101 protein-coding genes, 11 tRNA genes and 1 other RNA gene (2 of these 113 only partly in view) are annotated in these 115,343 nt (G+C 40.2%); 58 read left to right on the top strand and 55 right to left on the bottom strand.

Annotated elements, in window-relative coordinates; translation table 11 throughout:
* Window positions 1–707, top strand: the 3' end of a protein-coding gene (locus HWV00_RS13350; RefSeq protein ID WP_255554556.1) for a mechanosensitive ion channel family protein. The gene continues 1,435 nt to the left of window position 1, outside the view; the window shows 707 of its 2,142 coding nt (coding positions 1,436–2,142); its start codon lies beyond the left edge, outside the window; its stop codon occupies window positions 705–707.
* A 241-nt stretch (window positions 708–948) separates the two neighbouring features.
* Window positions 949–1,161: a 2-hydroxymuconate tautomerase family protein gene (locus HWV00_RS13345; protein ID WP_211681984.1), complete on the top strand. Its 213-nt coding sequence runs from the start codon at window positions 949–951 to the stop codon at window positions 1,159–1,161.
* A gap of 16 nt (window positions 1,162–1,177) precedes the next feature.
* Here the strand turns inward: HWV00_RS13345 and HWV00_RS13340 are convergent, their stop codons facing one another.
* Entirely contained in the window at window positions 1,178–2,077 is a 900-nt protein-coding gene (locus HWV00_RS13340; protein ID WP_211681982.1) for a LysR family transcriptional regulator, read from the bottom strand.
* Window positions 2,078–2,251: 174 nt separating this feature from the next.
* Between HWV00_RS13340 and HWV00_RS13335 the strand changes: the two genes are divergently transcribed.
* A complete protein-coding gene (locus HWV00_RS13335; RefSeq protein ID WP_211681980.1) occupies window positions 2,252–2,626 on the top strand; it encodes a nuclear transport factor 2 family protein in 375 nt (124 codons plus the stop codon).
* Window positions 2,627–2,754: 128 nt separating this feature from the next.
* Here HWV00_RS13335 and HWV00_RS13330 read toward each other — a convergent pair whose 3' ends face one another.
* Window positions 2,755–3,408, bottom strand: coding sequence for a 2OG-Fe(II) oxygenase (locus tag HWV00_RS13330; protein ID WP_255554554.1), 654 nt, complete (start codon window positions 3,406–3,408; stop codon window positions 2,755–2,757).
* A gap of 180 nt (window positions 3,409–3,588) precedes the next feature.
* On the opposite strand from HWV00_RS13330, the gene HWV00_RS13325 reads away from it, so the two are divergent.
* From HWV00_RS13325 to HWV00_RS13300, 6 genes are all read left to right on the top strand, one after another.
* A complete protein-coding gene (locus HWV00_RS13325) occupies window positions 3,589–4,020 on the top strand; it encodes a DUF4144 family protein (protein WP_211681978.1) in 432 nt (143 codons plus the stop codon).
* Window positions 4,021–4,034: 14 nt separating this feature from the next.
* Window positions 4,035–5,246 (top strand): sodium:proton antiporter, encoded by a 1,212-nt coding sequence (locus tag HWV00_RS13320; RefSeq protein ID WP_211681975.1) that lies wholly within the window; start codon window positions 4,035–4,037, stop codon window positions 5,244–5,246.
* Between the two features lie 69 nt (window positions 5,247–5,315).
* Window positions 5,316–6,974: a diguanylate cyclase domain-containing protein gene (locus HWV00_RS13315; RefSeq protein ID WP_211681973.1), complete on the top strand. Its 1,659-nt coding sequence runs from the start codon at window positions 5,316–5,318 to the stop codon at window positions 6,972–6,974.
* Window positions 6,975–7,086: 112 nt separating this feature from the next.
* Entirely contained in the window at window positions 7,087–7,971 is an 885-nt protein-coding gene (locus tag HWV00_RS13310) for a LysR family transcriptional regulator (RefSeq protein ID WP_211681971.1), read from the top strand.
* A gap of 116 nt (window positions 7,972–8,087) precedes the next feature.
* On the top strand, window positions 8,088–9,746 hold the full coding sequence (locus HWV00_RS13305) for a sensor histidine kinase (protein ID WP_211681969.1): 1,659 nt from the start codon (window positions 8,088–8,090) through the stop codon (window positions 9,744–9,746).
* Window positions 9,730–10,422, top strand: coding sequence for a DUF977 family protein (locus tag HWV00_RS13300; protein ID WP_211681967.1), 693 nt, complete (start codon window positions 9,730–9,732; stop codon window positions 10,420–10,422). The genes HWV00_RS13305 and HWV00_RS13300 overlap by 17 nt, the downstream gene beginning before the upstream one ends.
* Before the next feature lie 75 nt (window positions 10,423–10,497).
* On the opposite strand, the gene HWV00_RS13295 is transcribed toward HWV00_RS13300, so the two are convergent.
* The 4 genes from HWV00_RS13295 to HWV00_RS13280 all read right to left on the bottom strand — a co-directional run bounded on the left by HWV00_RS13295 (window position 10,498) and on the right by HWV00_RS13280 (window position 14,765).
* Window positions 10,498–12,033 (bottom strand): tripartite tricarboxylate transporter permease, encoded by a 1,536-nt coding sequence (locus tag HWV00_RS13295; protein WP_211681965.1) that lies wholly within the window; start codon window positions 12,031–12,033, stop codon window positions 10,498–10,500.
* 11 nt (window positions 12,034–12,044) lie between these two features.
* Window positions 12,045–12,548, bottom strand: coding sequence for a tripartite tricarboxylate transporter TctB family protein (locus HWV00_RS13290; protein ID WP_211681963.1), 504 nt, complete (start codon window positions 12,546–12,548; stop codon window positions 12,045–12,047).
* 75 nt (window positions 12,549–12,623) lie between these two features.
* Window positions 12,624–13,604, bottom strand: coding sequence for a tripartite tricarboxylate transporter substrate binding protein (locus tag HWV00_RS13285; RefSeq protein WP_211681961.1), 981 nt, complete (start codon window positions 13,602–13,604; stop codon window positions 12,624–12,626).
* A 237-nt stretch (window positions 13,605–13,841) separates the two neighbouring features.
* On the bottom strand, window positions 13,842–14,765 hold the full coding sequence (locus HWV00_RS13280) for an acyltransferase (protein ID WP_211681959.1): 924 nt from the start codon (window positions 14,763–14,765) through the stop codon (window positions 13,842–13,844).
* A 324-nt stretch (window positions 14,766–15,089) separates the two neighbouring features.
* Between HWV00_RS13280 and HWV00_RS13275 the strand changes: the two genes are divergently transcribed.
* From HWV00_RS13275 to HWV00_RS13265, 3 genes are all read left to right on the top strand, one after another.
* A complete protein-coding gene (locus tag HWV00_RS13275; protein ID WP_211681957.1) occupies window positions 15,090–16,064 on the top strand; it encodes an SPFH domain-containing protein in 975 nt (324 codons plus the stop codon).
* Between the two features lie 33 nt (window positions 16,065–16,097).
* Window positions 16,098–16,562, top strand: coding sequence for an NfeD family protein (locus HWV00_RS13270; RefSeq protein WP_211681955.1), 465 nt, complete (start codon window positions 16,098–16,100; stop codon window positions 16,560–16,562).
* A gap of 215 nt (window positions 16,563–16,777) precedes the next feature.
* Window positions 16,778–17,035 (top strand): hypothetical protein, encoded by a 258-nt coding sequence (locus tag HWV00_RS13265; protein ID WP_211681953.1) that lies wholly within the window; start codon window positions 16,778–16,780, stop codon window positions 17,033–17,035.
* Here the strand turns inward: HWV00_RS13265 and HWV00_RS13260 are convergent.
* The gene (locus tag HWV00_RS13260) at window positions 17,032–17,925 is read right to left on the bottom strand and encodes a LysR family transcriptional regulator (RefSeq protein WP_211681951.1); all 894 of its coding nucleotides are present in this window, start codon (window positions 17,923–17,925) and stop codon (window positions 17,032–17,034) included. The genes HWV00_RS13265 and HWV00_RS13260 overlap by 4 nt on opposite strands.
* A gap of 152 nt (window positions 17,926–18,077) precedes the next feature.
* On the opposite strand from HWV00_RS13260, the gene HWV00_RS13255 reads away from it, so the two are divergent.
* From HWV00_RS13255 to HWV00_RS13230, 6 genes are all read left to right on the top strand, one after another.
* The gene (locus HWV00_RS13255; RefSeq protein WP_211681949.1) at window positions 18,078–18,464 is read left to right on the top strand and encodes a RidA family protein; all 387 of its coding nucleotides are present in this window, start codon (window positions 18,078–18,080) and stop codon (window positions 18,462–18,464) included.
* A gap of 136 nt (window positions 18,465–18,600) precedes the next feature.
* A complete protein-coding gene (locus HWV00_RS13250) occupies window positions 18,601–20,085 on the top strand; it encodes an aldehyde dehydrogenase family protein (RefSeq protein ID WP_211681947.1) in 1,485 nt (494 codons plus the stop codon).
* 41 nt (window positions 20,086–20,126) lie between these two features.
* Window positions 20,127–21,116: a membrane dipeptidase gene (locus HWV00_RS13245; RefSeq protein ID WP_211681945.1), complete on the top strand. Its 990-nt coding sequence runs from the start codon at window positions 20,127–20,129 to the stop codon at window positions 21,114–21,116.
* Between the two features lie 95 nt (window positions 21,117–21,211).
* Entirely contained in the window at window positions 21,212–22,822 is a 1,611-nt protein-coding gene (locus HWV00_RS13240; RefSeq protein ID WP_211681943.1) for a BCCT family transporter, read from the top strand.
* A 116-nt stretch (window positions 22,823–22,938) separates the two neighbouring features.
* Complete coding sequence (locus tag HWV00_RS13235) at window positions 22,939–24,648, top strand: hypothetical protein (RefSeq protein WP_211681941.1); 1,710 nt, start codon at window positions 22,939–22,941, stop codon at window positions 24,646–24,648.
* A complete protein-coding gene (locus HWV00_RS13230; protein WP_211681939.1) occupies window positions 24,645–25,379 on the top strand; it encodes a DUF3726 domain-containing protein in 735 nt (244 codons plus the stop codon). The genes HWV00_RS13235 and HWV00_RS13230 overlap by 4 nt, the downstream gene beginning before the upstream one ends.
* 34 nt (window positions 25,380–25,413) lie before the next feature.
* Here the strand turns inward: HWV00_RS13230 and HWV00_RS13225 are convergent, their stop codons facing one another.
* Window positions 25,414–27,336 carry an HD domain-containing phosphohydrolase gene (locus HWV00_RS13225; RefSeq protein WP_211681937.1) on the bottom strand — a complete coding sequence of 641 codons (1,923 nt, stop codon included), beginning with the start codon at window positions 27,334–27,336 and terminating at the stop codon, window positions 25,414–25,416.
* 90 nt (window positions 27,337–27,426) lie between these two features.
* Window positions 27,427–28,365, bottom strand: a complete 939-nt coding sequence (gene dusC, locus HWV00_RS13220) for a tRNA dihydrouridine(16) synthase DusC (RefSeq protein WP_211681935.1) — start codon at window positions 28,363–28,365, stop codon at window positions 27,427–27,429.
* Window positions 28,366–28,599: 234 nt separating this feature from the next.
* Between dusC and apt the strand changes: the two genes are divergently transcribed.
* The 3 genes from apt (at window position 28,600) to HWV00_RS13205 (ending at window position 32,111) form a co-directional block, all read left to right on the top strand.
* Window positions 28,600–29,145, top strand: a complete 546-nt coding sequence (gene apt / locus HWV00_RS13215; protein WP_211681933.1) for an adenine phosphoribosyltransferase — start codon at window positions 28,600–28,602, stop codon at window positions 29,143–29,145.
* 104 nt (window positions 29,146–29,249) lie between these two features.
* Window positions 29,250–31,646 (top strand): DNA polymerase III subunit gamma/tau, encoded by a 2,397-nt coding sequence (gene dnaX, locus HWV00_RS13210; RefSeq protein WP_211681931.1) that lies wholly within the window; start codon window positions 29,250–29,252, stop codon window positions 31,644–31,646.
* A 135-nt stretch (window positions 31,647–31,781) separates the two neighbouring features.
* Complete coding sequence (locus HWV00_RS13205; RefSeq protein ID WP_211681929.1) at window positions 31,782–32,111, top strand: YbaB/EbfC family nucleoid-associated protein; 330 nt, start codon at window positions 31,782–31,784, stop codon at window positions 32,109–32,111.
* A 136-nt stretch (window positions 32,112–32,247) separates the two neighbouring features.
* Here HWV00_RS13205 and HWV00_RS13200 read toward each other — a convergent pair whose 3' ends face one another.
* The 6 genes from HWV00_RS13200 to HWV00_RS13175 form a co-directional block, all read right to left on the bottom strand.
* Entirely contained in the window at window positions 32,248–34,542 is a 2,295-nt protein-coding gene (locus HWV00_RS13200; protein ID WP_211681927.1) for a fibronectin type III domain-containing protein, read from the bottom strand.
* Window positions 34,543–34,730: 188 nt separating this feature from the next.
* Window positions 34,731–36,350, bottom strand: a complete 1,620-nt coding sequence (locus tag HWV00_RS13195; RefSeq protein ID WP_211681925.1) for a peptide ABC transporter substrate-binding protein — start codon at window positions 36,348–36,350, stop codon at window positions 34,731–34,733.
* A gap of 180 nt (window positions 36,351–36,530) precedes the next feature.
* Entirely contained in the window at window positions 36,531–37,424 is an 894-nt protein-coding gene (locus HWV00_RS13190; protein WP_211681923.1) for a hypothetical protein, read from the bottom strand.
* An 11-nt stretch (window positions 37,425–37,435) separates the two neighbouring features.
* Entirely contained in the window at window positions 37,436–38,200 is a 765-nt protein-coding gene (locus HWV00_RS13185; protein WP_211686570.1) for a hypothetical protein, read from the bottom strand.
* A complete protein-coding gene (locus tag HWV00_RS13180; protein ID WP_211681921.1) occupies window positions 38,197–38,676 on the bottom strand; it encodes a hypothetical protein in 480 nt (159 codons plus the stop codon). The genes HWV00_RS13185 and HWV00_RS13180 overlap by 4 nt, the downstream gene beginning before the upstream one ends.
* Window positions 38,677–38,689: 13 nt before the next feature.
* On the bottom strand, window positions 38,690–38,980 hold the full coding sequence (locus HWV00_RS13175) for a J domain-containing protein (protein ID WP_211681918.1): 291 nt from the start codon (window positions 38,978–38,980) through the stop codon (window positions 38,690–38,692).
* Window positions 38,981–39,413: 433 nt separating this feature from the next.
* Between HWV00_RS13175 and recR the strand changes: the two genes are divergently transcribed.
* Entirely contained in the window at window positions 39,414–40,016 is a 603-nt protein-coding gene (gene recR / locus HWV00_RS13170) for a recombination mediator RecR (protein ID WP_211681916.1), read from the top strand.
* Window positions 40,017–40,282: 266 nt separating this feature from the next.
* On the opposite strand, the gene HWV00_RS13165 is transcribed toward recR, so the two are convergent.
* Entirely contained in the window at window positions 40,283–40,867 is a 585-nt protein-coding gene (locus HWV00_RS13165) for a superoxide dismutase (RefSeq protein ID WP_211681914.1), read from the bottom strand.
* Between the two features lie 328 nt (window positions 40,868–41,195).
* Between HWV00_RS13165 and grxD the strand changes: the two genes are divergently transcribed.
* A complete protein-coding gene (gene grxD, locus HWV00_RS13160; protein ID WP_211681912.1) occupies window positions 41,196–41,528 on the top strand; it encodes a Grx4 family monothiol glutaredoxin in 333 nt (110 codons plus the stop codon).
* Window positions 41,529–41,645: 117 nt separating this feature from the next.
* Here the strand turns inward: grxD and HWV00_RS13155 are convergent, their stop codons facing one another.
* Window positions 41,646–42,971 (bottom strand): Na+/H+ antiporter family protein, encoded by a 1,326-nt coding sequence (locus HWV00_RS13155; protein WP_211681911.1) that lies wholly within the window; start codon window positions 42,969–42,971, stop codon window positions 41,646–41,648.
* A gap of 412 nt (window positions 42,972–43,383) precedes the next feature.
* Here HWV00_RS13155 and HWV00_RS13150 point away from each other — a divergent pair, with 412 nt between their 5' ends.
* A complete protein-coding gene (locus HWV00_RS13150) occupies window positions 43,384–43,869 on the top strand; it encodes a hypothetical protein (protein WP_255554548.1) in 486 nt (161 codons plus the stop codon).
* Window positions 43,870–43,967: 98 nt separating this feature from the next.
* Here the strand turns inward: HWV00_RS13150 and rnt are convergent, their stop codons facing one another.
* Window positions 43,968–44,648 carry a ribonuclease T gene (gene rnt / locus HWV00_RS13145; protein WP_211681909.1) on the bottom strand — a complete coding sequence of 227 codons (681 nt, stop codon included), beginning with the start codon at window positions 44,646–44,648 and terminating at the stop codon, window positions 43,968–43,970.
* Between the two features lie 221 nt (window positions 44,649–44,869).
* Between rnt and HWV00_RS13140 the strand changes: the two genes are divergently transcribed.
* The 3 genes from HWV00_RS13140 (at window position 44,870) to HWV00_RS13130 (ending at window position 47,298) form a co-directional block, all read left to right on the top strand.
* Window positions 44,870–45,751, top strand: coding sequence for an OmpA family protein (locus HWV00_RS13140; protein WP_211681907.1), 882 nt, complete (start codon window positions 44,870–44,872; stop codon window positions 45,749–45,751).
* A 26-nt stretch (window positions 45,752–45,777) separates the two neighbouring features.
* Complete coding sequence (gene gloA / locus HWV00_RS13135) at window positions 45,778–46,218, top strand: lactoylglutathione lyase (RefSeq protein ID WP_211681905.1); 441 nt, start codon at window positions 45,778–45,780, stop codon at window positions 46,216–46,218.
* A gap of 513 nt (window positions 46,219–46,731) precedes the next feature.
* The gene (locus tag HWV00_RS13130; RefSeq protein WP_211681902.1) at window positions 46,732–47,298 is read left to right on the top strand and encodes an acetate uptake transporter; all 567 of its coding nucleotides are present in this window, start codon (window positions 46,732–46,734) and stop codon (window positions 47,296–47,298) included.
* Between the two features lie 140 nt (window positions 47,299–47,438).
* Here the strand turns inward: HWV00_RS13130 and nth are convergent, their stop codons facing one another.
* The 19 genes from nth to HWV00_RS13035 all read right to left on the bottom strand — a co-directional run bounded on the left by nth (window position 47,439) and on the right by HWV00_RS13035 (window position 58,400).
* Window positions 47,439–48,080 carry an endonuclease III gene (gene nth, locus HWV00_RS13125; RefSeq protein WP_211681900.1) on the bottom strand — a complete coding sequence of 214 codons (642 nt, stop codon included), beginning with the start codon at window positions 48,078–48,080 and terminating at the stop codon, window positions 47,439–47,441.
* A 149-nt stretch (window positions 48,081–48,229) separates the two neighbouring features.
* Entirely contained in the window at window positions 48,230–48,931 is a 702-nt protein-coding gene (locus HWV00_RS13120; RefSeq protein WP_211681898.1) for an electron transport complex subunit E, read from the bottom strand.
* On the bottom strand, window positions 48,931–49,563 hold the full coding sequence (gene rsxG, locus HWV00_RS13115; protein ID WP_211681896.1) for an electron transport complex subunit RsxG: 633 nt from the start codon (window positions 49,561–49,563) through the stop codon (window positions 48,931–48,933). Before rsxG ends, HWV00_RS13120 begins: the two co-directional genes overlap by 1 nt.
* Window positions 49,564–49,572: 9 nt before the next feature.
* Complete coding sequence (gene rsxD / locus HWV00_RS13110; protein WP_211681894.1) at window positions 49,573–50,622, bottom strand: electron transport complex subunit RsxD; 1,050 nt, start codon at window positions 50,620–50,622, stop codon at window positions 49,573–49,575.
* A gap of 1 nt (window position 50,623) precedes the next feature.
* A complete protein-coding gene (rsxC, locus tag HWV00_RS13105) occupies window positions 50,624–53,515 on the bottom strand; it encodes an electron transport complex subunit RsxC (RefSeq protein WP_370630458.1) in 2,892 nt (963 codons plus the stop codon).
* 8 nt (window positions 53,516–53,523) lie between these two features.
* The gene (gene rsxB, locus HWV00_RS13100; protein WP_211681892.1) at window positions 53,524–54,072 is read right to left on the bottom strand and encodes an electron transport complex subunit RsxB; all 549 of its coding nucleotides are present in this window, start codon (window positions 54,070–54,072) and stop codon (window positions 53,524–53,526) included.
* 12 nt (window positions 54,073–54,084) lie between these two features.
* Window positions 54,085–54,666, bottom strand: a complete 582-nt coding sequence (gene rsxA / locus HWV00_RS13095) for an electron transport complex subunit RsxA (protein ID WP_026006230.1) — start codon at window positions 54,664–54,666, stop codon at window positions 54,085–54,087.
* 138 nt (window positions 54,667–54,804) lie between these two features.
* Window positions 54,805–56,664: an EAL domain-containing protein gene (locus HWV00_RS13090; protein ID WP_211681890.1), complete on the bottom strand. Its 1,860-nt coding sequence runs from the start codon at window positions 56,662–56,664 to the stop codon at window positions 54,805–54,807.
* 205 nt (window positions 56,665–56,869) lie between these two features.
* A tRNA-Asn gene (locus HWV00_RS13085) sits at window positions 56,870–56,945 on the bottom strand.
* 85 nt (window positions 56,946–57,030) lie between these two features.
* Window positions 57,031–57,106 (bottom strand) — tRNA-Asn (locus tag HWV00_RS13080).
* Window positions 57,107–57,153: 47 nt separating this feature from the next.
* A tRNA-Asn gene (locus HWV00_RS13075) sits at window positions 57,154–57,229 on the bottom strand.
* A 45-nt stretch (window positions 57,230–57,274) separates the two neighbouring features.
* Window positions 57,275–57,350 (bottom strand) — tRNA-Asn (locus HWV00_RS13070).
* A 59-nt stretch (window positions 57,351–57,409) separates the two neighbouring features.
* Window positions 57,410–57,485 (bottom strand) — tRNA-Asn (locus HWV00_RS13065).
* A 46-nt stretch (window positions 57,486–57,531) separates the two neighbouring features.
* Window positions 57,532–57,607, bottom strand: a tRNA-Asn gene (locus HWV00_RS13060).
* Between the two features lie 46 nt (window positions 57,608–57,653).
* Window positions 57,654–57,729: transfer RNA gene (locus HWV00_RS13055), tRNA-Asn, on the bottom strand.
* Between the two features lie 46 nt (window positions 57,730–57,775).
* Window positions 57,776–57,851 (bottom strand) — tRNA-Asn (locus HWV00_RS13050).
* A 107-nt stretch (window positions 57,852–57,958) separates the two neighbouring features.
* Window positions 57,959–58,034: transfer RNA gene (locus HWV00_RS13045), tRNA-Asn, on the bottom strand.
* A gap of 111 nt (window positions 58,035–58,145) precedes the next feature.
* Window positions 58,146–58,221 (bottom strand) — tRNA-Asn (locus tag HWV00_RS13040).
* A gap of 103 nt (window positions 58,222–58,324) precedes the next feature.
* Window positions 58,325–58,400, bottom strand: a tRNA-Asn gene (locus tag HWV00_RS13035).
* Between the two features lie 767 nt (window positions 58,401–59,167).
* Between HWV00_RS13035 and uvrB the strand changes: the two genes are divergently transcribed.
* Entirely contained in the window at window positions 59,168–61,162 is a 1,995-nt protein-coding gene (gene uvrB / locus HWV00_RS13030; protein WP_211681889.1) for an excinuclease ABC subunit UvrB, read from the top strand.
* Between the two features lie 112 nt (window positions 61,163–61,274).
* On the opposite strand, the gene pfkA is transcribed toward uvrB, so the two are convergent.
* From pfkA to HWV00_RS13000, 6 genes are all read right to left on the bottom strand, one after another.
* Window positions 61,275–62,237 carry a 6-phosphofructokinase gene (pfkA, locus tag HWV00_RS13025; protein WP_211681887.1) on the bottom strand — a complete coding sequence of 321 codons (963 nt, stop codon included), beginning with the start codon at window positions 62,235–62,237 and terminating at the stop codon, window positions 61,275–61,277.
* Window positions 62,238–62,656: 419 nt separating this feature from the next.
* Entirely contained in the window at window positions 62,657–63,412 is a 756-nt protein-coding gene (gene tpiA / locus HWV00_RS13020) for a triose-phosphate isomerase (RefSeq protein ID WP_211681885.1), read from the bottom strand.
* A gap of 238 nt (window positions 63,413–63,650) precedes the next feature.
* Window positions 63,651–64,406, bottom strand: a complete 756-nt coding sequence (gene elyC / locus HWV00_RS13015; RefSeq protein WP_211681883.1) for an envelope biogenesis factor ElyC — start codon at window positions 64,404–64,406, stop codon at window positions 63,651–63,653.
* A 48-nt stretch (window positions 64,407–64,454) separates the two neighbouring features.
* A complete protein-coding gene (locus tag HWV00_RS13010) occupies window positions 64,455–65,729 on the bottom strand; it encodes a hypothetical protein (RefSeq protein ID WP_211681881.1) in 1,275 nt (424 codons plus the stop codon).
* The gene (locus HWV00_RS13005) at window positions 65,729–66,361 is read right to left on the bottom strand and encodes a hypothetical protein (protein WP_211681879.1); all 633 of its coding nucleotides are present in this window, start codon (window positions 66,359–66,361) and stop codon (window positions 65,729–65,731) included. The genes HWV00_RS13010 and HWV00_RS13005 overlap by 1 nt, the downstream gene beginning before the upstream one ends.
* A gap of 3 nt (window positions 66,362–66,364) precedes the next feature.
* Window positions 66,365–70,201 (bottom strand): ATP-binding protein, encoded by a 3,837-nt coding sequence (locus HWV00_RS13000; RefSeq protein ID WP_255554545.1) that lies wholly within the window; start codon window positions 70,199–70,201, stop codon window positions 66,365–66,367.
* Between the two features lie 272 nt (window positions 70,202–70,473).
* On the opposite strand from HWV00_RS13000, the gene HWV00_RS12995 reads away from it, so the two are divergent.
* From HWV00_RS12995 to HWV00_RS12935, 13 genes are all read left to right on the top strand, one after another.
* Complete coding sequence (locus HWV00_RS12995) at window positions 70,474–71,904, top strand: basic amino acid/polyamine antiporter (RefSeq protein ID WP_211681878.1); 1,431 nt, start codon at window positions 70,474–70,476, stop codon at window positions 71,902–71,904.
* Between the two features lie 92 nt (window positions 71,905–71,996).
* Complete coding sequence (locus HWV00_RS12990) at window positions 71,997–72,782, top strand: sulfite exporter TauE/SafE family protein (protein WP_211681876.1); 786 nt, start codon at window positions 71,997–71,999, stop codon at window positions 72,780–72,782.
* Window positions 72,783–72,909: 127 nt separating this feature from the next.
* Window positions 72,910–74,262, top strand: coding sequence for an isochorismate synthase MenF (locus HWV00_RS12985; protein WP_211681874.1), 1,353 nt, complete (start codon window positions 72,910–72,912; stop codon window positions 74,260–74,262).
* Entirely contained in the window at window positions 74,259–76,103 is a 1,845-nt protein-coding gene (gene menD, locus HWV00_RS12980) for a 2-succinyl-5-enolpyruvyl-6-hydroxy-3-cyclohexene-1-carboxylic-acid synthase (RefSeq protein ID WP_211681872.1), read from the top strand. Before HWV00_RS12985 ends, menD begins: the two co-directional genes overlap by 4 nt.
* Entirely contained in the window at window positions 76,087–76,974 is an 888-nt protein-coding gene (gene menH / locus HWV00_RS12975) for a 2-succinyl-6-hydroxy-2,4-cyclohexadiene-1-carboxylate synthase (RefSeq protein ID WP_211681870.1), read from the top strand. The genes menD and menH overlap by 17 nt, the downstream gene beginning before the upstream one ends.
* Window positions 76,975–77,114: 140 nt before the next feature.
* Window positions 77,115–77,981 carry a 1,4-dihydroxy-2-naphthoyl-CoA synthase gene (gene menB, locus HWV00_RS12970; RefSeq protein WP_211681868.1) on the top strand — a complete coding sequence of 289 codons (867 nt, stop codon included), beginning with the start codon at window positions 77,115–77,117 and terminating at the stop codon, window positions 77,979–77,981.
* Between the two features lie 21 nt (window positions 77,982–78,002).
* Complete coding sequence (menC, locus tag HWV00_RS12965; RefSeq protein ID WP_211681866.1) at window positions 78,003–79,157, top strand: o-succinylbenzoate synthase; 1,155 nt, start codon at window positions 78,003–78,005, stop codon at window positions 79,155–79,157.
* A gap of 7 nt (window positions 79,158–79,164) precedes the next feature.
* Entirely contained in the window at window positions 79,165–80,646 is a 1,482-nt protein-coding gene (gene menE / locus HWV00_RS12960; protein WP_211681864.1) for an o-succinylbenzoate--CoA ligase, read from the top strand.
* Between the two features lie 163 nt (window positions 80,647–80,809).
* The gene (locus HWV00_RS12955; protein ID WP_211681862.1) at window positions 80,810–82,696 is read left to right on the top strand and encodes a GGDEF and EAL domain-containing protein; all 1,887 of its coding nucleotides are present in this window, start codon (window positions 80,810–80,812) and stop codon (window positions 82,694–82,696) included.
* A gap of 141 nt (window positions 82,697–82,837) precedes the next feature.
* Window positions 82,838–82,934, top strand: an RNA gene (gene ffs, locus HWV00_RS12950) — signal recognition particle sRNA small type.
* A gap of 314 nt (window positions 82,935–83,248) precedes the next feature.
* On the top strand, window positions 83,249–83,581 hold the full coding sequence (locus tag HWV00_RS12945; protein ID WP_211681860.1) for a YnfA family protein: 333 nt from the start codon (window positions 83,249–83,251) through the stop codon (window positions 83,579–83,581).
* Between the two features lie 189 nt (window positions 83,582–83,770).
* Complete coding sequence (locus HWV00_RS12940) at window positions 83,771–84,124, top strand: YkgJ family cysteine cluster protein (protein ID WP_211681858.1); 354 nt, start codon at window positions 83,771–83,773, stop codon at window positions 84,122–84,124.
* Between the two features lie 10 nt (window positions 84,125–84,134).
* Window positions 84,135–84,716: a DUF938 domain-containing protein gene (locus tag HWV00_RS12935; RefSeq protein WP_211681856.1), complete on the top strand. Its 582-nt coding sequence runs from the start codon at window positions 84,135–84,137 to the stop codon at window positions 84,714–84,716.
* 48 nt (window positions 84,717–84,764) lie between these two features.
* Here the strand turns inward: HWV00_RS12935 and HWV00_RS12930 are convergent, their stop codons facing one another.
* Entirely contained in the window at window positions 84,765–85,472 is a 708-nt protein-coding gene (locus tag HWV00_RS12930; protein ID WP_211681854.1) for a pirin family protein, read from the bottom strand.
* A 27-nt stretch (window positions 85,473–85,499) separates the two neighbouring features.
* Entirely contained in the window at window positions 85,500–85,946 is a 447-nt protein-coding gene (locus HWV00_RS12925; RefSeq protein WP_211681852.1) for a DoxX family protein, read from the bottom strand.
* A gap of 129 nt (window positions 85,947–86,075) precedes the next feature.
* On the opposite strand from HWV00_RS12925, the gene HWV00_RS12920 reads away from it, so the two are divergent.
* Window positions 86,076–86,978 (top strand): LysR substrate-binding domain-containing protein, encoded by a 903-nt coding sequence (locus tag HWV00_RS12920; protein WP_211681850.1) that lies wholly within the window; start codon window positions 86,076–86,078, stop codon window positions 86,976–86,978.
* A 20-nt stretch (window positions 86,979–86,998) separates the two neighbouring features.
* Here HWV00_RS12920 and HWV00_RS12915 read toward each other — a convergent pair whose 3' ends face one another.
* The gene (locus HWV00_RS12915) at window positions 86,999–89,416 is read right to left on the bottom strand and encodes a bifunctional diguanylate cyclase/phosphodiesterase (protein ID WP_255554542.1); all 2,418 of its coding nucleotides are present in this window, start codon (window positions 89,414–89,416) and stop codon (window positions 86,999–87,001) included.
* Window positions 89,417–89,425: 9 nt separating this feature from the next.
* Window positions 89,426–90,460: a PotD/PotF family extracellular solute-binding protein gene (locus HWV00_RS12910; RefSeq protein ID WP_211681848.1), complete on the bottom strand. Its 1,035-nt coding sequence runs from the start codon at window positions 90,458–90,460 to the stop codon at window positions 89,426–89,428.
* A gap of 235 nt (window positions 90,461–90,695) precedes the next feature.
* Here HWV00_RS12910 and HWV00_RS12905 point away from each other — a divergent pair, with 235 nt between their 5' ends.
* Window positions 90,696–91,310 (top strand): flavin reductase family protein, encoded by a 615-nt coding sequence (locus HWV00_RS12905; protein WP_211681846.1) that lies wholly within the window; start codon window positions 90,696–90,698, stop codon window positions 91,308–91,310.
* Window positions 91,311–91,467: 157 nt separating this feature from the next.
* Window positions 91,468–92,205, top strand: coding sequence for a two-component system response regulator TorR (gene torR, locus HWV00_RS12900; protein WP_211681844.1), 738 nt, complete (start codon window positions 91,468–91,470; stop codon window positions 92,203–92,205).
* A 70-nt stretch (window positions 92,206–92,275) separates the two neighbouring features.
* On the opposite strand, the gene torT is transcribed toward torR, so the two are convergent.
* The gene (torT, locus tag HWV00_RS12895) at window positions 92,276–93,325 is read right to left on the bottom strand and encodes a TMAO reductase system periplasmic protein TorT (RefSeq protein ID WP_255554541.1); all 1,050 of its coding nucleotides are present in this window, start codon (window positions 93,323–93,325) and stop codon (window positions 92,276–92,278) included.
* A gap of 127 nt (window positions 93,326–93,452) precedes the next feature.
* Here torT and torS point away from each other — a divergent pair, with 127 nt between their 5' ends.
* Together torS and HWV00_RS12885 are read left to right on the top strand one after the other, a co-directional pair.
* Window positions 93,453–96,371 (top strand): TMAO reductase system sensor histidine kinase/response regulator TorS, encoded by a 2,919-nt coding sequence (gene torS, locus HWV00_RS12890; RefSeq protein ID WP_211681840.1) that lies wholly within the window; start codon window positions 93,453–93,455, stop codon window positions 96,369–96,371.
* A 508-nt stretch (window positions 96,372–96,879) separates the two neighbouring features.
* Window positions 96,880–97,350: a hypothetical protein gene (locus tag HWV00_RS12885; RefSeq protein WP_255554538.1), complete on the top strand. Its 471-nt coding sequence runs from the start codon at window positions 96,880–96,882 to the stop codon at window positions 97,348–97,350.
* Between the two features lie 330 nt (window positions 97,351–97,680).
* Here the strand turns inward: HWV00_RS12885 and HWV00_RS12880 are convergent, their stop codons facing one another.
* Both HWV00_RS12880 and HWV00_RS12875 read right to left on the bottom strand, forming a co-directional pair.
* Complete coding sequence (locus HWV00_RS12880; protein ID WP_211681838.1) at window positions 97,681–98,625, bottom strand: 3'(2'),5'-bisphosphate nucleotidase CysQ; 945 nt, start codon at window positions 98,623–98,625, stop codon at window positions 97,681–97,683.
* Window positions 98,622–99,698 (bottom strand): phosphotransferase, encoded by a 1,077-nt coding sequence (locus HWV00_RS12875; protein WP_211681837.1) that lies wholly within the window; start codon window positions 99,696–99,698, stop codon window positions 98,622–98,624. The genes HWV00_RS12880 and HWV00_RS12875 overlap by 4 nt, the downstream gene beginning before the upstream one ends.
* A 162-nt stretch (window positions 99,699–99,860) precedes the next feature.
* Between HWV00_RS12875 and HWV00_RS12870 the strand changes: the two genes are divergently transcribed.
* The 6 genes from HWV00_RS12870 (at window position 99,861) to HWV00_RS12845 (ending at window position 104,573) form a co-directional block, all read left to right on the top strand.
* Window positions 99,861–100,256, top strand: a complete 396-nt coding sequence (locus tag HWV00_RS12870) for a hypothetical protein (RefSeq protein ID WP_211681835.1) — start codon at window positions 99,861–99,863, stop codon at window positions 100,254–100,256.
* Window positions 100,257–100,327: 71 nt separating this feature from the next.
* Window positions 100,328–101,707, top strand: a complete 1,380-nt coding sequence (locus tag HWV00_RS12865; protein ID WP_211681833.1) for a lyase family protein — start codon at window positions 100,328–100,330, stop codon at window positions 101,705–101,707.
* Between the two features lie 72 nt (window positions 101,708–101,779).
* Window positions 101,780–102,283, top strand: coding sequence for a helix-turn-helix domain-containing protein (locus HWV00_RS12860; protein WP_211681831.1), 504 nt, complete (start codon window positions 101,780–101,782; stop codon window positions 102,281–102,283).
* Window positions 102,223–103,125 carry an IS3 family transposase gene (locus tag HWV00_RS12855; RefSeq protein WP_211686265.1) on the top strand — a complete coding sequence of 301 codons (903 nt, stop codon included), beginning with the start codon at window positions 102,223–102,225 and terminating at the stop codon, window positions 103,123–103,125. The genes HWV00_RS12860 and HWV00_RS12855 overlap by 61 nt, the downstream gene beginning before the upstream one ends.
* A 119-nt stretch (window positions 103,126–103,244) precedes the next feature.
* Window positions 103,245–103,787, top strand: coding sequence for a GNAT family N-acetyltransferase (locus HWV00_RS12850; protein ID WP_211681829.1), 543 nt, complete (start codon window positions 103,245–103,247; stop codon window positions 103,785–103,787).
* A 129-nt stretch (window positions 103,788–103,916) separates the two neighbouring features.
* Window positions 103,917–104,573 (top strand): class I SAM-dependent methyltransferase, encoded by a 657-nt coding sequence (locus HWV00_RS12845; RefSeq protein ID WP_211681827.1) that lies wholly within the window; start codon window positions 103,917–103,919, stop codon window positions 104,571–104,573.
* Window positions 104,574–104,708: 135 nt separating this feature from the next.
* Here the strand turns inward: HWV00_RS12845 and HWV00_RS12840 are convergent, their stop codons facing one another.
* A complete protein-coding gene (locus tag HWV00_RS12840; protein ID WP_211681825.1) occupies window positions 104,709–106,832 on the bottom strand; it encodes a methyl-accepting chemotaxis protein in 2,124 nt (707 codons plus the stop codon).
* 419 nt (window positions 106,833–107,251) lie between these two features.
* Between HWV00_RS12840 and HWV00_RS12835 the strand changes: the two genes are divergently transcribed.
* Both HWV00_RS12835 and HWV00_RS12830 read left to right on the top strand, forming a co-directional pair.
* Window positions 107,252–107,578, top strand: coding sequence for a hypothetical protein (locus HWV00_RS12835; protein WP_211681824.1), 327 nt, complete (start codon window positions 107,252–107,254; stop codon window positions 107,576–107,578).
* 266 nt (window positions 107,579–107,844) lie between these two features.
* Window positions 107,845–108,777, top strand: a complete 933-nt coding sequence (locus tag HWV00_RS12830) for an exopolyphosphatase (protein ID WP_211681822.1) — start codon at window positions 107,845–107,847, stop codon at window positions 108,775–108,777.
* A gap of 95 nt (window positions 108,778–108,872) precedes the next feature.
* On the opposite strand, the gene HWV00_RS12825 is transcribed toward HWV00_RS12830, so the two are convergent.
* The 3 genes from HWV00_RS12825 to HWV00_RS12815 form a co-directional block, all read right to left on the bottom strand.
* The gene (locus HWV00_RS12825) at window positions 108,873–109,037 is read right to left on the bottom strand and encodes an SEC-C metal-binding domain-containing protein (RefSeq protein ID WP_019441759.1); all 165 of its coding nucleotides are present in this window, start codon (window positions 109,035–109,037) and stop codon (window positions 108,873–108,875) included.
* A 101-nt stretch (window positions 109,038–109,138) separates the two neighbouring features.
* Window positions 109,139–109,945: a RecX family transcriptional regulator gene (locus tag HWV00_RS12820; protein WP_211681820.1), complete on the bottom strand. Its 807-nt coding sequence runs from the start codon at window positions 109,943–109,945 to the stop codon at window positions 109,139–109,141.
* 79 nt (window positions 109,946–110,024) lie between these two features.
* A complete protein-coding gene (locus HWV00_RS12815) occupies window positions 110,025–111,539 on the bottom strand; it encodes a PLP-dependent aminotransferase family protein (protein WP_370630457.1) in 1,515 nt (504 codons plus the stop codon).
* Window positions 111,540–111,629: 90 nt separating this feature from the next.
* On the opposite strand from HWV00_RS12815, the gene HWV00_RS12810 reads away from it, so the two are divergent.
* The 4 genes from HWV00_RS12810 to HWV00_RS12795 all read left to right on the top strand — a co-directional run bounded on the left by HWV00_RS12810 (window position 111,630) and on the right by HWV00_RS12795 (window position 114,730).
* Window positions 111,630–112,172 (top strand): FMN-binding negative transcriptional regulator, encoded by a 543-nt coding sequence (locus tag HWV00_RS12810; RefSeq protein WP_211681818.1) that lies wholly within the window; start codon window positions 111,630–111,632, stop codon window positions 112,170–112,172.
* 107 nt (window positions 112,173–112,279) lie between these two features.
* Entirely contained in the window at window positions 112,280–113,671 is a 1,392-nt protein-coding gene (locus tag HWV00_RS12805; protein WP_211681815.1) for a glycoside hydrolase family 1 protein, read from the top strand.
* A gap of 82 nt (window positions 113,672–113,753) precedes the next feature.
* Window positions 113,754–114,092, top strand: coding sequence for a DUF1971 domain-containing protein (locus tag HWV00_RS12800; protein WP_211681814.1), 339 nt, complete (start codon window positions 113,754–113,756; stop codon window positions 114,090–114,092).
* An 11-nt stretch (window positions 114,093–114,103) separates the two neighbouring features.
* The gene (locus tag HWV00_RS12795) at window positions 114,104–114,730 is read left to right on the top strand and encodes a DsbA family protein (RefSeq protein WP_211681812.1); all 627 of its coding nucleotides are present in this window, start codon (window positions 114,104–114,106) and stop codon (window positions 114,728–114,730) included.
* A gap of 113 nt (window positions 114,731–114,843) precedes the next feature.
* Here HWV00_RS12795 and HWV00_RS12790 read toward each other — a convergent pair whose 3' ends face one another.
* Window positions 114,844–115,343 carry the 3' end of a BCCT family transporter gene (locus HWV00_RS12790; protein WP_211681810.1) on the bottom strand. It continues 1,093 nt past the right edge of the window, so only the last 500 of its 1,593 coding nucleotides appear in the window; its start codon lies off the right edge, out of view; it ends in the stop codon at window positions 114,844–114,846.

Raw genomic sequence — 115,343 nt, 5'->3', positions numbered from 1 at the left:
TTTTTGTTTTAGCTGTATTTAGCGCCCTATCCACGTTGGGAGTTAACACGACCGCACTACTAGCAAGTGCTGGTGTGTTAGGTTTAGCCATCGGTTTTGGCGCTCAGACCTTAGTCAAAGATATAGTATCCGGTGTGTTTTTCCTGATTGATGATGCCTTCAGAATGGGGGAGTATGTGGTTATTGGGAGCACTAAAGGGACGGTTGAAAAAATCGCATTGCGCTCATTGAGATTAAGACATCACCTTGGCGCACTGCACACGATTCCTTACGGAGAGATTCCAAGTTTAACCAATCACAGCCGTGATTGGATTATTATGAAATTACCTTTTCTTGTTCCTCACCATACAGACATAAATAAAGTTAAAAAGTTATTCAAAGTACTAGGGAAAGAGCTTTTAGCACACCCTGAACTAGGTAAAGATTTTATTGAACCCTTCAAAAGCCAAGGCGTACAATCAGTAGATGAAGTCGGCATGTTAATACGAGGAAAGTTTACCTGTAAACCTGGCTGTCAATTTATGATTAGAAAACAAGTCTATCTGCGGGTACAGCAAATCTTTGCTGAAAATAATATTGAGTTTGCTAAGCGCAAGGTGGAAGTACAATTGCCAGAGGGCATACATCCAGCGCTGATTACGCCTTTAAGCGCTGCAGCGGGCTCTGCAGCAACGATTGTTGAACGTGTAGATGAATCAGATTTTTAATGTGATAAGATCGGGAACTCACAAATCATTCCTGATAATCTGGCCTGATTTAATCATCTTAAGCGGAACTAAGGCAGTTGGCTCTGTTAATTATAGTGACGTGCTTTTCACCGTTAATGTCCAGTAATGACTTAGAAGAATAGCACTAAGCTAAATCCCTAAAAAACCAGAATCCTAATAGCATAATCAAATAATCTCAGGTAAGGTATTAATTTGTAAAGGAATGCAGGAGATTTAAATTATGCCGTATATCAATATTAAAATCACAGATGAGCAAGTGACGAAAGAGCAAAAAGCGCAGTTGATCGCTGGTGCTACTCAATTGCTGGTGGATGTATTAGGGAAGAATCCGAAAACCACTGTAGTTGTTATCGATGAAGTGAATACCGATAACTGGGGTATCGGTGGCGAAGTTGTAACGGAACTCCGCCAAAAAGCTAAATCTAGCGACTAGGCATACATAGTGTGTATTACCCAAGTCGTTTAGCAATGGCCGCTATCGCCATCGTCACGCCAATTGGTACTGCAGCTTGATAAGAGTGCAATGCATAGACATTGACCTTGTTGAGTTGATAGTCTGGTAATAGCTCGGTTAACGCGTGGGTATGCTTAGCAAATATAAAATCCGGAATAATACCAACACCAAAACCTTGTTCTAACATGCTAAGACAAGTGGGAAGGGTGTTGGCTTTATGATGAGTTTTAAAGCTCAATTCACAACTCTGTGTACAGGCCTTATTAAGGCTACCTTTCTTATGGGTAAAAGTATGATGAATCGACTTTTCTTGCCAGTGATTAGCGACGTACCTGATATTATCCATTTTTAATATTTCGATATCACGCTCACAAGCTTTAACGGTTTGCAACGAACCACAAAGCACATCCCTAAAATCACCAATCCGTTTTTGTTTTAGATTGCTTATCTTAGACTCGCCAACCCGTATCGCAATATCAATGCCTTCTTGCATTAAATCAGAACGCCCATCATGACTAATCAGCTCGAGTTCAACGTCTGGATAAGCATGAAATACTTCGTGCAGAGCGGGTAAAACTAAATGGTCCATCAACGCATGGGGTGCAGTGATCTTGATTAACCCCTGTGGGGATACTTGTAATTGCTGAGCATCTTGCCATGCTTGTTCTGCTAACTCGTGCATAGTGCAACACTGTTGATAGAAGTGCTCACCTGCGGTTGTGAGGCTTTGTTTACGTGTCGTGCGTTTGAGTAAAGTGACGGCAAGCTCAGACTCTAGCTGCTTTAAGTGCTGGCTGACAACTGATTTAGAGACGTCGAGCTTCTCTGCCGCTTTGGTTATCGAACCGAGTTTGACGACATACATGAATACCGTCATTTGTTTAAGTTTACTCATGATTGCTAGATCCTGTTATTGCCTTATGGTGCTATTGATTTTGTTGTTCTATTTATTTTATTACTGTTCTATTTATTGTTCTGTTTATCTTAACAGTGATTTCTGATTAGTCTGTTTTTATTTGTTAATTATGGCGCTAAAGTAACAGCCATACACTTCATAGGAGAAACCACAATGACACAAGATCAAATCTTATCAGCATGTAAAACAGCAATCTCAGCATGGCAGACAGCCTTTAATAATCAAGATGCAGCAGGTTGTGCAGCGCAATATGAAGAAGGCACAGTTATGCACGCACGTCCGTTTGGTACATTTACCGGCCGTGAAGAAATTCAAACATTCTGGCAAGGTATTATTGACCAAGGTTTTAATGACGTTGATTATACTGATATTAAATGGGTAGCAATGAATGATGACAGCTATGTATTAACAGCAAAATGGACGATGAATAAAGCATTCGGTGAAGTTCATCACGAGCAATGGCGTATTCAAGCAGATGGCAGCGCGTTATTAGCAGCAGATGATTTTGAAGTACAAGGCGAGCGCTAAGCTAACGTATTATTAGGAACGGTCTTTTTATGAATCACTATCTTTGTCGATAGGGTTTGTAATAGATTGACTTAGTAGATAAAAAAGGCGAATGATAGAGCTATCATTCGCCTTTTTTTGGTTTGGTATTATGACGCAGGATCGACACTACCAACCATTGAATTATTTGTTCTAAACCAGCCCGCAATTGAATAGCGTTCTGATTCAGCCGCCAGTACTTCATGTGGAAAACGCTCACTTTCAAATACCACTAAAGTACCTGATTTGGGAGCTACACGCGCAATCACGTCATCTGAATCTTGTGCGTAAACAAGCAGCTCTCCGCCAGCTTTTGGCGTATTTAGGTAACAAACGGTGGTAAATACACGGTTTGATTTGCCTTTAAATGCATCGAGATGTTTTTGATAAAAATCACCGATTTCATATTTCGCGTAATGACATTCATAGTCAAACAAACCTAAGAAGAAGTTACGGTTTACTTCTAATCTGAGCTCATCCGTTAATGTCATAAAATCAGCTTGAGCAGGACTTGCGCCTGTTAACCATAAGGTTTTATCTTTACGAATCTGTGCATTTAGCTGCGAATCTTGATGACGACCAATACCTGCTGCTTTAAAATCCGGTTGGTTTTCAAGGCAATCAGTTAGTAGTCGTTCAATCACACCCTCAGGAAAAGCATCTTCGATAACAGCATAACCATGTTCATGGATATTATCTAAAATAGTATCCATCGTGGCACGAAAGTTATTTTTTAATGTTATTTGTTCTGTTTCCACATTCATTAATTATGCGAGCAAATGATAGCGGCATTATACTCGGTTTAGTGCACATAAATATGATTAAAGATAACAATCGTGTTGATTGCTTGTATCGTCAGCTTAAGTAATTGAATTCGATAACTGAAATCGCGATGACAAGCTGTTACAGTGGTATGACATGAGCAAGTTATTAGGGCGTCGTAGATGGTGAAGTGGCCAGCAGTGATCAAATATCAGGGTGAGGATGAACTCATTTATATTGAGTCGTTAGCCGAGTGGCAAAGTGATCCTGATTTATGCGAATCAAGTTATGAAGTAGAAGATAGGTTAATCGATGCTAGTGGCGCGCTATTTTCATTTTCGAGTCAACGATCAATAGCTAAATTAGTAATAACTAAATCAGCAATAGCTAAATTATCAATAACTCAAAAATCGATAACTAAAGCGCCAATAACGAAAACGTCGGAGATGCAACCTGAGGCGTTTGTGGATTTAGACGAGTCGATAGGTGTGATTGAGTTTGTCGAATTAGTACGTAAACATGCGGTACTCGAAAATTACTGTTGCTCAGCAAAACTAAATGCAAGAACACATCAACAAGTTATTGCGATGGTAAAAGAAATTAATTCAATTTAGAAGGCGTTAAAATCATGGATGAACATGTTGTTATTTTGATTATTGCTTTAATCGTGTTGTTCTATGGTTTTATATCTCGGAAATTAGCACAGTTTGATATATCAGGTCCGATGGTATTTACCGTATTAGGCCTTATTTGTTCACCGTTTGGTTTACATATCACGGCTGTTGAGGTTGATGCTGAATTTGTTACTGTACTGGTCGAAATTGCATTGGTGTTGGTATTGTTTAGTGATGCGGCATTATTAGATCTTAAGTTATTACGACGTTCGTGGCATATCCCTGCAAGATTACTCTTTATTGGCCTTCCTTTGACCATTATAGCGGGAACAGCTGTCGCGGTATGGTTATTTCCAGAGCAACCGCTGACTTATATGCTCTTGTTAGCGCTGCTGTTAACCCCGACAGATGCAGCACTGGGTAAAGCGGTTGTATCAGATCCTAAAGTGCCAAAGATGATCCGCTCCAGTATCAATGTTGAAAGTGGTTTAAACGATGGCATTGTTTTTCCTGTGGTATTAACAGTTGTAACCCTGATCACCAGTGGTCTGACTAAAGCGGATAATTATGGTTGGGTTTGGTATGTTGCCGAGCAAATCGCCTTTGGCATGATCGTCGGTGGTGTAGTGGGCTATCTTGGGGCTAAATTGTTAAATAAAGCAATTCAGCATCATTGGATCGAAGAAAGCTATCAAAATCTAATTCCTATCGCACTCGCCATTCTTGCTTTTTATCTTGCAGAATTATTTTTAGGTAATGGTTTTATCGCGGCGTTCTTTGCAGGGCTATATGTGGGAAATACAAGTCAGCAAGCGCGAGTACATATTGAAGAATTTGCAGAAAGTGAAGGGGAGCTATTTATACTCATTAGCTTCTTTTTGTTTGGGTTGGCATTTGTACCGCTGACATTACATGATATTAGCGTCAACGTGGTGATCTACGCCTTATTAAGCCTAACTGTATTACGCATGTTACCTGTGATGATCTCGCTGATAGGCACAAAACTCGATTTCGCTAGCCGGATATTCATCGCTTGGTTTGGACCTCGAGGTATCGCTTCTATTTTGTATGTGCTTATTGTCGCGCATAACGTCGGTGATATAGGTGGTTTTGATATTGTGTATTCGGTGGTGACGTTGACCATCTTAATGAGTATTTTTGCGCATGGATTGACGGCGCAGCCTTTTGCTAATATCTACAGTAAGCAGCATCGAGATAGCGTTTAATCTTCAGAACTAAAATTATGTACTAATATTATTAAAGTTAATAACTTAGATACTCATCATGGAGAGATAATGTATTCTAGTTTACGATTAAAGCTTGCGATTGTGAGCGTGACAGTAGTAGCGATGACTTTATCTAGCTTAAGCGCGCTGTTTCTTTATGAACGAGAAACAAATACGATTAATCGTGAATTCCAGAAGGATGTCGATGAGCGGGCAGCTTCTATTTATAGAGAACTATCAATCAATTTTGAAACCCTTCGGTCGTTAGCAATCTTGTTTAACGGCGATAACATCCCCGATCATGCTCGATTCCAACTTGAAGCGAAACAGATATTAAGCCGCCATGATGATATAAAAGCATTAGAGTGGATCCCGAGAGTGAAGCATGCTGATCGTGAACCATTTATCACAAAAAATCAAAAAAATTACCCTGGTTATCAATTCAGAGAACGCAACGAACAAGGTGAAATGATCGATGCAAAAGAACGACTAGAGTACTTTCCTGTTGCTTTTGTCGCGCCTCTTGCAGGTAATGAGACAGCAGTAGGGTTTGATATTGCATCAACTTACGATCGTTTGGTTACGTTAAAAAAATCACGAGACACAGGTATGGAGTTGGCAACCTCAAGCATTGTACTTGTTCAGGATAGCGATGGAAGCAAAGGGTTTTTAGCCTTTCTACCCGTTTATCGCGGTGATAGTTCGACGGTTGAAGCTCGCCAAAAAAACCTATTGGGTTTTGTACTCGGTGTTTATTGTATTAAGGACATTTTCACGAGTTCAGCATTAACCAATAAAGCCATAGGCATGCAAATGACACTGGTTGATAAAACGTCGAGAAAAGGACCTGAAATACTATACCGCCATCGTTCTCGGATAAATGCTGCAATTAATAATAATTTTACCTATCGCAAAGACCTGCCTGCTATTTTGGGACGTAAATGGTGCTTAATGGCGAAGCCGACTACCACGTATATTGAATCAAGAAGAAGTGTATTACCTCAAATGGTGTTTGTAATTGGACTCGCTCTAATGCTATTGATTATATGGTATATAAGAATGAGCATTCAGCGTACTGAGGTCATTAAGTCACTAGTGACAAAAAAGACTAACGAGCTAGTTGAAGCGAATAATAAATTAGAATTATTATCTCGTTCAGATAAATTAACAGGTATCGCTAATCGCCGAATGTTGGATGAAACATTAGAAAAAGAGTGGTTAAGGGCAATAAGAACAAAATCACGACTTTCGTTTATTCTTATCGATATCGACTTTTTTAAACAATATAACGACAATTATGGTCATGTTATGGGCGATGAATGTTTACAAAAAGTCGCGGTTGCGTTGAATAATGTGTCACGTCGTTCAAGTGACTTAGTTGCGCGTTATGGTGGCGAAGAGTTTGCGCTTATATTAGCGGGAACAGATAATGCGACCTCGGTTGCCGAAGCGTGTCGACTTGCTGTTCTCGATTTAGCTATCCCACATTTGCATTCGAGTTGTGAAAATGTAGTCACCATTAGCGTAGGTACTTGTAGCTGTATACCTGAACTTACTTTAGATCATCATATGCTTATTAAAACAGCAGACAAAGCTTTGTATAACGCGAAAGATATTAGTCGGAATAAAGTGTGTGAGATTGAATTAAAAGGCACGACCCCTAACGTCATTACGTATAATAAATTAACCTTGGTTAAGTCAAACTCTAGCCGTAATAAAGGTGATTAATCATTTAAGTAATCGGTCTACTTTTGCTTTTTATGCATGAATGTTTTATTGTCAGCTGGAATAATTCATTGCCTATGTGCTAGGCAAATCGTCATAGTAGGTAAATAAGCTAATGAGTATGATCACTCGATTACACTATTTTAATTGTGTTGTAGAAACGGGCAGTATCTCTGCTGCAAGCCGTGTTTTTGATGTACAGCCATCCTCAATATCTAGGCAGTTAGCCGCGTTAGAAGCTGAATTAGGTATCCGATTACTCAACCGTACGACACGCAATATTGGCCTCACTGAGGCTGGTTCAACGTATTATCACTATTCTCAACGCATAGTTGCAGAGCTTGATGAAGCAAATCGTGCCGTGAATGATTTACAACAGAGCCCAAAGGGTAACTTGAAAGTGAGTATGACGGTTGGCTTTGGTGAGTCTTCCGTATTACCCCTCGTGCCAGGGTTCATGAAAGCCTTTCCAGATGTGAATATTGAATTAGAACTCACAGAAAGAGTTGTAGACTTAGTCGAGGATAATGTCGATATTGCAATACGTAGTGGGCGCTTACCTGATTCTAATTTAATTGCCAGTAAGCTTGTCGATAATGACTTTTTATTATGCGCTACACCGGAATATCTAGCAAAGCATGGAACGCCAGAAACACCGGATGATTTAATTAACTTCGACTGTATTTGTTATGGCTATAGTGGCTGGCGTGATTGGTTCTTAATGGACGACAAACCTCGGAAGTTGTCGATTAACGAAAGTTTGATCGTGAATTCGGTTAACGGCCAAAAGCAACTTGTATTAAACCATGCAGGATTAGTATTAGCTGCGCGTTGGGCGGTGAATGATGAACTTAATAATGGCAATTTAGTACAAGTGCTAGCACAGCATTGTTTTAGCCCTTATGAGAAGTTAAGTGCAACGTATGCGCTGTATTTAAAACGTGATCTTATCTCACCTAAAATTAGGGTGTTTTTAGATTATTTAAAACAACATTTGTGATGTTACCGGTTGCATGTTTGATTTTAGTTAACACTATGTTCAAATTTAGCTAACGTTGAGTTATCACCGTGGATTAATGTTATCATTGCACTCTTTTCCAGATAGGCTTTGCATACATGCTTTCATTAATTAAAAACAATGCCCTATTTAATTGGCAAAAATTGAACTTTCGTCGCCGATTATTACTCGTGATGACTTTATCTGGACTCGTCAAATTATTGATCTTATCAGTCGCTGGTTTTGCGTACCTTAAACACTGGGAAGAGCAGGACAGCGGTAACAATGCGCTTGGTATTGCGACCTTCTTGTCTTCTAATCCTTGTGTTCTTAAAGCGATTGATACGAAAAATCCTGAGCTAATACGAGACAAAATCGAATATTTACGCGCGTCGGTGAATGCCGCGTTTATTGTTGTTGGCGATAAAGACGGTATTCGTTTATCTCACCCGATTAACGAAAGACTCGGTCAGCAAATGCAAGGCGATGATAATGATAAAGCGCTAAAGCAGGGGCTCTCTTATGTGTCGGTTGCCGATGGCTCATTAGGTCGGTCTGTACGTGGTAAAACTCCCGTGCGAGATAGCGATGGCAATATTATCGGTGTTGTATCTGTGGGTTATTTATTAACAAGCATTGAAAGTAAAGCAGATCATTTCTTACTCTTTTTATTGGTTATGGTGGTGCTGGTTGTTATCGCAAACGCGTTGATTTCTAACGTTACCGCCAAGAAGTTTCAAAACGCGATATTTGGATTTGAACCGGAAGAGTTTGGTCGTTTGTATATGGAACTTGAAGTCACACTGAGTACGATTAAAGAAGGTGTTGTTAGCATTGATGCCGAAGGTTATCTAAGATCCATTAATCGCAGTGCTTGCGACATATTTAAGGTTAAAGCGGAAGATGTCCTGAATCGAAAGATGGTTGAAGCATTACCGGAGAACAATTTAACAGACATTCTGACCAGTAAAGTCAGTGAATACAATGTTGAGATCATGATTAAAGGACAGGCGATTATCGCAAACAGACAGGTGCTGGTGGTTGATGGTTCGGTTGTTGGTGCGGTATCAAGTTTCCGCCTTAAAGATGAAATTTCAGAGCTGACGAAACAGTTATCTCAAGTACGAGAATATTCTGATTTACTCCGTTCACAAACACATGAACACAGTAATAAATTAAATACCATTAGTGGGCTTGTTCATATGGGGAAATATGAGGAAGTATTGGGGTTAATAGGACAAGAGACAGAGCGTTACCAGCATTTGATTGCTTTCTTACGTGACGCTATTCGTGAGCCTATTATTGCTGGTGTGCTATTAGGTAAAAGTGAAAGAGCGAGAGAATTAGGGCTTATCTTAGAGATTGATGACGGTTCTCAATTATTAGCATTGCCTGAGCATATTCGTGGTGAGGACATCGTGACGATATTAGGCAATTTTATTGATAATGGTTTTGATGCTTGTATGAGTGCGATTACCAAAATAGACACTAAAAAGGTGCTTGTTAGCATTTCTGATTTTGGTAATGAAATAATTATTGAAGTTGAAGATAATGGCTGTGGATTGCCTAAAGGGATCGCGCAAGAAGAGTTAATGAAGCAAGGCGTATCGAGTAAATCTGACAGTAATAGAGGGGTGGGTCTGCACCTCGTGAATCAAATCATTAGCCGATACAATGGGCAATTAATGATGGATAGTATAGAGAATAAAGGAACAAGAATGACGGTGTATTTACCAAAACAGCATACTAAGGATATAAACAATGCCATCAGCGAATGAGATTAAGGTTCTAATCATTGAAGATGATGTGGCAATTGCGGAGATCCATCGTCGTAATTTAATGAAGATAAATGGACTGAATGTAATTGGTATTGCCACAACGAAGGGTGAAGCTGAAACATTATTAGACGTATTAACGCCAGATTTAATCTTATTAGATGTTTATTTACCGGATGGTAACGGACTCGATATTTTACGTGATTTACGTCAGCAACAGCATGAATGCGATGTGATTTTAATTACAGCGGATCGCGATGCAGATACCTTACAAGCCGCAATGCGAGGGGGAGTTGTTGATTACCTATTAAAACCCGTGATATTTGCACGTTTAGAGGAATCACTAAATAAGTATTTGAAGCAAAAAAATCAGTTTGGTAACCTCGATGATTTAGACCAGCGTGTGGTTGATTCCATGATTTCGATAGGCGTCACGAACAGTACCAAGGTATTACGATTACCAAAAGGAATTGATGGCGTGACGTTAGATAAAGTGCGCGGGCTATTTACAGAACATGAAGATATTACTGCTGATAATGCAGGGGCATTAATTGGGGCAAGTCGTACGACTGCAAGGCGTTATTTAGAGCACCTTATTAGTACGGGAGAGTTAGTTGCTGATTTAAATTATGGCACCGTAGGGCGTCCGGAACGAACCTATAAAAAGCAATCTCGATAGGTATATTTGTCATGAAATAAAAACAGCGCATTACGCGCTGTTTTTATTTCAGTTGGTTTATGTAACACGGACCTGTTAGTTACAATTATCCGCTAACTTCGCTCTTTTAACACGATACCGGTTAAATGCTGTTAGTAGTATTGGTGCAACCAGTACAAGTGCCGATATGACGGTAAACGTGAAGGTGATAGGACGTTCCCATAAGAAACTAAGCTCACCATCACTGATCATTAATGAACGGCGTAAGTTTTCTTCCATTAAGCCCCCAAGAATGAAACCGAGTAATAGCGGGGCCAGTGGGAAGGTTGCTAACCTCAGGAATATCGCTATCACCGCTACTAGGATCATAATAAATACATCAACCGTATTAAATGAAACCAGATACACACCGGTGATAGAGAAGAAAATAATCATCGGCAGTAATACTGTTCTTGGCACAGCTAATAGCTTAGAAATATACGGGATTAGCGGTAGATTCAAGACCATCAAAACAACATTACCGAAGTACATCGAGATGATCACCGACCAGAAAATTTCTGGATTATCGACAAACAAACGTGGACCGGGCTGGATGCCGTAAGAAATCAGGGCGCCTAGCATAATTGCTGTTGTACCAGAACCTGGGATACCTAAGGTTAATAGCGGTACAAATGAACCACTTGATGCGGCATTGTTAGCAGCTTCCGGCGCGACTAAACCACGGATACTGCCTTTACCAAATTCATCGCGTTTATCTTTTGGCGCAAGATTACGCTCTAAACCATAACTTAAGAACGCGGCAATAGTGGCACCTGCGCCCGGTAATACCCCAACAAAGAAGCCGAGGAACGAAGAACGAACAGCGACGGGAGCCACTTCTTTTATTTCTTCTTTTGTTACTTTCATACTACCGATGTCAGATAGGGCACTGTTTTCTTCTGCGGATGTATCAGGCTCTGGTTTTAAAATACTGAATAAAATCTCACCGAGAGCGAAGGTTGCCATCGCTAATAATAAGAAGCTAAAACCATCCATTAAGTCAGTTAAACCAAAGGTAAATCGTTCAACACCAATGCCTTTATCGATACCGACTGTCGATAGCATTAAACCTAAAATAGTCATCATCCATGCTTTTAATACCTGACCTTTACCGGCAAAAGCCGCGACGGCAGACAAACCAACCAGCATCAGTGCAAAATAATCAGAGGATTGAAAACTTAATGATACTTTTGCTAATGCTGGTGCAGCGATTAATAGCATAATGGCGGATAGGGTACCGCCAGTAAATGAAGCATAAGCTGCAAGTGCCAGTGCTTTACCTGCTTGGCCTTTTTTCGCCATTGGGTAACCATCAAATGCGGTCACGACAGTGGATGAACAACCGGGCGCATTGATGAGAATTGATGAGGTTGAACCACCAAAAATAGCACCATAATAAACACCAGCCATTAAGATCATACCTGATGATGGGTCTAGCCCATAGGTAATTGGGATCATCAATGCAATTGCTGAAATAGGGCCAAGACCCGGAAGCATACCGATGAAGGTACCAACAAAACAACCGACCATCACCATCATTAAATTAGTCGGCATAATGGCCGTGGATAAGCCTGCTAAAATTCCATCTAACATATTTTATCGTCCTAGAAGCTTAAAAATAGATAACCAGGTTCAAGATAAATATCCAGAACTTTGGTCAGAAGTAACCAAAAAAGGGTTACAAAAGGGAAGGAAGCACCAAATAAGACTGCTTTGCGGCGCTCGCCAAGTAGCCAAAATCCGCCTAATAAAAACAAGCTGGTGGCTAATACGAATCCTAACCAAGTTAAACCTAGGCCATACGCGGTCATTAAAATAATAAATGAAATGAGTAAGCGCCAATCTAAGTGGCTTTCGTTTGCAGCTTGCTGCTCGCAAACGTCTTCGTGACAAGGTTTTACGGGCGACATCACGATGAGTAGCAGTGACATGACAACCCCTGCGACGGTTAATAAATAAGGTAATGTACGTGCTGTAAAAGCTTCATATTCATCGCCAGGAAAAAGCTGGATTTGAGTGGTCTGGTAGCCGTAAATCAAACAGACAAGTAGGAATATTAATCCGCTCACTCGCTCTCGGTTTAATAATGATAAAGGGGTTGATTGCATGGGATGCTCCAATTAAAAAGAAAGCCACAGCGAAAGTAATGCCGTGCTGTGGCTGTATTACGGGGATAAATTAGGTTATTTAAGGAAACCTAATTCACGCATCAGATCACCCATTTGTTGTTCTTGTTGCTCTAAGAATGCATAGAAGTCTTTGTCTGCTTTATAATTATCAATCCAGCCATTACGGTCACGCACTGTTGCCCATTGATCTGTTTTATACATATCACTTAGTGCTTTATTCCATTTTGCGACTTTTTCTTCACTGATTCCCGGTGATGCAAAGAACCCGCGCCAGTTAGCGAATACGGTGTCGTTACCCATTTCGGTAAGAGTCGGTACATTTGGTGCTGCGGCTAAACGTTCTGGTGCTGTGATGGCCAAAATGCGCACTTGGCCGCTTTTAGACATTTCTAGTACTTCACCTAACCCTGTTGATAGTAGTGGCGTTTCTCCAGACAATACGGCCGCCATCGCTTTACCACCTGCATCATAGGCAATGTAGCGTACTTTACGCGCATCGAAGCCTTCCCCTTTAAATGCTGATGCAGCAACAAGGTGATCCATACTACCGCGTGCTGAACCGCCTGCAATTTTCACTTTACGTGGGTTTTCTTTAAAAGCGGCGACGACTTGTTGCCAGTTTTGATATTTTGAATCAGCAGCCACTACAATTGCGCCATAATCAGCAATCGTTGTTGCGACTGGGGTAAGGTCTCGAAATGATTGTGGAAAGATACCAGTGAGTGAACGAATTACGATGGGCGTAGAGTTAACCATCAGTGTGTCTTGTTGACGTGCAGCCGTTTCAATCATATGCGCAATCGCTTTACCGCCACCGCCGCCCGATAGATTCTGGTAAGATACTTTTTCAACGAGATCTGCTTTCATGAGTACATCACCAGTGCCACGAGCGGTCATGTCCCAACCACCACCTGCACCGCCAGGTACAATAAAGTGAATTTTGTCTAAATCAGCGGCCCAAGCTGCAGATGATAGTGTCGCTATACTCGCCACGATAATTGATGAGGCTACACGCTGTTTAAATTGTTTTAGCATGGTTTCCATTCCTTGTGTTTATTGTTTAATAGTTAACATGACCAAACTGATGGTTAATGTTAATGGTGTGCAATGTTACGGGAATGTTACGGTTGGTGTTGTGATGAGTTATTAAGTATAAATAATGGGAATTAACGTCGTTGTGGGTATTTAATTCATAAAGTTCAGCTGTATTTTGGATAATAAAAAACCGCAATAAAGCGGTTTTTTATTATCGTCATATTTTACGAACCGGTTTTAAGAGGCTTCTTTTAGTGCCACGGTATTGTTATCAGGCATTGCAGTTTTACTTTGTGCCATATCTTCTAAAATGGCATCTTTTTCAATCCACAATTGATTGAGGTGCTGTTGAAATTCAATTTTAAAAGCACGATCTTTTTGATAATCACCACGCATCTTGTCATCAATGTCTGATACACGGATATGCACATGTACATCTTTGACTTCGCCACACAGATACTGCCAAAAGGTAGGGGTCTGCTCTGGATAATAGATCGCGACATCTACAATTTTATGAATATGTTCGCCTAATGCCGAAAGTGCAAATGCGAGTCCGCCAGCTTTTGGTTTTAACAGATGCTTAAACGGCGATTTTTGTTTTTTATGTTTTTCTGCAGTGAAGCGGGTGCCTTCAACAAAGTTCATCACACTGACCGGACTTGATTTGAATTTAGCGCAGGCCTTACGAGTCACTTCAATATCTTTACCACGTAATTTCGGGTTTTTCTTTAGTTGTGCAGTGCTGTAACGACGCATAAATGGAAAGTCTAATGCCCACCAAGCAATGCCTAAGAAAGGCACAAAAATGAGTTCTTTTTTTAAGAAGAATTTCAAAAATGGGATCTTTCTGTTTAGAACGCGTTGTAAGATCAAGATATCAACCCAAGACTGATGATTGGCAAGTACCATGTACCATTGCTCTTCAGAAAGCGCGATGTTATTGCTGTGAAGATGAATATTTACAGGGTGAATAAGGCGTTCAATTATCACATTAACTCGGATCCAGCTACTTGCGCAGAAAACTAACAACGAAGAGCAAAATGTTTGCAACACTTTGATCGGTATTAATTTAATAGGGCTTAAAATCGTAATGGGGGTGGCCCAAAATATGAGATTTATAAACCAAAGTGTAAATGCGAAACAGCCTCGTACAAATGACATAATATTTCCTAAACATTGGCGTGCAGTAAAATAGAGTGTCTATACTACTGCGCTGACCCTGACTACTCAATATGAAACGTCGCTATAATGTATAATATAATCATATATCACTAAAGGTCGGAGCAGTTGAAGTGAAAAATATAAAATAAATTATGGATGCGGATCACATTTTTGATGCAAATGTTCAAAGCGTAACGAGAATATCAACTAAAAACTGACGCCTTACAGCCAATATCATTTAATCTGTTCTGAATGATGTTTTTAATTTAAGTTGATGTAAGTCATTACTTAAAAACGTATTTTAACATTTAAGGAGACGTATTTATGAATACTGCAATTGATATACTTTTAACACCATGGCTTTGGATCTCGGTTGTAGTTTTATTCACGATCCAAAGAAGCATACTTTTTGTGCCACAAAACAGAGGTTTTGTGATTTATACCTTTGGACGTTATAGCGGCACGCTACAGGCTGGACTTAATTTTATTATTCCTTTTGTGCAAAGAGTTGCTGCGGATCGTAATCTAAAAGAGCAATCGTTAGATGTTGCTTCACAACTGGCTATCACGAAAGATAATATTTCACTTGAGTTGGATGGCATCTTATTTATGAAAGTGGTTGATGCGGCAGCAGCAACGAATAATATTACTGACTATAAATTAGCGGTAGTACAACTTGCGACGACAACAATGCGTAATGCGATTGGTTCGATGGAACTTGATCAATGTTTTCAAAATCGAGACAACATTAATGCAACCATTTTGGCTGCGATGACAGAGGCGACACAGCCTTGGGGCGTTCAGGTTACACGCTACGAGATCAAAGACATCACACCGCCTGTATCGATTAAAGAAGATATGGAAAAGCAGATGACTGCAGAACGTGAGAAACGCTCAGTCATTTTAACCGCTGAAGGTGTTAAAACAGCGGCGATCACGAAAGCTGAAGGCCTAAAGCAGGCAAGGGTATTGGATGCAGAAGCGGCAAAAGCAGAGTTAGTATTGGCTGCAGAAGCGAGTAAAGAGTCTCAAATTTTAGAAGCCGCAGGTAAAGCTGAAGCTATTCGATTAGTTGCTGATGCAGATTCTTCAGCACTGAGTGTGGTCGGTGCTGCTGCAATTACCAGTGAAGGTCAACAAGCGGTGCGTTTAACGCTTGCACAGGATGCAATTGCTGCACATAAAGCGATTGCAGCTGAAGGCTCTGTTATTTTAACTGATGGTAAAACGAGTGATAATATTGGTAATACAGTCGCTCAAGCGATTGCGGTATCAAGTGCACTAAAATTATCTGAGTAATGGCGTTTATTACTCAGAAATGGAGTTGATGAAATGAATACATTAATTGATTACTTACAGAATAATCATGATCAATTACTTTATGTTATTGGTGCGATTGCATTGATTGTGGAGTTGAGTGTCACTGGTTTAAGTGGTCCGCTATTATTTTTTAGCATTGGCTGTCTTATCACTGGGGGCTTGGTCAGTATTGGAGTGATTGAGGGATGGGAATTTGAGGTTTTATCGGTTGGATTATTCTCTGCGGTAAGTGCGCTGTTATTATGGAAACCGTTAAAGCAGTTTCAAGGTAATAAGTTTGTGCAAGATACCAGCAGCGATATGATCGGTCAAACGGTACCTGTCAGCGAATCAGTGACGGTTAATGGTGGTAAGGTTCGCCATTCGGGCATTAACTGGAATGCGCGTCTAAGCGATAGTGCTAAGATTGATATGATTGATGTTGGTATTCGTGCAAAAATTGTTGCTGTGGATGGTAATGTTTTAATTATTGAATAGGCATTTTTCCTTAAACGATTAAATTAATAGACTAATCTATATTAACATTAATGATATGTAGCCCTTATCTCATAAATTTGTCATGAATTATGAGTAAGGGTTTTTTTATTGGGATTAAACCTGTGATAAAGCCATTTTACACCTATATTTAGTTATATAATGTGTTGTATTTACTCTGTATTACAGCATTCGTTTATCGAATTTAGGTGTCGATTATGAAAGGAATTAATAGAAAAGAGTTTGTTAATGCCATCACGGTTTTAATCAGCAATCAGGAATATATATTTGGCGCTGTTAGCATCGGTAAAAATGATGATGGTCATTATTTAATTTGTATTAGAGAATACTTTACTCAAAATATATTGTTTATGGATGATCGCACATTTAAAAGTCGTTCACAGGCATTATATGAGTTTGGCCTTATGTGGGATGATGCTTTAGAGCAAGATATGGTTGTTAGTGATGTAAATTAGCGATTAAACTCATCGGAGCAGATTAGGTGCTCGATACATAACTCATAAAAAGCGTGTGCTTGGGGTGAAATTGTATGATCGGTCAGGCGAAAAGTACCAATTTTACGCTCTATCGATGGGTCTATTAGTGGTAGCCAAACTAAATCTGATTCATTATCCGGGAATGCTAACTTAGGCAGCGTCGTGATACCAATACCGAGTTTTAATACAGAGAATAAAGACGTAATATTTTCTACTGAGTAGAGCGCTTTTTCTATGATAGCCCTTGCTGGAGTAGGCTCTAGCAAGAGGCAAGTACCATTATTAATAAACGGATAATCAAGTAGTTCTCGCCATTTAATCCCCTTCGACATACTAGCAATCGGATGATCTTTTAAACATACAACACCAATTGGATCTGAAATTAGTGGGGTAAAATTAACAGCGTCAACATCTAAGTTAGCACAATTACCTAACGCTAAATCGACTTCGCCTGACAGTAGCCTTGCTTCGACACCCGCTGCATTATCATCAATCAAACTCACTTCTACATTTGGGTATTGCTTACAAAATCGGCCGAGCACATTCGGGATCAATTTTGCGGCTACCGAAGGCACGCTCGCAATCTTCACTCTTCCTTGTTGACCAGCGGCTGCCGCGCGAAGATCGTTATCTAACGCTTTGTAAATATGTAAGAATTTCTTTATTTTAGGTAAGCATATTTGACCAAAAGGCGTGAGCGTCGATTTATTACCAGACTCAAAAAGTGGCTGTTCTAACGTGCGTTCAAGCTCTTTTATTGACGTTGATAGTGCGGCTTGAGAGCGGTTAGCACGACTTGACGCAGCACGAAACCCACCTTCTTCTACCACTAAAATAAAGTGTGTCAATTGTTGTATTTTAATATTCATCTTTAATTTCCCATAAATTACTTTGTGATCACACTTTTTTCGGGTGATAGATTTTTCTTATCAAATGAACAGAATTTACCGTTAGATTTATCATGTGTCAAATGTCAGTATTCACAATATCGAAACAAACCCGTTACAAGGTGGATGTAAACATGACAACTCAAAACTACCCTGTAAAAACTGAATTATTTGCATCGAAAGCGCCTCTTGAGTGGGCAATTGTCAATAATGGCACTTTATATACTGCACAAATTCCGATTGATCAAACAGGGGTTGTTGTTAGTGGTGGTATTGAATCACAGACTCGCCGAACGCTAGATAACCTTGTCCATACTTTAGAGTGTGCGGGTGAATCAATGAACTCTGTATTACAAGTCTTAATCTATGTCACGGATCGTGAATATCTTGCCACTGTTAATAAGGTATATGCCGAATATTTTAATGCTCCTTATCCAAACCGAGCTGCCATGGTTGTAGCAGGGCTTGCACGAGAAGAAATGTTAGTCGAGCTTGTTGTTTATGCTGCAGTCAGTACATAACTTCAGGCTATTAATCTCGACTGAAATGACATTAAGCAAAACGAATGACTGTATAAACCCGAACTATACTAACGAAGATGAATACATTTAATAAATACAATCGCATTTAACGCATAGCCGAAACAAGGAAAGTAGTATGACAACTCAAACACAGCACCCACTGCATATTGGTGGTGAATGGAAAGCAGAAAGCTCACTGTATATTGGCGGAGAATGGCAATCAGGTGTGAGTACGATTGCCAATATAAATCCTTCTGATATCAGCCAAAGTTTGGGTGACTTTGCCCAAGCGAGTACGGCACAAGTACAACAGGCTATCTCGGCAGCAAAACATGCACAGCCAATATGGGAAAAAACACCATTAGAACAAAAACAAGCGGTACTACAAGGCATTGGTGACGAACTGATTGCACGTTGCGATGAACTTGGGCGTTTACTCTCAAGTGAAGAGGGTAAACCGTTTTTAGAAGGTCGTGGTGAAATTTACCGTGCGGGTCAATTCTTCCAATATTACGCTGCTGAGGTATTACGCCAGATAGGCGATAGCGCTGCTTCTGTCAGGCCGGGTGTATCCGTTGAAGTAACGCGTGAAGCGGTGGGCGTGATTGCCATTATTTCACCGTGGAATTTTCCTACGGCAACCGCTGCTTGGAAGATTGCACCTGCTTTAGCTTTTGGTAATAGCGTTATTTGGAAACCTGCGAACTTAACGCCTGCAAGTGCGGTGGCATTAACTGAAATCATCCATCGCCAAGGCTTACCAGCTGGTACTTTCAATCTTGTACTCGGCAGTGGCGCAGAAGTTGGTGATGCTTTAATTAATTCAACTGAGGTTAATGGCGTAAGCTTTACGGGTTCTGTCGATACAGGTCGTAAAATTGCCGCTGCAACTGCACCTAATTTTGTACGCTGCCAGCTAGAAATGGGCAGTAAAAACGCATTAATTGTTGCTGATGATGCAGATATTAATATTGCTGTTGAAGCGACAATTGCTGGTTCTTTCTCGGGGGCAGGACAAAAATGCACTGCATCTTCTCGTCTTGTGGTGATGGATGGTATTCATGATGCGTATGTGGAAGCGTTGATTAAGCGCATGAGTGAAATAAAAGTCGGCCATGCTCTGGATGAAGGCGTATTTATGGGACCAGTCGTTGATGGCAAGCAGTTAGAGGCTAACTTTGATTGGATTGATACTGCACGTCAAAGTGGCGCAGAACTGGCGTTTGGTGGTGAGCGTTTAAATCTAGAACATGAAGGTTTCTATATGTCGCCTACACTGTTCATTAATACTCAAAATAATTGGTCGGTAAACCAAGAAGAAGTATTTGCACCAATGGCGAGTGTGATCCGTGTTGCTGACCTTGATGAAGCGATTGCGACAACGAACGATACTCGATTTGGTTTAACGAGCGGCATTATCACTCAAAGTCTACGTACGAGTACGCTGTTCAAGCAGCAAGCGCAAACAGGTTGTGTGATGGTTAATTTACCAACGGCCGGTACTGATTACCATGTACCGTTTGGTGGTCGTAAAGAGTCAAGCTTTGGCCCGCGTGAACAAGGCCAATATGCGAAAGAGTTTTATACCGTCGTAAAAACGGCTTACCAACGTGCTTATTAACTTTAAATAGTCACTGAATGAATGACAAATGAGGAATCGGTATGTATCACCAACGGATTGTTATTGATGGATTGCAGTACTGCAATTGGGACAGGGAATATTTCCAAACATTAAAAAGCAGTGGCATCACGGCTGTTCACGCAACGATTGTTTATCACGAAACCGCGCGTGAAACGTTAAGTCGTTTTGCGGAATGGAATCTACGGTTTGAACAAAATGCGGATCTGATTATGCCGATCCATTCTGTCGCGGATATTGAAAAAGCAAAAGCGTTAGGCAAAGTGGGCATTTTCTTTGGTGCGCAAAACTGTTCATCGATTGATGATGAAATTGGCTTGATTGAAGTGATGCGTCAACAAGGGTTGCTGATTATGCAGCTGACGTATAACAACCAAAGCTTATTGGCGACAGGCTGTTATGAGCAACACGACACAGGTATTACTCGCTTCGGTAAACAAGCGATTGCAGAGATGAACCGCGTTGGGATGATCATTGATATGTCGCACAGTGCTGAGCGTTCAACCCTTGAAGCTATTGATTTGTCGTCACGTCCTATTTGCATCAGTCATGCTAATCCGACATTCGCATTTGAAGCGTTACGTAATAAATCAGATACGGTTATTAAGTCATTAGCTGAACGCGGGGGGATGTTGGGATTTAGTTTATACCCGTTCCATTTACCTCATGGTAGTCAATGCAGTTTAGATGATTTTTGTCAGATGGTGGCGAAGACAGCAGATATGGTTGGGGTGGATCACTTAGGGATTGGTAGCGATCTGTGTCTTAACCAACCGCAAGCCGTATTGGAATGGATGCGTAATGGCCGTTGGTCTAAAGCAATGGATTATGGTGAAGGTTCGGCAAGTAATTCAGGGTGGCCTGATTCATTGCCTTGGTTCTGCGGCAGCGCAGGCATGGAGAATATTTATAACGGATTAATGCGCTACGGATTTTCAGAATCTGAAGCGGGGCAAGTATTAGGTGAAAATTGGTTTAACTTTTTAAAGCAAGGATTGGAGCCTATTTCGTAAGTCATAACAGATATATAGAACACCTACTCATTTTAACTCATTGAGTTGGGTAAACACACCTTTGCAATTGCAAAGAAAACCTCTGGAGTCAGAGCATGTCAGATTTAACTAAAAGCGCGAAAGCGGCGAGCTTAGATAGTACAGGTAGTAATACTTCAAGCTCTTCAAGTAATAGCGCAGTAAGTGATAATAAGTCTACAGCGAATAAACTGGGTTTTGGTAATCCGGCCTTTTGGTACAGCGGCAGCTTTCTTGCTGGATTCGTACTATTGGCGTTATACGATGAAGCACTATTATCTAGTCTTGTTAATTCAGGATTCTCATGGGCGGTAAAAGTCTTTGGTCCTTATTGGCAATTATTGTTGTTATTAACGTTTTTAATCGGCATAGGCTTAGCTGCGGGTCGTACTGGTAAAGTCATTTTAGGTGGTATTGATAAGCCTGAAATGGATGGTTTCCGCTGGATGGCTATTATCTTCTGTACCTTGCTTGCTGGTGGTGGTGTGTTTTGGGCTGCAGCAGAACCGATTGCGCATTTTGTTAACCCACCACCTTTGTATGGTGCACAAGAAAATATTCAACAAACGGCGATCAATGCTTTGTCGCAATCTTTCATGCATTGGGGTTTTCTAGCTTGGGCTATTGTAGGCAGCTTAACGTCTATTGTGGTTATGCACCTTCACTATAATAAAGGTTTACCGCTTAAACCACGGGTTTTACTTTACCCTGTGTTCGGTAAACGCGTGCTAACAGGTCACACTGGTGCTCTGATTGATGCTTGTTGTATCGTTGCTGTTGCGGCTGGGACTATCGGTCCGATTGGTTTCCTTGGCCTACAGGTGAGCTACGCATTAAACGTTTTGTTTGAGATCCCAGATGGGTTTACTACGCAGCTTATCATCGTCTTATTTGCAATTGCGTTATATACCATTTCAGCATTGAGTGGCTTAAATCGAGGCATGCAAATATTAAGTCGCTATAACGTTGTTTTAGCGTGTTTATTGATGGCGTACATTCTTATTTTTGGTCCAACTAACTTTATCTTTAATGGCTACATCCAAGGCGTGGGTAGCATGGTTGATAATTTAATACCCATGGCTACATATCGTGGTGATGAAGGCTGGTTAAGTTGGTGGACAGTATTCTTTTGGGGTTGGTTCTTGGGTTATGGCCCGATGATGGCAATCTTTATAGCCCGTATTTCACGCGGTAGAACTATTCGTCAGTTAGTGACAACAATCAGTGTTATTGCACCGCTTACTACCTGTTTTTGGTTCACGATTGTTGGTGGTTCAGGGCTAGCATTTGAAATTGCAAATCCAGGTTCTGTCAGTTCAGCATTCGAGGGTTTTAATCTCCCCGGCGCACTACTGGCTGTGACATCGCAACTACCATTTCCGATGGTGACATCGGTGCTGTTTCTTATCCTAACGACGATATTCATTGTGACGACGGGTGACTCGATGACCTACACGATTAGTGTGGTGATTAGTGGTGAAGAGGAACCCAATGCATTTATTCGTACGTTTTGGGGTGTCGTGATGGGCGTAACCGCGTTGGTACTTATTTCTCTGGGTTCAGGAGGTATATCGGCGCTGCAATCTTTCATTGTTATTACTGCGGTACCAGTGTCGCTAATCTTATTACCATCGCTCTGGAACGCGCCTCAAATCGCGATTCAGATGGCGAAAGACCAAGGCTTATAGTCTGGAGGTAGGTCGGTCAATAGGTTGCCGATCTGAAATAACGAAAACAATGTGAAGCAAGGCGGTTAGCAAGCCGCCTTATTAAAACTCTTATAATTAAAATGGAAGTTAATAATATGGATGCTCGTCCTTCAACTTGCGGTGACACTTATATGCGTGATCCTGTAACCGTTATGGCGCCAGAAAGACTTGGTGCTATGCATCAAAATCGGATTAGCTTTGTGCGAACTTTAATTCGTAAAATGGCCCAACAAAAGTGGCACGTTACTAAGCACGATTGGCAGTTATCACCACAAGGTTTTGGTCATGTAATTTACAAGCTGACCACTTTAAACCATATTTATCACTTGGTTATTTTTTGTGATGAAATTGCTGATGAAGACCGTAATGATCGTGTCATTGCCGAGAAATGGGATGTGACGTTTGCTCTTGTTTATGGCGATGTTGATGTTGATTTACTGAGTTGTTTACGTGCAAACGTACCGTTGCAAGAAGCGGGGCGAAATCCAAATAAAGTATTGGTATTAGCAAGAGCAAATAAAAGTGTGCGAGTGTTTGAACATTTAGTCTCACACCTTGCTAAAGGGCAGCAGCCGAATGCTAAAGAGCTTGCTGAAGTGGGTTATATTCTCCGTACAACAGCCGTTTATGGTAATGGAAAATTTGGGATTGCTGATTTTGGTTGGTTGGAAACGAATGATGATTTTAATCAGTCATTCAGTGCACAAATGTGTGCGGTGTATATATTGCGTGAATTCAGCCTTGATTGGGTGCATTACTTAGCCGATCAACAAGGAGGCGATAAAGCCGTTAGTTTAGACCTCGGATTACAGCGTTATTTGGGTATTGGTAACGCGACAGGGCTAGGCATGGCCCCTTATTTAATCAACCACCCTTGTGTTGTTGATAAGTGGTTATCATCACGTGAATCAGCGCTAACGGCAGTGTTAAATACTGGGGTGACGATAGATAAATTAGCACCATTACAATGTTTATTAGACAAAGCTATTTGCCATTTAGATCAAATTATAACAATCAATGAAAATCAAGATAGTCTCAATACTAGCGCAATAAATGAATTACATGATCTGCTTAGTCATTTAGAAACGTTGTTTTTGCAGAGTCAAACGTGGTCAGAGTTAGTAGAGTATGCCTGTAAATATAGTTTGGAAACCCAAGAAATACTGTTGTCGTGCCTGATGGAAATTTATCCAGTACTGGTGGATAGCTATGAAACCAAAATGAATTGTGATGAAAGTTTAAATCTACCAAGTGGTAAACGTATCGAAGACTTATTAGCGGTATTGAAAAACAGTTATCGTTGGGCTATTGAGACTGATTTTAAGCAAGCAGAAAACAATTATTGGTTCTGGTATCGCTCACAAGACAAAGAAGAACCACGTTTAGGTGTTCGCGGTGAAGAACCCGGTGAAGACCGTGAGTTACCACTTGATATTGGTCGCCAAGCTAATCGTCTCTATCACGCATTATTGGTATGTAAACCGAATATGCAATTGGCTGAATTTTTAGTTGTACACCCTCAATATCGTGCGATTTCGCGTCGTGTTTGGACGCTTGGGCATAAGCAAATGGGGGAAATTCAGATGAACGTGTTGCACAAAGATTCGCTACCAATGCACTTACTGCGCTGTAAATTGGCTGTTTTGGGTGCTACTAAGTTCGACCCTCGCTCAGCACGTTGGGTACGCGTTACTTTTTTCCAAGGCGCGCCGTTACTTAATGAGATCCATGATGGAGAGTGGTTGTTCCCATTATTACCGAGTAAAACATTAAATCAAGTGATAGCAGAAGGAGAAGCGTCATGATTGTTTCACATAATGAATTAACAGCAGTGGTTAACAAAGCCTTTCTTGGTATGCGTCGTACCTGTGGTGAAGCTGATATCATTGCTAATATGGTTGCTGGTTTACAGATGGTCGGTTTGAATGGTATTGGACATTTTAACAATGCTGCGCAATTTTTAACGGTTGAGAAAGATTGCCCTGCCGATATTTTTATCACTAATGATGGTAGTTTAGTGGTGGATTTACATGGCTGTAGTTTAGCTTGTCATTTACCGGTTGTGATTGATTATGCGGTTGAAAAAATGGTGGGTAAAAAGCACCTGACGATTGAATTAAAAAATTGTCATAACCGTTGGCTTGCGTATAACGAGCTGGTGAAGTTAGCGGCTAAAGGACTCGCCTGTAAGGCACAATGGAATAATGGTTCGTCGCCACAAAATACGCTATATATTTTGAATCAAGGCTGCGTGTCGCCGGAGCTATTTTTATCTGACCACCTCGTGCTAGCGGGCCATGAATTACATGATATGACTATTCAATTATCAGTGAAAAGCTTTGATATTGCTGATCACTCAGCCGGTTACGCAAGGCATATTAATTCTTCAGCACTCAACCGCGCGCAACTTGATACTTGGTATGATGGTATTCGGGTTGACGATGCAGAATGGGAAACGCTAAAGCGTACAGCAACGGCACTCTTGGTTGAAAACAGTGAACAATCAGTTAAAGGTGCAGGGGAGTTAGTCGTCTAACCTGAGCTGTTCTGTTATCGATATACGATGCGATTTATAAGCAGCGTTTCGGTAGCTGATACACTTCAACACTGGGTGATAGTTGTTTGTAAATATCCATTATATCCATCAAGCAATGATCAAACGCAGCGATCACACTCGGGTCAAACTTGCTGCCTGATAACGCTCTTATTTGGTGAATAGCGACTTCAATTGGCAGTGCGCTCTTGTAACAGCGAGAGTGGATCATGGTGTCAAAGGTGTCGACGACAGCAACAATACGCGCTGCGAGGGGAATATCATGAAATTGCAGTTGATTTGGATAACCTGTGCCATCCCAGTGTTCGTGTAGTGTGAGTGCAATATCATGAGCAACTTTCAGGGTTGCTGATTCGGCATCCTGTAAAATCTTAGCGCCAATGGTAGGGGCTGTTTTCATCATCACCCATTCTTGCATCGTTAACGCTGCTGGTTTTGATAAGATCTGCTCTGGGATACCAATTTTACCTAAATCATGTAATTTAGCCGCAGCGCCTAACTCTTTCGCTTTGTCTTTCGGCATGCCCATGTTCAAGCCTATGATTTCACAATAACGTGATACCCGTCGAATGTGGTTAGATGATGAATCATTCTTATATTCAGCGGCAAGTCCAAGACGAGTAATCGTTTCAGCATTGGTTTTTTCTAACATTAAATGTAACTGTTCATTTTCTTTACGTGATGAAATCAAGCTATCAATCATATTATTAAAGGCATATTGTGTTTGTTGTAATTCGACAAAGGTAGATTCAGATACATTCGTTTTGATGAACTGACCACAGCGTATATGTTCTGCAATCATTTTGATTTTTCGGAGTGAATCAGTAATGTGATTTATAAAAAAGAATGAGGTTAAACAGGCGATAATACTGATCACTAAACCAAATAAAATATTCAATTTTTGATTGTCGATTAAGTCACTGAGAAAGAATTTTTCAGGCATATAAATCGCGATGATCCATGGCCATTTGTGATGCGTAAATTCTTTAAACAAACCATGGTATTTATTGTTATTGAAATTAAATGTTACCGCGGTTGCTGTACCACCAGTTGAAAACAGTTGGGTTTCTTCTTGAAGCGCTTGCCATGCTGTTAAAGCGATAGGGTTATTAATTTCGTTAATACGGGGAAAACGTAAACTTTCATTTGCGGTGTCTTGAATTATTTTTTGGTCTGGATAAGCGATTATTTCACCGAGTCGATTGGTTACAAAGGCAGTGCTATTCTCGCCCAGATCAAGATTGTCAAAGAAAGACGAAATCGTGTCCAAGGAGACATCAACACCGATCACGCCGATTAATTGATTCTCGTTATTATAAACAGGCATAGAACTGGTAATGCCGGGTTTACGTGATGAAAAGAAGACATAAGGGTCTGTCCACGATAAATCATCATTATCGAGTGCTTTATTAAACCAGATACGATCCCGTGGATCATAAGACTCTGCTTCTATTTCTTTGACGGAAAGCTGTGCGAAGTTATTATCATGGGTATAAAGCCGTGATGATTTTGATGTGCTATCCGAGTTTGTCGCGTTATTGAATGTAATCAGTTTTCGTGAAAATAGAGGCTGCTTAAAGCCTTGTTCACGCTGTACATGAACAAAGTTGCCAGTGGTATCAGCAAAAAAAATGCCTGAAATATGGGGGGATTGCTTTAACTGTTGAAAGAAATATAAACCAAGATCATCAGGCCGTTGGATTGATAATACATTCGCACTTAATAATTCACTACTGAGTAAGGTTGCTGCTGCGGCGGTATCAAGAAAGCGTTTTGAGTTACTAATGATATTATCGGTATAATCAATCATTAGCTTATGCGCATGCGAGTTAAATGATCGCTGATTAGAGATGTAACTCGACATTAATAGCGTGGTCAAGGTGACAAATTGCAGCAGAATTATACCGCTAATGAGGGCTTTCTTTATGGTAATACGCAACGGTAATTCATCCTTGAATTATGCATAAAAGTTCTAGTTGTAAGCTATTATTAACATTGCAATTTAACCGAGTCAAGTGTACTTAAGTACTTATGCTTGATAGTTATTTAGTGTTTTAATCACCTCTTCGGACTGGCGCAGAGCTCTTAATTGGGTAAATAACTCAGCCGCTTCAGGATACTGCTTACGTAGGTAACTAAACCATTGTTTTATTCTGTTCGGTAGATATTTCTCTTTATCACCGCGGATCTCTAATTGGCAGTAGTTTCGCAATAAAATAACGACATCAGCCCAGGGCATAGGAGCCTTGTTATATTTAACCACTTCACCTAAATTGGGTAAATTTAGCGCCCCTCGGCCAACCATTAAATCGTCGCAACCGGTCACGGCTAAACAGCGTTGGCCATCGGCATGGTTCCAGATCTCACCATTGGCGATCACGGGAATTGAAACGTGCTGTCTAATTTCTGAAATAGCTTCCCAATTTATCGCTGCGGCACGATAACCATCGGCTTTAGTTCGACCGTGTACAGTCAGCTCATTGGCACCTGCTTGTTGAACTGCATCGGCAATTTCTAACTTGTGGTTACTGTCTTCCCAGCCTAAGCGAATTTTAGCACTGACAATATGTTCCATAGGTACAGCTTCACGCACTTGTTTCACAATTTGATAAACAAGTTCTGGCTCACGTAAACAAGCGGCACCACCAGATGATTTATTTACTTGCTTTGCTGGACAGCCAAAGTTGATATCAAGGCCATGTGAGCCTAACTCGATTGCACGAACGGCATTTTCTGCCATCCATTGTGGGTGTTGCCCTAACAATTGAATGCGGACGGGGGTACCTGCTTGGGTACGACAGCCATGATTTAATTCGGCACAATAACGATAAAAAATCTTCTCTGGTAATAGCTGTTCGACAACTCGAATAAACTCGGTTACGCATAAATCATAACCGCCTTGCGCTGTAAGTAACTCGCGCATCAAATTGTCAACAACGCCCTCCATTGGGGCTAAAACTACGCGCATGTTATTGTCCTGCGTTGGCAAAATGAGCGATTAAAACAGAATTAACCATAATTGCCAAATATATCGTATAATAATTTCTTCAAATAGCGGTTAATCTTAAGACATGCTTGCATATCAACAAGCAGTTACATAAAATTTATCCCTATTATTTATTTTATACATTGAGTGCGTGTTTTATACCCAACTTGCTTGGGCTATTTAACATATTAGCTCATCAAATTAACAGGTTGAAGTATGAACCAAGATACACTTGCGTTTATTAAAGACAGCATTAAATCAATTCCAAATTATCCTAAAGAAGGCATCATCTTCCGTGACGTAACAAGTCTTGTTGAAAATGGTCCTGCATTCGCAGCGACTATCGACTTACTTGCTGCGCGTTTTAAAGATGCTGGTTTCACTAAAATTGCAGGTACTGAAGCCCGTGGTTTTATTTTCGGTGCCCCCTTAGCTAAAGCATTAGGTCTTGGTTTTATTTTAGTGCGCAAGCCAAATAAATTACCACGTAAAACAATTGAACAAAGCTACGAGTTAGAATACGGTACTGATACGTTACAAATTCACGTTGATGCAGTAGATGCTGGCGATAAAGTACTTATCGTTGATGATTTATTGGCAACAGGCGGTACTGTTGCGGCGACTGTGTCACTTATTCGTCAACTTGGCGGTGTTGTTGAAGATGCTGCATTTGTTATTTCTTTACCCGATCTTGGTGGTGAAGCTGTATTAAAGAATCTTAATGTTAACATTACCAAATTAGTTGATTTTGACGGCGAATAATTCGCTATTATTTTAACTATCATGATGAGCTGGTGGCACTCACCAGCTATTTTCAGCCCCGAGCATGTTAGTGCTTATCAATATTAAGTAATCATTGAACTGTTATGAGTTATCAAGTTTTAGCGCGTAAATGGCGCCCGCATAATTTTCAGCAAGTTGTTGGTCAACAACACGTGCTGACCGCTTTAGTTAATGCGCTAGAGCAAGACCGTTTACACCATGCTTATTTACTCAGTGGTACCCGCGGTGTTGGTAAAACAACAATCGCCCGCATTTTAGCGAAAAGCTTAAACTGTGAGAAAGGGATCACCAGTAAACCTTGCGGTGAATGTTCAACTTGTGTCGAGATTGATCAAGGCTCTTATGTCGATCTACTCGAGATTGATGCTGCCTCACGTACTAAAGTCGAAGATACACGTGAATTACTTGATAATGTGCAATACAAGCCTGCACGCGGTCGCTTTAAAGTGTACTTAATCGATGAAGTGCACATGCTTTCTAAACACAGTTTCAATGCACTGTTAAAAACATTAGAAGAACCACCTGAATATGTGAAGTTTTTGTTGGCAACAACAGATCCTCAAAAATTACCAATTACAATCTTATCGCGTTGCTTACAGTTCCATTTAAAAAGCTTAACGACTGAGCAGATTTCTCAGCAGTTAGTGCACATTTTATCACGCGAACATTGTCAGTATGAATTGTCTGCATTGAACTCAATCGCGAAAGCGGCTGATGGCAGTATGCGTGATGCGTTAAGTTTGACTGACCAAGCCTTGTCTCACGGCGCGGGTGAAGTATTACACCAAACTGTACTTGATATGCTAGGCACGTTAGACCACAGTCATATGCTGCAATTATTGCAACTTATAGTGAATGGTGATGCGAACAAGTGCATGGCGAAGATTGCAGAAGTTAGCTCACTTGGGCCTGATTTTGATCAGCTTCATGTTGAGCTAGCAAGTTTGTTACACCGCATTGCAATGGCGCAAATTTTACCGTCATCAGTGGTTGATACTGAACATGCCGATAAGGTGAAAGCGCTATGTGACCTTATGTCACCAGAAGATGTGCAGCTGTATTATCAAATTTCACTCACAGGACGTAAAGAGTTACCGCTTGCTCCTGATCCGCGTAGTGCGTTAGAAATGACGATATTACGTATGCTTGCTTTCCGTCCTCAAGGCCGTTTACAAGCACCTGAGCGCGATATTACACCAACTGCTGTTGCGATAGCGCCAGCAGTGCAGGTACAGCCTCCGGTTGAACAAGCGCAAGTTGTAACACAAGTGCAGCCTCCGGTTGAACAGGCGCAAGTTGTAACACAAGTGCAGCCTCCGGTTGAACAGGCGCAAGTTGTCACGCAAGTGCAGCCTCCGATTGAACAGGCGCAAGTTGTAGCACAAGCTCAGCCTCAGTTTGAACCGCAGCAATCACAAGTAATGAGTGAGCCTAGCGATGAGATTGTTACTAATTTAAATCTAGAGCAAGATGAGTTATTACAAGCTGCTCAAGCAATGGGGCATGTTGAACCGATTATCGAAGAGCAGGTTAATATTGCTCCACAACAAGCCTATATAGCGCCTCAGCAAACAGTTCAAGCTAATCCTCAGGCTGCTGCACCAAATGTAGAACCTGAAAACAGTGTTGACCAAGGTCGAAAAACGCGTAATTTCTTGCGTAGTCGCTTAGGTACAACTGCAAAAAAGTCGACAGCGGCGAAGAGTGAACAGGCTCAATCGTCGTATGTACCGCCGAAAAAAGCGGTAGCACCTGTTAGACAAAATACACAAGCTAGCCAGAATCGCTTTAATGCGCCAACAGCAAGTCAAAATATGCAACAGCAGCAAGCACCATCACAACAGCAGTCTGCGCCAGCATGGCAGGAATTACCGCCGCTTGATTCGTATCAAGACCAAGGTGATTATCAGCATCAAAGCCAAGGGCAGGGTGACTATCATCAAGCACCTTATCCTGAGCAGAACTTTAGCGAACCCGTTGTACGTCAATTGGATCGTTTTAGTCAGGTACCTGTTGATATTAATGATTTATCACCTTCTTTTCAGCCGCAAAAATCGGGTAAAACAACGACTACTGCGCCACTCGATAATAAGTTACGTGATGAAACAGACCCGTGGTGTTGTTACATTAATCAGATGAGTTTAGGTGGGCGAGTTCGTCAATTAGCGTTGCACAGTGTGATGGAGCAAGAACCTGGTCGGGTTACATTGACCATGAATCCAGACCAACGCTATTTTGCAAATGACAAATCTCGTCAGCAATTGAGCGAAGCACTCGAGCAAGTTTTATCTGAGCCTGTTGAGTTAGTGATTAACTTTGGTGAAAACCCAAATAAATCAACGCCAGCACAACTTGAAGAGATTATTTATCAACAACGCTTAGCGAATGCGACTAAAAACTTGTATGATGATAAGTATATTCAGTTCTTTATGAACCGTCTCGGCGCTGTTGTTGATGATAGCTCAATTGTGCCGATATAATTTTTTATTGTGTTGATATCAATCGGTATCAACCTTGAATTTTTTCCAGTAATACCCATATAGTATGGATATTCAATGCGAAACAGTTAGTATTAACTGATGTTGTTCGCGATAGTCAATAAAAGAGAGTTTAATATGTTCGGTAAAGGCGGAATGGGCGGGCTAATGAAGCAAGCTCAACAAATGCAAGACAAAATGGCTAAAGTACAAGAAGAACTAGCTAATATGGAAGTAGTTGGTGAATCTGGTGCAGGCATGGTTAAAATCACTATGACTGGTAGCCATAACGTACGTCGTGTACAAATCGACCCAGAGTTGATGGAAGACGATAAAGAGATGCTAGAAGATCTTATCGCTGCTGCAATCAATGATGCTGCACGTCGTGTTGAAGAAGAAAACAAGTCAAAAATGGCTGACGTTACTGGTGGAATGAAAATGCCTCCAGGTATGAAAATGCCTTTCTAAGTTGAACGATATTTAATATCAATCGCTTAACCCTAGTTTTTCCTTTTGGATAAGCTAGGGTTCAAATAACCCCAGCTTATCCCCCGCATTATAATATAACCTTCAACTATTTATTTTTAAAATCATTCCATTAGATTTAAATTGGACCTTTATGCGTATATGCATTTGCTTCCGAATAACCTGCTTTACCTTGTGCATCGAGCGTCGTTATTCTGTAATAATATTGCGTGTCAGAATATAAATCTTTATCAATATACTTCTGTGTTTCAGCATGTGAATTTTTAGCAACATTCGTTATATAGTCAGCATGTTTTTCAGCGATTACATCGTAGCTAGCACCATCTGTAGAGCGCTCTACTTGATAGCCTATCTGTGACAAAGGCTCTCCCCAGTCTAAAACGATGGTGTTTTCATTAAAGCTAATTGCAACCATATCTTGTGGCCCCTCAGCTCTGACTTGTACCTTTAATGCCGTAGAAGCTGAGGATTGACCTTGCGTGTTTAAAGCGGATACGCGATAGCTGTAAGGCGTTCCCGCCACTACGCTTGTATCAGTATAAATAGAATCGGAAAGCTTGGCTATTTCGACAAAAGATAAGCCGTCTTCTGAACGTTCTATGAGATAGTCTGTTGCTTCTGCTAGGTCGTCCCATTGTAGCGTTACCTCGTTATACTCAATACTATTAACGGTTAAGTTCGATGGTGCTTTGAGGCTATCATTTGAAATTCGTTTCGTATTGCCTGTGACCTTAACCGAAGAAAAAGAGCTGAATAACATAGAGGTTTGATTCAGAGCTGATTGTGCAAGACCAATATAAACTTCATCGGGAAGGTTAATGATTTGTTCGTTTACTATGTCCCAATTTATACCATCTAAAGATATCGATGCTTTAAAATGGTTAAACTCACCTGTTTTACTGCCGTTATTGATAGACTCTATGCGTTCTATCTTTATCCATCGTGCAGCAGCTTCTCTACTTGAAACATGAGATGTACTGCCATCAATCGTACTTCGGTAGAAAGTAGCAGGGCCGTTACTACCTGTTAATAGTTGAGAAAACTGCTGACTATTTTCAGATAAACCGCCACGTATCATTACGCCAAATTTTGCCCAAGCATGCGATACGTTATTACTGTCTACTTTAGCGATAATTTGACCTTCACCAACTAACTTTTTATAAATGAAAACAAAATTGTCTTTCGTACCCCAGATATCACCACCCGTTGTTTTCAACGTCCATTGCTTTGCATCACTATTATAAGTGGTACTGTGAATTGAACGTTTTGGGCCTATATTCGCTGTACGCCAGTCCCCGGGTACAGCATTTACGCGCAATCGATACTCACCTAAATCACTATAACGCTTAGCACTTTGTAATGTTATATAATAGCGGCCAGCGGGTAATTCACCTGAGATCCATTGATGGTTGATACCATTATTTTGCATTGCAATGGATTGCTTATTATTGTCGTATAAATTAAGGTGAAGGTTCACAGGTGATAGCTCAAAAGCATGACTGCTGATCGAAGCAAAGCCACCTAACCAGTCGAAATAGAAACTATCGCTATCCTCCATTGTTTCAATGATACCTGTAGCGACAAAGCCGATATTTTTAATGTGATCCATTTTACTCGCGAGTGTCAAATCAGTTTTGTGATCATCAGGGCGATAGCCTGTGCTGTTGTCGTCATAAGCAGCAATACGGCTTGCTACTTTTTCTACGCCACCAAAATAACTGTCTATTTTATCGGAACGGAATTTATTCGACCATTTATTCACGATCCTATCGCCGCTACCTAAATGCCAACCACGTAAAGGATAAGGGCTACCGTAATAGCTGGAATTTATTTTACCTTGAGCATCAACACCAACGACGTGGGGTAAGCCAAAAGTATGACCACCTTCGTGACCAACAACTGAGGAGTAAGGACCATGACTTGCGGTCATTTGAGCGATGTCGTTTGAATTAATACCATAACCGCCATAAGCAACCCCCAGTTTTGCACCAGGGAAAATGGTGTTCCAACTGTTAGGGCGAGAAACATCTATTTCTGTGGTGACATCAATATCAAACATGGAGAAGTGTGCTGCTGTTGAGACCCACCAGTTATAAATGTATTCTTGTTCCTGTTTATTATAAGCATCAGGATTACCATCAAAATCAATACCTGTGTGGAACTCTCCAAGGTCAAAGTCCCCGTCAAAATCGAGATAAAGTTGTCCTTTTGCTGTCGGAAGGCTGTGCAATATAGGTAGACCGCGCGCATCGGTCTTCATGTTTTCCGGCATACCATTGTTGTAAAACTCAGGTTCAATCTCAGGAGGAATTGACGGGATTACTGCTTCGCTATTTGATGTTTCATCACCACAAGCTCCTAACATAAGTGGGGTAATACAAATACAACAGGTACGTGTTAGTAGCTTATACATAGCGTAGTGTCTTCCATATAAATAGAACATTCATGAGTTGATATTTATTCTACGGACTTATCGATAATAAAACAGTATTGATTTGTAAGGGTATATCAGGAAGTGGTTATGATTATTTTCCTTTCATGGTGAGAAAGGCAAGCGATGATTATTTGAGTGAGAAGTCTCGCTTGCCAGTGTTATGGATACTATTGGATAAAGTACATGTCTTTTGCGTAGATGTTACCGCGAGGGTTATTTTCGGGAAACCCTTTTAACGTGTCTCTAACCATACGAGTTTGCGTGTAGTTATATAGTGGAATGACGGGCGCTGATTGACTTAAAATAGCCTCTGCCTGTTGATATAGCGCATACCGTTGAACTTCATCAGCAGTATTCGATGCTGATGCCATTAAAGCGTCAAATTTAGGTTCACAAAAGCCAGATTCATTCACTGGATTACCACAGGTAAATGCCGCTAATAATGCCGATGGTTCTGCGTAATCACCAAATGCCCACGATCGTGCTAGTTGAAAATCACCTAGATTTTTACTTGATACGTAGCTCTTCCATTCCATGTTTTCTAACACGACGTTAACGCCAAGTTTTTTCCACATAGAGGCGATAACAAGCGCAATTTTTTTGTGGTTCTCACTGGTGTTATACGTCAGTGTGAATGTTAGTGGGTTCTGTTTACTATAACCTGCCGTCGCGAGTAATACTTTAGCTTGCTTAATGCGTTGTTGCTGGGATTCGCTGGCAAAGTCTGGCTCACTGGTCGTATAGTTTGCTATTGTCTGCGGTACAATCGAGTATGCAGCTGGTTCACCTTGAGCGGTGATCTTATTCACCAGGATGTCTCTGTCTACAGCCATGCTAAGGGCTTGACGGACTTGAAGGTTATCAAAAGGGGCTTTACGTGTATTAAATGAATACAAGTATGATCCAAGTAATGCTTGAGATTTAATTTGCTCTGGGTGCTTACTGATCATTGATTGATAATATTCTAGTTGAACGCGGTTCGTCATATCAATTTCACCAGATTGATAACGATTCCATTCGGCGATTTGTGACTCTAATCCTAAATACGTAACTTTGTTGATCACCGTATTTTTGTTATCCCAATACTGCTTATTTCGTTGTACTTCTACGTACTCATTTGGCAGCCATTTCGTTAATTTATAAGCCCCGTTGGTCACTATGTTTTCTGCACGAGACCAAGTGTCCCCGTGTTGCTTAACAACCGATGCAGGGAGTGGTGAAAATGTTTTAATGGTCATCATGTTTAAGAAGTAGGGGGTTGGCTTCGTCAATGTGACTTGTACTGTTTTTGTATCAAGGGCTTTAACCCCTAACGTGTTGACTGGTTTTTCGTTTTTTTGAATTGCTTCAGCGTTTACTAAATTAGCGGTTACAAAGTAATGCCCTGTATTGTTACCTGTTTGCGGGTTAACAGCTCGCTGCCAAGCAAATACAAAGTCACTTGCAAGTACGGGGTCGCCGTTTGACCATACTAAGTCATCACGTAACGTAAACGTGAATTGTGTAGCGTCATCCGATGCCGACCAACTAATTGCTTGTCCTGGGATTAACTCACCTTGACCATTTTCGATTAATAATCCTTCAAACATATCATTCGCGATAATATCATCAGGCATGCCTGAGTTAACAAAGCTAGGATCTAAGCTACTTGGTTCTGCGCCATTACCACGTACTAAATGCTGTTCGCTGGCTAATGTCGTGTTTGTTGGCAGATTGGCTGCTATCGCATTATAGGATAGATTGAGGGTCGCAAGCGCAAGTACTGAAAGGTGTAATTTTTTTGTCATAGCAATTCCATTGCGTGAAGTAAGGTTAATCAGTATTTAGTAATACAATAACAGGCGTATTGCGTCAATCTTATATTCAGTATTACGTTGCACTTACTAAAAAGCGGGAACACCCGATTGGATATTCCCGCTTTTTATTATGGCGTTTATTATGGCGTTTATTATGACAGTGTCGTCAAATTACATCACGATATACACTGGCCAGCCTAACAAACCTGTTAAACCTTCTTTATATTCAAAACGTTCTAGTCGCTCTGGACTTACATTTTGTAAACGCAGCTCTCGATAGTTTTTAGCAAACGTTAGCGTACGTAATAAACCCGGTGTAAAGTACATGCCCAGCTCAAGTTTGATTGTCTCGGCAAGTTGTGCTGGTAACTCAGACAAGACCTGCTGAATTTGTTGGTCTATATGCTCAGTTGAGAACCAAGTATCTTCAAGCTCAATATTTGCGACACGTTGCTTAAGATCTTGTCTTACTTTCACGGGACCAAAAAACAGGCGATACAACACGACTTCTGCAAACACGCTTTCGAGGCTTAAACAGTCTAAAGGATCGTAGCTTGATTGCGAATAAAATTGCTTTAATAAGCACACTACAGACTCTTCACGGTTAAAGTCGAGTAGGGCATCTTGGTAGCCCTGCCAGCCTTGCCATTCATCTGCATCACTTGGGCTTGATACTTTTTCGAGTAATATAGGGTCTATATCCCCATATACTGACTTACCGTTAAGCTTATACTTACTAACCGTACTTAGCATGCTCCAACCTTTTTGAAAGGATTTTACAATGCCGTTTGGTGTTAAAAGTAATTTAAGCCCTTGGCTAACCTCGCGATTACTTAATTCCATCAGTCCTAAACTGGCTACTCCGATCACATCGAAGGCAGCATGCTCTAGCAAATGCATTTTATATTTATTATAAAACTTATCTGCTAGCTTAAGACTCATTAACACAGATTTTTCTTTAATCTGAGCCAGTTGAGATTCATTTAATAACGCTTCAGCTTGACCATAAGCGATTACTTTACTTAAAAAAGGGCCTTGATTACTATCTCTTAGTACAATTTGCATTAACGGGAACCTTAATCAAGAAAACTAAACATATCATCAACTTCAGCGTATTCATCAGTTACTTCGTTTTTCTCTTTTGCTTGAATAACTAACTCATTCACAAAGCTGTCGATAATCGCTACCCAGCTTGAATTTTCGCTACGAAGCAAGTTCTTAATTGATTTTTCAACATCAGGTGCAATTTCACGAATTAACGCTAACAAACTACGTGGATCGTCAATACTTAGGCTGTGCGCTTCTTCTTCATCACTACGACCCGTGTAACCTACGGTTTCGCCATCATCTTCATCATCATAGTTATCAGTGATGTGACTGTGTTTAATTGCTTCTAGCTTTGGCGCTAACAGGTATTCAATAAAAGGAATCGATAGATAAAAAAGACCGGCTTGATCTTCTGCTATGCACTCTAAAATTGCGGCCTGTTTCGCTTCAGTATCTTGGATACGGATAAGGTAAGTTAAAAAATCAAACGTATGCTGGATCAATTCATCCGCATTATTTTTAACTTTTTCTTCCCAATATAGCGGCTGTTGACAAACAATATCGCGGATCTGTTCAGGGCTCATTAGTTCAGACATGATAGAAGGTGAAGAGATATCATGATGACTATTGATTTGCGTTAACGTCACGATATCCATATTTTCGATCACTTCAATCAAGACGTCATCAGTCATGGTTGTCGCCATTAACTCAAATTTCTTACTTGCTTGTTTTGGCTCGACATCAGCTAATTGTTTGATCTCGATTACGGCTGTTTCAATTAAGCTATTCATCAGAGCTCTTCCTCTTCAAATTGATCGTAATAACCTTCTTCTTCATCTTCACTGTTGTAGTCATCTTCTTCACTTGCAACAGGAGACTGATTATCGTTCGCTAATAAAAATAATACGACACAGCTTTCTATCAACAAGGTTTCAGAGTGACCACGTGCAGCTAAAACTAGCGGTATGTCAGCATTATTAAAGGCAACTGTCGTTTTAAATTCATTCCACTCAGGTAGGATGCCTTCTTTGATCCAATGAGCCCACTTGAGTTTTGCTTCAGGTGGAAATTTAACTTTATCACAAAGTGCAATCGGTAAGTACTCAGGTACAGAGTCGAGTAACTTAGGATCGGCAATCAAAATTGTCTTAATTTGACTAGTAAACTGCTCGAGTGCATCAGGGGTATCGGGATCGTTATATGATTCGATATTGCTGTATGCGTCTTCTTTTAATTGTTCAATACGGTCGAAATTAATTGCTGTAGCCATGAATACTCTGAAATTAACTAATAGGGTAAAATTGATCCCATAGCTCACGCATAGCGCTAGCTGGGTCGGTGACAATAACGTTACTGAAATTTTTCACGAAATCGCGTTTAAGCTGAGGGTTTGAAAGTACCTCATACGCATTTCTTACTCGTTGCAGTTGCGCTTCAGCATGCACTTTCTCATCATCAGATGCATCGAGTAATTTATCAGGGTGAAAGCGATTCGATAGACGTTTGTAGGCTTTCTTAACGTCGTCTTCATTTGCACTTGGCTTAATACCAAGCACACTAAAGTGGTTAATCATAATATCACCTGCGATTTTTAGCTCACCAATCATTTGGGAGGCAGAAGTTTAACGGCAGAAAGCCGAGAGCACAACACAAAATCTGATATTGAGGTGGCTTAATGATCTTCTCTGAACATTTATAAATAGTTCTCGCGTTTACATTCTGCTTTTTGTACTCGTTGTATTTATGTTATGCGTTTATTTTAGCCATATAGTTAGATTAGATAAGTCGGAAATATGCGCTCATCGAAGGCAAAATTATATGTCAAAGTATACGATTTAATGTAATATTGCGTCTAGTTACATGGCCTAGAGCCTATTATATAAAAATGTTACGATTTAATATACTTGCTAAGTATAGGGCATGAAAATACGGTTCTAATTATTAAGTGAGTTATATTATTAGCGTAACGAAACCCAGCTTTAGCTGGGTTTCTTTTTGGAGTTATAAATGAAGTTCAGTCCTTTGTTAGATCAATTAATTAATGATCTACAGATTTTACCGGGTGTAGGTCCTAAGTCTGCACAACGTATTGCGTTTCACATATTAGAGCGTAAGCGTGATGATGCTGTCTCTTTAGCACATTCTTTAGAAAAGGCGATGACTAGAATCGGCCACTGCCAACAGTGTAACACCCTGACTGAATTAGATATCTGCGCAATATGTGCTAACCCTAAGCGTCAAGTAGAGAAAACATTATGTGTGGTTGAAGGACCTGCTGATGTGGCTGCCATTGAACAAACAAATCAATTTAGTGGTCAATATTTTGTGCTGATGGGTCACTTATCTCCGCTTGATGGTATTGGGCCAGATGAAATTGGGCTAGATAAGCTCGCTGATTTATTAGCGTCTGGGCATTATGATGAATTGATTTTAGCAACAAACCCAACGGTAGAAGGTGAAGCAACTGCTTATTATATTGCTGAAATAGCACAAGAGTATGGTGTGAAAGCAAGCCGAATTGCACATGGCGTGCCAGTAGGTGGAGAATTAGAATATGTTGATGGAACGACCTTGTCCCATTCATTACTTGGACGACAACAGATTAGTTAATTATTAAATAATGAATTTAATTTACTGATAAATAGAGAACGGTTAGCATCAGCGTTGTCGGGACAGATAATGCGATTAAAGCTTTGAGTGTACTACTAAAATTCATATAGACCTCAGTCTTGAAAGTTAAGTAATAACATCCTTGTCATTAATCTAATGAGATGAGCATAACAATTTAATATTGCTAATACTAGCTTAAAACTAAAAAACCGATAGCGGATGCTATCGGTTTTTTATTATTACCTAACCTTAAACTAAAAGGTAAATTAAGCTGCGAAGTTAGCGGCAGCGAAATCCCAGTTAGCTAGTGCCCAGAAACCTTTAAGGTAGCTAGGACGTAGGTTACGGTAATCGATGTAGTAAGCGTGTTCCCACAGATCAACAGTGATTAGTGGTGTAACTCCAGCTTCAGTGATAGGAGTACCAGCGTTAGAAGTGTTAACGATTTCTAATTCGCCTTCAGCATTTTTAACTAACCAAGTCCAGCTAGAACCGAAGTTGTTTACTGCTTTATCGTTGAATGCTTCTTGGAATGCTTCAAAAGAACCGAATTTAGCGTTGATAGCGTCAGCTAGTGCGCCTTCTGGTTGACCTTTTGCATTTGGAGTAAGGCTGTTCCAGTAGAATGTGTGGTTCCAAACTTGTGCAGCATTGTTGAATACTGGACCAGTAGAAGATTTAACAATCTCTTCTAATGTTTTTTCTGCAAGAGGAGTACCTTCGATTAGACCGTTAAGCTTAACCACATATGTGTTGTGGTGTTTGCCGTAATGGAAAGAAAGTGTCTCAGCTGAGATATGTGGTTCAAGTGCATCTTGTGCGTACGGTAAAGCTGGTAGTGTAATACTCATAGGTATTTCCTTATTTATTGATAGCTAAAAGCTATCCATTGCTCATTATTGATTTAATTATGGGAGGAATACTAACGCTAGCGCTGAATATATTCAAGTATTTGAACGCAATTGTATTGTTCAATTAATAAATTGTAACGAGAGAATTCATTTTTTAACAATTAGACTAAATATAAAACAAAATAACCCTACAAAATAACGGTGTTAACCAAGCTATAATTAGCATAAAATGGCTAACGAAATTTGTATTTATATAATGCATTCTATGGTTAGAGTTTAAATAATTATAACTACAATAGATGTAAACGCTAAGATTTGTGAGGACACAATGGAAACTTTAGATAAAATCAAACAGCAACTTGCTGAGAACTCAATCATCCTATATATGAAAGGATCTCCAAAACTACCTAGCTGTGGTTTTTCTTCACAAGCATCACAAGCGGTAATCAACTGTGGCGAGCAGTTTGCTTACGTTGATATTCTACAAAACCCAGACATCCGTGCTGAGCTACCTAAATACGCTAACTGGCCTACATTCCCACAGCTTTGGGTTGAAGGCGAGCTTGTTGGCGGTTGTGATATCATCATGGAAATGTTCCAACAAGGTGAACTACAGCCACTAATCGCGGCAGCTGCTGCAAAAGTAAAAGCGGCTGAGTAAGTATTTAGCTGTATTGTAAAGCCTGTATTTACAAGACAGCTTTGGATACGAAAAAGGGAAGCAATTATGCTTCCCTTTTTAATACGTGCTATTTATGTAGCGCTATAAAGTATGTCGTTACAGTGTGACAGCAGCGATCCAACCAAAGATAATAAGTGGAATATTATAGTGGATGAATGTTGGAATTACTGAGTCACGAATATGATCATGTTGGCCATCAACGTTAAGACCTGATGTTGGACCTAATGTTGAATCTGATGCTGGAGAACCTGCATCACCCAATGCTGCAGCTGTACCAACAAGTGATGCTGTTGCTAATGGTGAGAAGCCAAACTGCAATGCAAGTGGCACATAGATAGTTGCTAGAATTGGGATTGTAGAGAAAGATGAACCAATACCCATAGTCACCAGCAGACCAGTGATTAGCATTAGCAATGCAGCTAAACCTTTGTTATCACCGATCACACCACCAATCGAACCAACTAACGTTTCAACGCCGCTTGTGGCTTTCATTACTTCAGAAAAACCGGATGCCGCAATCATGATAAAGCCAATCATTGCCATCATGTGTACACCACGCGTAAAGATATCTTGAGTCTCGTGGAATTTGATCACACCACCGAGCGTAAAGATAATGAAACCTGTTAGCGCACCTAAAATGATTGAATCGTAGATTAGCTGTAAGCTAAGCGCTGTAACAACAGCAACCATCGCCACGATAATATGGCGAGGATTATATTCAACTTTCTGTACTTCTTTTGTTGTTAATTCACTTTCAGTCAAATATTCACGTGGCTTACGATAACTAAATACCACTGCGGTAATAAGACCAATAACCATACCGAGTACAGGGAGTGCCATGGCAGTTGGTAATTGTTCTGCAACAACGTTTGCACCGTTATCATTCAAGTTCTTAAGTAGGATATTATTTAAGAAAATACCACCAAAACCAATTGGTAAGAACATATATGTTGCAGTTAAACCAAAGGTGATCACGCAAGCAACTGCACGGCGATCTAATCTCAATTTATTCATCACACCAAGTAGGGGTGGTACAAGTAGTGGGATAAACGCAATATGAACAGGGATAACGTTTTGTGATGAGATTGCTACTAAGAGCAGAGTGAAAAGTAAACCGTATTTAAAACCGTTTATTTGACGTTGTGAGCCAGCAGAACCTAAACGACTAACGATTTTAGCTGCTAATATGTCAGTAATACCTGACTTTGAGATAGCAACTGCAAATGCACCTAACATGGCATAGTTTAATGCAATTGACGCACCACCACCTAAACCTGAGTTAAACGCCGCAATAACTTCTTCTAAAGGTAAACCACCAATTAAACCGCCTAAAATGGCACTAATTGTGAGTGCTACAACAACATTAATCCGCATAAAGCTGAGGATTAGCATCGTTAGCACCGCGATAACTACAGGATTCATTTATCTACTTTCCAATGTTAATAATTCTATTGAAGGTAGTATATAAAACTATCATTAATAAGATAAGTGAATTTTACGTCTATTTGTGGGTAGTTATGCAGATTTAGTGAGTATTAGGCTTTGAGGTCGTAAACCTTTCACTCGTGAATTGTCATTTTATGCTTTTCATTTGTTGCTAAATTAATTTTGACTGCTAGCCTTGCTTAATACACGCAGATTTTTACTCTTAAATTTTGGCGTTAAATGGTGCAGGGAGGCTTGTTTTAGGAATACTCTAGCATTTTAACCTAAACAAAACTGGGATAGTTACAAAATAAGATGATGTTTATTAAGTTGTATTGAGATTTTCTCAAATTAGGATCGATATCGTTTAGGTATACATTGTTAGATTTTTTATGGCGTTTTAAAACTCATGATTAATTTAGCTGAAATGAAAAAGAATCACATCCATCATTATCCTCATAGCGATTTACTCCCTAACGCTATTTGCAAACTTGCTCACCCACCTGATAATCCTTTTATACATCGACTTTATGCGCTAATCATTACCTTGTATCGGGGTATATTTATTGGTTCACTTATGTTTATCTCCATATCAGCTAATGCAGAAAGTGTGGATAATGATAAGCAAAAGCACTTTATTGGTCAGACTTTTATTTGTGGTGCTACGATGATGTATACCGAAAGTTGGTGGCAAACTATGTTACTCGGTGTATCTATAGGTGCCTTAAAGGAAACATATGATGCCGGACAAGAGGGAAATGAATTTAGTAAAAACGATATGGCGGCTAATATGTTAGGTTGTATTACTGGTATGACTTTCGGTGCTACATTGCTACATTTTCGTTATGAAAGTGAAACGGATACTGCGATCATTGGTATTGAAGGTAAGTTTTAAATTTGAGTTATATAATTAAATTTTGCCCCTTTAAATGCTACAACTTAGAACTTAACCTGTGAGTTAATGTATCAATATTGTAACGCAGGGGCATAATTTTATTCAGAGTCTGAGTCTAATTCACTCTCGATTACTGCATCTTCTTCTGGAACGGGTAGAGGCCAACCGCCCATATCTTTCCATTTATTCACAATATAGCAAAATAGCTCAGCGGTCTGTTCTGTATCATATTTAGCTGAGTGTGCTTGTTTATGATCGAAAGGAATACCCGCAGCCATACACGCTTTTGCAAGTACAGTTTGACCCACCGCTAAACCTGCTAGCGTCGTTGTATCAAATGTAGCAAAAGGGTGGAAAGGATTACGCTTGATCTTTTCACGGCTTGATGCGGCACTTAAAAAGCCATGATCAAATGCGGCATTATGTGCAACCATGATCGCACGATGACAACCAGTCTCTTTTAAGCCTTTTCGAACAGCTTTATAGATTTCGGTGATCGCTTCACGCTCATGTACAGCACCACGTAATGGGTTTTTCGGGTCGATACCGGTAAAGTCTAATGCAGATTGCTCTAAATTAGCACCTTCGAAGGGCTCAACGTTAAAGTGTAAGGTATGCGAAATTTTAAGATAACCTTCTTCATCCATTTCTAGAATTGAAGCGGCAATCTCTAACATAGCATCTGTCTGTGCATTAAATCCTGCTGTTTCGATATCGATAACAACAGGGAAGTAGCCACGGAATCGTTGGCTAAAAGCTGATTTTTCAGTTGTGCTCATGTGATCATTTATTAGTGTTGACTTGGTTGGGATTATGCCATAATAATTGCATGGCCTCTAATCAACTTTACTAATTAGTTGTTAGTTGTCGGCATAATCAACAGGGAATGTACTTTAGAGCCTTTTAACTTTTTGTGATATTTTTAGAAAATGACCTCAAGTTATTTAACCTAATACCGATAAGTTAACATAGGCTTCGAATAAACAGGGTTTTGTACCGTATGAACAACTGCCAACAATTTATAATAGCTTCACTTGTTGCTTTTGGTTCAACAAGTGCTTTTGCCAATATGAAAAATTATGCGGCAAATTATGAATTCTCTGAATGGGAGAATAGCCGCTCTACACCTGTCCAATGCAGCTTAAAGCATGATATTCCCCGTTATGGTCAAGCCATTTTTACGAGTCGTGCATCAAAGTTAATTAATCTTGATTTTGAATTAGACATGAAGCGATTACCTGCTCAAGCCGAAATGGCGTCACTGCGCTCTGTACCACCAAATTGGAAGCCGGGCAGTGCCGCTAAAGATCTTGCTGACGTAAAATTATATCGTCAATTTACAGGTTATGTGAGCGAACAGCCCGCTTGGCGTATGCTTGATTCATTAGACTCTGGTGATTACCCCACTTTTTATTTCCGAGATTGGTATCGCGGTGGCGAGTTTATTAGCGTTGGTCTATCGTCGGTGAATTTTCAAAATAAATACCAAGAGTTTTTAGAGTGTGTCGGCAATCTATTACCTTATAGTTTGGATGACATTGCTTATTCTGTTCTCGATTTTAATGTTGCTAGTGATGAACTTACACAGCAGAGCCAGCAGCGCTTAGCGATGATCAGTGAATTTCTTCAATACAGTCCTGATATTAATGTCGTTGTTGTTGATAGTTATACTGGCAGTTATGGCGATGAGCTACAGAATCTACAGACATCATCATTACGAGCAGAAAATATTAAACAATACTTTTTAGATAACGGCCTTAAAAATCTTGAAATAAAAACCAATGGTTATGGTGAAAAAAGTCAAATTGCCTCGAACAGTAATATCATTGAACGACAAAAAAATCAGCGTGTTGTGATATCATTAGGTCAGCCAATTCTTTAATATCACTCAGCTATATGGGACGTGTTATGCAATTTTTACATACAATGGTTCGTGTCAAAAACTTAGAAGCATCTTTAGACTTTTACTGTAACAAACTTGGTTTAATTGAAGTAAAACGCAATGATTATGAAGCCGCTCGTTTTTCACTTATTTTTTTAGCTGCACCAGCCGATGCTGAGGAAGCGAAAAAAACATCTCGCCCAACACTTGAGTTAACTTATAACTGGGATGAAGAAGAATATGAAGGCGGACGTAACTTTGGCCACTTAGCTTATGAAGTTGACGATATTTACACCACCTGTGCCGATCTACAGGCTGCAGGTGTGATCATCAACCGTCCTCCACGTGATGGTTATATGGCATTCATTCGTTCACCTGATGGTATCTCTATCGAGCTATTACAAAAAGACGATAGACTGACACCACAAGAACCTTGGGCATCAATGCTAAATGTTGGTGAGTGGTAATCCCATCGATTTATGAGTGTGGTTTATTATTTTAAATATATCGCACTCAATTAATATCACTTCATAATACGACATACTATAAATCTCATCTGAATATTAGAATATACTTTAAAGTTATAATAAATTAATTCTTATATTTTTAGATATATAAAAACAGTTGTATATAACCGATTAATATATTCATCACATTCATTATGAAGAATAAGAATAATGGTATTTTAAATTGACAATATTTGTTATTTTTAATAGTTAGATATATTTAAAGTTGTTATTTAAGTTGTGTGTTTTGTTTTATTTTTGTTTATTATCAGTGGTTTGTTAGTCTCATCCATGATTACTCATATTTTATTTATTAGCATTGTTATTAACGTTTAATTAATGTTTGTATATTTTAAAATGACCAAATTAATTAAAATGCATATTTTGATGTTTTTTTAAACTTATTTGAATTGCCCTGTCTAAATTATTAACCTACAATCGCCGCCTCTTTAAATTCGACAGGTTTTATTCTTAATGTCTACACAACTAGCTAATCCAGCACCACTGGGCCTAATGGGCTTCGGTATGACTACCGTTTTATTAAACATCCACAATGCGGGTTTTTTCCCTATGGATTCAATGATACTTGCAATGGGTATTTTTTACGGTGGTATTAGCCAAATTATTGCGGGCATTTTATGTTACAAACGCAATGATACATTCGGTACTACAGCCTTCATCTCTTATGGTTTTTTCTGGTTAACATTAGTTGGTTTAATTTTGATGCCTAAAATGGGTGTTGCGGCGAGTCCTGCACCATTTATGGCATGGTACCTATTATTATGGGGCATGTTTACTGCTGGTTTATTTATCGGTTCATTACGTTACCCACGTGCAAAACAAATCGTATTTGCTTCACTAACAGCATTATTTTTCCTTTTAGCTATTCGTGATTTTAGTGGCAGTGCTGTAATTGGTGTAATCGCGGGTTATGTTGGTATTTTCTGTGGTTTAAGTGCAATGTACTTTAGTATGGCACAAGTGCTTAATGGTGAGTTTGGCCGTGAAGTATTACCTGTTGGTAAGCCTGTTTTCAAATAATAGCGACGTTTATTATTTAGATTATAGCTATAAAATAGCACCAAACAGTAGATAGAAAAAGCCGCGTTCAATTACTTGAATGCGGCTTTTTTATAACTTATTTTTAATTTATATTTAAGCTGTTCTAATTAATATACTGACTACTCATCAGGGTATATTTTATCTTTATATTCACATAGGTCTTCAATTAAACAAGAGCCGCAGCGTGGTTTACGGGCAATACAGGTGTAGCGTCCATGTAAAATTAACCAGTGATGAACGTCCACTTTAAATTCAGCTGGAACCACTTTAAGTAATTTTTCTTCTACTTGATCGACGTTCTTGCCCATCGCAAATTTAGTACGATTTGAAACACGAAAAATATGCGTGTCAACAGCAATAGTAGGCCAGCCAAATGCTGTGTTCAATACCACATTCGCTGTCTTTCTACCTACACCAGGTAGTTCAACTAACGCGTCAAGGTCTTCAGGAACAATACCATTATGTTTTTCTAATAAGATCTGACAAGCTTTAATGACGTTATTGGCTTTAGAATTGTATAAACCGATTGTTTTTATGTAGCCTTTTAATCCTTCAACACCTAAATCGAAGATCGCTTGTGGTGTATTCGCGACCGGAAAAAGTTTGTCTGTGGCTTTGTTTACGCTGACATCGGTTGCTTGCGCTGATAATGTAACGGCAACAAGCAGTTCAAACGCATCAGAGAAGTTTAGCTCGGTTTCAGGATGGGGATTATTATCACGCAGACGCTCTAAAATAATACGGCGTTTATCCTTGTTCATGTCTTTATCCTATATATTATTCCAACCACAATAAATAGATGCTCACTTATTTAATGCAATCGGTATCGCCATACTGATAATCATCAATCAGTATGGCTTATGTTGTTTACTATTATTTTAACGGCTATTTAAGTTGGTATAATAGCGTATTAATTTGTTGTTGATTCTGTTTCTGCTGTAGGTTCGACCTCAGTAACAGGCTGTGCTTTACGTCGTTTATCTAGCTGTGCATCAATCGCATGTTTCATTGCCATTAAAAAGCCCATACCGATAAAAGCGCCTGGTGCGAGTATAGCCAATAAAAAGCTAGTGTCTGAGTGAAATACTTCAATACGTAATACGCTTGCCCAATCGCCTAGCAGTAAGTCCATACCGTCAAACAGTGTACCTTGACCTAATACTTCACGAATGGCGCCTAAAACAATTAACACGCTGGCAAAGCCAAGACCCATAAAGAACCCATCTGCTGCAGAAGGTAATACCTTGTTGCGAGATGCGAATGCTTCAGCACGTCCAATAATAATGCAGTTCGTTACAATTAACGGAATGAAAATACCAAGTGACTGGTATAATTCATAAACATAGGCATTCATTAATAATTGTACCGTTGTTACAAACGAGGCAATGATCATGACAAAAATAGGGATACGAATTTCTTTGGGGACGTATTCACGTATCAAAGAAATCGTAATGTTCGATGCTACCAGTACTAATAAAGTGGCGAACCCTAAACCCATAGCATTGGTGACGGTTGCTGTTACAGCAAGTAGGGGACACAGGCCTAATACTTGCACTAAACCAGGATTATTTTTCCATAATCCTTGATAGATAATATCGCGATATTGGCTCATTATTTACTCCAACAAGAAGGCGCACTGCTTAGATCTGAAAATTGATCTGATTGATAAAAAGTAAGGATGTCTTTCACTGAGTTTACAACCGCTCGAGGCGTGATTGTTGCGCCAGTGAAGGAGTCAAAATCACCACCATCTTTAGTCACTGCCCAAGTATGTGCATTTTCTTCAGTGAGGGTTTGGTCAACAAAGTCATCTAACCAGTTTGATTTACGGTATTCAACTTTATCACCCAGTCCCGGTGTTTCATTATGTGCAAGAATACGCACACCCGTTACTTTTCCTATGGTATCAATACCCACAACCAGTTTAATATTACCGTTATAACCAGTTGGAGCAATACCTTCAATGGCATAACCAACGGCTTCATTATTCAGGGTTGCAGTGAAAATACGCTGTGCTTCTGAGGTACCGAGTAGGTCTTCATTTGACATCAATTTGCAACTTTGGAAAATATTATTGTCATGACCGTCTTCAGGTAATAACTGATTAATAATTTTAAGTAATTGTGTCTGTTCCTGTTCTGCAATCCGATCTTTGGTTACTGCATTCGTGATTGCGACAACTGATGTACAAGCAAGGGCAAATAGGGCGAGTATTACACCATTTTTTTTCATTGATACAAACATGGTTATCTCCTATTTATGGCCGTAAACACGGGGTTGTGTGTAGTAGTCAATTAGCGGTACGCACATGTTGGCGAGTAATACGGCGAATGCCATTGCATCAGGGTAACCGCCCCAAGTACGAATGATGTAGACGAGCATACCAATTAAAGCACCAAATATAATTCGGCCTTTTGGTGTTGTTGCTGCTGATACTGGATCGGTTGCAATAAAGAATGCACCTAACATTGTAGCGCCCGAAAACAGATGGAATATTGGAGAGCCAACAGCGTCAGGTTCCCATAAGTAGCCAATAAAGCTAATGGCAAATAAGCCTCCTAATAAGCCTACGGGGATATACCAAAGAATCACACGCTTACTTAATAAGTAAATACCACCGGCAAGGAAGGCTAAATTTATCCACTCCCAGCCTAAGCCAGACAACCAGCTAAACTGCTCTTTGGCTTGAATCTCTGACACCGTGTTACCCATTGCAAGACCTGTTTTCAAGGTATCGAGCGGGGTTGCCATTGTTATACCATCAATATTTTGCATTAACTGATGCGCTGTATGACCGTCTAGGGTTACGCCTGCAAAAATAACATTGAAGACATCCCATAGTGATAATTCGTAGCCGGTAATTTCACTTACAGGTGGCCATGTTGTCATTTGCAGTGGGAAGGACACAAGCAGCATGACATAAGCAACCATTGCTGGGTTAAAGATGTTTTGTCCTAAACCGCCATAAAGCTGTTTTGCAATACCAATCGCAAATACAGCGCCCATCACGCTGATCCACCAGGGTGCAAAGCCAGGTACTGAAATACCAATTAATAAGCCTGTGAGCAGGGCACTATTATCTTTAACGCGATTGAGTATCGGCTGTTTACGAAGTTTAAGGAATATAGCTTCTGTAATAATCGCAGTGATACAAGCGAGTACGATATGGATCAGGTTACCTGCACCAAAGAAATACCATTGTGCAGCAATACCTGGAATCGTTGCTAAAGTAACGGTGCGCATTAAGTTACTTGTGCTGCTACCACTGTGATTATGGGGAGAACTTGCTAATCTAAATGCCATGTTATTTGTCACCAAGTTGGGCTAGTTTTTTTGCTTTCGCTCTTGCTACTGCCGCGGCAATAGCTGCTTTTTTCTTATCGACAGGCTCTGTTACAGAAACTTTCTCTGCTGAATCATTTACCTGAATATTTTCTGATGTAACCGTGTTTGCTTGTGCCGCTAATTTCTTAGCTTTAGCGCGAGCAATGGCGGCTGCGATAGCTGCTTTCTTGTCGTCAACTGCTGAGGCTGGTGATTCTGCTGTATCCGTTGTTTCAACTTGAGCAGATTGCGCCGCAGCCTTTTTAGCTTTAGCGCGAGCAACGGCGGCAGCGATAGCTGCTTTCTTGTCGTCAACTGCTGAGGTTGAAGATTCAGCTGTATCCGTTGTTTCAACTTGAGCAGATTGCGCTGCAGCCTTTTTAGCTTTAGCGCGGGCAACTGCTGCTGCGATAGCTGCTTTCTTGTCGTCAACTGCTGAGGTTGAAGATTCAGCTGTATCCGTTGTTTCAACTTGAGCAGATTGCGCTGCAGCCTTTTTAGCTTTAGCGCGGGCAACTGCCGCAGCGATAGCTGCTTTCTTGTCGTCAATTGCAGAGGCTGATGATTCAGCTGTATCCGTTGTTTCAACTTGAGTAGATTGCGCTGCAGCCTTTTTAGCTTTAGCGCGGGCGATTGCCGCAGCAACGGCTGCTTTTTTGCTATCAACTGTTGGTGTAGGCGATTCTGCGGTATCTGTTGTTTCAACTTGAGTTGATTGTGCAGCAGCCTTTTTAGCTTTAGCGCGGGCGATTGCCGCAGCAACGGCTTCTTTTTTGCTATCAACCGTAGGTGTAGGCGATTCGGCTGTATCCGTAGTCTCAACTTGAGCAGATTGTGCTGCCGCTTTTTTAGCTTTAGCACGAGCGATAGCCGCAGCAACGGCCGCTTTTTTGTTATCCACCGTTGGAGTAGACGATTCGGCTGTATCCGCTGTTTCAATTTTAGTTGATTGTGCTGCCGCTTTTTTAGCTTTAGCACGGGCGATTGCCGCAGCAACGGCTGCTTTTTTGTTGTCAACACTTGGTGATTCAGGTACTTCGCCAGATTGCGCAGCCGCTTTTTTGGCTTTTGCACGGGCAATAGCCTCTGCGACGGCCGCTTTTTTAGCTTCAATCGCAGGATTACCTTTTACGTTTGTCTGCTCGTTAGCCTGAGCTTCTCGTTTTGCTCTCGCTTCAGCTTTTCTTGCTTTACGTTCAGCAATCACTGCTGAATTATCTGGTAAGTCAGAATCGCTTGTTGCGGCTGCCGCTTTTTTCGCTTTAGCGCGTGCTATAGCATCGGCAACAGCTGAGCTTTTGTTCGTGCTGCTATCTGATGTTGCTGCTTGCTCTGCCGCTTTGGCTTTTTTAATACGTTCCATTGCTGCTTTAACGGGATCTTCGCCAGTTGTTGCTTTTGCTGTTGCTCTACGTTTTTCAGCTGCTTCTTTTTGACGTTGTTCACGCTGCGCTTTTTCTAATGCTAATCGCTCATTACGTTTTTCAAAACGGACTTTGGCAAGTGCTGCAGCAGTAAGCTCTGCATCGCTTGCTCGCACGTCAACTTTGGCAATACGATATTGATGAACTAGTGGTATTTGGCTTGGGCAAACGTAGCTACAAGCACCACATTCGATACAATCCATCAAGTTGTAGTCTGCGAGCTTTGTGACGTCTTTTGATTGGCTATACCAATGTAATTGTTGTGGTAATAAATCAACAGGGCAGGCTTCTGCACATTCACCACAACGAATACACGCATCAGCTTCTCTGACTTGCGGGATTTCATCTTTAACGGGTGTTAGAATACAGTTACCGGTTTTGGTTAATGAAAACTGTGAATGGGGCAGCGTAAAGCCCATCATTGGGCCGCCATAAATGATGGCAGCAGCTTTATTTTCATTACAATCAAATTCATTAAGAAGATCTTTGATCTGTGTGCCGATAAGGGCTTGTACATTACACGGTTGCGGAAATGCTTTACCCGTCAATGTCACAATACGGCTTAATAGTGGTTGGCGATCTATAATTGCTTGCTTTACTGCATAAACAGTACCGACGTTTTGCATAACGATACCGGATTGTGCAGGGATCTGACCTTTACTTATCTCTTTACCCGTTAACATCTGAATGAGCTGTTTTTCACCGCCATTCGGGTACTTTGTTGGTACTTTACGTACGATTATGTCATCAGATAGGTCAAGAGTTTTAATTGCAGTTTCTAACGCTTGCGCAGCATCTGGCTTATTATCTTCAATGCCAATCACACATAATGCTGGCTTGATCATGTGGCGTAATATTTCGATACCAAGAATAATATCATCTGCGCGCTCACGCATGAGAATATCATCAGAGGTAATGTAGGGTTCACATTCAGCTGCATTGATTAATAAAAATTCAATTGGCTGTCTATCACTTAATTTAACCGCTGTAGGAAAGCCTGCACCGCCCATACCTGCAACACCAGCAAGGCTGATATGTTGTTGTAATTCCTGCGTTGATAGTTGTTTATAATCTAGCGCTGGTTGTGTTTCTAATGCTTGGTCTTCTTGATCGCAAATGAGTTTTATAGCAATTTCAGGCGTCGCTGATGGGTGCGTACTTGGGTATTGTGCAATATGCTCGATTGTACCTGATGTTGGTGCATGCACCGGAACAGTCATGAATGAATCGGATGCCGTTAGCGGTTGACCTTTTAATACTTTGTCACCAGAAGATACAATTATTTGACCACCTTGGCCAATGTGTTGCTTAACTGGAATGATGAGGTGCTTAGGTATACTTGCTGTAGTAATAGCTAAACCGGTAGACTGGGTCTTATTTTCTTGTGGGTATACACCACCAAGGTAGCGCCACAGTTTACCATTTTTGATTTGTTCGATTAATGACATTATGTGACCTACTTAATATTCACGACAGGGATAGAGTCTAACTGCCACTTCCATGCAGCTTGTACTGGTTCCATCACGATACAATCGGTAGGACAGGGCGCAACACATAGCTTACAGCCAGTGCAGGCATCAACAATTACCGTGTGCATTGCACGTGTTGCACCCGCAATCGCATCGACAGGGCAGGCCTGAATGCATTTAGTGCAACCAATACAGTCTTCTTCAATGATACGGGCGACAAGCTTAACACTTGCATCGTGCTCTTGCTCTGCAATGGGTTTCGCTTCAACGCCCATAATATCAGCAAGCTTTTCAACGGTATCTGAACCACCTGGTACACAAAGGTTTACTTCTTCACCATTGGCGACAGCTTCTGCATAAGGTTTACAGCCGGGGTAGCCGCACTGGCCACACTGTGTTTGTGGTAATTCCGCATCAATCTGTTCAACGACTGGATTGCCTTCGATTTTAAAACGAATAGCTGCCCAGCCTAATCCAAGGCCAAATAGGCCAGCGAGAATAACAAGGGTAATAATTGCAAGGAAAATTGTAGTCATAATTATCAATAGTTAAAGTTTAACCAAGCCCGTAAAGCCCATGAAGGCAAGAGACATAAGGCCTGCTGTGATCATAGCGATTGAAGTTCCCTTAAAAGGGGCCGGTACGTTTGCCGCAGCGATTCGTTCGCGCATTGCAGCAAATAAGATAAGTACTAATGAGAAGCCAACTGCAGCACCAAAACCATAAACAGCGCTTTCAATAAAGTTGTGTTTTTCATTAATATTGAGTAATGCAACACCAAGAACCGCACAGTTTGTTGTGATTAACGGCAAGAAAATACCGAGTAAACGATAGAGTGTTGGACTGGTTTTATGAACAACCATTTCAGTAAATTGTACTACAACGGCAATAACGAGGATGAAACTTAATGTACGCAAGTATTCTAAGCCAAGCGGCGTTAAAATATAGGTTTCGACAAGGTATGAAGACATTGCTGCAATTGTCAGTACAAATGTGGTGGCAAATGACATGCCTATCGCACTTTCTAGTTTACTAGACACACCCATAAACGGGCATAAACCAAGGAATTTGACTAGTACAAAGTTATTTACAAGAACAGTGCTAACTAGTAGTAAGAGATATTCGGTCATGATGAAGTAATACAGTTACTATGGGAGGCCATATTATCGGGTATCTGTATCATTGTTACAATAGATAATCGGTAAATTGATAACGTAAAAAGGCTAATAATCAATTAGTCTCCTTACGTTACCTGTGGTTTTTATGGTTTAGCAGGCTATTTTGCTGAGTGGAGCAGGTCTTGATATGAGATAACCTTGGATCCCATCAACGTACATTGATTCGAGTAATTGTTTTTGTGCTAACTCTTCAACGCCTTCTGCGATAACTTGGCAACTCATACGGTGGGCAACGTCTACGATCATACGTAAAAATTGCTGGCTTGCATTATCATCAGTAATGGCTTGTACCAATCCACTGTCTATTTTGATGTAATTAGGTTTTAGTTCTTTAAATAGTTTGAATGAACTAATGCCGTGACCAAACTTACTAATCGCAGAGCGGCTACCAACGCGACGTAACATATCAATCACACGCTTACTTGAAACTATGTTTCTTTCGAGAATCACTTCATCAATTTCAAATACTAAATTCGACGCGATATTAGGTTCGCGTAATAATAAGCGCTCTAACCAGACAATAAATGCGCTACTTTGTACTGAGTGAGAGGTGAGGTTTACCCCCCAATGACTTGTGCCATCCATCTGTGTTCGGCTATTACTGATAATATTCTCAATAATAATTTGATCGATTTTTACGGTGTAATCTAAGCGTTGGGCCATCGCAAATAAAGTATGCGTTGGTAACATTGCGTTATTATTACCAATAAAACGTGTATAGATTTCTTGGTAATTTTTCATGTTACGGTGAATGGGTTGCACGGGCTGACTAAGAAGCATCAAACTACGTTTATTAATGATCTCTTCAATGACATCTTTCCAATAAGATTGGCCTTGATTTTCTTGTTGGGCATCTTGCTGTTGGAATGCCCAATAGTTTGGACCTTCAAGTTGTGCTTTGGCTAATGCTGTATCTGCTCGAGCTAGCACTTGTTCGGGCTGCTGACCTGAGTGAACGGTTGTTATACCGATATAAGCAACATTTTCTAAGTCATGAAGTGATTGATATTCATCAAGGTTGGCTTTAATTTCTCTTGCGAGCTTGTGGGCTACTGCTGCTGTCATATTCGGGATTATAATAGCAAAATCGGGACCCGATACACGATATAGTCGACTATCTGGATAACGTTTAGTGCATTGTTTTAGTATATTTGAGATATCTTTCAGGTAGTTATCGCCACGTTGAAACCCTCGGTGTTTATTTATATGGCCTAGTGCCGTTGCTCGGATTAACGCTAAAATTGCAGATTGAGATTCTTTTTTATCTGATAAAATATCAACAAGTTCACCACGAAAATAAAATCGGTTGTATAAACCGGTTAAATTATCCATGTTGATTTGTTTTGATAAGGATTCGATTTTATCGTGCTGATCTTGTAACTCTTTATGGAGGTCTGCTTTATGTTGAGCAAGAAGGCGAGTTACGGTTGGAAATACGTGATGTTTTAGTTTTGTCGTGTTACTTATTTCACCTAGGACCTTTCTTTCTAAATTGATTAATAACCGTTTAACAGATATTAAGCATAATATATAAGCGATAAATAATGAGATAACAAAGCTGCTTAATAATTGAATGATGGCGTTATCTTTTTCACTAAATTTTAACTTAAATGTGTAACTGAATAAGTCTGTGGCACCTGAAAAGTTTTTAGTTAACTGCGGGAAGATCAATTGGATCAGCGTAGGGTAGTTAATATTCGATTCCCAACCAGAAGATACCGATTCGGTTTGAATAAATAGTTGGCTAAGCGCAAGACGCTCTGTTAATAACTTGGCGTTATGATCATTAATAGAATCAAGACTTATTTTTTGACTCAATGCATCGTTGACAACACTACCTTGTATTGCCAGTGATGAATTTAATGAGTTGTAACTAAAACTTAAAGAGCTGGCAAGCACGCACACAAAAACAAATGTGATGAAAAGGCTGCAGCGAAAATAATCCGTCATTTTCATTATTCCTATAATATTTTTACATCCCTGTATTGGTTAGAGTAACCTGTTTAGAGCAATAAAAATACGTATAGGTATATTTGGATATAGAATATGCGATAGGGGACACGAATTTAATCGGAAACTGACATTAGTGAGATAATAAGTTTAGAAAATACTGATGATGAGGAATAGTAATTATTTGATTTTCTTATAAAAGAAGTGGCTCCCCTTGCTAGACTTGAACTAGCGACATATGGATTAACAGTCCACCGTTCTACCAACTGAACTAAAGGGGAATTACTTGTGTGCTTCTTGCAAAGCTAATATGTTGTGATTATTTATACAACATACTATGACTCTTTATATTGATAATAAAGAATTTGGCTCCCCTTGCTAGACTTGAACTAGCGACATATGGATTAACAGTCCACCGTTCTACCAACTGAACTAAAGGGGAATTATTCGTTTTCATAAACAGCTATGTAATAAGCCGTTTAGGTAATATGGCTCCCTTTGCTAGACTTGAACTAGCGACATATGGATTAACAGTCCACCGTTCTACCAACTGAACTAAAAGGGAATTATTCTTTTGTAAACAGCTATGTAATAAGCCGTTTAATTAATTTGGCTCCCCTTGCTAGACTTGAACTAGCGACATATGGATTAACAGTCCACCGTTCTACCAACTGAACTAAAGGGGAATTATTTGTTTTCATAAACAGCTATGTAATAAGCAGTTTAGGTATTCTTTACTTAAAATTGGCTCCCTTTGCTAGACTTGAACTAGCGACATATGGATTAACAGTCCACCGTTCTACCAACTGAACTAAAAGGGAATTATTCTTTTTATAAACAGCTATGTAATAAGCCGTTTAATTAATATGGCTCCCCTTGCTAGACTTGAACTAGCGACATATGGATTAACAGTCCACCGTTCTACCAACTGAACTAAAGGGGAATTATTCTTTTTATAAACAGCTATGTAATAAGCAATTTAGGTAATATGGCTCCCTTTGCTAGACTTGAACTAGCGACATATGGATTAACAGTCCACCGTTCTACCAACTGAACTAAAAGGGAATTATTCTTTTTATAAACGGCTATGTAATAGGCTGTTTAATTAATATGGCTCCCCTTGCTAGACTTGAACTAGCGACATATGGATTAACAGTCCACCGTTCTACCAACTGAACTAAAGGGGAATTATTTGTTTGCTTCTCTTGAAGCTAATAAGTTGTGTGCTTCTAATGAAGCCAATTAACGATCTACATATATGTAGTAATCACTAACTGTTTAAAGAAAGAAAATGTGGCTCCCCTTGCTAGACTTGAACTAGCGACATATGGATTAACAGTCCACCGTTCTACCAACTGAACTAAAGGGGAACAAATTGTCTGCTTCTTTCGAAGCTAATATACATTTATAACACTTCATAGGTTATAGCAATATACTATTATTCTTGTCTCTATTCTTTCATTTAAAAAGAAAAGATAAATTGGCTCCCCTTGCTAGACTTGAACTAGCGACATATGGATTAACAGTCCACCGTTCTACCAACTGAACTAAAGGGGAATTATTTGTTTGCTTCTCTTGAAGCTAATAAGTTGTTTGCTTCTTATGAAGCTAATATACCGCAATTATCTATATAAAATAAAGTGCAACATACTATTGAATTTGGCTCCCCTTGCTAGACTTGAACTAGCGACATATGGATTAACAGTCCACCGTTCTACCAACTGAACTAAAGGGGAATTACGTGTCTTTGTTTTGAAGACGGGGCGAATATTAAGGTTAGATGATTCTACTGTCAATGATAAAAGGGTCAAAACTGTTATTTGCTTTTTTTTTGTCGAATAACTGAGCGATGATGACTAAGAAATACTGATAGCGTAGTTTAAGTAAACAATTGATTTATACGACAAGCATTTGATGACCAAGTTATGCGACTCAGAAAAAGCATAAATTTAATCACCTTTTAATTTACTTATCTACTATATAGCAGAAGCATTGGATAAATGACAAATAGATATTATAAATATGGCACTTATTATTAAATCTTTATTCATTGTTTAAACACAACGATATGTTGGTTTTGACGTTGGGATTGTGGATATGACACTTTTTAGTGAGTTATCCACTAAATCTGTGGGTAAGTCTGTTGATTAAATCTGTAAAAGTTAAAAGTCTATCGTTATCGCAATTTAACAAAACATGTGTAAATACGGTTTGTTAATAACTTAATCCTTATGGTTCAGTATCTTAGCGTATTTTCCTGCTTGTTTTTGTTGTTGATAACTTATTGTTCATGATGCTTGTATCAAAAATGACCACTAAAAAACATTATTTAAAAATACTGTTGATAACTACTTGACATTTTAGATTTGGCAAGGGTTTTAGAGTCTAAATTCTAATTTTTTGATTAAACGTTTAGCAAGCTAACGTAATTCTTATGGCGGACTAAGTATAAATCGGTATTATGGTGATATATAAATTAAAAACCGAGTTGTGATCTTAAATAATGACTATTTTATTCGATTTATGTTCTGAATATACCCCGAGTGGCGATCAGCCTCAAGCGATTGAAAAGCTGGTTGATAGTTTTAATGCAGGTGTTGCCAGTCAAACCTTGCTCGGTGTAACGGGCTCAGGTAAAACCTATACTGTCGCAAACATGATTGCGAAATTGAACCGTCCTACATTACTGATGGCTCCAAACAAAACACTCGCTGCGCAGCTTTATGCTGAAATGAAAGAGTTCTTTCCTAATAATGCAGTTGAATATTTTGTTTCTTATTATGATTATTATCAGCCAGAAGCCTATGTTCCCAGTACTGATACCTTTATTGAAAAAGATGCCGCAGTAAATGCACATATTGAACAAATGCGTCTTTCTGCCACTAAAGCATTATTAGAGCGTCGTGATGTAATCTTAATTGCTTCGGTATCGGCTATTTATGGTTTGGGTGATCCTGAGTCTTATTTAAAAATGATGTTACACGTGTCCGTAGGTGAAGTGATTAGCCAGCGCAGTATTATCCGTCGTTTAGCTGAATTGCAATATACCCGTAACGACATGGATTTTAAACGCTCGACATTCCGTGTGCGTGGTGAAGTTATTGATGTGTATCCAGCTGAGTCAGATAAGCACGCTGTACGCTTAGAGATGTTTGATGATGAAATTGAACGTATTAGCTATTTCGATCCGCTGACCGGTGCAGTTGAACAGACTGTCGAACGTGCGACGATCTACCCTAAGACTCACTATGTGACGCCAAGAGAAAAGATCCTTGCTGCAATTGAACACATTAAAGTGGAATTGTCAGAGCGTAAAAAACAGCTATTATCAGCAAACAAATTAATTGAAGAGCAGCGTGTCAGCCAACGTGTTCAATTTGATATTGAAATGATGCAAGAACTTGGTTATTGCTCTGGTATTGAAAACTACTCGCGTTATCTGTCTGGTCGTACACCTGGTGATGCGCCTCCGACGTTATTAGACTATTTACCTGATGATGGTTTATTGGTTATTGATGAATCACACGTTACAGTGCCGCAAATTGGCGCTATGTATAAGGGTGACCGCTCACGTAAAGAAACGCTAGTTGAGTTTGGTTTTCGTTTACCTTCCGCATTAGATAACAGACCACTTAAATTTGATGAGTTTGAATCAATATCACCACAGACGCTTTATGTGTCTGCAACACCAAGCCAGTACGAATTAGATCGCTGTGAAGGTGAGGTTGTTCAGCAATTAGTACGACCGACCGGATTACTCGATCCAATCATTGAAGTTCGTCCTGTCGATACACAAGTTGATGATCTACTCAGTGAGATTAATATCCGCGTAGCGAAAGGCGAAAGGGTACTTGCGACGACATTAACGAAGCGAATGTCTGAAGATTTAGCTGAGTACCTTGCAGATCATGGCGTGAAAGTACGTTATCTTCATTCTGATATTGATACTGTTGAACGTGTCGAGATCATTCGTGATCTTCGTTTAGGCGTATTTGATGTGTTGGTTGGGATTAACTTACTCCGTGAAGGTTTAGACATGCCTGAAGTGTCTTTGGTCGCCATACTTGATGCAGACAAAGAAGGCTTCTTACGTTCAGAGCGTTCACTTATTCAAACTATTGGACGTGCAGCGCGTAATCTTGAAGGTAAGGCGATCTTATATGCGAATAAGATCACTAAGTCGATGGATAAAGCGATTAGTGAAACGGAACGTCGCCGTGCTTTACAGCATGACCATAACGTCAAAAATGGTATTACTCCAAAAGGCTTGAATAAGAAAGTAGGTGATGGCTTTAGTATCGGCCGAACACCAGAGCAGCAAATGATGCATATTGCAGAGCAGAAAGCGACATATGCGGTATTTACGCCAGCGGAACTCAGTAAGGAAATTGTACGTTTAGAAGAGCAAATGTATAAATACGCACAAGATCTTGAGTTTGAAAAAGCCGGTGAAACACGTGATAAAGTGGCTAAGCTACGAGAGCAGCTGATTCAATAGCTCTTAGCAGTTAATTCAATAGTAATAAAAAAGCGAAACCAACTTACATTGGTTTCGCTTTTTACATTTCATCTTAACTAATTTATCTAGAATTGGCAGATACTAAATATGTTTAGAATAATGAATCAGACAGATCAAATAGTTCTTGATTGAAAGGACGTTTCATATTGTTGATACAATCGATGATGTCATGGTGAACCATTTGTGAGTTCATTAGACCTACACAACGACCGCCTTCACCGTCTATTAATAGTTTCACTGCATATGAACCCATACGACTTGCCATAATACGGTCACGTGCTGTTGGTGTACCGCCACGTTGTAAATGACCTAAAACTGTCGCTCGTGTTTCACGAGTTGTAACGCTTTCGATATGTTGCGCAAGTCTGTTTACGTCAGTTACATGCTCGCACATTGCGATAATTGCATGCTTCTTACCTTTATCGATACCTGCTTGAATCTGTGCTAATAAATCAGCTTCATCATAGCCTTTTTCAGGAATGACAACGAATTCTGCACCACCGGCAACCGCTGCGCCCATGGTTAAATCACCACAGTAACGGCCCATGATTTCAACAATTGAGATACGTTGGTGAGATGTTGATGTGTCGCGTAAACGGTCAATTGCATCAACGACAATGTTTAGTGCAGTATCAAAACCAATTGTATAAGTAGTGCCTGGGATATCATTATCAATCGTGCCTGGAATACCGATACATGGGAAACCCATTTCAGTTAGTTTCATTGCACCCATGTAAGAACCGTCACCACCAATAACAACAAGTGCATCGATATCGTGTTTTTTAAGGTTTTCAATTGCTTCTCTACGAACGCTTTCTTCTTTAAATTCAGGGAAGCGTGCAGAACCGAGGAAAGTACCACCACGGTTAATTACATCAGAAACTGATTTACGATCTAATTTTTCAATGCGGCCTTGATGTAAACCAGCGTAACCATCGTAAATACCATAAACTTCTAAGCCAAGATGTAGACCTTCACGTACAACTGCTCGGATTGCTGCGTTCATGCCTGGTGCATCACCACCACTTGTTAAAACACCTATTTTTTTAATCATTGAAGCCTCAAATATATCAATCGATGATACTTTATTTATTGGGTTAGCGTACTGCTCTTATTGAAGAACGATACTGTTGCAGCAGGTGATGGCATGGTTATTTATATGCTTAGTGCACCCATTAGAATATATCTGTTGCTGCTACTTTCTATTTCGTTATAACTTTTATTTATTATAACTGCGTATGCTATTACTTTCTGTGTCTTTACAATTTATTTTATTACTAAAGTGATATTTATCACGCTTTCATATGAAACTTTTAATCATTAAATAAAATAATGCTTCAGCGCAAATTTATTTTGAAAAAGTTAAGTTTTATAAGAAAGGAGTGTAGCAACAATGATTGAATAATCAGCATTACTACACTTTACACCTAATACAGAGTAGGACCTCGCCCTATATTAGGTTTTGATAGGCTACTATGCAGAAGCACCAGCAATAACTTTAGAGAATTCTACAGCGTCTAGTGAAGCTCCGCCAACTAGGCCGCCATCAATGTCTGCTTGACCGAATAACTCAGCAGCGTTAGCGCCTTTAACTGAACCACCGTAAAGGATTTGAACTTTGTTTGCTACAGCTGCATCTTGCTCAGTTAACCATGAACGGATGTGAGCGTGGATGTCTTGTGCAATTTCAGGTGTTGCTGTTTTACCAGTACCGATTGCCCAAACTGGTTCGTATGCAATAACTGCATTGTTTAGAGATGCGATACCAGACTTAGTAACAACAGCTTGAAGTTGAGCTTCAACAACCGCTTTCGTTTCGCCAGCTTCGAATTGCTCTAGTGTTTCACCGATACAAAGTACAGGTACTAGGCCGTTTTCTTGTGCAACAGCAAATTTGTCTGCAACAACTTCGTTTGATTCACCGTGGATAACACGACGTTCGCTGTGACCAACAAGTGTGTATTTACAACCGAACTCTTTTAACATTACCGCTGAGTTTTCACCAGTGAATGCGCCTGCAGTGTTAACGTCACAATCTTGTGCGCCGTATGTAATAGCAGTGTCAGCAGTTAATGCTTCAACTTGTGGGATAAAAACAGCAGGAGGGCATACAGCAACTTCAACAGTTGCATTGTCTTTTGCCGCATCAACTAAACCGTTAATTAAAGCTTCTACAGATGCTTTAGTTGCGTTTAGTTTCCAGTTACCCATTACTAGTGCTTGTCTCATGTCTATCTCCGATATGGTTTAAAGCTATTTTTCTTCAACTTAATTAACTTGAGTAACAATGACTAAAGTGGCTTAAGTTGAGAACATGAGATGATTATAGAGTCATCTAGCCTCAGAGCAAGTTGTCATAAGACAATTTTTGGTAATAAAACTACATAAAATGCAGTAACTGTGACTTGACCCACGTTTACTTACTCAATTTAGAATTAAATGCAGTGAAAATTACAGGATGTAATATCTATTGGTTATTTTTTAACGATAACCAAGCTAAGCCTAGCCATTCATGGAAGACTTTTTCACTTACTGCTAGATACCGAGCTCGAGGAAAATAATAGTGCAATGCAGGTGTACCGTTCACAGGTTTACTTACGTGTGCAGTAGGTGCGGGGATAGGGGATAACCCCTGCTGTCGGAAGATTTTCATCGCGCGTGGCATATGGGTAGCCGAGGTGACGAGTACAAATGATGTACCTTTGGTTATTTCTTTATTATCAATGGCTTCCTCAATTGTATCGCGCGGGTTTTCTAATAATATAATCGCTGATTCAGGCACGCCTAGCGCCATGGCTAATCGTGCATTCATTTTTGCGTTACTGTTAATATCACCACCGTTATAACCACTAAAAATTAACTTGGCAGTAGGGTTTAATTTATAAATTCGAACCCCTTCTGTGGTTCTAGCAAGTGCTGCTGGCGTTAGCTGACTTGTGATCGGTAAGCTGTCTACCGTGGTGTGACCGTTGCCAAGTACATGGATATAATCAACACTTTGTTGTTGGTAACTTGGGTACTGAGACTCTAATGTAGCGGCTAAACGGCTGGCAACGGGATCAAGGCTTAATAGCAATAATGTAATAAAACTACTACAAAATAGAACTTGGGCGCTGCGTTTATAGCGAGTGAGTTTATATAATAGGGCTGCAAGAATAAAAGCAGTGAGTAGTAAAGGTAGTGGCATTAACCAAGTACCAATTATTTTTTTAAGTGCGAACATAGGAGAATTGGTACCTGTTTTTAAACGCGTTTATATTGTAACTTAGGTTTAAGGACGATGCAGTTGAATGTCCGTGACACGTAAATTACCTGAGATTAATATGGAGCCTGGTAATTCAGTGGTACTGGATTCAGGGAAGTCGATAGCCATCACTTTACGTACGGCTGGTGCACATTTGTAGTACTCATTGTAAAGAATACTGAGCCATAAATGCTTCGGTAAAATGTCGGTCAGTTGACCGTCTTGCTGCCAATAGTGCAGGGCAGAGAAGCTATCACCTTTATTACTTAATACGTGTTTAAATAACGCTTCACATTGTGACAAGACATAGTCAGCTTCGAGTTGACGGGCCTTTTGTTGCAAGTCATCAATACGGCCACTGCGACGTAAATCAACAGCGTCTGCATCAGACTTGCTCTCTTTACGTAATGAGTTGTAAATATCAGTCAGTTCTTCTTGTTGCACCTGATTACTAATATCGACACTTGCAGATAATGGCAGTGGCATCACACGATTGAAGATAGCTGGTACTTGCTCACGCTCATCATAATTGTCTAATTCCCAAATCGGATTATCTTTCAGGAATTTAGACATGGCTTTAAGGCGGGCAACTTGTTCATTTTGTTTACGTAAGGTCATGAGTAGTTGACGCATACGGTGAACAGCACCTTCTAACTGACGGTTGATACGACGATAACCATCAATGAAAAAGGTGACTTTACGGCTAAGATCCGCTGGTACATCATCCCAATCTAACCAAGCATACACATCGGTTAAGTTAATATCGGCTAATGCATTAAGCAATCCTTCGGTATACGCAATGGCTTTTTCATTTTCATGAATTTTACTTTCTAAGCTATCAACAAAACCAAATTTACTGGTAATCGCTGCAAACAAGCCGCTGACACTGTCTTCGAGTTCATAGACGATCCCGTAAAGTTCTTCATCAATCTGACTTAGATAGAAAGAAACTTCGTTATGCTGGCCTGTTAATAATGCACGCTTGTAGGACTTAATATCCCCGTCAATGTGTTGCATAACTTTGGCGATATCAGTGCGTTTACGATAAGAAGCATGACGCAGCAATAATTTATCTAAAATACGCTTTAAGTTAATGGCAAGCATATAGGTGCCATCTTCTTCGCTTGGGCGGATCAGACCATTCTTGGTGAGCATTTCTAATAATGCGGTATTCTCACCGTTATCAATTACACTGCCATCGAAATACGCTTGCGCCAGCATGTTGCTGTTTGTTTTAGCAAACGAGCTACGAATAATCTGGGCAATTTTTTCGACTTCAGAAGCGCTTTGCTGCTGTGACATTAAAACATCTCCGACTGTGAGTCATCGAAGATATGATTATCTTGTTTTTCTAATTTCAACGATTCACTGTCATTAATAAAATCAATTAATTCGTGAATGTAATTCATTTTAGCGGTGATCTGATAAATGGTACTGTTGGTATCTAAACGTTGCACGTAACCCGCTTCATCTAATTTTTTTAAGATAAAGTTAAGTTGTTCAGATATCTCATTACGGCTTGTTTTGAAAATACCTTTATTGGTTAGCAATGCGAGCTGTTGTTTTAACGTCGGCTCATTTTCAATACCACGTAATAACTCAGATAAACGGATAGTATCACCAGCACGCATGGCACAATCATGTACCAATGCTGTCATCGCAAGGTCTAAAAAGTTAACCAGTGGACGGAAAATATCACGTACTTGGCGTAATTGTTGACGAATATCCGCGCGGTTTTCTTCTTCAATCGTGCAGTAACAAGCAACAAAGGCCAAACCGTCTTCAATCACTTTTACTTTACGGTTAATCAAACGCAGGTAATCATTTACCTTTTCAAATAAGCTTTGCTCAGACAGGTAGCGATATGCATCGGGCTGACTCACCTGACAAATGGTATGACCCTGTAACAATAATTCAACGGTAGTTTGAAACATGGGTTAAACCTCTTCTAGCTTTGTTGCTTGTTTATTTGATGCAACTGTGTCTTGTTCATTTGATACAACCGTGTTTTTGGTTGTTGATTCAGTACTTACGGGTGATGCCAACGCTTGTTTTGCATCGCCATTTAATAACGCCATTAGTGGATCATCATCTACGTTCATTTGGATCAGACGTTTATTACGGCTATCAATTTCGTATAGGTGATCGAATAACTGTAATACCGATTTGTCTGTAGACGGCGATGCAGTCATGATTTGAATACCGTGCTGATTAAGCATATCAAGCATTGCCTGAATGTTTTCAGAATGCAGTTCGCCTAATTCATCTACAGGCCAAGTGATCACCGTATTTGCATCGGGACGCAACATGGTCGTTAAGCCTGTAAAGAAGGTAATCAAAGCAAGGTACGATAGACCTGTTGAAGACACATCTTCCAGTTCTTTTGGTGTTGTTGCACGGGTCGTTCGGCCATTTTCAACAATCGTAAACTCAATATCAAACAACTCATTGTGCTGCATCGTATTGTTTTTCGGTAATACTGCTGACAGTTCATCTAAGCTATCAATTAAGTCTTGTGGAATACTGCGATCGTGCGTTAATTCCGTATTTGCTTGGTATGCTTCGAATGCGTCATTTACATTCTCAAGTTGCTGCCAATAACCTAATTTGTCCATTTTAGTTCGAATGGCAATCTTAATATCACCTAATGCAGTAAAGAACTGTTTACCATTCATGTGGCTAGACAGTTTACGGCCTGTTCGACTGATGTTGCGATCGAAGTTACTTAAATGAGTATAAATAGATAAAATATCGTTAGCACGTAACTCCACTTCGTGAGTAGTTGATGTTTGCAATAGTTTTGCATTTCTCAATACGTAACTTAGCTGTGCACCGCTGTTAATTGCTTCTTCAAGGCGGTAGTTAACTACCTCTGAATTACTTTCAATGCGGTTTTCTAACCAGCCTGTTTGCAGGGTACTTTTCGAGTAACGTTTTAGTTCACTGCTAATTTTACTCGCAATACTTAACACATTACTTTGCTGTTTACCTAGTAAGCTAATTTGGCTCGTGGTTAGGTTTGAAATATTATTGACGCTATAAACAGGAAGGTCTTCGTGCTCAACGGCAGGGAAGTCTTCTAATTTTTCTAGGCTTTTGTTTAAACCTTTTAGCTGTAGCACTAAATCAGTAACTTGTTTATCCAGATGCGTTTTTTCTTGTTCTAACTTATCTGTTGATTGCTGATAGTTTTGGTTTTTATCTTTTAGTTGTTGTTGGAAACGTTGAATCGCTGCATCTAAACGGCGTAAACGTTCACGACCCGGTTCAACTTGTGACCATGATGTTTCTAACCAGCTATTGTATTTATCTGCTTTCTGTTGGAATACTTTCGCATTTTCAACGGCTTTTGATGTTTGCTTGATCTTAGCTTCTAGCGCATTAAAGATGCTCGCGTTGATACCGGCATCACTTAATGCAGCTTGTAGTGCATCAGCAATACGCTGCATTTCAATTTGAGCTTCGTTACGCAGGTTATCTAATGATGACTGGTAGCTATCAATACGCTGGTTATAATCCGTTTCTAGCTGACAATGTACGCCTAAACGTTCGTTGTTTAGCTCGTTATGACGGCCTTGGTAATCAACTTTTGCTTGGCTTAATGCTTGCTGCGCCTGATCTAACTGAAGTTCTGTTTCTGCGAGTTCTGTTTGAATTCGCGCGATCGTCAGTGCTTTGAATTGTTCTAATTTACCGTTTAACTCATCTTCTTCGTGCGTTAAGTTAGCCAGTAATTGGTTTTGTTTGAACAGCAGTTGCTTACTCGACATTAATTGTTTATCAAGTTCTTCAACGTCTTTGTTTAATTGTTCAAGTGCTTTTTGTAACTGTTCTCGTTCTGCTTTCTTTGCACCAATTTGAGCTGAAATATGCTGTTCTTTTTCTGCTAGAGAGCTGTCAGTGAAAGAGGCATTCTCTAAAGCATTCAGGTTTATTTTGATGCCGTAAAAATCTTGAATTTGAGTCAGGGCCGTTTCGGTATCTGATTCTGTCGCTGCGTTCGCAAATGTAGCGAGTAATTCAGGCTCAAGATGAAGATGCTTTAATAGTTCAGGGTTGATTACGCGACCGATATTACTTTGCCAATTTGGTACATGCTCCACAAGGAAGGCGTGTAAGGAACCTTTTTCTGGACTCAATAATGCCTGAACATCGCGGTGCTGCTGTGCTAAATGGTTTAATTCAATTTTTAAACGGTCATTCGTTTGCAGTGCTTGATGTTGTTTTTGACGTAGGCTTTGTGATTCACCGCTAATACGGTTGTACGTTTCTTGACGCTCATTAATGTTACGGCGACATTGGCTTAAACTCTGCTGTAACTGCTGCGATTGAGCCGCAAGCGCTGGGTCTGCTTGTGGTTGTGTTAATTGCAGGTTCAGTGAGATCTTGCTGTGTTCTAGTGGTGTTTTCTTTTCAGCCAGTTGATCTACAAGTATCTGTGTTTGTGTTTTTAGATCACTTTCTAACGTTGCATAGTGTAAATTGTTTTCACTTAATGCGGTGGTGAGCTGTTGACGCTGAGAGCTAATCTCGTTGGTTAACTGCTGCTCACGCTTGTTAAAATCAAGTTCTTGCTGCTGTTGTTGCTCGGTAAACGTGCGGCTGAGATCTGCTGATTTTTCGCTTAACTGGGTTTTCTCATTGTTAAGATTGATTAAGCGTAGTGTAAAGTCAGACAGTTCTGAACCACGTTGTTCGTAGGTTGCTGCTTCATCATCTTCAAAATCAATTTTTTCTTGTTCTAACTTTTCAAGATCATGTTTGATCTCGCGATGTGCTTTTTCTTCATCGTGAGCCGCATCTTCAATCGTTAACACTTGCTGTCTGTGTGTTTCTTTTAATTCAGCAAGTTCAAGGATAACTTCTTTTAAACGTGCATCTGACGTTTCTTGATCTTCATTACATTTTTGCTGATAAATGGCAGCAAGATGATGTAAGTGTTGTAAATCTTTTTTGATCTCAACAAGAGAGTCAATGTCAGTTAATGACGATAAGATCTTTTCTTCTAAATTCAGGATCGCTTGAGATGAATGCAGATCTGCTAGCCAACTATCAATATCGGTTTTATCAATGTTAACCATGTCAGTCACATTGTTGCTGAGCATTTCAGAGCTGATTGCATCTTGAGAGATCTCGATGATCATTTGTTTGATCACATCGAAATTAGAGATCTTGTTAAATACTGATGTAACGACTTTTTCGATGTGCTTAATCGGTGATTGGCTCATTGAAAAACGTTGTTGTAGTGTGCGCAGTGATTTCTTACCACCAAGATCACGGTGATTTTGAATGACTCTTGCATAATCATCTACACTTAACAGGCTGCTTACTTCACAACGATGTTGCGTACGATAATTACGTTTAATCTCATCATCTGCAAAGATATTACCGTTCTCATCTAGATACATTTTGATATCAAATGGATGATCAATAAAACGGTATAGCAGCTTGTCGCCGTCACTTTTTATAAGTACGTGGCACAGCTGTGGTGTATCAGTACCGTTCGGACGCTGATAGTCAAAAACGATATAACTGGTTTTGCGCGGCAAATAATAAGCGGCGAATGATTTCTTGTTGGCATTACGTTCAACAATACGCCCAGGTCGTGCACCCCAAAACAGCATCGGCAGTTTAAGAAGTGTCGTTTTACCGGCACCATTGGTCCCCGCAACTTTGATATTACCTGCGTTATTTAACTCAAGTAATTTACCCGGCCAGAAGCTATCTACAAGGTAAGTTGTGCGACAAAGATATTGTTGTGAAGAATCAGTCATTATCATTATTTTGCAAGAAATCGAACCGCATATTTTAACTGAATGATGGGCAAGATGTAAGGAAAAAAGACAAGTTTGAGCGGGTGATGCTTGGTTCTGTTCAGATTATCAGCAATCTTGCAATCACATTAGGGTTTATGCAAATTTAGTGAATATTCTTGCATATCTATAATAATATAATACAATCCGGCACATTATTTTATATTAACAAGCGTAAATATGGCTTAAGACGACATTTAATGTCGCGGTCTTGCTTGATTTAGGAATTATCGATGGAAAATAAACTCGGACTAGGCATGTTGGTAGCATTGGTATTCAGTACCATGGTCGGTGCTGGCATCTTTAGTTTACCCCAAAATGTGGCTGTATCAGCTGCACCTGGTGCTATTACATTGGGCTGGTTAATCACGGGTTGCGGTATGTTAGCCTTGGTTACAGTGTTACGTAACTTGGTTGTTCGCTACCCTAATTTGAACGGCGGTATTTTTTCGTACGCGCAAGCCGGTTTTGGTGACTATATTGGTTTCATGTCAGCTTGGGGTTATTGGATCTGTAACTTATTAGCGAACGTGTCTTATGCTGTGGTATTTTTTAGTGCGATTGGCTACTTTGTCGATACACCAGAAAATCCAATAATGGGACAGGGTAATACCCCGATTGCCGTATTGGGCGGTTCGTTATTGATTTGGTTTATGCATGCATTAGTATTACGTGGTGTAACACGAGCGGCGATGATCAATGTATTTGCAACGATTGCTAAAATCATTCCAATCTTAACGTTTGTTTGTTTAGTTATCATGGCATTTAAACTAGATAAATTTACGATTGATTTTTGGGGTGATAAAACGCCTGAATTAGGATCGGTATTAGATCAAGTAAAAGCAACAATGATGGTGACATTGTGGGTGTTTATCGGTATCGAAGGGGCGGTTATTTTATCGAACCGTGCTAAAGATAAACGTGATGTAGCGAAAGCGACGGGTATTGCGCTGTTCTCAGCATTAGTACTTTATATCGCTGTTAGTTTATTTACGTTAGGTGTGATGACACAACCTGAAGTCGCACAATTACAAAACCCATCAATGGCTCGTATTTTAGAAGTAATTGTTGGCCCGTGGGGCGCGATGCTGATTAATGCTGGTTTAATTATGTCTGTATCTGGCGCGTTGTTAAGCTGGACGGTTGTGAGTGCTGAAGTGCCTTTCATTGCAGCAAAAGAAGGGTTATTCCCGAAAGCATTTGCAACAGAAAACAGTAAAGGCGCGGCAACAACATCACTGTGGTTTTCGTCTTGTTTAGTGCAACTATTTCTAATCTTAACCTTGCTACAAGAAAGTTCGTACTTAGCCTTGGTAAACATTGCGACGTCAGCGGTATTGTTACCGTACTTCTTGGTTGGTGCTTATGGTGTGAAAGTGGCGTTAAGTGGTGAGGGTTATAAGGCCACTGATAATCGCAAGAAAGACTTAGTTATTGCCTTGATATCATCATTCTATGGTGCTTGGTTAGTGTATGCCGCGGGCGTGGAATACATGTTGTTATGTGCATTATTGTACTTGCCTGGTGTGTTGGTTTATAAAAAATCATTAGCAGAAAAACAACAAGCCTTTAGCAAGCGAGATTATGCGTATTCACTGGTATTATTAGCGGGTGCTGCTGGCGCCATTTACCTATTATCAACTGGTGTGCTTTCACTCTCGTAGTGCTTAAACCACAATCTTTGACACTTTATCATCGCAAGTTTGATATAGTGACGCTTCGAATCTAGGCGTATGTAATAGAAAGGATTGTAGCGATGATTGTGGTTTTATATTTAATTTTAGGTGCTGCGGCAGGGTTAATCGCAGGGCTATTTGGTGTCGGTGGCGGTTTAATTATCGTTCCGGCATTGGTTTTTTCTTTTTCCTTTCAAGGCATCTCTTCGGAAGTACTGACACAATTAGCCATAGGTACATCCCTCGCGACGATCATCTTTACTTCTATTAGCTCGATTAAAACACACCACAGTAAAGGCGCAATTGACTGGGCTTTAGTTAAGCGTCTGACGTTTGGTATTGTTATTGGTGCGGTATTAGGCAGTATATTTGCTGACTATTTACCGGGTGAAACATTGCAAATGATCATTGGTATTTATGCATTAACCGTTGCTGTTCAAATGGGCTTTGACTTAAAACCAAAAGCAGAACATGACTTGCCAAAAGGAGCGGGGTTGAGTGTTGCAGGTGGTATTATTGGTGCCATTTCCGCATTATTCGGTATTGGTGGCGGGTCATTAACTGTGCCTTACTTGTCGTGGTGTCGAGTTGAAATGCGTAATGCTGTTGCAACATCATCAGCGTGTGGTTTACCTATCGCAGTTGCAGGTGTTTGTAGTTATATTGTGACTGGTTGGAATACACCTGATTTACCTGAGTACAGCTTTGGTTATATTTATTTACCTGCGTTCTTAGGTATTATTATGACCAGCACTATTTTTGCCAAGCAAGGTGCTAAATTAGCACATTCATTGCCAAGTCATATTTTAAAACGTTATTTTGCATTGCTATTACTTTGTGTCGGTTCTAAGTTTATTTTCTTCTAAAATACGCCTTTTATTGATCTAGGCTATAAATGCTTCGATTATATACTCATTAAGTATAGGTTTATGGACGGTTAGGTTTAATCTATGTTAAATTCATCCCCTAAGTAGTAGTTTACTAGGGGGCGCCTTGTACATATTAGCCACTGCAATTAAAGCATTACAAAAACTGATCACTCATGCTCAGCCAGAGCAAACTCGTATCTCGGTCGATTTACAGCCCTTGCATTCTTCCGAGTTGATTGAGTGGTTTGACGCGCAAGTTTTATTTCCTCAATTCTACTGGCAATCTCGAGATGGCGATGAAGAAGTTGTCGCGTTAGGTCAGTGCTGTTCATTTCATAATATTAATACTGCGAAAACGCAATTGTCTGAACAGCAACGGGTTTGGGGCGGATGCGACTTTGGTCATCAAGATTATTATTTTTTACCGCAAATCGAATTAACGCGTAACAACAATACGTGGAAATTGTCGGTTAACTTGCCTGTAAACGGTACTGAGCAAGGCTATGATAAAGCGATATTGCTTGATAGCTTAGCCAACTTAATCGCGCCTGCACCGACACCAATCCCGTTGACGTATAAGATTGAAACACGTAGCCATTATCCTGAATACCATCATTGGTCTCATCTTGTTACTAAAGCCTTAACGGCAATTAAGCAACAGCACTTTGCTAAAGTGGTATTAGCACGACAAAGTATCCTGACTTTAAATCGTCCACTTTCTGCTGCTCAGTTTTTACAGAAAAGTCGCCAAGTTAATCAGCACTGTTTCCATTTCATCTTTGCACTTAAGCCGAACGATTACTTTGTTGGCTCAACGCCTGAACGGTTATTTACGCGAACACAAACCCAATTACACACCGAAGCACTCGCAGGAACGGCTGCACGCAGTGACGATACGGTTGAAGATCGGGCATTAGCGAATTGGTTATTACATGATCCTAAAAATCGTTATGAAAACCGTTTGGTCGTCGATGATTTAATGTCGCGATTAGATTCCCGTTGTGCGTCTTTACAAGTGTCGATGCGGCCTGAATTAGTGAAGTTACGTAAAGTTCAGCACTTAAAACACCATATCTCAGGCGAACTTGCCGCCGGTGTTGATGATGCAGAGCTATTAGCAAGCTTACAACCAACAGCTGCGATAGCGGGATTACCACGTCAACCTGCACTCGATTTCATTGCTGAAAACGAACCTTTTTCACGTGGTTGGTATAGTGGTGCGCTAGGATATGTTGGACAGCAGCAAAGTGAATTCTGTGTTGCGATACGTAGTGCACGAATATTAGGTTATGAATTACAGTTATTTGCAGGTGCAGGTATTGTACCGGGTTCTGATCCAATGAGTGAATGGCAAGAGTTAGAGCGTAAAACGGCGACCTTGTTAACACTACTTGAACCGGATACTGAGATCCATCGGAACATGAGCAGCGATGGATTGGGTCTAAACCACTTTGTATCAGAGCAACAACGCGCATGATTAATCATTCTATTGCTGAGATGCAAGCACCATTAAACCGTTTATGGGCCGACTTAATTTTAGAAGAATTAAGTCGTTTGGGTGTTCGCCATGTTTGTGTTGCGCCTGGTTCACGTTCAACACCACTCATTTTGGCTGCTGACGGTAAAGATAACCTCACACTACATAGTCATTTTGATGAACGTGGACTGGGCTTTTATGCATTGGGTTTAGCCAAGTCGTTACAAGCACCTGTCGCGGTGGTTGTTACATCGGGTACTGCGGTTGCGAACTTATTACCCGCGGTAGTCGAAAGCGGTTTAACCAAAGAAAAGTTAGTACTGTTAACTGCAGATCGTCCCGTTGAACAAATTAATTGTGGTGCGAACCAAGCAATACAGCAGGCTGGTTTGTTTTCGAGTCATGTTTGTCATGAATTATTATTACCAAGCCCCAGTCTGGCTATCACACCACAATGGTTGCTGAGTAAAATAGACCAAAGTATCGCGGTACAGCAACAAGTGGGTGGCTCGGTACACATCAATTGTCCTTATCCTGAACCTTTATATGGTGGTGAGGTTGATTTTAGTGAGTACCTTGTCGGTATAACGAAATGGCAGCACTCATCAAACACCTATTTATCGATTAACACGCCTGTAAAAACGCATGCTTTAGATGCCACAGCACTGACGGCATTATATGGCGCAATGCCTGTCGTTAATAAAAAAGGCTTAGTTGTGATTGGTGCAATCGCAACAGCTGAGATGCAAGCGATTAAAGCATGGGCTGAGATGTTAGGTTGGCCTGTACTTGTTGACCCCCAAGCAGGTGGCAGTAGTGCATGGCCACATTATGATGTGTGGTTACAAAATGCCGCGTGTCGAGAAAAGTTAGCGGAAGCGGAAGTGTTAGTTCAGTTTGGTGCTCGTTTAGTATCAAAGCGTTTAGGTCAATTTATTGCACAGCATGATTGGCAGGACTACTGGCTAATTGCAGAACAAGCGGGGCAATTAGACCCTTATCATCACGCATGTAAACAATTTATCAGCCCTGTATCTCAGTGGTTAGCCTCGTTTTCACGTGGTGAGTTAAATCTTCAGTTAGATGATACGTTAGCGACAGATAGCAGCATGTTTAGTGATGTTGGGGATCTTAATCACCCTACTAGCGGCTATAAATGGGGGCAAGCGCTCACACAAGCGAGCAGTTATGTTCGACAACTTGTTGAAACAAATTATATCGATTCGCTAACTGAGGTCAGTTTTGCTGCCACATTAGATACTTGTCTAACAATGCCGCCTCTCACAACGCCAACAAGTTTATTCATTGGTAATAGCCTAATCGTTCGGTTGTTAGATATGTTTGTTGAACTCCCTGATGTACCAGTGTTTAGTAATCGTGGCGCGTCTGGGATTGATGGGCTAGTTGCGACAGCTGCGGGTGTACAAGCAGGGCAAGAGCAGGGGATGATTTGTTTGTTGGGGGATACGTCTTTGTTATATGACTTGAACTCACTGGCTTTATTTTCAAAACCAAAACATCCTTGCGTGATTGTGGTATTGAATAATGACGGTGGGGCTATTTTTGACATGCTACCCGTTGTAGAACAACAAAAAGAACTGTTGTATCGTATGCCTCATGGATTTGGGTTTAAGCATGCAGCAGGCATGTTCGATTTAGATTATATCCAACCGAAAACCTTAGCTGAAGCGCTGTCAGCGATTGATCATGGTTTACAACCAATGCGTGATGAGACAGGGAAAGTACGTACTTTGTTAATTGAAATTGAGACGCCAGCGGGGAAAGCAGCAGAGCAACTCAAGTCATTATTTTCAGAGGTGAAAGATGCCTGTTTTATCTAATAAACTGATGTGCCGACAAACCTTATTACCACTCTATTCTGTTTCAGCTGACTGTGAGAACTCTCGCACATCATCACGACCTACGTTGGTATTTTTACATGGCTTATTAGGCTCGACAGCGGACTGGCAGCATATTGTGGCTGAATTATCGCAGGATTATCAATGTATCTGTATTGATTTACCGGGGCATGCTGGTAGCCAAGCGGTGACGGTTAATGATTTCAAACATGTACAACAACTCATTATTACTACGCTGTCTCAGTACCAACTTGATAATGTTATTTTGGTCGGTTACTCGTTAGGCGCACGCCTTGCTATGACTATTGCCTGCGAACAAGCGGCTAATTGGCCCTTTACCATTGATGGTTTGTTATTAGAAAGTGGTAATCCGGGGTTAAACAGTAGCGCTGAACAGCTACAACGTGGGTTGCATGACTTAGGTTGGGTAACGCGATTTAGTGAGGAAGCGTTACCTACTGTACTTATCGATTGGTATCAACAAGGGGTGTTTTCATCATTAACGGCGACACAAAAAACAGCATTGATTGATAAACGCTGCCAAGTTCAAGCTGACCGTCATGGATTTAAAGGTGGGTTACAAATTAGCAAGATGCTGGCTGCTACTTCGTTATCGAAACAAGGTAACTTATTACCCGCATTACGATCGTCAGCGTATCCAATACGGATGGTTTGTGGTGAGTGGGACCCCAAATTCCAGCAATTAACACAAGTCAGTCAACTTGATTATCGAACGGTATCTCAGGCTGGGCATAACGTACATGCCGATCAACCGTTGGTATTTAGCCAATTGATTCGAGATTTTGTTGATGACGTAATGAGTAATAAAACATCGCAAAGGAGTGCTGCTTAAGCAAATTTCATTGTTTTGTGCTGCATGATTAAACGTTTAGAGTTTCATGACTGAAATGAAGCGTTTCAGAGTTTAGACATTTCGTTTTATAGATTAGCTATTTATAGCAGATTAAAAATTTTAATAGATTAGGAATTATTATGACAAGAACCGTTGGGATCACAGAAGCAGAACTATACGCACACGTTGAATGGCAAGACTGCACAGGCGAGTACCAAGATATTCAATTTCATAAGTCGTTAGATGGTATCGCTAAAATCACGATTGCACGTCCACAAGTGCGTAATGCGTTCCGCCCACAAACGGTACAAGAGATGATGCAGGCGTTGGCCGACGCACGTTATGACTCAAACGTGGGTGTTATCGTATTAACAGGCTTGGGCGAACACGCATTCTGCTCGGGTGGTGATCAAAGTATTCGTGGCGATTACGGCGGCTATAAAGATGATGAAGGTATGCATCATTTAAACGTATTGGATTTCCAACGTCAAATCCGTACTTGTCCAAAACCTGTTATTGCTGCGGTTGCTGGTTATGCCGTTGGTGGCGGTCATGTATTACACATGATGTGCGATTTAACGATTGCTGCTGACAACGCTCAATTTGGACAAACAGGCCCTAAAGTGGGTTCGTTCGACGGCGGTTGGGGTGCATCATACATGGCGCGTATTGTTGGTCAAAAGAAAGCGCGTGAAATCTGGTTCTTATGTCGTTTTTATGATGCTCAAGAAGCGGTTGATATGGGACTTGTTAATACGGTTGTGCCACTGGCTGAACTTGAACGTGAAACAGTACGTTGGTGTCGTGAAGTACTACAACACAGCCCTATGTCATTACGTTGTTTAAAAGCAGCATTAAATGCAGATTGTGATGGTCAAGCTGGTTTACAAGAATTAGCCGGTAACGCGACGATGATGTTCTACATGACAGAAGAAGGACAAGAAGGGCGTAATGCTTTTAATGAAAAACGCCGTCCTAACTTCGACAAATTCCCACGTAATCCATAATAAACAAGTGGAGCACTGTTAATGCAACGTAAGGTTAAACTGTACCATTATCAGTTACCTTTGGACTGCGCCATGATATTACGTGGCCAGTCTGTCAGTGTTCGTGAAGGTTGGATCATTCAACTGGAAGAAAGCACTGATTCGCAGGTGTCGTGCCAAAATAATCCAGTGACTCACATTGGGCGTGGTGAAATAGCCCCTTTACCTGGTTTTAGTATTGAGACAGCAGCGCAAGCAAAACAACAACTTGATAGTGTGATTAGACAGTGGCTAGAGCAGGGGACTGTAGAGCTTGACCTTTATTGTCCTTCTGTTGCATTTGGTTTTAGCATGGCCTTGTTGGAGTTAGAAGATGGATTACAGAAAGCTATTTATAGCAGCAATCGTCATCACCACTTTGCTAGTGCGTTATTATTGGCTGCTGATCACCGATTGATAAGTACTAAACATGCCCAGCTTGTAACAACCTCCTTATGTAAATTGAAAATAGCCTCGCAAGCGACACCTGAAGCTGCCATTCACGATGGTGAAATAGCGAGACAGTTATTACAAAAATACCCCAAATTACGTTTACGTTTAGATGCTAACCAACGCTGGGATTTAACGAGTGCGTTAGCGTTTGCTAACCAAGTCCCCCCCGAATTACGCCCACGTATTGATTTTATCGAAGAGCCTTGTGGACTAGTCTGTGAGTGTTTAGAGTTTTCGCATCAAACTGGTATTGCCATCGCGTGGGATGAAAGCTTGCGTGATGCTGACCAATGTAAACTTAGCGCTAATCCTAAGCGAGGGGGGATTGAATTGATTCGAGCTGCAAGTACTGGGTATGCAGATTTCGATGCTGCTAACGTGGCTGCTATTGTGATTAAACCTATGCTAACGGGCTGCTTATCTTATTGCGGTGAATTAATTAATCAAGCGCATAAGCAGGGGTTAACCGTTGTTATCAGTTCAAGTCTTGAATCAAGTTTTGGTTTATTACAACTTGCGCATTTATCGACGTGGTTAACACCGAATGCTACGCCCGGTTTAGATACCGTACATGTTTTCAAACATCAAATAGCAATGCCTTGGCCCGGGTGTGATTTACCTTTATTAGTGCTTACAACATTACCCTGTGCTGTCTATTCACAAAGCAGAACGCAGCATCGTATTGTGGAAGTCGAGCAAGGATAGAAACGGAATGGATAATATCGAGTGTAAGAATATACGTACTGACGCCACATTTGATTGTTGGCCTTGGCTATATTGGTCGCAACATAACCCAAATGGCATAGCCCTCGCATATGGTGAAAACGTATTTACTTGGCACCAATTAAACTCACGGGTTGATGAGTATGCAAACCAACTCAGTGAGCAAGGTTTACGACAAGACCATATCGTGGTCGCTATCAGTACTAATTGTCCCGATGTATTGTGGTTATATCTGGCTTGTTTACGACTTGGTGCCTGTTGTGTGGTATTAGACCCGAAGCAGGGTAGTGGGCAGTTAAACGATAAGCTTGATACATTAGCGGCTCGGTTTATTTGGCGAGCAGATCTTGAATCGGATACATTACATGAACTTGAATATGGAGATGCGGAGCAGTTAGTGTTTACTAGCGAATCTGCACCCTTAATGTCGACAGCGGATGAAGTGAAGGTTCAAGCGCATGATACTGAATGGCAAGGACAGCGTTTAGCCAGTGTGGTATTTACTTCGGGTTCGAGTGGTAAAGCAAAAGCGGTCGCACACTGTGCCAATAATCACCTTCATTCTGCAGCGGGTCTATTGGCTGTATTTAGTTATACAGCACAAGATAGCTGGTTGTTGTCGTTACCTTTATTTCATGTCTCTGGATTAGCAATTGTTTGGCGCTGGTTATTTGCTGGTGGCCAGATCGTATTATCCCTTGGTGAGAACTTTGTTGAGTTGCTATCACAGGTGACACATGCGTCTTTAGTACCGACACAACTGCGTCGATACCTTAATGACATCGCAATAAGTCGCCATCCTAGTCATCTTAAACGTATCTTGCTCGGTGGTGCTGTTATTCCTGTGGTATTAACAGATAAAGCAAAAGCGCTGGGTATCGATTGCTGGTCTGGTTATGGTATGACAGAAATGGCCTCGACAGTAACCGCAAAACAAGCAGATAGCAGTACGGGCGTTGGGACTGTATTAGCGCATCGCGAGCTGATGATTGATGATCAGCAAATTAAGGTACGGGGTGACTGTTTAGGCTTAGGTTATTATTATCGTGGCTCATTACGCTCTATGACTGATTGCCATGGTTGGTTAACGACTGGAGACTTAGGTAAAAAGGCGAGTGATAATTGTGTGAATAATGAACTGTTTATCTTAGGGCGTGTTGATAATATGTTTATTTCAGGCGGTGAAAATATTCATCCAGAACATATTGAACGTGCTTTACTTTCCCATCCATTAATCAACCAAGCCTTGGTTTTCCCATCTGAAGATTCTGATTTTGGCCAGCGTCCAATTGCTGTAATTGACTCTGTTGCGCAATTATCAACCAAAGAAATGAATAAATTCTTACAAAATAAGCTAGTTAAATTTATGTGGCCGATAAATTATTATCAGTTGCCAGACTCCATAAGTGTGAGTGGTATCAAACTTATTCGTTCATCCGTTCAACTATGGGTCACAAGTTTATCTAAATAGTTGAGCATATTAATTATTATGGTTGCATGTTAAAAAATCTGACTTGGTGTTCGCTTTGTTTTCTTGTAGTATATTGAATCTTCCTTATTCATCAGATGAATAGCGGCATGGTAATGAAAATTTACAGTGTCATTTAGAGCAGCGTAATTAACAGAGATGTAGCATGCTAAATATTAATACTCAGGTTATTGAGATCCCGGAACCCATGTTTCGTGGTTGGCAACAAACTGTAGAGTTGATCGCTGGCATTATGAATCTTCCAGCAGCATTAATTATGCGTGTTCATCATAATGATGTGCGAATATTTGCGTCAAATGAAACCGCTAATCCAGACTTACCGTCATTATCCAATTCTAAGCAATTAAGCTGCTATAGCGCTCAAGTTATTTATAACCGAGCTGAGTTGTTAATCGAAGATGCAACGCTTAATTCAACTTGGGTACCTGATGAAAATGTGAGTGCCGACATCATGGCTTATTATGGTCTACCGTTAATTTGGCCAAATGATCAGGCCTTTGGTACGCTGTGTGTATTAGATACACAGGCTCGTGAATTTAGCGAACATTGCAAATTATTGATCGCACGCTTTCAACAATCGATGAATGCGGATCTAACCATTCTCTATGAAAAATCAGAACTCATACACGAGAACCGTAAACTACAAAACTTACTTGCTAAAAAATCAATGGCACTGACGCTGTCTAATCAAGCGTTATTGCATGAACAAGATAGCCGCTCGGCATTAGAATCAACACTCGTTTATCAACAAGAATACGACACGCTTACGGGACTTGCGAACCAACTTTCATTGGTTAAGCAGATTGAAGGCATGTTGGAATACGTTGATGATGAAAACGAGCTCGCTGTTATTTATCTTGGTATCCGAAATTTCAAATCGATTAATAACAGTTATGGTTATGGCGTCGGTGACAAAGTGTTGTTGGAAGTGAGCCAGCGTATTCACCAGCAGTTAACCAGTGAATACTTGGTTGCACGCTGCTGGGGGGATGCGTTTTCTATTGTTGTTCGAGATGAAAATGTCGTTGAGCAAGCAATTGATTTAATTTCTCGTTTATCACAGGCCTTTGAAGCCACCTTTATTGTTGATGATTATGCGATTACGACTCAGGTTTGCTTTGGTATTGCATTAGCTGAGTCAGCCGAAGACAAGGGTATTGCGTTAGTTGAGCGTGCTGAAGCGGCGATGAGTGCAAGCAAAGATAAAGGGACATGTTATAACTTCTTTACTGAAGAGTTGAGTGCTGCGATTGGTGAGCGTCACTATTTAGAATCTCATTTAGCTGAAGCGCTCGATAAAAATGAAATGTCGGTACATTATCAGCCGATGATTTGTGTTAAAACGCGTCGAGTATTGGGAGCTGAGGCGTTAATACGTTGGCATAATCCAATACTTGGAGCGGTAGCGCCAGATCGATTTATTCATTTAGCTGAACAAAACGGCCAGATCTTAGCATTAGGTAATTTTGTATTACGTACTGCAATGGAACAGGCAACTCAATGGCGTCATAGCTTTGGTGCTGATTTTTGTATGGCTGTTAATATGTCGCCAGTGCAATTCCGTGATGATAACTTGGTTTCTCGTATTGCTCAGTTATTAAGTTATTACGGTTTACCCGGTAGTTCGCTCGAACTTGAAATTACCGAGGGCGTGTTGTTACAAGATGAACAGAAAGCGGCAAAAGCAATTGCTGGATTACAAAAACTGGGCGTTCGTATTTCGTTAGATGATTTTGGTACGGGTTATTCGTCATTAAGTTATTTACAGAAGTATTCGTTTGATACGCTCAAAATTGATCGTAGTTTTATTATGAATCTAATGGAGCGTGAGCAAGATAAAGAACTTGCACGAGCTATTATTGCCATGGCGAAGAAGCTTAATTTGCAAGTTGTTGCCGAAGGGGTGGAAACCGCAGAGCAAGATCAGTTCATTGCAGATGAAGGTTGTGATTATGGTCAGGGATATTTATACGGTAAACCTGTACCTGCAACTATGTTTATTGGTCAGTACCTTAGTAAAAAAGTAATTTAATCGCCCTTGTTTTGATCGACTTGGTTGGATTGTGTGCAATCGGTATTTATCGGTAATAAAACTACTATAAATAGTTGCAAAGAATCAGTGAATAGTTAATAATTCACTCGTTGTCAAGCACAACACATTTGATGGGTGCCTTATGGGTCCCTCCGCATTGATACTCTGTGAACTCGGCCAGGTCCGGAAGGAAGCAACCGCAGCAGAGAACTCAAGTGCCGGAGTGAGGCTTGTAGGGTATCCTTCAAAAGTGTTGTGCTTTTCGCGTTTCTGACGTTCAGCTTTTTCAAATCAATATCTTATCGTTCAATTTTCATTTCTATTTCAGCCCCTTTGTAGTTATAGTTCCGTATTATTAATAAAGCAAACCAGCTGCTTCGAGTCTTACTCATCACTTATGAGACAGAATTAATCGTTTACAGAACTATTCAGTTTCGAGGCGTTTCACTATATACATTTTAGGTATAATGCTCGGTACATAATTTCAGGTGGTTACTGTTAACCTATCTATTCGTAATGCATTACGCAATTTATCTCGATACGAGGAGTATCATGTTCGAATTAAAAACAATCGCTCTTTTTGTGATTACAGCGATCGCTGAAATAGTTGGCTGTTATTTACCTTATCTTTGGCTTAAACAAGATAAAAGTGTCTTACTTCTCATTCCTGCTGCGTTAAGTTTGGCGTTGTTTGCATGGCTGTTATCTTTGCATCCTGCGGCTGCTGGACGTGTGTATGCCGCGTATGGTGGTGTATATATTTTTGTTGCCATATTATGGCTTTGGATCGTTGATGGTATAAAGCCTAGTATGTGGGATATTGTAGGTGGTTCAATTGCATTAGTTGGTATGGCTATTATTATGTTCGCGCCAAGAAGTACATAGCGAAGCAATTAGCGTGACTATAATTAAATCGGAATGAAGTCGAAATGAAGTCGAAATGAAATACACGTGAGACAGAGTCTCGAATAATAAACTGCTATTGTACGCGCTAAGTTTAAAGATATTGTCAGTGTCATAGTGAATGGGAAATTGAGCTATAATGGGTTCGAACAACATAGAAGGTAACTATTAATGGAAAACAACCGAGATATAGTCAAGCGTTTACGTGGACGTATTCCGTCGTTTGAGTGTGTAAAGGGTTGCCACGATTGTTGCGGACCTGTCACGACCTCTTCAGAAGAAATGTCGCGCTTGCCAGTAAAAACTGATGCGGAACATGAGGCAGCATTAAAGGAATGGAATTGTGTACATCTAGGGCCTAAGGGCTGCACTGTATACGAGGAACGACCGCTGATATGCCGTGTGTTTGGTACAACGGCGGAGATGCCTTGCCCAAATGGCCGTCGTCCTGAAGTGATGATTGACTTGAGAACGGAGTATGAAATCCATGACTACATCGAGAACACACGACAAGTATTAGTGTGAGAGAGCCATTATGACAAAGTGTTTTAGTCCGTCTGTTGAACGAAATAAACATGTTATTAGCGAACAGCTTACGGTTTATTTTAAACAGAGTCAGGATGTTTTAGAAATTGGCTCGGGAACTGGGCAACATGCGATCCATTTCGCCCATAAAATGCCTCATCTAAACTGGCATACCAGCGATATGCCGGAAAACCATGCTAGCGTTAAGGCATGGATTTTAGAGTCTGGTTCAGAAAATATCACCAATCCAGTTAAGTTTACGGTCGGTCATGATTCCTGGCCTGATGTGAACGTCGATGCTGTCTTTACTGCAAACACGACCCATATTATGCAACCCGATGAAGCACAAGCAATGATGGAAATGGTGGCAAGTCACCTACCTAAAGGTGGTGTATTTTGTCAGTATGGCCCGATGATAGTGAATGGCGATTACACGAGTGATAGCAACCGAGAGTTCGATGATTCATTGAAGCAACGAGGTTTTGGCGGTATTCGTGATATTGAACAATTAGAATCATGGGCGAGGGGAATGACTCTGGTCACTAAAATACCGATGCCAGCAAATAATTTTTTACTGGTATGGAAGAAATAATATTGTTAGATAACCTCTGGCATTTTTGATACCAGAGGTTATGCCCAGTTAACGTGCATCAATAATGATTATCTCTGCATCTGACAGTGCTTTAATCACCATTTCTTTTTGTTTTGTCACCTCTGCACCATCGCCTTTTTTCATGTGAACAACCTGCTGATTAACGCTTATTTCAAACTCGCCTGTTGATGCTAAAACATAAGCTTGGTGGGTTATTGAATGAGTAAGTTGGGTACCTTGCTTCACCTTTCCCCCAAAGATGCGTGCATCTTGATTGATGAACAGTGCCTCCTCTTGTTCATCAGGATCGCCAGAGACTAATAAAGGTAACGCGTTTTCATTTGTGCTTTCAGGCCAAAATTTACTGTCCCACCGTGGTGTTACGTTATGCTTGTTAGGCTCGATCCAAATTTGAAATAGTGTTAATGGTCCTTTTGTTAAATTATATTCAGAATGCGTGATACCCGTTCCAGCACTCATTACTTGTACTTCGCCTGCCCGAGTTATGCCTTTATTACCTTGACTGTCTTTATGTGTGACTGCGCCAGAGCGAATAAAGGTAATTATTTCCATGTTCTTGTGTGGATGGGCTGGAAACCCGCCACCTGCTGCAATCCAATCATCATTAATCACTTTTAGCGTACCAAAGCCCATTCTTCTTGGATTGTAATAATTAGCAAAGCTAAAGTGATGATTAGCCTTTAGCCAACCGTGGTTTGCCTTGCCCATTTGTTGAAAAGGGTAATGTTTAATCATTGTTTTACTCTCCCAATGTATGACCAATTAGCTCAGCTTTTTAACGATGGTATTATCAATCGCGAGTTTACCGCTGCCTTGAAATACAAGTGCGATGGTGATTGCAAGTAGTGACAGGGCAAATTCATAACCGTTGTTACTCATAAATAAACCGTTATTGATATGGGTGCTGAAGATGGCAACCAGCATTGTTACCGCGAGTACAAATGCGGTTGGTCTTGTGAGTAAACCGATAATAAGTAAGATACCACCGAAAAATTCAGCACTGCCTGCCATAAGCGCCATTAAGTAGCCGGGTGCAAGGCCGATTGATTCCATCCATTGACCAGTACCTTCTAGGCCATAACCACCAAACCAAGCAAACAGCTTTTGGCCTCCGTGTGCAGCGAAAATGATACCGGCGATTAAACGTAGTGGTAATGCCGAAAAATTGTTGTCTGATGTTAAAATGTGCTTGATAGTTGTTGCGTTCATTTTAGTGCTCTTTTGTGTTTTTAAGTGTTTTCGAATGTGTAGCTATTGTATTTGCTTAACTGTTTTGGAATAACTGCTAAAATTCGTTTAGTATATTCAAAATATTTGAACAATCAGGGAGGGCGATAAATGTACAAATTACCGATAACGATAGAAGCGTTACTGGTGCTTGATGCCATTGATAATAGAGGTAGCTTTGCCGCTGCTGCCGAACAATTGAATAAAGTACCCTCGGCACTTTCGTACATAGTGCAAAAATTAGAAGAGCAATTGTCGGTTACGCTGTTTGTACGTCAGGGCAGGCGCTCTGTATTAACGCCTGCGGGTCGTCACTTACTGGATGAAGGCCGAAAAATACTCGGAGCAGTCAGTAAACTAACCGAGCAAACTCAAACCATATCTTATGGCTGGGAACCTAAGATTCGCATTGCTGTGGACTCTATTTTTAATGTACAGGAAGTGCTGGCGTCGTTAGGGCTGTTTTTAAATGAGCACCCTAATATTGAAATCGATCTGACTGAAGAGGTCATGAATGGCTCGTGGGAAGCATTAATTGAAGACCGCACTGATTTATTGGTTGGAGCTCCTGCGCCAGTGCCAAGTCAACAAGGCATAAGCACACTGCTATTAGGCCAATTTGAGCAAGCCTTTGTTGTACCGAAAGGACATGAATTAACGCGGTTTACTACGCTAATTAGTCATACTGATATTGAAGATTACCGCACTGTTATTGTTCATGACTCGTCTCTGACAGGGATCCCTTGGTCAAGTAGCATCATTGAACAAAGTCGACATTTTTTCGTGGGTAGCGTTGAACATAAAATTCAAGCGATTGTTGCTGGCATTGGTATAGGCTACTTGCCCAAACAACGTATTCAACCATTGCTTGATGATGGTTCGTTAGTTGAAGTGAAGCTTGTATCACCTCGTCAGTCATTTGATGTTTACCTTGCGTGGAAAACGGCGAATAAAGGGAAGGGGTTACAAACATTGAGAGAGATTATAGGCCAGCGTTATAATTCGGTAACATAAGTGAACTCCTAAGTTTTCGATTACCTCGCAGCACTGATATATGACTCAGGTGATTCACCATCCTGTTTTTCTGCTTGCCATAGTGCGACGAAATCTTCTTTCATTAAGGGCTTAGATAACAGAAATCCTTGGGCTTGATGACAACCTAATTGTCGAACATGTTCTAACTGTTCGCTTGTCTCAATTCCTTCTGCGACGACGTTTAGATTATACAGCTTGGCTATTTCAACAATAATATCGACTAACGGTTTGTCTTCATTATCACCAGAGTCAATGGCATTAATAAACATGCGGTCGACCTTTAGCGTATCAAGGGGGTAGTCAATCAGTTGGCTGAATGCTGTAAATCCGGTGCCGAAATCATCAAGAGATAGCATTACGCCTAAATTGTGGAGTTTTGACAGCATTTCAATACTGCGGTTATCACCAGGGACAAAGCATGTTTCTGTTATTTCGAGTTCGATGCGCTGTGGCGGAACATCATATAGCTTAAGTAACGAAGACACTTTATCAACAAAATCGGGGTTTTTAAGTTCCCAAGATGAGAAGTTAATGGCAAAAACACCAGTAAAGTTTAACTGTTTTATCCAGATAGAGAGCTGTTTAATTGCTGATTCGATGACCCAATAATCAATATCTTTGATTAAACCAGACTGTTCAGCAATGGGAATGAACTCTTCGGGACCGTAAGCTGCTAAGTCTTTTGACGATAGTCTGAGTAACACTTCGCATCCGTCGATTAACCCAGTGCTGCAATCATAAATAGGCATATAGACGAGGTAGAATTCATTGCGGCGTAATGCTGTTTTTAAGCTTTCGGTAATTTTTTCTTGGCGTTCAATTTGATAACTTAATTCTGATGTATAAAACTGGAAGTTACTTTGACGATGTTTCTTTGCAGAGTACATTGCAATATCTGCTTTTTTTAATATAGCTGAAATATCTGCTGCATCATCAGGGCAAATTGAAATGCCAATGCTGATCCCTATATCAAATACAGTCTCATCTAATTTAAAGCCATCATCGAATAACGAGATTAAGTTTCTCGCGACTTGTTCTACATCCTTCATGTCTGTTACCTTGGGTAATATCAATGTGAACTCATCACCTGATATACGTGAAAACTCAACATCATTCTCAATACCCAGTTCTTTTGCTCTATTAGTAAGGTAGTACTTTACCCGAACGGTAAATTCTTTTAATAACTGATCACCAATGTAATGGCCAAATCGATCATTCACGTGTTTAAAATTATCTAAATCGAAGTATAAAACAGCTATTTTTTGATTGTTTTCAATGCAATTGCTGACACGTGATTGTAGTGCCTTATTGAATTGAGCTCGATTAATTAGACCTGTCAAATGGTCGTACTTTGCCATCCCATCAAGTTCCATAATCAGATCAAGGTACTTGTTAGTGAGAATGGATATTTCATCATTTGTTTGAGAGCGTTCGATATTGATAGCGCCGCCTATTTCGGCTGTTTCAACTTGCTTAGTTAACCTGACGACGGGCGTTATGATTCTTTTGACAATTAATCCTTTAAGAAAGAAAAATGAAAATAATGTCACGGCGAGTACAATTGTGATGAATAAGATTTTATGTGGCTGATACAAGGTATTTAAATACGAATTAGGCAGCGAAATCATAATAGACCAAAGCTCATTCTCTAATTTGTGCCCATAATCAGGTTTCGGCAACATCGTGAGCTCGGTTTTTCCTTCCATGATTTGAGCGCTACCTGAAGACAACAGAGACAGATTTACCTCATCATTAAATACCGTATGTAAGGCACGTAAATATGTCTCTTTATGCTTAAGGCGCATTGTTATAATGGCTGTATAGATGACGTGACCTTGAGAAAATGATGACGTTGATATCGGTTGGTCAGGTGAGAAAGTGCGAATCAAAGTCAGTTCATCAAAACCATCAGCGGTGGTTCGATGTTCGTAAGTCACCGGCTTTATTTGAGAGAGGCCCTGTGTCTGTATACTTTTATTTATATAGGATAAATGTGTATTTAATGATTCAGAGTATTCAATAGATGAAAAAGGACTGATTACATCATAAAGAAATAACTCTTGTTTATCTGAATCAATTAAGCCAAAACTCGAGATATAACCATGGCGGAATTCGAGTTGCTTGATATTGCGAGTTAAGTTCTGATTTAAATAGTGGTTATTTTTACCGAAGCGAATGTTATTTAAATAAGATTGTGTGCTTGGGCTACCCAGAAAGATTTTACTGAGTAGGTCAAACTCATGAATGGCTTCATTTAGGTCTTCTGAAATGTACTTTAATTCATACTTTATCTTATCTGATAATGACGAAAGTATTTGAACCTTTTGACTATTGTAAGAAAAAATACCGCCAATAGAAAAGATAATTAACATAACAGGCAATAATATAAAGTTAATCTTAACGGATAGCTTCATCATTCCCCCACATTATTGATTAGAAAGCACATTTAAGATATTCCCTCTAATTTTCAATGCGTTGTAATCTAAGATCTGGTAGTTATAATATTTACTCGATGCGAATTCAGCGGGGAACAATTCTTCATCATTAATGTAATCCTCCGTTGCCCACTTTAATGCGTCTTTATTTGCCGTCGCAAACCAAATATCTTGCGCGTTTTTTGCGGCATTGGCTGGGTTGTTAATATATCGAAGAAACTCGATGGTCGATGGCTTCATGGGTTTTTCGGTGTGGGCAGACAAACATTCATGCCACACTAATGTTCCTTCCTCTGGGATGATGTATTCCCAATCGTCTTGACCTGTGGCAATTGAGATTTGCTCCTTTTCACCAGAATAAAAAACGGCCATGTCCATTTTTGATTGTTTACCTTTATCTAAGGCATAACCTAGACCGTTTCTGAATACGAGCAAATCACCAATGACACTTTGGAGTAATGTGAAAGCTTGTTTTAATTCGGCTTCATCCTTACTCATGGGGTTGTAACCCAGTGCCATCAACGCAATGGCTACCGTGTCGGTATCTTCGTCGGGAATAATGACACTACCAGGGTTTTCCTTGGCATAATCGAAAACATCCATCCATGACGTAATTGTTTTTTTTACTTTGGAGTTGCGAAAGCCAATGCCAATGGTGCCGTAAGCGTAGGGAATACCATAATCATGGCAAGCTTCTTCAGACTTATCTGTAAAGAGGGAGAGGTCATCCGATAGTGCGGTATCTAATTTACTGAGTATGCCTTGTTCTCCAAGTACACTTAATGTATATCCATCTAAAATGACTAAGTCATAGGCAGCGGCCTTTCCTGAGTACATGACCTCATCCCGTAGACTTTCATTTTCAAAATATATTTGATTCACAGTGTGATTCGTTTCTTCTTCGAAACGTTTAATCACTTCATCCGAGAAGTATTCTTCCCATGTGAATAATTGAATTTCATCTGCTTGAGCAGTTCTAAAAACGACACTCAGCAGCAATATTATTGGAAGGTAGATTGATTGCATATATCACATCTATTCGCTAATTGTGTACTGGCATGCTGTAGCGCTGCCAAATGTTACAGATTTGTTACTAGGTGATATAACTATAGGACACATTGCTTACTTTGGTGTAAATAACAAATCAGCGGGTTATTGTCATATTGTCGCGTTAAAGTCGGGACTAATTAAGCAATAAAGCCTAGGCTAATAAAGAGGTATATGTCACGATGGTATCTTGCTATGACAGGGAGTGAGTAATATGCAGTTAAACTTTTCAGATTTTTCATCGACTCAGCGTTATCACTTGATGACACAAACCATCATCCCAAGGCCTATCGCTTGGGCGTTGACTGATTCGGGTGATGCGAACTATAACTTAGCACCATTTTCTTATTTTACCGCCGTATCGAGTAACCCGGCGTTGCTAATGATATCCGTTGGTAAAAAGCCAAATGGTGACAACAAAGATACACTGACCAATATACTTAAAAACAAAAAAATGGTGATCCATATTGCGTCAGCCGATCAAGCCGAGGTGGTTACACAAACTGCGGCAACGTTAGCACACGGTGAATCTGAACTGACTAAATCAGGGCTAACCACCGTTGCATTTGATGGTTTTTCACTACCACGATTAGACCAATGCGATATTGCTTATGGTTGTGAGCTTTATGACATTAAAGAGTTGGGTGATGTGCCCCAAACGTTAATTTTTGTCGAAGTTAAGCAGCTTTATCTCAATGACAGTGTCGTAAGTAAAGATGATAAAGACCGAATGAACATTGCGGCAGATAAAGTTAAACCCCTTGCTCGTTTAGGGGGCGGGGAGTATGCATCCATTACCGCACCTTTTAGTATTCAACGGCCGAAGTGAATGATTCATTCATTTGGTATTATCGGGAGTTTGATACTACTCGCTGAACGCTTTAGAAGGTGGTATAAAGGACTGTAAGTTACATGAAATTGGTATATCTGGTGCGTTGACAGCCTATGCTATGCTGTTTCGCTAGTTAGTAGAGAGTTGTTAGGACATGAATTTGAAGAATAAGCATATTTTGGTTGTTGAAGATGAAGTAATAACCCGTGCTAAACTTGTTGGTTATTTTCAACATGAGGGCTATCAAGTTAGCGAGGCCACGAGTAAAGCCGAAATGAATATTGTATTAGATAATCATCATATCGACCTTGTCATACTCGATATCAATTTGCCTGATGAAGACGGCTTGATGATCACCCGAACCCTTCGTAGCCAATCAAATATCGGTATAATTTTAGTGACTGGGCGTACTGATGCGATTGATAAAATCGTGGGCTTAGAAATGGGCGCAGATGACTATGTCACCAAGCCTTTTGAGTTGCGTGAGTTATTAGTTCGAGTAAAGAACTTACTGTGGCGTATTTCATTAACGACACAAGCAAACAATGAATTAGACAACGCCATTAAAGGTGCTGCAAACGACGAACTATTTCATTTTGGTAATTGTACTTTTGATATATCTAAACGCAAACTGTGCCAAGATGGCGAGCAGATCAAGCTGACTAAAGCGGAATACGAAATGTTAGTGGCTTTCATTACGCATCCTGAACGTGTTTTATCTCGAGATAGATTACTTAATTTAATCGACCATCGGGTTGAAGCGCCTAACGATCGTACGATAGATGTGCTCGTACGTCGCTTGCGCAATAAGATAGAATCAGACCCTAAAAACCCCGCCTATTTTGTTACCGTTCATGGCGAAGGCTATTTGTTTGCAGCAGAGCTGTCATAAGTCATCTTTATAAACCGTGTATAGACATGCTGGGTTGCGCTGATAAAAATGATTCAAGGGTTAACAGACTTTAAGGATTTACAGAATAAATAGGCTTGAAGTTACTGGGTGATAATGATTGTGCTGTCGGAAATTGCGCTAGCAAATCTTTGGTGACAGTGAGTATTTCAGGCCCTTGATTCGATATATAGGTTTTAGTTAATAAGTAATCAACAGCCTGATCTATAGCCATTGCGCCCTGCAATACCATCTGGTCGGAATTGGCCATGAGGATCTTGCCACGTTTGATACCTCTGTATACACCATGGCTTAGATAATGACTGACAATTTGTGGTCGCTTGTTTTGTTCTAATTTCCCAAGTTCATTGATTGCCATCTCTGCCATTATCGCGTTTCCCGCAAGGTAGTCGAGTTCATTGTCTTTAAATTCGGCTAGTGTTTCGTTTATCAATGAAAATTGACGCATTTTATTATTAAGGCCGTGTTTAATTGAGACGATCTCAACGTCACTATTTATCAATGCGTCCTTTAGCCCCTGCGTTGCTTGTTCACTGCCACCTCCTGATTTAGGACCGGGAAGCCAAGCAAGTTTTAATTTGGTGTTACTCGTTGTTTTTGGATGCTTACGACTCAGGTATTGCCCTAGATTTTCACCCATCTGGTACCAAGATACACCGGTACTCGCGGTGAGACTCGGTGTTGATATTTCATTGACCAAACCAAACAAAGGTACAGTGTTGTTGAGTGTAGTGAGTTTGCTACTGAATTGATCATAGTAAATAGCACCGACTAATATCGCATCGGCTTGCCAGGTGAGGCACTGTTGAATTTGTGCCCATTGTTCGTGGCGATTTTGATAACCGCCTGCTTCTAGCACTTTTAATGATATACCTCTTTGTTTTGCGCGTTCAGTCATGCCAAAATTGATACTTAGCCAATATGAATCTTTGAGGTGGGGATAGACGGCACAAAGTCGCATCGTATCTTGAGGCTGAATACCTTGAGATTGAATACCTTGAGACTGAGCGCTACCTTTTGAACCGTTATCTGTTGCCCACGCGGGTAGACTGAATCGTAATGTAATGAACAGTAACGTAATGAATAAAAACAAAGATTTCATAATAGATTTCACAATAAATGTTACCACTGAATAAGTTATATTTGCTCGTAGCGGTTGTTTTGTCATCACCGCTATCTTTGTACTTGTTGTGTTTTTAATAGTAATAAAATAGTAATAGGAGAGTACAGTGCGATTTCGTCAAAGTATTGGGAACAAATTGCTGTTCGCGTTTAGCTTTGTTGCCAGCTTATTGGTGATTATCAGCACAGTATCTTGGTACAGTTTAAGCCTTATTGCTGATACGGGTGAGCAGATCACACAGCAAACCTTGCCAACCTTATCAAGCGCTCGCGGGTTAGCAAATATAAGTTTACAAATAACTAACCGAACTACCTTACTAAAAAATGCCACGAATGATACCGAACGCCAAAAGATTAATGCCGAACTGACTCAGTTAAACCTCGCCATTGGTAAACAATTTCAGGCCTTTGATATCTCAGATCTTGCCAACAGTAATATTCGTCACTTAGTCTCTCTGAAAATCAGTATTATCAACAATACTCGCCAGTTAAATGACAATGCTAAGCTACAGATAAAAGGACAACAGCAACGCCAAGCTTCGTTTCAACAGGTAACTGAGGGGGTGCATAATATTTTTCAATTATCACAATCTCAAGTCGCTAACGCGAGTACTTTTACACTCGTGAGGCTCGCAGGACTTTATGACCTAATTGAACAGAATACCGATAAACCTATTATCTATCAGGACATAGACCTTGTTATTGACGAAGATCTTAACTTATTAGATAAAATGACCGCACTGGAAAGATACAGTTTACAGTTGGGACAAATTGCGAACTTAATCATTAACACTTCGCAACCAACACAACTTATTATATTAGCGCAGCAAAAAGATGAACTCTTACACATAATTAATCAGCTGGTGGATTCAATCAAAGATCCTTATCGTTTAGAACTGGTCCAGTCTGCAATGTTAAGCTTGCATACCTTTAATGCACTCATTACTCAACAGCGTGAGTATCTTATACTAGAAGAAAAGCAGAGTCAGTTACATCTGCATATTTCAACGCAACTTAGCGAACTAAACCAAGGTATCCGCGTGCTCGTTGATGAGAAAACGCAGCAAGCACAGCAAACCAGTCAGGAACACCTGAAATTGCTGTCTTGGTCCCAGCGTATTCTTATTTTTGCTACCTTGTTGTCATTAATCGTGATTATTGGTGTGATGTGGAAAATTGTATATCAAGGTATCGTATTCAAACTATCGAAACATACCCAAGTGATTAAGAAGCTGGCAGAGGGCGATCTCGAAATTAATGTCGAACCTTCTGATGATTTCGAGTTGAAACAAATGGCATTGGCACTGGACGTTTTTCGTGACAACGCATTGAAAAAACAAAAACTTGAACAAGAGCAAATTAAAATTGAAAAAGAGTTACGTCTGCATAAAGAAAACTTAGAGCAACTCGTAAAACAAAGAACAGAAGAGTTAATGCAAATTAACAAAAAGCTGAATAATGAATCAATTGGTCATGCTATCGCAAAGAAACAGGCGGAAGATGCCAATAATGCCAAGTCGGTATTTCTTGCCAACATGAGCCATGAAATTCGAACCCCCATGAACGGTATGTTAGGGACATTAGAGCTGTTATCTGATACTTCGCTGTCAACAAAACAACAGGCGTATACTCAGACTATTCTTACCTCGGGTGAGAACCTGTTGGATATTCTGAATGACATTCTTGATTATTCCAAAATTGAAGCGGGGCATATTGAAGTGTCTAAATGCGCTGTTAATTTAGAGCAGTTGGGTAATAATGTTATCGAACTGATGCGTGCGAGGGCGGAGGGTAAGGGATTAGTGCTAACTTTCCAACTCGACGTTGCACGAGATACTTGGGTGTTTGCTGACTTAGGTAAGCTTCGCCAAATCATCCTTAATTTGGTGAATAACGCAATTAAGTTTACTCATTCCGGCAGTGTTTCACTTGTGATTTCTGAAGAGGAAGGGCAACTTCGTTTTAGTATTCACGACACGGGATGTGGCATTGCACAAGACAAACAAAAAGAGATCTTCGAAGCCTTTACCCAAGTGGCTAACTTAAGTAATACGGATGGCACGGGGTTAGGACTCGCTATTTGTCGACGCTTAGTATCCGCTATCCAAGGGTCGCTGTCGCTAACCAGTATTGAAGCGCAGGGCAGTTGTTTCTACTTTACTATTCCACTAGAAGTGGCATCGCAAACCTTGATTGATGAACAGTTGGCGATAGTGTCAACCGTGGTAGAAACGAAAACACGTTTTCGTATTCTCATTGTTGAAGACAACCAAATCAATCGAGATGTTGCATGTGAACTGGTTAAAAAACTAGGTCATGATGTTTATACCGCTTACGATGGTGCTTCCGCGATTAAGGTGTATGAACATCAGGATGTTGATTTAGCCTTATTGGATATTAACTTACCCGATATTGATGGGGTAGAACTGGCTGTAAAATTACGAGATATGGCCGAGCGTAAACAGCGACAATTAAAAACTATTGCGGTATCCGCACATGTATTTAAAGACGATATTACCAAGTTCATTGATTCAGGTTTCGATGGCTTTATTGCGAAGCCAGTTCAAATGAAACGCTTGAGAGGTTCTATTTCTAAGGTAATGGCGAATGTCGTGTGTACCGATGAGTATGCACAATCTGTTGTGATTAGTGATGATGAAGAAATAGTAACGTCGAAAGCGTCAGAGCCTGTGTTATTAGACACGTCAACACTTGAACAAGATCTTCAATATTTGGGGAAAGATAAGATAATTACGCTGGGATATCTATTTTGTGAGCAGGTTAAATCGGATTACAGTGACTTTGCTGCACTAAATGCTGAGGACCAAGAAAAGTTACTGCATAAATTAAAAGGGGCGGCTGTTGGTTTAGGACTAACCGCGTTGTACACTCTTTGTCAGCAATTTGAAGAATTATGTAAAATAAAAGCACTATCAGAGTCGCAATTAGCAGCATTAGACTTATTAATTCAAAACTCTGTCGATCAATTAAAACATTATATGCAGCAACTTTCTGAGCGTAAATAATTCAACGTATAAATTTGTGAGTCGTAAGTTATTGTTTTAAATGGTGGTTTACTTTCTGTGTTTAAGCTGTAAACAATGTTGTCGAATAAATAGCAATGACGCTGAGCATTCTATTCATAAGCTGTTCACATTTGAATTTTTCTATTCATATTGTGCGTTAATGTCATTCTTAATATTCTATTATTATATTACTCAAGAGATGCTATCTAGTATATGAATAGTTAGTACCTAAAAGTATGGGGATCCCTCTCTCCATACTAAGAATATTACAGTGATCCTCACGTCCTGTATTAAGAAAGAGGAAGTTCTTCAGCTTCCTCTTTCTTTCCCTTTTCTAAAATTATTCAATATAGTCTTACTTTATTTTTTATTAACAGCCTTATTAACACCTCTTTGTATAACTTTCATTACATCCTCTTACACAAAATTTTTGCTCTATATGTTATTAATTCTTCTTCTATAACACTTGCCCCTTATGGCTATGCTCATTTTCTAGCGGTTGATAATTATGACGATGAAGAAGTTTATTTTATGTGCCTTATGTTTGCTGAACCCACCTGTTTCTTTTGCTGAAAACCTTTGTCTAACTAATGAAAAAACGTCTTTTAGCTGTGGAGTCGGTTCAAAAAGCATCTCTGTGTGTTCAGCCAATGATCGCACTGTTATCTATCGTTTTGGAACAACAAGTAATGTTGAATTAGAGATTGAATCAGTCGTTCATTTTAGCCGTACTGGGTACAGTGGTGGAGGTGCGGGTCATTTAGTATTTCCAAACGGTAAATATAAATACATTGTGTATTCGAGGGGGATCAGTGGTGAATGGCGTGACGATGGCAGTCGAGAATATATTAAAACCGCAGGTGTGTATGTGGTTAAAAATGAACGTTTATTGGCTGATGTAGCGTGTAAACATTTTTCCGGTGATCGATTTATTGGTTATCTACCACCGTTTGAAGAAGAAGAGTTTGAGTATTACTAAGTGCCGATGAGTACGATTTATATTAGACACGACTTATATTAGACACGACTTATATTAGAGACAATTTATATTAGAGAGAATGATGAACAATAAAGACTATGCGCTTTGGATGCTAACACTGCTAATTTTAGCTATTGCTTGTGTTACTAGTACTGCTTTTTTCTATGTGCTTTGGTGGTTAATGTGGAATATTTTATTTAAGTTTAATCCAGTACTTTTGGATAACCTTATCATGATCTATTTCGCTGGGTTAGCGATTACGACGGTGTTTTTTATCGTAACCGTGTTTCTTTCAAGAATATACTATTACAAATTGAAAGGTTGGTTCAGCTATAAATTTACAGCCAAAATTTGATGCTTGAATCCACAGCTATATAACACGCCTCTGTGGTTCATATAATTAGAATCCACGCGGTTAAGATCTAAAGGCGCGCCTTGGTAATCACTGACGCGGCATAATGCTTCTGAAAATGAAGCTAAATACTGATGGGACAGTGCTTGGGTGATCGCAGCTGTTGCACTGAAATCCCACAAGCTACCACCACCGAGCTGTGGCTTGGGCAATTTCACATAACATGCTGGTGGATTTTCGAGTACGCTAATCGCATTCATGACAGCGCCGCAGTTTTTAATTACCTGTAATCTTAATCCTTGCTGTTCTGCTTGTTTTGTTAGTTTTTTAAGCACAGTCGGGTAGCGTAGATCTTGTTGAAAGCTGCGGTCAATATACACGCTAAATGTAGTATTATCTTGCTTACATAGCTCAGACAGTGGCTGAACAGGTCGCCAAATTTCACCGTTTTTTAATACTCTTGAGATGAGGGAGTCGGCATTAATCGCTTGATAAAGGTCACCTGTGCTTGGTTTATATACCACGCCAATGATAGGTTTACCTGAAATATCGACCAAAGCTATAGACACGGCAAAGCCATCGCCACCTTCAATAAAGGGCAGGGTACCATCGAGTGGATCTATGCACCAAAAATAGTTCTTATTAAAGCGGGCGTGAGTAGCAACATCTTCCTCGCTGGCGTTTTCCTCCGTTAAGATGGCAATATCATATTGTTCGATACTTGGCTGTAGTCTCTCCAAGATAATGGCTTGGCTATCTAAATCAACTTGCGTGACCACTTGTGCACTTAAACTCGAACCCGCTTGTTTACTCTGGACTCGTAATGCACGTCTATCAACATGATTAATAAACGTTCCTGCACTTAACGCAGCTTGCGTGGCGAGTTGTAGTAACTGTTCCAGTTGACAAATCGTGAGGGTCATTGTGTGAATTGACCTTGTTTGGGTGAATTTAATTGTGTTAATGCTTGTTGAGTCAGCGACTCTGTATAGTTGTTTATCTTCCAGTGAGTTGGGCTCCAGCCTTTCATGAAACGTTGGAAATCAGCCCAAGCGACACAATAAAGCGGTCGCCATTCCTCTTCTACGGCTTGCGGGCTAATTTGAGGCTGATGCTCGGACAGTGCTTGCTTTAATTGGTCAAAGTAATAATTCAGCAAAGCAGGAACGTCTTGTTCACAGTGTTGATAAGGTAAGCAACTACTCAGCAATAAGATCACATCTTTCATACCGCAGCCTTTGCCGACATATTGGAAATCAACCCCTGCAACTCGATTATTTGTGGTAGCGAAACAGAAATTAGCCAACTTAGCATCCCCGTGAATGAGGGTTTGAAACTGGCATTGTTGTAATGTTGTATCTATCTTTTCGGCAGTTTGTCGCAGTGGCACATCGGTTAGCTTTTCGAGTTCGTCGGGGCGAGTCGCTAGGTGCCAGTATCCGCCACATTCCCATAAGCCGTGAGGTTCTATCGCAAGGTGCTGGGCATGGAAATAAGCTAACCAAGAGAGACAAGATTCAATGTGTTGATGGCTGATGAGAGATGCACCTGTCATTGATTCGTGGTTAGCTTGCTTAGGCATAAAATTGATAGGTGTCGGTTCAAAACTGGTGAACGTCTGCTCAAACCCTAACGTGGCTAAATCTTCCATAATGAGTAATATCTCATCATTCTGTTCTTCAACATACAGGCATTTTGGTACAGGGCATTGCGGCAGGCAGTCATTTGCATACTGCTGATACCAGTGTAGTTCTACTTGATATGATTTCAATTTTCGTTGATGAGAGATAGGCGTATTCCAACCACGAGGATGCACTTTGGGTTGTGGTAATTTAATGTGCTTAACGATTACCGAGGTATGCTGACTACCGCTTAACGACGCTCGAAAAAGTTCGCCGTATCCGCCCCATAACGGTTGGATTAGCTGGGTACTGACAACATATTCAGCCATCATCGCGCTGGCCACGGCCTCTAAAACGTCTGTAGGTATACTCATATCTGGCTCATAAATGAAAATATGGCAACTAGTGTATAAAATCGTGTCGCAGATGGATATCGAAACCTGATATTAACCGACAGTTTAAAATATCCTTGAATATCTAATCAAACCGTTTATGATAATGAGAACTATTATCACAAACGGTTTTTAGAGCGTGCTATGAACTTATCGACATTCAATATTAAAAACATCTTAGGTGATGAAAGCGATCTTAAATATTATGAGCAACTTGGTCATGCTATTGAGCATGCGGAATCACCGCAGCGTCACGATATCTTTTTACCTTACTTCCAATTAAGTGATCAGATAGCTGTATTGCTTGATACAGAGCAGTCTTGGTCACTTTATTTAGCGCAACTTGCACTTCTTCTACGCTCAATAAAAAATGAGCTTATTCCTAATCATTGGCGCAGAGCTTGTTATGACGTATTGAATAAGCCGTTACTTTCACTACAGCGTTTAGCGACAACGACAGAAAAAAAACATCAACTAAATACCTACTATATGCAAATAAACAAACAAGTTACCGAGGTTTTTAACCTATATCCTTTTTAAATTATGTTAATCATACACTCATTAGGTATGACTGAATTAGTGCCATTCATCAGATAATCACGGAGAGAATCATGACAAATTTTAGAATTGAAACAGACAGTATGGGCGAACTTGAAGTGCCATCATCGGCATTATATGGTGCGCAAACACAGCGTGCAGTTAATAACTTTCCAATTAGTGGTCAACAATTACCCGTCGGTTTTATTCGTGCTTTAATCCAAATTAAGTCGAGTGCTGCGGCAGCAAATAAACAGCTTGGTTTAGTATCCCCTGTGATTGCCGATGCGATTATTTTGGCTTGTCAAAACTTGTCTGAGATGAATGATCTGATGCAGCATTTCCCTGTTGATGTGTATCAAACGGGGTCTGGTACAAGCTCAAACATGAATGCGAATGAAGTCATCGCGCATCTTGCGAGTGATATTGCAGGCGAACCAGTCAGTGCAAATGACCATGTGAATTATGGCCAAAGCAGTAATGATGTTATTCCAAGTACTATCCATGTCAGTGCAGCACTGGCGCTTGCTAATCAATTATTACCAGCACTGAATCACCTTGTTCAAGTGATTGATAAAAAAGCGCAAAGCGTCGATCATTTTGTGAAAACAGGTCGCACCCATTTAATGGACGCGATGCCAGTTAAGATGAGTCAAAGTCTACGTAGCTGGAATGCGCAGATTAAGCAAAACATTGATAACTTAACGGTGTTACAACCTGTGATTCAGCGTTTAGCGCAAGGCGGTACAGCTGTTGGTACCGGCATTAATGCACACGCTGATTTTAGTCGCGTATTTAATCAACAATTAAGTGCAGCTACGGATCTGGAGTTTACGCCTGCGGATAACTTATTTGCCTTAATTGGCTCACAAGATACTGCTGTAGCGCTGTCTGGCGCGTTAAAAACGACCGCAGTATCATTGATGAAAATAGCAAACGACTTACGTTGGATGAACTCTGGCCCTCTGTCGGGTCTTGGTGAAATAGCACTTGAAGCATTACAACCTGGTTCTTCAATTATGCCGGGCAAAGTAAACCCAGTGATCCCTGAAGCGATGGCGATGGTGTGTGCGCAAGTTATCGGTAACGATACCGCGATTACGATTGGTGGACAGTCAGGGAACTTTGAGCTTAACGTGATGCTACCTATGATTGCTCATAACTTACTTAATAGTATGCACTTACTCAGTAACAATGTGGTGTTATTAGCCGATAAAGCCATTGCAACTTTTGAAGTTCAACAACAAAACCTAGAGCAAGCATTAGATAAAAACCCCATTTTAGTGACAGCCCTTAATCCGATTATAGGTTATCAATTAGCGGCTAAAATTGCTAAAACAGCTTACAAAGAACAGCGCGCGATTATTGATGTAGCGTTAGAACACACAGAATTATCACGGGAGCAATTGAGTGAATTACTTAACCCACTGAAACTCACTCAAGGCGGCCTTTAAGTTAAATAGAGCCTCTTGTGAGAATGAAGTGACCCCCAATAGTTGGACAACCAATTATTGGGGGTCTTTTTTATGTCCAAATATAGTCGTGAGTTAAAACTCATTATCGCGAAAGAGTGTCTAGGTGGTAAATCATCTTATACATTAGCAAATGAACTATCGATATCATCTCGACAGATTCGATATTGGACTCAAGTCTTTGCTATTCATAGCACAAATTCATTCCTACCAAATTCACATGCAAATAGTGCCAAAACAAAGCTGCAATCATTAAAATTAATGTGGACAAATGGTTGGTCGCTCACTCACACTAGTGCCGTATTAAACCTGTCTTCTCCCGGTTCGCTTTCTGTATGGCTAAAAACATATAACGAATCTGGCTTCAGAGGGCTTCAACACACCTCGATAAATAGGCCTAAAATGACACAATCTAATACAACTCAAAAACCAGATAGTGAAATGACAACAGCAGAGTTAAAGGAAGAGTTAGCCTATCTACGAGCCGAGAATGCTGTATTAAAAAAGTTGGAAGAGCTAGACCAAGCAAAGCGCCGAAAAACAAAGAAAAAGCGATAACGGTTTTAGCTCTTAAAAATAAACATGCACTAAAGCACCTTCTTCAAGCCTCAGAGTTGGCTAAAAGTGTGTTTTATTATCAAATTAAAGTAAATGAAAAACCGGATACCTATGAACGTGAACTGGCGCTTATAAGAGATATTTATCACGAACATAAAGGGCGCTACGGCTACCGTAGGATCCAGCTAACACTGAAAAGACAAGGTATTACGCTAAACCATAAAACGGTGCAAAGGTTGATGGCTCAACTGGATCTAAAGTCGACCGTTCGACCTAAAAAATACAGCTCTTATAAAGGCGGAGCTGGAACTACGGCACCGAATGTACTTGAGCGAAATTTTAATGCTACAAAGCCAGATGAAAAGTGGGCAACTGATGTAACTGAATTTAAGGTGAGAGATCAAAGAGTTTATTTATCACCAGTTATAGCTCTATTTACCAAAGAAATAGTCGCTTATAAGATAGCTAAAGATGCTCGCTTACCATTAGTTACAGATATGCTAAAAGATGCCATTAATAGCTTAGATAAGCATTCGAAGCCAATAGTGCATAGCGATCAAGGGTGGCACTATCGCCACAGGGGATATCAAAAACAACTAGCTGCTCATGGGCTAACGCAGAGCATGTCCAGAAAAGGGAACTGTTTAGACAATGCAGTAGCTGAAAACTTCTTTGGCTTATTAAAAACAGAAATGTATCATAGGCAAAAATTCAACGATGCCGATGAATTAATAAAAAAGCTCGACGAGTACATCGAGTATTACAATACGAAACGGATCAAGGTCAAATTAAAAGGCCTGACTCCGATAGAATATCGAAACCAGGCCTTACAAGCCGCTTAACTAAAATGTCCAACTTAACGGGGTCACTTCAGAACAGGGGGCTTACTTTATATTATCGTTAATTATGTTAGCTTATGCTGTATCTATTAAATTAGCGTTAAATATTAAAGGAATAAACCATGTTTTTAGTGACAGAACGCGTGCAATTACGATCGCTCGATATTAGCGATATAGCCGAATTTTATGCGTGGTCATGCGACCGAGAAGTAACACAATTCAGCTTATCTTCGTATGCCTATCCTCAATCAAAATCAGATATTTCAAGCTGGCTATCAAGTATTAATAGCAACGTAAAATGTGTGTCATTTGGTGTTTGTTGCGCAGAAACAGGCAAGTTGATTGGTTATGCGGGTATTGCTTCTATTAGTGCATTAAATCGTTCGGGTGAATACTTCATCTTAATTGGCGATAAAACCTATTGGGGTAAAGGCATTGGCACGGAAGTCACTAAATTGATCACTGACTATGGCTTTAACACGTTGGGATTACACCGTATTGAACTTACTGCTTACGCCAGTAATCCATCGGCTATTCGCGCCTATGAAAAGGCAGGTTATGTGCATGAAGGTGTGAAAAAGCAATCGGGCTACCGACAGGGTAAATTTGTCGATAAAGTGATGATGGCGGTATTGGCATCAGATTGGCAATTCAGTGAACTCTAATTACTTATACCGTCTCTGAGATAATTTTGTTTACCTTGCTGTTTTAAATTGATAAGGTTTTGTTAATAAAGTAATTAAATTGTGTACATATGGTTTCAGAGTAAATTAACGAGTGAGTATTTCAATATTATGAATAAAGACGCTATTGTTGCTGGTCAGGCAGTGTATTCAAAAAATATCCTATCAATTTATGACATTTGGGTATTAGGAATTTCAAATCACCTTTTATGGAAATGCCCAACACGTCGTATAAGCCAACAGTTTATCGATTTAACGTCTGACAACCACCTCGATGTGGGTGTGGGTACGGGTTATTATTTAAAAAAACACTTATCTCCTACCACCAGACGTATTGCACTTGTTGATCTGAATGAAAACAGCTTGGCGTCGACCTCTAAAGCCATTGAGCATTTTAATCCAGAAGTATACAGCCGTAATGTATTTGAACCTTTAGACCTGAACTGTGAGAAGTTTGATACTGTGAGTATTAACTACCTATTGCATTGCTTACCGGGCGAAATGTCTGAAAAGGGTATTGCATTTTCACGTGTTAAAGATGTGATGAATGACGGTGGTACAGTATTTGGTAGTACGATCTTAGGGAAAGGTACGCCACAAAGTGGTTTAGCGAAGAAGTTAATGGCTTTTTACAATGAGAAAGGCATTTTTACTAATGTGAATGATGATGTTAATGCGTTAAGTGTTGCGTTAGAGGCAAGCTTCACCGATGTTAAAATCGATATCGTGGGTTGTGTTGCATTGTTCTCAGGTAAAAAGCGTTCTTAATACGCCACATTGATGTGAATAACGATGTGATAAGCACTATATGAATATACAAGGTATGACATATAGTGCCTATTTCTGCGGTATTCTTATTTCTACAATACGCTCATTCCTATCAAGTTTAATACCGGCTAATCGCTAATCGACCTTAAACTGCCCAACCAATTGCTGCTGTTGTGATGACAGTGTGGCAATATCACGACCAATCTGTTCTGCTGCTGTCGAGTGTTCTAAAATGGATTGACTAAGATTGCGAATGTTCGCTACATTGCCGTTCACTTCTGTTGATACTGTTTTTTGCTCACTTGCTGCATTTACAATTTCACTGTTCATGACTTGAATTTCTGCCACGAATGACGAAATAGCGGCCAAGCTGCTCACGGCTTCTTTCACTTGCGTTGCGGTTTCAAGAGCGAGATGGTTGCCTTCTGATATTGCATTCGTCACGCTGCGTGTACCTGACTGCAGTGCTTCGATAACAACACGTATCTGATCAACTGAATCGTGTGTGCGACTGGCCAGTTGTCTTACTTCATCTGCGACGACAGCAAAACCACGACCTTGTTCTCCGGCGCGTGCAGCCTCAATCGCTGCATTTAGTGCAAGTAGGTTTGTTTGTTCCGAAATACCTTCGATTACCGAGAGAATTTCACTGATATTGCCGCTATTCTTTTCGAGATCATTGGCTATTGGCACTGCCATCGCCATTCTTTCAACTAACTCTTGCATTGATTCAGCTGATTGTTGCACCACGGCTTGACCACCTTGTGCTGATTGCTCTGCTTGGCACGCCATCTCTGCCGCTTTGTCTGCATTTTCTAATACGAGGGCTGATGTTTGCGTCATCTCTTCAGACGCGGTGGCCACCATATCGACTTCTTTAAACTGTGATTCGCTACCTTGGCGTGATAACTCGGCTATTTCACCGGCTTCTTGTGATGTGTTACTCATGGTATCTGCGGTTTTAATAACGTCTTTGATCGTGCCTTGCAATTTATCTAAAAAGCGGTTGAACCAAGTGGCTAGTTCACCAACTTCATCGGCGGATTTAACTTCAAGTCGTTGGGTTAAGTCTCCCTCGCCACTGGCGATGTCTTGTAGGCGTTTAGCAACAAGTTTAATCGGGGCAACCAGTTGTACGGCTGCAAACCATATGATCACGAGGCCGAGTAGGGTAACGATAATACCGGTAATGATTTGAATTTTAAGTGTCTCGTTTGCTTGCACTTCAATCAGTTTATTCAATGCTAATGCGTCAGCCATGACTGTTTCTCGAGGCATGGTAATGACAATACCCCAGTTAATTGCATTCAGCTTAATTGGCATGAAGACGGTTAATATTTGCTTATCCGCGCTCCATTGTGATTGAGTCGTACCTTGTGCTAACCATTGTTTTAGTTGTGGGTCTGCGATCTGTTGACCTATGGTGGCATTGTTATCGTCAGAAGCGACAAGTTGACCGTTGTTACTGACAATTCGTACCTTACCTGCACCACTAAATAGCGCTTGGTCTGCACGTTGTGCATATTGTTGTAATACGTCTATTTTCAGGTCAATCCCCGTTACGCCTATGATATCGCCTTGTTTACGTAATGGTACAGTGATGGTGCTCACTAAGTGATTGACGCCATCTTCACTGTATAAGTAGGGCTCAATGACACACATACGTTTATTGTTAATGCTACAGCTGTACCAAAAGTTGCTTGCTTGGCCACTGGTAGATTGCGTCGTGTTATTGATTTGTTGTTCACTTTTGATGGTTAAGATGGGTTTATCTTGGTTGTTCTTATACCAATACGCAGAAAACCGACCTTGATCATTAGAACTGACGTAATCGGCATCAGCATAATTTGCGTCTTCACCGTCTAACATGTTTGGCAGAAAAGTAGTAAACGCGGCATGCATATTATCGAAATTTTGTACCGAACGTTTGAGTAATTCCGATACTGAATTACGTAACTCATCACTGCTGGTAAAGTTCTCTTCGGCATTAAACTGTAAGAATGCAATGCTCTCAGCTAACATTTCTGCACGATAGGTTGCTTCGTCGAGGTACTTTTGTACGATTGATGCTTGCGTGTTTGCTTCGCTCATGAGTAATTGTTCGGACTTTTCACCGACAGAACTGCTGCTTTGTGTTTGTATGATTTGCTGATTGGAATTGGATGATATAAACGTAAAACTGATTAATGCTATTGCGACGCCTAAAATACAACACCCAGACAGGAGAGTGATCTTCCATTGAACTGATAACGAACTCATTTTAAATTCCCTTTAATACCCTAATATAGCTACATTAGTTAGGTTTAAATTTCAAATATACGCCTAACTAAATATATTAACTATGTTTATATCAAGTTACGAAGCATTAATAAAGTGTTGCAAAGAAATTAAACTTTTAACAAATGAAAGTCGTAGGCTAGGGGTCATGCAAAAGTGCGTGCTATTACTCAGTCGTCATTGGGCTGAAATGAAGAGCCAAACAGTGATCTTACGGATATTTAGTTATCAAAAAATACAGGATTGTCACACTGTATCAGTAAATATAAGGATTTTAGCGACAATTCGTCGCAATGTGTGGGCATTACATTTAGCCGTTACTAGACTTAGGACGACTTAGTTACTTTGCTCGTTATAACTCGTTACTTTGTACGTAATAACGTCTATTTGAGGGTTTTTAAATGAAAATGATTAAAGCGTTGACGACTGTTTTATTATCTTCTGCGGTACTGGCTGGCTGTTCTGGTGTGTCGATGAAAACACAAAATTTAAATGAAAGTGAATATACGGTTATTGGGCAAGGAGAAGGAACAGCAACAGGCATTATGCTCTTTAACTTTATCCCTATTCAACAAAATGACCGCTTTGTTCGTGCACAAGGTGCTGCGATTGACTCGCTTGGTGGTGATGCAATGATTAACGTCGAAGTACAAGAAGATTGGTTCTGGGCTTGGGTATTAAATGGTTATCAAACCACCGTTTCTGGCGATGTCGTTAAATTAAAATAAAGTAAGCGATGGTTTAATTGTCTTTTATCATAATGGCACTATTAGGCTCAACTTGTTTGTGGTTTTGGGCTAATAGTGTTTATTCGATAGGGTAATGGATGCCTTAAGTACGATTATTATTCATTCACCTTAGGCTTATTTTCCGTGCAAGTTCAAACTTAAACAGCAACAATCCTAATCCCTTATCATCTCAGCTTGATTCTGGCTCTTCTAAACGGTTATCTTTAGTTATCTTAGGTTTAAACTTATGTGACAAAGGAATTAACATGTCAGAACAAAAATATAGATTGGTAACGCGCAGCGACTTTGATGGTTTGGTATGTGCGGTACTGCTAAAGCAACAAGATCTCATCAGTGACATTAAATTTGTTCACCCTAAGGATATGCAAGACGGGAAAATCGAGATCACCCCGAATGATATCGTGACTAATCTACCTTATGTTGAAAATGCTAATTTGATTTTTGACCATCACCTTTCAGAAACGATCCGTAATACGGGTGAACGCCCTAATCACATTATTGATCCAGATGCGCCTTCTGCTGCACGTGTAGTATGGGATTATTATGGTGGCTTAAATACATTCCCAGCGGAATGGTTAGAGATGATGGAAGCGGTTGATAAAGGTGATTCTGCACAATTTAACCGTGAAGAAGTACTCGATTCTCAAGACTGGAACTTATTAAATTTTTTAATGGATGCACGTACTGGCCTCGGGCGTTTTAGAGAATTCCGTATTTCCAATTATGCATTGATGATGGATTTGATTGATTATTGCAAAGACCATAGCATTACAGAAATTCTAGCGCTTGCAGATGTGAAAGAACGTATCGATTTGTATCGCGAACACGAGACGATGTTTAAAGCACAGGTTGAACGTTGTGCAACGGTTCATGGTAATTTAGTGCTACTTGATTTGACTGACGAAGAGACTATCTTTGCGGGCAACCGATTCATTATTTATGCACTATTCCCACAATGTAATATCTCGATTCATAAAATGTGGGGCTTCCAAAAGCAAAACATCGTGTTTGCTACAGGTAAGTCTATTTTCGATCGTGCATCGAAGACTAACGTAGGTGAGCTAATGCTTAGCTATGGTGGTGGCGGTCATGTTGCGGCGGGTACATGTCAGATTGAAACGGATAACGCGGACGTTGTTCAACAAGAACTGATTGCGACGATTACTGCCGACGGTTAGTTTTACTGTCAATAATACCGGTTAGCAAAAAGCCTCTGTGCGCTATATTAGTTTATAACGCACAGAGGCTTTTTCGTATTTATTAAAGGGTGTGATTATTTACCACAACACTTTTTAAATTTCTTGCCACTATTACATGAACAAGGATCGTTACGACCTACTTTAGCGCCTTCTCTTACGATAGGAGCTTGAGCATGGTGATGGCTACAACCTGGACCGTGTACGTGACCTTCTTCGCCGTGTGCGTGTTGGTTTGTCATTGTGTATTCCTTAATGTTATTTGGTGCTTTATTTTCAGTGCTGAAATTGTATAACAAAGCTTCTCGGTGTAGTTAACGTTATTATTACTGTTGCTGTTATATTAATCAGCTGGGTTGAGCGCTTCTTTAATTTGGTCTGAGTCAAAACCTTTACCAGACAGATAACTATAAGCTTTGGACTTTCCCGCGCTGCTATTAATATCAAAACGTTTTTTGGTTAACACATCGATGCAGCTTTGATAAAAATCGATATCGCCAGCCTCTTCAAGTTGATCAATGAGGCTATCAAACTCTTCAACGTCAATTAACTTTTTACGTAATTCATTGAGTATCACGCGTTTGCCTTTACCTTTACGGTACAGCTTCATGATTTCTTTATTTAAGTCCGCTTTTTCGGCTTTTACTTCGAGTTTGCTTCTTAAAGTGTCTTTCTCTGGGTGTAAGGCTAGGGCATGATCAATCTCGGCCCGTGAGAATCCTTTGGTTGTAAATTGAGAATAGACTTTTTCTTTGGTGGTGTTGTGAAAGGTTTGAAAGGTGCTGCTTAATCGCGAAGCGGCAAGTTCGAATTGGTCAATATTTTCATCATACATAACCTGTTCGATGGCTTCAGCTATTTCTTTTTGACCTACACCTCGGGCGCGTAATTTTCGTGTGATTGCTGATTTACCCTGTTCATTATGAAACGCGGATTCTGCAAAACGCACTGCAAAGTCAAAATCGCTTTTAATGTAGTTTTTACCAACGAGATCGTCTAATACGGTTTCTATCCATTCTAGGTTTTCTGTTTTACGTTCAAGCTTGGTACGTATTTCTGTCAGCGTGTAGTCTTTTTGCGCTAAATGCCAGTATGCCGAGTTGTAGACATTCTCAATCGCTTTTGCTTGTCTGAGTTCTTTTTGTAGCATGTCTTTGGCCTACCTGTAACGTATTATATTTGGAGTGGTCTTATATTATACGTGTTATCTGGATTATTGATGCGGTTAATTATGATTGAGCATACAGCATCTGTATTATTATATTTAGTCCCTCAGTCATTTCTGTTTCGTTCATCGACGCAAATCCAATGCGAATGAATCGGTATTGCGAGTCGTCTTGTTCGGTTAATAAATTAAACTCGACTTCTGTTTGTAAATAAACGTCTTTGGTTAATAAAGCGTGCTTCAGGCCGACAATGGATACGCCCATATCGACCCACAGTGCCATTCCGCCTGCTGGACAATCAAAACTAATCGGTAATCCTTGCTGCTGATAATCACGTAATAGACTGACTAAGAAGTCACGACGCTTATGATAACATCGCGTCGCTTGCCTTAAATGACGTTCAAATCCACCTTGTTGCATCCACTTTGCCACCGCTTGTTGCATCAACACATTGCTCTTATGATTCATTAATGTTTTGTAGGCAGTCAACTGGGAGATTAAGGCATTATTTGCAGCGATATAACCAATACGCGCGCCACCAAACATCAGTTTAGAAAAAGTCGAAATATAGATCACTAAACCAAGTTGATCATCCGTTGCCATTGGTGCGATAGGTTGCGAATCATAATGAAATTCGTGGTCGTAATCATCTTCGACAATTGCAACGCCATATTGTGCTGCTAGCTGGTATATCTGCATTCTTCGACTGATATCTAATGTGACTGTCGTAGGGTATTGATGTAATGGTGTAAGATAGATGAGCCGGATATTCCCTTTTTCGAGTTGCGTAGCAAGGTACTCAGGCTCTATGCCTTTGCTATCTTGCTTAATCATTACTAATTCGGCTCCGGAGCTTTTAAAAGCCGCCCATGCTGGTGGATAACCAAATTGTTCAACTGCTACTTTATCGCCTGCTTGTAATAGCAGCTTTGACACCATATATAAGGCTTCTTGAGAGCCATTACATATCATTATCTCTTTATTAATGATTGATCGAACGCGACGTAGGTAGCCTGATATTTGTGTGATTAATGCTGTTTCACCGACATTATTATCGTAGCTTAACCTTGCGTGCTGAGGGTGTTGGCACAGTTGCGAAAAATAGTGTTTGAAGTCGTTAAAGGGAAATAACCGTGTATCAGGCTGGCCACCCGAAAAGTTATATTTATATTCACAGGCATTTTGATGCGTATTTTGTACGTTAATAGCCTGATGACGAAATTGCCAATCAAAGGTTTTTTGTTTTATTGCTATCTCATCAACAGCGAGGCTATGTTGAATAGGCAAGTGCTTAACAACCCGATAGCCAGATCGTTCTTTTGCTTCAACCCAGCCTTGAGCAACCAACTCTGCAACTGCTGCCATGATGGTATGTCGATTTACATTTAGCTGTGTAGCCAGTGTCCGTGCAGAAGGAAGGGCTTCATCGGGCTCTAGTTTACCTTGTTTAATCGCTTTTCTTAACGTATCTGCAATGAGTAAGTATTTTGCGTCGCGCTTTGTTTTATGACCTGTTTCGGCACTGATTTGTGTACTTATATGCGTGTTAATGGCAAGTGTGAGGTTAAGTAATTTCAAACTGGTCTACCATTTTAATCAATTCTGGTTGTAGTAGTTATACCAAGTAAAAGCATAATGAGTAAATATCAAACTTAAGGATATTGAATAATGCAATTAGTGAACTACGACAAAGATAAAGGTACAGAAAACGCGGATTTATTTACCATCATCAAACAAAACCCATTAGCCACGTTAGTGTTTGTAGACGCAGAACAGATCTCGCATGTGAGTCATATACCGTGTCACTTTGATGCTGATAATCATGATTTAATTGCGCATGTGAGTAATCACCATCCGTTAGCGAAAGCGTTAAAAGCAATGTCTAATGGGATCGAGGGGGTAAACATCCAGCTGGTGTTTCATGGTGATAGCCATTATATGTCGCCAAATGATGTTGCTGCATGTGATAGAACGCCTAAAACTGTGCCCACATGGCGTTATTCTAATGCCCATGTTGTTGGCGTCGCGGTTGAAATTGGTGATACAAAAGAAAAATTTCAGCAAATGGTATTAACAACGGCATATTTTGAAAAAAATAAAAAGACGCCTTGGTCTATGGATAAAGTATCAGCTACCGCTATTACGCATATGCTGAATGTAATTACAGTTTTTAAAATAAGTATTGATCAATGTAAAAAAAGTGATAATTAACTGAATTCAATATAAAAAATGTGACAGTCTTCAAGAAGTTATTGTGTTTGATAGTTTACTCTATAAACCCGCATATCTCTATGTGGGTAGTATTTAGTGAGGGATCAATGAATTTATTTCCACGAGACTTTTTATGGGGCGGGGCAATTGCCGCTAACCAGACCGAAGGTGCGTTTCAGCAAGATGGTAAAGGATTATCTACAGCCGACCTGTTGCCTAAAGGGATTTTAAGTGACCACCAAGAAAGTGCGCATAAAACCGCAGGCATTAAAGATCTCGCTATCGATTTTTATCACCGTTATCCAGAAGACATTCAGTTGTTTAAAGAGATGGGTTTTACGTGTTTAAGGCTATCAATTGCGTGGACTCGTATTTACCCCAATGGTGATGAAAGCCAGCCAAATGAAGCTGGTCTTGCTTATTATGACCGTATTTTTGATGAATTAGCGAAGCACGACATTAAGCCTTTTGTTACCTTGTCTCATTATGAAATGCCAGTAGGCCTTGTCGATAACTACGGTGGCTGGGCTGACCGAAAGCTGATTGGTTTTTTTGAAAATTATGCCACTGCAGTATTCGAACGCTACAGCAATAAGGTTAAGTTGTGGCTGACGTTTAACGAAATTAATATGTCATTACATGCCCCGTATACAGGAGTGGGCTTGCCAGAGGCTAGTGATGAGCAAGCTATCTATCAAGCGATACATCATCAATTATTGGCGAGTGCCAAAGCGGTGACGTTATGTAAGCAAATAATTCCAGATGCCCAAATTGGTAACATGTTGTTGGGGGCGCTTAATTACCCGTATACCTGTAATCCAGACGATGTGATGGCAGCGATTCATGAGAATAATAAGTGGCTGTTTTTTGGTGATGTACAAACGCGCGGTAGATATCCGGGCTATATGTTGCGTTATTTCAGAGATAACAACATTGAAGTCATCATGGAAGAAGGGGACTTAGAGACGCTTTCGGATGCCAGCGTCGACTTTATCTCATTCAGTTATTACGCAAGTGGTTGTGCAAGTGCCGATCCTAAGCAAAGGGAAGTCGGTAATATTATCGCGAGTGTACCGAATCCCTATTTAGATAAAAGTCAGTGGGGTTGGTTGATAGACCCGAAAGGCTTACGCATTTTATTAAACTTTTTATACGACAGATACCAGAAACCCTTATTTGTTGTTGAAAATGGCTTAGGTGCACGAGATGAAATAACGGAAGAGGGGGAGATCATTGATGACTACCGTATTCAGTATTTAAACGATCATCTTGTGCAAGCACGAGAAGCTATTTTAGACGGTGTCGAATTGATGGGCTTCACGAGTTGGGGGCCGATTGATTTAGTCGCCAATTCAACGGCCGAGATGGATAAACGCTATGGCTTTATTTATGTTGATCGTCGTGATGATGGTAGTGGTTCACTGGCGCGTACCCGTAAAGAAAGCTTTTTTTGGTACCGTGATGTGATTCAAACGCGTGGAGCGTCGCTTAACATCTAACTATATGGGGTTCATGCTTGCGCTCATTGATAATGGGCGTATATTTTATATATACCATATATGTTTAACTAAGTGGGTCTGTATGCCATCAATCCCCAATGATTTTGTAAATTACAAATCTACACCTGTTTTTACGCCTGATAATATTCCCAAAATGTTTCTGCATTTACATAACACTCGTGCGGGTGTGTATGGCAAGATCATCGTGATAACGGGTGAGCTTAAGTTTTATGGCTTTGCTGAAAGACGTGGAGATATAGAACAAGAAGTGGTAATTAGGCAGGCGGAGTCTGCGATTTCTCCTCCAGAATATTGGCATAAAGTTGAGTTTATGACGGATGATACAAGTTTTCGTGTTGATTTTTATGCACAGCAGGACTCTGATATTGTGGCTGAAAACCGCTCTGAGCGTAACGATTAAAGGAGTTTAAAATGTCGTCAGTAAAACCAACGTTATACTATGTTTACGATCCGATGTGTTCTTGGTGTTGGGGTTATAAGCCTGTTTGGCGCAAAATAAAACAAGCTGTTGCTGATGATTTCGAGATTACTTATGTATTGGGTGGCTTAGCTCCCGATACAAATGAACCTATGCCCGAAATGATGCAGGCGCAAATAGCATCTTATTGGAAGAAGATTGAGAATTACCTCGGTACCTCGTTCAATTATGAATTTTGGACTGAAAATACTCCACGTCGAGCGACTTATCCAGCCTGTAGAGCGATTATTGCAGCACGTAGTCAAGGTGCTGAGGAGTCTATGCTTGATGCGATACAGGTTGCTTATTACCTTCATGCCAAAAATCCTAGTGATGATCATGTGTTGATTGAACTTGCGAAAAAAATTGGGTTAGACATGGTGAAATTTGAAACGGAATTGTTGTCACCGCAAACACATCAAAACCTATTAACAGAAATCGCGTTTGCACGTCAGAACGGTGGTAATAGTTTCCCATCTTTGTTTATTGAAAAAGCAGGTAAGATAGTCGAAGTGAAGATTAATTATGAAGATGCTGACGTGACAATAGGGAAGTTAATAAGCACAATTGCATGTAATTAATTTAAAACTAGAAAATCGGTATTAAATTAAAATATAGATGTATAAAAAGCGGATACAAAAAAGCCTCACGATTTAAATAGACAGAGTCCATTATCGTGAGGCTTTTTTATTTATTATGCTTGCTGTTGTGCTTTTTCTGCACGCAGCGCATCTTGTGCTTTCGTCATCTTAACGGCAGCCATCGGCCCAGTAACTAAGGTCACAGCCATTAGTAATGATACTGGTACTGCAGTGATAACAATGAATGATTGCAATGCATTCAAACCACCGTCACCAGCGATTAATAATACCGCCGCTACACAACCCATGATAACAGCCCAGAATAAGCGATGGTTACGCGTTGGTTCATTATCACCGGATACCACCATGGCAATTGAATAAGCCATAGAGTCACCCGTTGTTACTACAAACGTTGTTGTTAGTACCAAAAATGCAGGTAGCAAGATCTCACTTAGTGGTAATTGCTGTAGCGTTGCTAGCAATACTGCAGGTAAACCCGCATCACCGAGTGGGCCTGAAATAATTCCTGGTGTTTGTAGCTCAAGATAAATACCTGTACCACCGAGTGCCGAGAACCAGAAGTTTGTCGCAATTGGCGCACCAACAGCAACAG

The organism is Moritella sp. 24 (assembly GCF_018219155.1).
In the GTDB taxonomy this organism is placed as follows: Bacteria; Pseudomonadota; Gammaproteobacteria; order Enterobacterales; family Moritellaceae; genus Moritella.
This window is presented reverse-complemented; position numbering and strand designations above follow the sequence as displayed.

Bases quoted from the DNA above. Each gene is read 5' to 3' on its own strand.
- HWV00_RS13345 (WP_211681984.1), top strand. From the start codon at position 949: ATGCCGTATATCAATATTAAAATCACAGATGAGCAAGTGACGAAAGAG.
- HWV00_RS13340 (WP_211681982.1), bottom strand. From the start codon at position 2,077: ATGAGTAAACTTAAACAAATGACGGTATTCATGTATGTCGTCAAACTC.
- HWV00_RS13335 (WP_211681980.1), top strand. From the start codon at position 2,252: ATGACACAAGATCAAATCTTATCAGCATGTAAAACAGCAATCTCAGCA.
- HWV00_RS13330 (WP_255554554.1), bottom strand. From the start codon at position 3,408: ATGAATGTGGAAACAGAACAAATAACATTAAAAAATAACTTTCGTGCC.
- HWV00_RS13325 (WP_211681978.1), top strand. From the start codon at position 3,589: ATGGTGAAGTGGCCAGCAGTGATCAAATATCAGGGTGAGGATGAACTC.
- HWV00_RS13320 (WP_211681975.1), top strand. From the start codon at position 4,035: ATGGATGAACATGTTGTTATTTTGATTATTGCTTTAATCGTGTTGTTC.
- HWV00_RS13315 (WP_211681973.1), top strand. From the start codon at position 5,316: ATGTATTCTAGTTTACGATTAAAGCTTGCGATTGTGAGCGTGACAGTA.
- HWV00_RS13310 (WP_211681971.1), top strand. From the start codon at position 7,087: ATGAGTATGATCACTCGATTACACTATTTTAATTGTGTTGTAGAAACG.
- HWV00_RS13305 (WP_211681969.1), top strand. From the start codon at position 8,088: ATGCTTTCATTAATTAAAAACAATGCCCTATTTAATTGGCAAAAATTG.
- HWV00_RS13300 (WP_211681967.1), top strand. From the start codon at position 9,730: ATGCCATCAGCGAATGAGATTAAGGTTCTAATCATTGAAGATGATGTG.
- HWV00_RS13295 (WP_211681965.1), bottom strand. From the start codon at position 12,033: ATGTTAGATGGAATTTTAGCAGGCTTATCCACGGCCATTATGCCGACT.
- HWV00_RS13290 (WP_211681963.1), bottom strand. From the start codon at position 12,548: ATGCAATCAACCCCTTTATCATTATTAAACCGAGAGCGAGTGAGCGGA.
- HWV00_RS13285 (WP_211681961.1), bottom strand. From the start codon at position 13,604: ATGCTAAAACAATTTAAACAGCGTGTAGCCTCATCAATTATCGTGGCG.
- HWV00_RS13280 (WP_211681959.1), bottom strand. From the start codon at position 14,765: ATGTCATTTGTACGAGGCTGTTTCGCATTTACACTTTGGTTTATAAAT.
- HWV00_RS13275 (WP_211681957.1), top strand. From the start codon at position 15,090: ATGAATACTGCAATTGATATACTTTTAACACCATGGCTTTGGATCTCG.
- HWV00_RS13270 (WP_211681955.1), top strand. From the start codon at position 16,098: ATGAATACATTAATTGATTACTTACAGAATAATCATGATCAATTACTT.
- HWV00_RS13265 (WP_211681953.1), top strand. From the start codon at position 16,778: ATGAAAGGAATTAATAGAAAAGAGTTTGTTAATGCCATCACGGTTTTA.
- HWV00_RS13260 (WP_211681951.1), bottom strand. From the start codon at position 17,925: ATGAATATTAAAATACAACAATTGACACACTTTATTTTAGTGGTAGAA.
- HWV00_RS13255 (WP_211681949.1), top strand. From the start codon at position 18,078: ATGACAACTCAAAACTACCCTGTAAAAACTGAATTATTTGCATCGAAA.
- HWV00_RS13250 (WP_211681947.1), top strand. From the start codon at position 18,601: ATGACAACTCAAACACAGCACCCACTGCATATTGGTGGTGAATGGAAA.
- HWV00_RS13245 (WP_211681945.1), top strand. From the start codon at position 20,127: ATGTATCACCAACGGATTGTTATTGATGGATTGCAGTACTGCAATTGG.
- HWV00_RS13240 (WP_211681943.1), top strand. From the start codon at position 21,212: ATGTCAGATTTAACTAAAAGCGCGAAAGCGGCGAGCTTAGATAGTACA.
- HWV00_RS13235 (WP_211681941.1), top strand. From the start codon at position 22,939: ATGGATGCTCGTCCTTCAACTTGCGGTGACACTTATATGCGTGATCCT.
- HWV00_RS13230 (WP_211681939.1), top strand. From the start codon at position 24,645: ATGATTGTTTCACATAATGAATTAACAGCAGTGGTTAACAAAGCCTTT.
- dusC (WP_211681935.1), bottom strand. From the start codon at position 28,365: ATGCGCGTAGTTTTAGCCCCAATGGAGGGCGTTGTTGACAATTTGATG.
- apt (WP_211681933.1), top strand. From the start codon at position 28,600: ATGAACCAAGATACACTTGCGTTTATTAAAGACAGCATTAAATCAATT.
- dnaX (WP_211681931.1), top strand. From the start codon at position 29,250: ATGAGTTATCAAGTTTTAGCGCGTAAATGGCGCCCGCATAATTTTCAG.
- HWV00_RS13205 (WP_211681929.1), top strand. From the start codon at position 31,782: ATGTTCGGTAAAGGCGGAATGGGCGGGCTAATGAAGCAAGCTCAACAA.
- HWV00_RS13200 (WP_211681927.1), bottom strand. From the start codon at position 34,542: ATGTATAAGCTACTAACACGTACCTGTTGTATTTGTATTACCCCACTT.
- HWV00_RS13195 (WP_211681925.1), bottom strand. From the start codon at position 36,350: ATGACAAAAAAATTACACCTTTCAGTACTTGCGCTTGCGACCCTCAAT.
- HWV00_RS13190 (WP_211681923.1), bottom strand. From the start codon at position 37,424: ATGCAAATTGTACTAAGAGATAGTAATCAAGGCCCTTTTTTAAGTAAA.
- HWV00_RS13180 (WP_211681921.1), bottom strand. From the start codon at position 38,676: ATGGCTACAGCAATTAATTTCGACCGTATTGAACAATTAAAAGAAGAC.
- HWV00_RS13175 (WP_211681918.1), bottom strand. From the start codon at position 38,980: ATGATTAACCACTTTAGTGTGCTTGGTATTAAGCCAAGTGCAAATGAA.
- recR (WP_211681916.1), top strand. From the start codon at position 39,414: ATGAAGTTCAGTCCTTTGTTAGATCAATTAATTAATGATCTACAGATT.
- HWV00_RS13165 (WP_211681914.1), bottom strand. From the start codon at position 40,867: ATGAGTATTACACTACCAGCTTTACCGTACGCACAAGATGCACTTGAA.
- grxD (WP_211681912.1), top strand. From the start codon at position 41,196: ATGGAAACTTTAGATAAAATCAAACAGCAACTTGCTGAGAACTCAATC.
- HWV00_RS13155 (WP_211681911.1), bottom strand. From the start codon at position 42,971: ATGAATCCTGTAGTTATCGCGGTGCTAACGATGCTAATCCTCAGCTTT.
- HWV00_RS13150 (WP_255554548.1), top strand. From the start codon at position 43,384: ATGATTAATTTAGCTGAAATGAAAAAGAATCACATCCATCATTATCCT.
- rnt (WP_211681909.1), bottom strand. From the start codon at position 44,648: ATGAGCACAACTGAAAAATCAGCTTTTAGCCAACGATTCCGTGGCTAC.
- HWV00_RS13140 (WP_211681907.1), top strand. From the start codon at position 44,870: ATGAACAACTGCCAACAATTTATAATAGCTTCACTTGTTGCTTTTGGT.
- gloA (WP_211681905.1), top strand. From the start codon at position 45,778: ATGCAATTTTTACATACAATGGTTCGTGTCAAAAACTTAGAAGCATCT.
- HWV00_RS13130 (WP_211681902.1), top strand. From the start codon at position 46,732: ATGTCTACACAACTAGCTAATCCAGCACCACTGGGCCTAATGGGCTTC.
- nth (WP_211681900.1), bottom strand. From the start codon at position 48,080: ATGAACAAGGATAAACGCCGTATTATTTTAGAGCGTCTGCGTGATAAT.
- HWV00_RS13120 (WP_211681898.1), bottom strand. From the start codon at position 48,931: ATGAGCCAATATCGCGATATTATCTATCAAGGATTATGGAAAAATAAT.
- rsxG (WP_211681896.1), bottom strand. From the start codon at position 49,563: ATGTTTGTATCAATGAAAAAAAATGGTGTAATACTCGCCCTATTTGCC.
- rsxD (WP_211681894.1), bottom strand. From the start codon at position 50,622: ATGGCATTTAGATTAGCAAGTTCTCCCCATAATCACAGTGGTAGCAGC.
- rsxC (WP_370630458.1), bottom strand. From the start codon at position 53,515: ATGTCATTAATCGAACAAATCAAAAATGGTAAACTGTGGCGCTACCTT.
- rsxB (WP_211681892.1), bottom strand. From the start codon at position 54,072: ATGACTACAATTTTCCTTGCAATTATTACCCTTGTTATTCTCGCTGGC.
- rsxA (WP_026006230.1), bottom strand. From the start codon at position 54,666: ATGACCGAATATCTCTTACTACTAGTTAGCACTGTTCTTGTAAATAAC.
- HWV00_RS13090 (WP_211681890.1), bottom strand. From the start codon at position 56,664: ATGACGGATTATTTTCGCTGCAGCCTTTTCATCACATTTGTTTTTGTG.
- uvrB (WP_211681889.1), top strand. From the start codon at position 59,168: ATGACTATTTTATTCGATTTATGTTCTGAATATACCCCGAGTGGCGAT.
- pfkA (WP_211681887.1), bottom strand. From the start codon at position 62,237: ATGATTAAAAAAATAGGTGTTTTAACAAGTGGTGGTGATGCACCAGGC.
- tpiA (WP_211681885.1), bottom strand. From the start codon at position 63,412: ATGAGACAAGCACTAGTAATGGGTAACTGGAAACTAAACGCAACTAAA.
- elyC (WP_211681883.1), bottom strand. From the start codon at position 64,406: ATGTTCGCACTTAAAAAAATAATTGGTACTTGGTTAATGCCACTACCT.
- HWV00_RS13010 (WP_211681881.1), bottom strand. From the start codon at position 65,729: ATGTCACAGCAGCAAAGCGCTTCTGAAGTCGAAAAAATTGCCCAGATT.
- HWV00_RS13005 (WP_211681879.1), bottom strand. From the start codon at position 66,361: ATGTTTCAAACTACCGTTGAATTATTGTTACAGGGTCATACCATTTGT.
- HWV00_RS13000 (WP_255554545.1), bottom strand. From the start codon at position 70,201: ATGACTGATTCTTCACAACAATATCTTTGTCGCACAACTTACCTTGTA.
- HWV00_RS12995 (WP_211681878.1), top strand. From the start codon at position 70,474: ATGGAAAATAAACTCGGACTAGGCATGTTGGTAGCATTGGTATTCAGT.
- HWV00_RS12990 (WP_211681876.1), top strand. From the start codon at position 71,997: ATGATTGTGGTTTTATATTTAATTTTAGGTGCTGCGGCAGGGTTAATC.
- menD (WP_211681872.1), top strand. From the start codon at position 74,259: ATGATTAATCATTCTATTGCTGAGATGCAAGCACCATTAAACCGTTTA.
- menH (WP_211681870.1), top strand. From the start codon at position 76,087: ATGCCTGTTTTATCTAATAAACTGATGTGCCGACAAACCTTATTACCA.
- menB (WP_211681868.1), top strand. From the start codon at position 77,115: ATGACAAGAACCGTTGGGATCACAGAAGCAGAACTATACGCACACGTT.
- menC (WP_211681866.1), top strand. From the start codon at position 78,003: ATGCAACGTAAGGTTAAACTGTACCATTATCAGTTACCTTTGGACTGC.
- menE (WP_211681864.1), top strand. From the start codon at position 79,165: ATGGATAATATCGAGTGTAAGAATATACGTACTGACGCCACATTTGAT.
- HWV00_RS12955 (WP_211681862.1), top strand. From the start codon at position 80,810: ATGCTAAATATTAATACTCAGGTTATTGAGATCCCGGAACCCATGTTT.
- HWV00_RS12945 (WP_211681860.1), top strand. From the start codon at position 83,249: ATGTTCGAATTAAAAACAATCGCTCTTTTTGTGATTACAGCGATCGCT.
- HWV00_RS12940 (WP_211681858.1), top strand. From the start codon at position 83,771: ATGGAAAACAACCGAGATATAGTCAAGCGTTTACGTGGACGTATTCCG.
- HWV00_RS12935 (WP_211681856.1), top strand. From the start codon at position 84,135: ATGACAAAGTGTTTTAGTCCGTCTGTTGAACGAAATAAACATGTTATT.
- HWV00_RS12930 (WP_211681854.1), bottom strand. From the start codon at position 85,472: ATGATTAAACATTACCCTTTTCAACAAATGGGCAAGGCAAACCACGGT.
- HWV00_RS12925 (WP_211681852.1), bottom strand. From the start codon at position 85,946: ATGAACGCAACAACTATCAAGCACATTTTAACATCAGACAACAATTTT.
- HWV00_RS12920 (WP_211681850.1), top strand. From the start codon at position 86,076: ATGTACAAATTACCGATAACGATAGAAGCGTTACTGGTGCTTGATGCC.
- HWV00_RS12915 (WP_255554542.1), bottom strand. From the start codon at position 89,416: ATGATGAAGCTATCCGTTAAGATTAACTTTATATTATTGCCTGTTATG.
- HWV00_RS12910 (WP_211681848.1), bottom strand. From the start codon at position 90,460: ATGCAATCAATCTACCTTCCAATAATATTGCTGCTGAGTGTCGTTTTT.
- HWV00_RS12905 (WP_211681846.1), top strand. From the start codon at position 90,696: ATGCAGTTAAACTTTTCAGATTTTTCATCGACTCAGCGTTATCACTTG.
- torR (WP_211681844.1), top strand. From the start codon at position 91,468: ATGAATTTGAAGAATAAGCATATTTTGGTTGTTGAAGATGAAGTAATA.
- torT (WP_255554541.1), bottom strand. From the start codon at position 93,325: ATGAAATCTTTGTTTTTATTCATTACGTTACTGTTCATTACATTACGA.
- HWV00_RS12885 (WP_255554538.1), top strand. From the start codon at position 96,880: ATGACGATGAAGAAGTTTATTTTATGTGCCTTATGTTTGCTGAACCCA.
- HWV00_RS12880 (WP_211681838.1), bottom strand. From the start codon at position 98,625: ATGACCCTCACGATTTGTCAACTGGAACAGTTACTACAACTCGCCACG.
- HWV00_RS12875 (WP_211681837.1), bottom strand. From the start codon at position 99,698: ATGAGTATACCTACAGACGTTTTAGAGGCCGTGGCCAGCGCGATGATG.
- HWV00_RS12870 (WP_211681835.1), top strand. From the start codon at position 99,861: ATGAACTTATCGACATTCAATATTAAAAACATCTTAGGTGATGAAAGC.
- HWV00_RS12865 (WP_211681833.1), top strand. From the start codon at position 100,328: ATGACAAATTTTAGAATTGAAACAGACAGTATGGGCGAACTTGAAGTG.
- HWV00_RS12860 (WP_211681831.1), top strand. From the start codon at position 101,780: ATGTCCAAATATAGTCGTGAGTTAAAACTCATTATCGCGAAAGAGTGT.
- HWV00_RS12850 (WP_211681829.1), top strand. From the start codon at position 103,245: ATGTTTTTAGTGACAGAACGCGTGCAATTACGATCGCTCGATATTAGC.
- HWV00_RS12845 (WP_211681827.1), top strand. From the start codon at position 103,917: ATGAATAAAGACGCTATTGTTGCTGGTCAGGCAGTGTATTCAAAAAAT.
- HWV00_RS12840 (WP_211681825.1), bottom strand. From the start codon at position 106,832: ATGAGTTCGTTATCAGTTCAATGGAAGATCACTCTCCTGTCTGGGTGT.
- HWV00_RS12835 (WP_211681824.1), top strand. From the start codon at position 107,252: ATGAAAATGATTAAAGCGTTGACGACTGTTTTATTATCTTCTGCGGTA.
- HWV00_RS12830 (WP_211681822.1), top strand. From the start codon at position 107,845: ATGTCAGAACAAAAATATAGATTGGTAACGCGCAGCGACTTTGATGGT.
- HWV00_RS12825 (WP_019441759.1), bottom strand. From the start codon at position 109,037: ATGACAAACCAACACGCACACGGCGAAGAAGGTCACGTACACGGTCCA.
- HWV00_RS12820 (WP_211681820.1), bottom strand. From the start codon at position 109,945: ATGCTACAAAAAGAACTCAGACAAGCAAAAGCGATTGAGAATGTCTAC.
- HWV00_RS12810 (WP_211681818.1), top strand. From the start codon at position 111,630: ATGCAATTAGTGAACTACGACAAAGATAAAGGTACAGAAAACGCGGAT.
- HWV00_RS12805 (WP_211681815.1), top strand. From the start codon at position 112,280: ATGAATTTATTTCCACGAGACTTTTTATGGGGCGGGGCAATTGCCGCT.
- HWV00_RS12800 (WP_211681814.1), top strand. From the start codon at position 113,754: ATGCCATCAATCCCCAATGATTTTGTAAATTACAAATCTACACCTGTT.
- HWV00_RS12795 (WP_211681812.1), top strand. From the start codon at position 114,104: ATGTCGTCAGTAAAACCAACGTTATACTATGTTTACGATCCGATGTGT.